Source organism: Novosphingobium sp. 9, from assembly GCF_025340265.1.
GTDB lineage: Bacteria > Pseudomonadota > Alphaproteobacteria > Sphingomonadales > Sphingomonadaceae > Novosphingobium.
In genome coordinates this window covers 375,627-490,969 of the sequence record NZ_CP022708.1, presented here as the reverse complement: position 1 = coordinate 490,969, position 115,343 = coordinate 375,627, and the positions used below count along the sequence as shown (strand labels likewise).

General features: G+C 62.6%; 94 protein-coding genes and 8 pseudogenes (2 of these 102 cut by a window edge). 38 read left to right on the top strand and 64 right to left on the bottom strand.

Going from position 1 to position 115,343, the window contains the following annotated elements:
- The 3 genes in view from CI805_RS16905 to CI805_RS16895 are tightly spaced (at most 7 nt apart) and all read right to left on the bottom strand, a layout consistent with a single transcriptional unit that may run on beyond the window.
- Nucleotides 1-974, bottom strand: partial view of an HlyD family type I secretion periplasmic adaptor subunit gene (locus CI805_RS16905; protein ID WP_260929418.1) — the 5' portion only. 244 nt of this gene lie to the left of the window's left edge; only the first 974 of its 1,218 coding nucleotides appear in the window; the start codon lies at nt 972-974; the stop codon falls past the left edge of the window.
- 7 nt (nt 975-981) lie between these two features.
- On the bottom strand, nt 982-2,772 hold the full coding sequence (locus tag CI805_RS16900; protein WP_260929417.1) for an ATP-binding cassette domain-containing protein: 1,791 nt from the start codon (nt 2,770-2,772) through the stop codon (nt 982-984).
- On the bottom strand, nt 2,769-4,166 hold the full coding sequence (locus tag CI805_RS16895; protein ID WP_260929416.1) for a TolC family protein: 1,398 nt from the start codon (nt 4,164-4,166) through the stop codon (nt 2,769-2,771). The genes CI805_RS16900 and CI805_RS16895 overlap by 4 nt, the downstream gene beginning before the upstream one ends.
- A 384-nt stretch (nt 4,167-4,550) precedes the next feature.
- Here CI805_RS16895 and CI805_RS16890 point away from each other — a divergent pair, with 384 nt between their 5' ends.
- Both CI805_RS16890 and CI805_RS16885 read left to right on the top strand, forming a co-directional pair.
- Complete coding sequence (locus CI805_RS16890) at nt 4,551-8,345, top strand: Calx-beta domain-containing protein (RefSeq protein ID WP_260929415.1); 3,795 nt, start codon at nt 4,551-4,553, stop codon at nt 8,343-8,345.
- The gene (locus tag CI805_RS16885; RefSeq protein ID WP_260929413.1) at nt 8,246-9,889 is read left to right on the top strand and encodes a DUF4114 domain-containing protein; all 1,644 of its coding nucleotides are present in this window, start codon (nt 8,246-8,248) and stop codon (nt 9,887-9,889) included. The genes CI805_RS16890 and CI805_RS16885 overlap by 100 nt, the downstream gene beginning before the upstream one ends.
- 538 nt (nt 9,890-10,427) lie before the next feature.
- Here CI805_RS16885 and CI805_RS16880 read toward each other — a convergent pair.
- From CI805_RS16880 to ectA, 6 genes are read right to left on the bottom strand one after another with little or no spacing between them, the layout of a single operon-like run.
- Nucleotides 10,428-11,699 carry an MFS transporter gene (locus CI805_RS16880; protein WP_260929411.1) on the bottom strand — a complete coding sequence of 424 codons (1,272 nt, stop codon included), beginning with the start codon at nt 11,697-11,699 and terminating at the stop codon, nt 10,428-10,430.
- Between the two features lie 36 nt (nt 11,700-11,735).
- Nucleotides 11,736-13,178 carry an aspartate kinase gene (locus tag CI805_RS16875; RefSeq protein WP_260929410.1) on the bottom strand — a complete coding sequence of 481 codons (1,443 nt, stop codon included), beginning with the start codon at nt 13,176-13,178 and terminating at the stop codon, nt 11,736-11,738.
- Nucleotides 13,175-14,101: an ectoine hydroxylase gene (gene thpD / locus CI805_RS16870; RefSeq protein WP_260929409.1), complete on the bottom strand. Its 927-nt coding sequence runs from the start codon at nt 14,099-14,101 to the stop codon at nt 13,175-13,177. Before thpD ends, CI805_RS16875 begins: the two co-directional genes overlap by 4 nt.
- Before the next feature lie 18 nt (nt 14,102-14,119).
- Nucleotides 14,120-14,524: an ectoine synthase gene (locus CI805_RS16865; RefSeq protein WP_260929408.1), complete on the bottom strand. Its 405-nt coding sequence runs from the start codon at nt 14,522-14,524 to the stop codon at nt 14,120-14,122.
- A gap of 30 nt (nt 14,525-14,554) precedes the next feature.
- On the bottom strand, nt 14,555-15,874 hold the full coding sequence (gene ectB, locus CI805_RS16860) for a diaminobutyrate--2-oxoglutarate transaminase (RefSeq protein WP_260929407.1): 1,320 nt from the start codon (nt 15,872-15,874) through the stop codon (nt 14,555-14,557).
- Nucleotides 15,875-15,890: 16 nt separating this feature from the next.
- Nucleotides 15,891-16,397: a diaminobutyrate acetyltransferase gene (gene ectA / locus CI805_RS16855; protein WP_260929406.1), complete on the bottom strand. Its 507-nt coding sequence runs from the start codon at nt 16,395-16,397 to the stop codon at nt 15,891-15,893.
- A 265-nt stretch (nt 16,398-16,662) separates the two neighbouring features.
- On the opposite strand from ectA, the gene CI805_RS16850 reads away from it, so the two are divergent.
- A complete protein-coding gene (locus tag CI805_RS16850; RefSeq protein ID WP_260929405.1) occupies nt 16,663-17,112 on the top strand; it encodes a MarR family winged helix-turn-helix transcriptional regulator in 450 nt (149 codons plus the stop codon).
- A gap of 152 nt (nt 17,113-17,264) precedes the next feature.
- Here the strand turns inward: CI805_RS16850 and CI805_RS16845 are convergent, their stop codons facing one another.
- On the bottom strand, nt 17,265-18,458 hold the full coding sequence (locus tag CI805_RS16845) for an MFS transporter (RefSeq protein WP_260929404.1): 1,194 nt from the start codon (nt 18,456-18,458) through the stop codon (nt 17,265-17,267).
- A 124-nt stretch (nt 18,459-18,582) separates the two neighbouring features.
- Between CI805_RS16845 and CI805_RS16840 the strand changes: the two genes are divergently transcribed.
- Nucleotides 18,583-19,473, top strand: a complete 891-nt coding sequence (locus tag CI805_RS16840; RefSeq protein WP_260929403.1) for a LysR family transcriptional regulator — start codon at nt 18,583-18,585, stop codon at nt 19,471-19,473.
- A gap of 173 nt (nt 19,474-19,646) precedes the next feature.
- Here CI805_RS16840 and CI805_RS16835 read toward each other — a convergent pair whose 3' ends face one another.
- The 4 genes from CI805_RS16835 to CI805_RS16820 form a co-directional block, all read right to left on the bottom strand.
- Nucleotides 19,647-19,808 carry a hypothetical protein gene (locus tag CI805_RS16835; protein ID WP_409934976.1) on the bottom strand — a complete coding sequence of 54 codons (162 nt, stop codon included), beginning with the start codon at nt 19,806-19,808 and terminating at the stop codon, nt 19,647-19,649.
- Nucleotides 19,809-19,961: a hypothetical protein gene (locus CI805_RS16830; protein WP_260929402.1), complete on the bottom strand. Its 153-nt coding sequence runs from the start codon at nt 19,959-19,961 to the stop codon at nt 19,809-19,811.
- Between the two features lie 105 nt (nt 19,962-20,066).
- On the bottom strand, nt 20,067-20,708 hold the full coding sequence (locus CI805_RS16825) for a GlcG/HbpS family heme-binding protein (protein WP_260929400.1): 642 nt from the start codon (nt 20,706-20,708) through the stop codon (nt 20,067-20,069).
- A 29-nt stretch (nt 20,709-20,737) separates the two neighbouring features.
- The gene (locus CI805_RS16820; RefSeq protein WP_260929399.1) at nt 20,738-22,078 is read right to left on the bottom strand and encodes a hypothetical protein; all 1,341 of its coding nucleotides are present in this window, start codon (nt 22,076-22,078) and stop codon (nt 20,738-20,740) included.
- Between the two features lie 405 nt (nt 22,079-22,483).
- On the opposite strand from CI805_RS16820, the gene CI805_RS16815 reads away from it, so the two are divergent.
- Nucleotides 22,484-23,137, top strand: coding sequence for an RNA polymerase sigma factor (locus CI805_RS16815; RefSeq protein ID WP_260929397.1), 654 nt, complete (start codon nt 22,484-22,486; stop codon nt 23,135-23,137).
- A gap of 124 nt (nt 23,138-23,261) precedes the next feature.
- Here the strand turns inward: CI805_RS16815 and CI805_RS16810 are convergent, their stop codons facing one another.
- Entirely contained in the window at nt 23,262-24,212 is a 951-nt protein-coding gene (locus CI805_RS16810) for a TonB-dependent receptor domain-containing protein (RefSeq protein ID WP_260929395.1), read from the bottom strand.
- On the bottom strand, nt 24,143-25,603 hold the full coding sequence (locus tag CI805_RS16805; protein WP_260929394.1) for a TonB-dependent receptor: 1,461 nt from the start codon (nt 25,601-25,603) through the stop codon (nt 24,143-24,145). Before CI805_RS16805 ends, CI805_RS16810 begins: the two co-directional genes overlap by 70 nt.
- A 507-nt stretch (nt 25,604-26,110) precedes the next feature.
- On the opposite strand from CI805_RS16805, the gene CI805_RS16800 reads away from it, so the two are divergent.
- The 9 genes and pseudogenes from CI805_RS16800 to CI805_RS16755 all read left to right on the top strand — a co-directional run bounded on the left by CI805_RS16800 (nt 26,111) and on the right by CI805_RS16755 (nt 36,793).
- Nucleotides 26,111-26,686, top strand: coding sequence for a hypothetical protein (locus CI805_RS16800; RefSeq protein ID WP_260929391.1), 576 nt, complete (start codon nt 26,111-26,113; stop codon nt 26,684-26,686).
- Between the two features lie 271 nt (nt 26,687-26,957).
- Nucleotides 26,958-28,124, top strand: a complete 1,167-nt coding sequence (locus CI805_RS16795; RefSeq protein WP_409934975.1) for a PepSY domain-containing protein — start codon at nt 26,958-26,960, stop codon at nt 28,122-28,124.
- Between the two features lie 26 nt (nt 28,125-28,150).
- On the top strand, nt 28,151-29,347 hold the full coding sequence (locus tag CI805_RS16790; RefSeq protein WP_260929387.1) for a lactonase family protein: 1,197 nt from the start codon (nt 28,151-28,153) through the stop codon (nt 29,345-29,347).
- Between the two features lie 144 nt (nt 29,348-29,491).
- A complete protein-coding gene (locus CI805_RS16785; RefSeq protein WP_260929385.1) occupies nt 29,492-30,169 on the top strand; it encodes a response regulator transcription factor in 678 nt (225 codons plus the stop codon).
- 2 nt (nt 30,170-30,171) lie between these two features.
- Entirely contained in the window at nt 30,172-31,578 is a 1,407-nt protein-coding gene (locus CI805_RS16780) for a sensor histidine kinase (protein WP_260929383.1), read from the top strand.
- Nucleotides 31,579-31,775: 197 nt separating this feature from the next.
- On the top strand, nt 31,776-34,667 hold the full coding sequence (locus CI805_RS16775; RefSeq protein ID WP_260929382.1) for a tannase/feruloyl esterase family alpha/beta hydrolase: 2,892 nt from the start codon (nt 31,776-31,778) through the stop codon (nt 34,665-34,667).
- Between the two features lie 156 nt (nt 34,668-34,823).
- A pseudogene (locus CI805_RS16770) lies at nt 34,824-36,049 on the top strand (PepSY-associated TM helix domain-containing protein).
- 285 nt (nt 36,050-36,334) lie between these two features.
- Nucleotides 36,335-36,622 carry a hypothetical protein gene (locus CI805_RS16760; protein ID WP_260929377.1) on the top strand — a complete coding sequence of 96 codons (288 nt, stop codon included), beginning with the start codon at nt 36,335-36,337 and terminating at the stop codon, nt 36,620-36,622.
- 48 nt (nt 36,623-36,670) lie between these two features.
- Nucleotides 36,671-36,793 carry a hypothetical protein gene (locus CI805_RS16755; protein WP_260929374.1) on the top strand — a complete coding sequence of 41 codons (123 nt, stop codon included), beginning with the start codon at nt 36,671-36,673 and terminating at the stop codon, nt 36,791-36,793.
- Nucleotides 36,794-36,989: 196 nt separating this feature from the next.
- On the opposite strand, the gene CI805_RS16750 is transcribed toward CI805_RS16755, so the two are convergent.
- From CI805_RS16750 to CI805_RS16705, 10 genes and pseudogenes are all read right to left on the bottom strand, one after another.
- Complete coding sequence (locus CI805_RS16750) at nt 36,990-38,213, bottom strand: molybdopterin molybdotransferase MoeA (RefSeq protein WP_260929372.1); 1,224 nt, start codon at nt 38,211-38,213, stop codon at nt 36,990-36,992.
- Between the two features lie 4 nt (nt 38,214-38,217).
- Complete coding sequence (gene cobA / locus CI805_RS16745; protein WP_260929370.1) at nt 38,218-39,018, bottom strand: uroporphyrinogen-III C-methyltransferase; 801 nt, start codon at nt 39,016-39,018, stop codon at nt 38,218-38,220.
- Nucleotides 39,005-41,628 (bottom strand): annotated as a pseudogene (locus CI805_RS16740) (molybdopterin-dependent oxidoreductase). Before CI805_RS16740 ends, cobA begins: the two are co-directional and overlap by 14 nt.
- On the bottom strand, nt 41,628-41,978 hold the full coding sequence (gene nirD, locus CI805_RS16735) for a nitrite reductase small subunit NirD (RefSeq protein WP_260929369.1): 351 nt from the start codon (nt 41,976-41,978) through the stop codon (nt 41,628-41,630). Before nirD ends, CI805_RS16740 begins: the two are co-directional and overlap by 1 nt.
- 5 nt (nt 41,979-41,983) lie before the next feature.
- Nucleotides 41,984-44,524 carry a nitrite reductase large subunit NirB gene (gene nirB, locus CI805_RS16730; RefSeq protein ID WP_260929699.1) on the bottom strand — a complete coding sequence of 847 codons (2,541 nt, stop codon included), beginning with the start codon at nt 44,522-44,524 and terminating at the stop codon, nt 41,984-41,986.
- A 277-nt stretch (nt 44,525-44,801) separates the two neighbouring features.
- Complete coding sequence (locus tag CI805_RS16725) at nt 44,802-46,058, bottom strand: nitrate/nitrite transporter (RefSeq protein ID WP_260929367.1); 1,257 nt, start codon at nt 46,056-46,058, stop codon at nt 44,802-44,804.
- 278 nt (nt 46,059-46,336) lie between these two features.
- Nucleotides 46,337-47,545 (bottom strand): ABC transporter substrate-binding protein, encoded by a 1,209-nt coding sequence (locus tag CI805_RS16720; protein WP_260929365.1) that lies wholly within the window; start codon nt 47,543-47,545, stop codon nt 46,337-46,339.
- The gene (locus CI805_RS16715; RefSeq protein ID WP_260929363.1) at nt 47,545-48,123 is read right to left on the bottom strand and encodes an ANTAR domain-containing response regulator; all 579 of its coding nucleotides are present in this window, start codon (nt 48,121-48,123) and stop codon (nt 47,545-47,547) included. Before CI805_RS16715 ends, CI805_RS16720 begins: the two co-directional genes overlap by 1 nt.
- 132 nt (nt 48,124-48,255) lie before the next feature.
- The gene (locus tag CI805_RS16710) at nt 48,256-48,885 is read right to left on the bottom strand and encodes an HPP family protein (protein ID WP_260929361.1); all 630 of its coding nucleotides are present in this window, start codon (nt 48,883-48,885) and stop codon (nt 48,256-48,258) included.
- A gap of 88 nt (nt 48,886-48,973) precedes the next feature.
- Nucleotides 48,974-50,773 carry a chloride channel protein gene (locus tag CI805_RS16705; RefSeq protein ID WP_260929359.1) on the bottom strand — a complete coding sequence of 600 codons (1,800 nt, stop codon included), beginning with the start codon at nt 50,771-50,773 and terminating at the stop codon, nt 48,974-48,976.
- 47 nt (nt 50,774-50,820) lie between these two features.
- Between CI805_RS16705 and CI805_RS16700 the strand changes: the two genes are divergently transcribed.
- A complete protein-coding gene (locus CI805_RS16700) occupies nt 50,821-51,246 on the top strand; it encodes a MarR family winged helix-turn-helix transcriptional regulator (RefSeq protein ID WP_260929357.1) in 426 nt (141 codons plus the stop codon).
- A gap of 342 nt (nt 51,247-51,588) precedes the next feature.
- Here the strand turns inward: CI805_RS16700 and CI805_RS16695 are convergent.
- Both CI805_RS16695 and CI805_RS16690 read right to left on the bottom strand, forming a co-directional pair.
- Nucleotides 51,589-52,370, bottom strand: a protein-coding gene (locus CI805_RS16695) for an IS5 family transposase (RefSeq protein ID WP_260929355.1) whose coding sequence is annotated in 2 segments (ribosomal slippage) — nt 51,589-52,046 and nt 52,046-52,370 — 783 coding nt in all. Because the reading frame shifts where the segments join, the coding sequence is not laid out codon by codon here.
- Nucleotides 52,371-52,768: 398 nt separating this feature from the next.
- Nucleotides 52,769-53,224, bottom strand: coding sequence for a DNA cytosine methyltransferase (locus CI805_RS16690; RefSeq protein ID WP_260929352.1), 456 nt, complete (start codon nt 53,222-53,224; stop codon nt 52,769-52,771).
- 980 nt (nt 53,225-54,204) lie between these two features.
- On the opposite strand from CI805_RS16690, the gene CI805_RS16685 reads away from it, so the two are divergent.
- Complete coding sequence (locus tag CI805_RS16685) at nt 54,205-55,548, top strand: site-specific DNA-methyltransferase (protein ID WP_260929350.1); 1,344 nt, start codon at nt 54,205-54,207, stop codon at nt 55,546-55,548.
- Nucleotides 55,545-56,036, top strand: a complete 492-nt coding sequence (locus CI805_RS16680; protein ID WP_260929348.1) for a DUF5681 domain-containing protein — start codon at nt 55,545-55,547, stop codon at nt 56,034-56,036. Before CI805_RS16685 ends, CI805_RS16680 begins: the two co-directional genes overlap by 4 nt.
- Here the strand turns inward: CI805_RS16680 and CI805_RS16675 are convergent.
- Nucleotides 56,033-56,281 (bottom strand): multiprotein-bridging factor 1 family protein, encoded by a 249-nt coding sequence (locus tag CI805_RS16675; RefSeq protein WP_260929346.1) that lies wholly within the window; start codon nt 56,279-56,281, stop codon nt 56,033-56,035. The two genes, CI805_RS16680 and CI805_RS16675, sit on opposite strands and share 4 nt — an antisense overlap.
- 94 nt (nt 56,282-56,375) lie before the next feature.
- Here CI805_RS16675 and CI805_RS16670 point away from each other — a divergent pair, with 94 nt between their 5' ends.
- Entirely contained in the window at nt 56,376-57,287 is a 912-nt protein-coding gene (locus CI805_RS16670) for a hypothetical protein (RefSeq protein WP_260929344.1), read from the top strand.
- Nucleotides 57,288-57,531: 244 nt separating this feature from the next.
- On the opposite strand, the pseudogene CI805_RS16665 reads toward CI805_RS16670, so the two are convergent.
- The 4 genes and pseudogenes from CI805_RS16665 to CI805_RS16650 all read right to left on the bottom strand — a co-directional run bounded on the left by CI805_RS16665 (nt 57,532) and on the right by CI805_RS16650 (nt 62,843).
- Nucleotides 57,532-60,587, bottom strand: a pseudogene (locus tag CI805_RS16665) (efflux RND transporter permease subunit).
- Nucleotides 60,587-61,633 (bottom strand): efflux RND transporter periplasmic adaptor subunit, encoded by a 1,047-nt coding sequence (locus tag CI805_RS16660; RefSeq protein WP_260929342.1) that lies wholly within the window; start codon nt 61,631-61,633, stop codon nt 60,587-60,589. Before CI805_RS16660 ends, CI805_RS16665 begins: the two are co-directional and overlap by 1 nt.
- Entirely contained in the window at nt 61,630-61,986 is a 357-nt protein-coding gene (locus tag CI805_RS16655) for a hypothetical protein (RefSeq protein WP_260929340.1), read from the bottom strand. Before CI805_RS16655 ends, CI805_RS16660 begins: the two co-directional genes overlap by 4 nt.
- Before the next feature lie 62 nt (nt 61,987-62,048).
- Nucleotides 62,049-62,843, bottom strand: a complete 795-nt coding sequence (locus CI805_RS16650; protein ID WP_260929338.1) for a TolC family protein — start codon at nt 62,841-62,843, stop codon at nt 62,049-62,051.
- 357 nt (nt 62,844-63,200) lie between these two features.
- On the opposite strand from CI805_RS16650, the gene CI805_RS16645 reads away from it, so the two are divergent.
- The 5 genes from CI805_RS16645 to CI805_RS16625 all read left to right on the top strand — a co-directional run bounded on the left by CI805_RS16645 (nt 63,201) and on the right by CI805_RS16625 (nt 69,623).
- Nucleotides 63,201-63,875: a response regulator transcription factor gene (locus tag CI805_RS16645; RefSeq protein ID WP_260929336.1), complete on the top strand. Its 675-nt coding sequence runs from the start codon at nt 63,201-63,203 to the stop codon at nt 63,873-63,875.
- Nucleotides 63,847-65,259 carry an ATP-binding protein gene (locus tag CI805_RS16640; protein WP_260929335.1) on the top strand — a complete coding sequence of 471 codons (1,413 nt, stop codon included), beginning with the start codon at nt 63,847-63,849 and terminating at the stop codon, nt 65,257-65,259. The genes CI805_RS16645 and CI805_RS16640 overlap by 29 nt, the downstream gene beginning before the upstream one ends.
- Nucleotides 65,260-65,500: 241 nt before the next feature.
- On the top strand, nt 65,501-66,520 hold the full coding sequence (locus CI805_RS16635) for an endonuclease/exonuclease/phosphatase family protein (protein WP_260929333.1): 1,020 nt from the start codon (nt 65,501-65,503) through the stop codon (nt 66,518-66,520).
- A 318-nt stretch (nt 66,521-66,838) separates the two neighbouring features.
- Nucleotides 66,839-68,896, top strand: a complete 2,058-nt coding sequence (locus CI805_RS16630; protein ID WP_260929331.1) for a TonB-dependent siderophore receptor — start codon at nt 66,839-66,841, stop codon at nt 68,894-68,896.
- A gap of 22 nt (nt 68,897-68,918) precedes the next feature.
- On the top strand, nt 68,919-69,623 hold the full coding sequence (locus tag CI805_RS16625) for a hypothetical protein (protein WP_260929330.1): 705 nt from the start codon (nt 68,919-68,921) through the stop codon (nt 69,621-69,623).
- A gap of 27 nt (nt 69,624-69,650) precedes the next feature.
- Here the strand turns inward: CI805_RS16625 and CI805_RS16620 are convergent.
- The 5 genes and pseudogenes from CI805_RS16620 to CI805_RS20965 form a co-directional block, all read right to left on the bottom strand.
- Nucleotides 69,651-70,330: pseudogene (locus CI805_RS16620) on the bottom strand (Fe2+-dependent dioxygenase).
- Entirely contained in the window at nt 70,327-70,698 is a 372-nt protein-coding gene (locus tag CI805_RS16615) for an energy transducer TonB (protein WP_260929328.1), read from the bottom strand. Before CI805_RS16615 ends, CI805_RS16620 begins: the two are co-directional and overlap by 4 nt.
- A 408-nt stretch (nt 70,699-71,106) precedes the next feature.
- On the bottom strand, nt 71,107-71,844 hold the full coding sequence (locus tag CI805_RS16610) for a tetratricopeptide repeat protein (protein WP_260929326.1): 738 nt from the start codon (nt 71,842-71,844) through the stop codon (nt 71,107-71,109).
- A 61-nt stretch (nt 71,845-71,905) separates the two neighbouring features.
- Complete coding sequence (locus tag CI805_RS16605) at nt 71,906-74,341, bottom strand: TonB-dependent receptor (protein WP_260929324.1); 2,436 nt, start codon at nt 74,339-74,341, stop codon at nt 71,906-71,908.
- 309 nt (nt 74,342-74,650) lie between these two features.
- A complete protein-coding gene (locus tag CI805_RS20965; protein WP_313958591.1) occupies nt 74,651-76,726 on the bottom strand; it encodes an ATP-binding protein in 2,076 nt (691 codons plus the stop codon).
- 255 nt (nt 76,727-76,981) lie between these two features.
- On the opposite strand from CI805_RS20965, the gene CI805_RS16590 reads away from it, so the two are divergent.
- The gene (locus CI805_RS16590; protein ID WP_260929322.1) at nt 76,982-77,320 is read left to right on the top strand and encodes a hypothetical protein; all 339 of its coding nucleotides are present in this window, start codon (nt 76,982-76,984) and stop codon (nt 77,318-77,320) included.
- On the opposite strand, the gene CI805_RS16585 is transcribed toward CI805_RS16590, so the two are convergent.
- Genes CI805_RS16585 through CI805_RS16565 form a run of 5 tightly spaced genes read right to left on the bottom strand, consistent with a single transcriptional unit; the run spans nt 77,313 to nt 79,817 of the window.
- Nucleotides 77,313-77,735 carry a putative quinol monooxygenase gene (locus CI805_RS16585; RefSeq protein ID WP_260929321.1) on the bottom strand — a complete coding sequence of 141 codons (423 nt, stop codon included), beginning with the start codon at nt 77,733-77,735 and terminating at the stop codon, nt 77,313-77,315. The genes CI805_RS16590 and CI805_RS16585 overlap by 8 nt on opposite strands.
- Complete coding sequence (locus tag CI805_RS16580; protein WP_260929319.1) at nt 77,736-78,155, bottom strand: carboxymuconolactone decarboxylase family protein; 420 nt, start codon at nt 78,153-78,155, stop codon at nt 77,736-77,738.
- On the bottom strand, nt 78,155-78,922 hold the full coding sequence (locus CI805_RS16575; RefSeq protein WP_260929315.1) for an SDR family oxidoreductase: 768 nt from the start codon (nt 78,920-78,922) through the stop codon (nt 78,155-78,157). The genes CI805_RS16580 and CI805_RS16575 overlap by 1 nt, the downstream gene beginning before the upstream one ends.
- A gap of 3 nt (nt 78,923-78,925) precedes the next feature.
- Nucleotides 78,926-79,183: a tautomerase family protein gene (locus CI805_RS16570; protein ID WP_260929313.1), complete on the bottom strand. Its 258-nt coding sequence runs from the start codon at nt 79,181-79,183 to the stop codon at nt 78,926-78,928.
- A 4-nt stretch (nt 79,184-79,187) separates the two neighbouring features.
- A complete protein-coding gene (locus CI805_RS16565; RefSeq protein WP_260929311.1) occupies nt 79,188-79,817 on the bottom strand; it encodes a cupin domain-containing protein in 630 nt (209 codons plus the stop codon).
- On the opposite strand from CI805_RS16565, the gene CI805_RS16560 reads away from it, so the two are divergent.
- Nucleotides 79,817-80,722 (top strand): LysR family transcriptional regulator, encoded by a 906-nt coding sequence (locus CI805_RS16560; protein WP_260929310.1) that lies wholly within the window; start codon nt 79,817-79,819, stop codon nt 80,720-80,722. The genes CI805_RS16565 and CI805_RS16560 overlap by 1 nt on opposite strands.
- A 46-nt stretch (nt 80,723-80,768) precedes the next feature.
- Here CI805_RS16560 and CI805_RS16555 read toward each other — a convergent pair whose 3' ends face one another.
- The gene (locus CI805_RS16555) at nt 80,769-81,830 is read right to left on the bottom strand and encodes an SDR family oxidoreductase (protein WP_313958604.1); all 1,062 of its coding nucleotides are present in this window, start codon (nt 81,828-81,830) and stop codon (nt 80,769-80,771) included.
- 104 nt (nt 81,831-81,934) lie between these two features.
- On the opposite strand from CI805_RS16555, the gene CI805_RS16550 reads away from it, so the two are divergent.
- Nucleotides 81,935-82,315 carry a winged helix-turn-helix transcriptional regulator gene (locus tag CI805_RS16550; protein WP_260929306.1) on the top strand — a complete coding sequence of 127 codons (381 nt, stop codon included), beginning with the start codon at nt 81,935-81,937 and terminating at the stop codon, nt 82,313-82,315.
- Between the two features lie 247 nt (nt 82,316-82,562).
- On the opposite strand, the gene CI805_RS16545 is transcribed toward CI805_RS16550, so the two are convergent.
- Together CI805_RS16545 and CI805_RS16540 are read right to left on the bottom strand one after the other, a co-directional pair.
- On the bottom strand, nt 82,563-82,970 hold the full coding sequence (locus CI805_RS16545; RefSeq protein ID WP_260929304.1) for a DoxX family protein: 408 nt from the start codon (nt 82,968-82,970) through the stop codon (nt 82,563-82,565).
- A 210-nt stretch (nt 82,971-83,180) separates the two neighbouring features.
- A complete protein-coding gene (locus CI805_RS16540) occupies nt 83,181-83,972 on the bottom strand; it encodes an alpha/beta hydrolase (RefSeq protein WP_260929302.1) in 792 nt (263 codons plus the stop codon).
- A 200-nt stretch (nt 83,973-84,172) separates the two neighbouring features.
- Between CI805_RS16540 and CI805_RS16535 the strand changes: the two genes are divergently transcribed.
- Both CI805_RS16535 and CI805_RS16530 read left to right on the top strand, forming a co-directional pair.
- A complete protein-coding gene (locus CI805_RS16535) occupies nt 84,173-84,733 on the top strand; it encodes a sigma-70 family RNA polymerase sigma factor (protein ID WP_260929301.1) in 561 nt (186 codons plus the stop codon).
- Nucleotides 84,730-85,443, top strand: coding sequence for an anti-sigma factor domain-containing protein (locus tag CI805_RS16530; RefSeq protein WP_260929299.1), 714 nt, complete (start codon nt 84,730-84,732; stop codon nt 85,441-85,443). Before CI805_RS16535 ends, CI805_RS16530 begins: the two co-directional genes overlap by 4 nt.
- 16 nt (nt 85,444-85,459) lie before the next feature.
- Here the strand turns inward: CI805_RS16530 and CI805_RS16525 are convergent, their stop codons facing one another.
- The 3 genes from CI805_RS16525 to CI805_RS16515 are packed head-to-tail and all read right to left on the bottom strand — an operon-like array spanning nt 85,460 to nt 88,790.
- Nucleotides 85,460-86,707, bottom strand: coding sequence for an SAM-dependent methyltransferase (locus tag CI805_RS16525; protein ID WP_260929298.1), 1,248 nt, complete (start codon nt 86,705-86,707; stop codon nt 85,460-85,462).
- Complete coding sequence (locus tag CI805_RS16520; RefSeq protein WP_260929297.1) at nt 86,704-87,474, bottom strand: DUF1365 domain-containing protein; 771 nt, start codon at nt 87,472-87,474, stop codon at nt 86,704-86,706. Before CI805_RS16520 ends, CI805_RS16525 begins: the two co-directional genes overlap by 4 nt.
- On the bottom strand, nt 87,471-88,790 hold the full coding sequence (locus tag CI805_RS16515; RefSeq protein WP_260929296.1) for an NAD(P)/FAD-dependent oxidoreductase: 1,320 nt from the start codon (nt 88,788-88,790) through the stop codon (nt 87,471-87,473). The genes CI805_RS16520 and CI805_RS16515 overlap by 4 nt, the downstream gene beginning before the upstream one ends.
- A 122-nt stretch (nt 88,791-88,912) precedes the next feature.
- Here CI805_RS16515 and CI805_RS21195 point away from each other — a divergent pair.
- The 3 genes and pseudogenes from CI805_RS21195 to CI805_RS16500 all read left to right on the top strand — a co-directional run.
- Nucleotides 88,913-89,599: pseudogene (locus CI805_RS21195) on the top strand (DUF1295 domain-containing protein); the annotation flags it as partial.
- A gap of 133 nt (nt 89,600-89,732) precedes the next feature.
- On the top strand, nt 89,733-90,770 hold the full coding sequence (locus CI805_RS16505; RefSeq protein ID WP_260929294.1) for an SAM-dependent methyltransferase: 1,038 nt from the start codon (nt 89,733-89,735) through the stop codon (nt 90,768-90,770).
- A 31-nt stretch (nt 90,771-90,801) separates the two neighbouring features.
- Nucleotides 90,802-91,380 (top strand): hypothetical protein, encoded by a 579-nt coding sequence (locus CI805_RS16500; protein WP_260929293.1) that lies wholly within the window; start codon nt 90,802-90,804, stop codon nt 91,378-91,380.
- Here CI805_RS16500 and CI805_RS16495 read toward each other — a convergent pair.
- Nucleotides 91,319-91,729 carry a DUF2177 family protein gene (locus CI805_RS16495; protein WP_260929292.1) on the bottom strand — a complete coding sequence of 137 codons (411 nt, stop codon included), beginning with the start codon at nt 91,727-91,729 and terminating at the stop codon, nt 91,319-91,321. The genes CI805_RS16500 and CI805_RS16495 overlap by 62 nt on opposite strands.
- Nucleotides 91,730-91,879: 150 nt before the next feature.
- Here CI805_RS16495 and CI805_RS16490 point away from each other — a divergent pair, with 150 nt between their 5' ends.
- The 3 genes from CI805_RS16490 (at nt 91,880) to CI805_RS16480 (ending at nt 94,570) form a co-directional block, all read left to right on the top strand.
- The gene (locus CI805_RS16490; RefSeq protein WP_260929290.1) at nt 91,880-92,362 is read left to right on the top strand and encodes a DUF3617 domain-containing protein; all 483 of its coding nucleotides are present in this window, start codon (nt 91,880-91,882) and stop codon (nt 92,360-92,362) included.
- Between the two features lie 334 nt (nt 92,363-92,696).
- Nucleotides 92,697-94,196 carry a sensor histidine kinase gene (locus CI805_RS16485; protein WP_260929288.1) on the top strand — a complete coding sequence of 500 codons (1,500 nt, stop codon included), beginning with the start codon at nt 92,697-92,699 and terminating at the stop codon, nt 94,194-94,196.
- Entirely contained in the window at nt 94,196-94,570 is a 375-nt protein-coding gene (locus CI805_RS16480; protein ID WP_260929286.1) for a response regulator, read from the top strand. Before CI805_RS16485 ends, CI805_RS16480 begins: the two co-directional genes overlap by 1 nt.
- Before the next feature lie 238 nt (nt 94,571-94,808).
- On the opposite strand, the gene CI805_RS16475 is transcribed toward CI805_RS16480, so the two are convergent.
- From CI805_RS16475 to CI805_RS16450, 6 genes are all read right to left on the bottom strand, one after another.
- The gene (locus CI805_RS16475; RefSeq protein WP_260929283.1) at nt 94,809-95,708 is read right to left on the bottom strand and encodes a phosphate ABC transporter substrate-binding protein; all 900 of its coding nucleotides are present in this window, start codon (nt 95,706-95,708) and stop codon (nt 94,809-94,811) included.
- A gap of 105 nt (nt 95,709-95,813) precedes the next feature.
- Nucleotides 95,814-96,740, bottom strand: a complete 927-nt coding sequence (locus CI805_RS16470; protein WP_260929281.1) for an ABC transporter permease — start codon at nt 96,738-96,740, stop codon at nt 95,814-95,816.
- Nucleotides 96,737-97,555, bottom strand: a complete 819-nt coding sequence (locus CI805_RS16465; protein ID WP_260929279.1) for an ABC transporter ATP-binding protein — start codon at nt 97,553-97,555, stop codon at nt 96,737-96,739. Before CI805_RS16465 ends, CI805_RS16470 begins: the two co-directional genes overlap by 4 nt.
- Before the next feature lie 32 nt (nt 97,556-97,587).
- Nucleotides 97,588-98,442 (bottom strand): amidohydrolase family protein, encoded by an 855-nt coding sequence (locus CI805_RS16460; RefSeq protein WP_260929277.1) that lies wholly within the window; start codon nt 98,440-98,442, stop codon nt 97,588-97,590.
- A gap of 44 nt (nt 98,443-98,486) precedes the next feature.
- Nucleotides 98,487-99,539, bottom strand: coding sequence for an ABC transporter substrate-binding protein (locus CI805_RS16455; RefSeq protein ID WP_260929276.1), 1,053 nt, complete (start codon nt 99,537-99,539; stop codon nt 98,487-98,489).
- Between the two features lie 22 nt (nt 99,540-99,561).
- On the bottom strand, nt 99,562-101,076 hold the full coding sequence (locus CI805_RS16450) for a carbohydrate porin (RefSeq protein ID WP_260929273.1): 1,515 nt from the start codon (nt 101,074-101,076) through the stop codon (nt 99,562-99,564).
- A gap of 345 nt (nt 101,077-101,421) precedes the next feature.
- On the opposite strand from CI805_RS16450, the gene CI805_RS16445 reads away from it, so the two are divergent.
- The 3 genes and pseudogenes from CI805_RS16445 (at nt 101,422) to CI805_RS16435 (ending at nt 104,986) form a co-directional block, all read left to right on the top strand.
- A complete protein-coding gene (locus CI805_RS16445) occupies nt 101,422-102,675 on the top strand; it encodes a LysR family transcriptional regulator (RefSeq protein WP_260929271.1) in 1,254 nt (417 codons plus the stop codon).
- Between the two features lie 187 nt (nt 102,676-102,862).
- A pseudogene (locus CI805_RS16440) lies at nt 102,863-103,782 on the top strand (tyrosine-type recombinase/integrase).
- Nucleotides 103,783-103,786: 4 nt separating this feature from the next.
- On the top strand, nt 103,787-104,986 hold the full coding sequence (locus CI805_RS16435) for an IS91 family transposase (protein ID WP_260924481.1): 1,200 nt from the start codon (nt 103,787-103,789) through the stop codon (nt 104,984-104,986).
- A gap of 622 nt (nt 104,987-105,608) precedes the next feature.
- Here the strand turns inward: CI805_RS16435 and CI805_RS16430 are convergent.
- The 4 genes and pseudogenes from CI805_RS16430 to istA form a co-directional block, all read right to left on the bottom strand.
- Nucleotides 105,609-106,061: a hypothetical protein gene (locus tag CI805_RS16430; RefSeq protein ID WP_260929270.1), complete on the bottom strand. Its 453-nt coding sequence runs from the start codon at nt 106,059-106,061 to the stop codon at nt 105,609-105,611.
- Nucleotides 106,062-106,090: 29 nt separating this feature from the next.
- A complete protein-coding gene (locus CI805_RS16425) occupies nt 106,091-106,987 on the bottom strand; it encodes a hypothetical protein (protein ID WP_260929269.1) in 897 nt (298 codons plus the stop codon).
- Between the two features lie 152 nt (nt 106,988-107,139).
- Nucleotides 107,140-107,919 carry an IS21-like element helper ATPase IstB gene (gene istB / locus CI805_RS16420; RefSeq protein ID WP_260928206.1) on the bottom strand — a complete coding sequence of 260 codons (780 nt, stop codon included), beginning with the start codon at nt 107,917-107,919 and terminating at the stop codon, nt 107,140-107,142.
- Nucleotides 107,909-109,430, bottom strand: a pseudogene (istA, locus tag CI805_RS16415) (IS21 family transposase). Before istA ends, istB begins: the two are co-directional and overlap by 11 nt.
- A gap of 111 nt (nt 109,431-109,541) precedes the next feature.
- Here istA and CI805_RS16410 point away from each other — a divergent pair.
- Nucleotides 109,542-109,652, top strand: a pseudogene (locus CI805_RS16410) (NAD(P)-dependent dehydrogenase); the annotation flags it as partial.
- Here the strand turns inward: CI805_RS16410 and treY are convergent.
- The 4 genes from treY to CI805_RS16390 all read right to left on the bottom strand — a co-directional run.
- Nucleotides 109,601-111,913, bottom strand: a complete 2,313-nt coding sequence (gene treY, locus CI805_RS16405; RefSeq protein WP_313958590.1) for a malto-oligosyltrehalose synthase — start codon at nt 111,911-111,913, stop codon at nt 109,601-109,603. The pseudogene CI805_RS16410 and the gene treY sit on opposite strands and share 52 nt — an antisense overlap.
- A complete protein-coding gene (treZ, locus tag CI805_RS16400; RefSeq protein WP_260929268.1) occupies nt 111,913-113,856 on the bottom strand; it encodes a malto-oligosyltrehalose trehalohydrolase in 1,944 nt (647 codons plus the stop codon). The genes treY and treZ overlap by 1 nt, the downstream gene beginning before the upstream one ends.
- A gap of 150 nt (nt 113,857-114,006) precedes the next feature.
- Complete coding sequence (locus CI805_RS16395; protein ID WP_260929267.1) at nt 114,007-114,285, bottom strand: hypothetical protein; 279 nt, start codon at nt 114,283-114,285, stop codon at nt 114,007-114,009.
- A gap of 279 nt (nt 114,286-114,564) precedes the next feature.
- A protein-coding gene (locus CI805_RS16390; RefSeq protein WP_260929266.1) for a transporter crosses the window boundary here: on the bottom strand, nt 114,565-115,343 show its 3' portion. 109 nt of this gene lie beyond the right edge of the window; the window shows 779 of its 888 coding nt (coding positions 110-888); its start codon lies off the right edge, out of view — the gene reads right to left on this strand; it ends in the stop codon at nt 114,565-114,567.

The following is a 115,343-nucleotide window of genomic DNA, read 5'->3' as shown; positions in this document are numbered from 1 at the left end:
TTGACGGTGGCTTCGATCATCAACGAGCCGTCAGACGGCACGATTTCCAGCAGCGGATCGCCGGGCTTCACCGTTCCGCCGACGGTCGTCACCAGCACCCGATTGATCCGCCCGTCCAGTGGCGCGCGCACGAGAGTGCGCTTCACCTTGTCCTGCAGCGCGGGAAGCCCGCGACTGCGCGCTTCCATTTCCGCTCGCGCACTGGTGAGTTCGTCACCGGCCTTGGCGCGCCAATCCTGCCGCGCCTGCGCGAGTTGGGCGTTCGCTTCGGCCAGTGCCGCACGGGCCGTGGCTGCCGAAGCGCTGGCGGCGGCAGCCTCTCCCGTCGCAACCGCTGCTGCATTATCAGCCTGCACCAGCGACATACGCGGCTCTATCCCGCGCTGGACCAGCGGACGGAGCATCTCTGCCTGCTGGCGGGCAGAATCCCGCGCCGACAGCTTGGCAGCATGCGTCGCATCCGCTTCGGCGATGGCATGCTGGGCCTGCGCTACGCGGGCGGATGCAGCAGAAAGCGTTTGCGCAAGATCGGCTTGCCGGGTGGTATAAAGGCTCTGTTCGAGCGCGATCTGTCCCTGCATTGCCGGATCGTCGGTTTTCGGAAACTGCGGTGTGCGCCCCGCCACTTCGGCTTCGAGCCGGGCCACCTTGAGCGAAAGCGCCTCCACCGTCGCCTGTCCGGTGCCGTAGTCGCTGGCGCTGGCCGTTCGATCGAGCCGCAGGAGAGCCGCGCCCTGTTTCACGTCCTCACCGGCATGAACCAGTATCGCCGACACGATACCGCCCTCCAGATTCGAAATGGTCTGAAGATGGGCGGCCGGGATCACCCGACCTTCGCCATGAACAGTCCGGTCCAGCTGCGTGAAACAGGCCCACAGGATGGCGATCACGAAAAAGGCGGCGACGCTCCACAGCAGCAGGTTGGACGCCGCGCGCGGTCGGATACGGTCGGAAATGTCTTCAAGGTGAGCCATCGTCGTCTCAATTCGTAGCGGGCGCGGTAGTGGGCGTGACGGCGGGCGCGGCGGGTGCCGGAGCAGCGGAAGAGTTCGCGCGCTGCATCATCGCGTCTCGCGGACCGTCGGCGGCAATGCGCCCCCCTTCGACGATCAGGATACGATCGACGAGGCGCAGCAGCGAGGGGCGGTGAGTGATCAGCAGCAAGGTACGCCCTTTCAACTCCTGCTCCAGCCGGGCGATCAGCGCGGTTTCGCTCTGCACGTCCATCGCGCTGGTCGGCTCGTCGAACACCACCAGCGGCGGCTTTCCCGCCAGCGCGCGGGCCAGCGAGATCGACTGGCGCTGACCACCCGACAGGCTCTCGCCCCGGTCGGTCAGCCGCAGGTCATAGCCGTTGGCCATCCGCCCCATGAAATCGTGCGTGCCCGAGATCCGCGCGATGCGCAGCAGCTCCTCGTCATCGATGTCGCGTTCGAGCACGATGTTCTCGCGCACCGTGCCGGTCAGCAGCACGCTTTCCTGCATGGCGGCACCCATGCGGCTGCGGATCAGGTCGATGTCTAGCTGTCGCAGATCGGTGCCGTCGATCCGCACCATGCCTTCCTCGGGCGGGTAGAGCCCCAGTGCCATGCGCGCGATGGTCGACTTGCCGGAACCGACCCGGCCCAGCAACGCCACATGCTCTCCCGGCGCAATCGTGAAGCTGACATTGTCGAGCGCCTTCTCCACGCTGCCGGGATAGCGGAAAGTGACATTGCGGAACTCGATCTCACCCATGAGCGAGGCCGGGCGCAGCGGAGTCCCTTCCGGTCCCTCGGTGGGCAGGCCCATCAGGCCGTCCAGCTGGCGATAGGCCGCGCGCGTCGCCGTAAGCCGCGAGAGCAATTGCGCGATCTGGCCGAGCGGGGCGACTGCGCGACCTCCCAGCAACGAACAGGCGATCAGCGCGCCCATCGTCAGCTCTTTCTCGGCGATCAGGGAAACGCCCAGCACGATGACCCCGGCGTAAGAGATCGTCTGCGCCGACGTCGCGACATTCACGCCGATCGCGCCCACCAGCCGCTGCCGCAGCGCGCTGTCGGCGTGGTGGTCGATGGCGCCCAGCCAGCGCCGCAGCAACAGCGGTCCGGCACCTGCCGTCTTGACCGTCTCGATCGCACCGATGGTTTCCACCAGCACCGCCTGCTTGGCGAGGCCCTGGCTCATCGAGCGCGCCGAAAGCCGGTCCAGCGCGGGATAGGTCGCCAGCCCCACGCCAATGACGATGGGAGCCATCGCCAGCGGCACCAGCACGACGATCCCGCCAATCGCAGCGATGACCGCCAGCGTCAGCAGGATAAAGGGAACGTCCACCAGTGCCGTCATCGTGGCCGAGGCGAAGAATTCGCGCAGCGTTTCCAGCTCTCGCATCATGCCCGAAAGCTGCCCGGTCGAGCCCGATCGCAAGTCCATCCGCAGGGCCAGCAGGCGCTGGAACGCCGTGCCGCCGACGGCCCGGTCAATATCCATTCCGGCAATGTCGACGAAATAGGCGCGCAAGGTGCGTAGCACGAAATCGAACACAATGATGATGGCAAGGCCGATTGCCAGCCCCACCAGCGACGCCGTGGCGTTGTTGGGCACGACCCGGTCGTACACGGTCATCGAGAAGATCGAGGATGCCAGCCCGAACAGGTTGATCATGGCAGCCGCCAGCGCGACCTTCAGATAGATCGCCCGGTTTTCCAGCATCGGCTGTACAAGCCATTGCGCAAAGCGCCCGGCAGGCGGCTGGCTCATGGATGGCGCGGCGTTGTGGCGGTCCCCGGTCATGGTGTGTTGTCCTGAAGTCTGGAATCGATCCCGAGCGTGGGCAGAAGCTGCCCGGTGCGGGACAGAAGCACGTAATGGGCCGCATCGCGCTGGGTCAGGGCTTCGATATAGGCCGTCGCGGCATTGACATAGGCGGTGTTGGCGCCGAGCAGATCGAACAGATCGCCTTTCTCCACGCGGAAGCGTTCGGCGATGACGTCGCGAGATTTGCGCGCGGCGATGTAGGCGGTCTCCAGCGCCGCGATCTGATCGCTCAAGGCCGCCTGATCCGACCAGGCGATGGCCGCATCGCGAGCGGCTTCCTCACGAATACGCGAAGCCTTGGCGTCCGCGGCAAGGGCGCGGGCTTCGACCTGATCCGCCTTCGCCCCAATCCCTCCGCCGAAACGCATGGAAAGGCCGATGCGCGCGCGGACATCGTAGTCCGAATTGTTCTCGATGATGCCGTAACGCCCCGCATCCAGCCCTACCTGCACTTGCGGCAGTAGACCGGCTCGGGCGTTCTTCGCATCCAGACGCGCGCCCTTGGCCTGCGCCTGCGCGCCGATGACGCCAGGCACGGCAAGTGCCGCGTCACGCGCTTCGTCGGCGGAGTCCGGAATCTCGCCCAGCAGTGGTGCGCGGCCGATATCGGCAGGCGGAGGCGAACCCGTCAACTGCGTGAACCGCGCTTCGGCCTGCGCCAACTGCCGACTGTAACCGGCGATACCCGTCGCGATCGAGGCTGCCGCGCTGTCCAGCCGGGCGACATCGGTTTCGGCAGAAACGCCCTGCCGGATACGCTCCTGCAAGTCGCCGCGTCGCGCCTCGATCTCGGCGGCATAAGCCTTTTCCAGCCGCAGCAAGGTGCGATAACCGAACACGTCGTACCAGGCCGCAATCGTGCGCAGGGCGATATCGTCCGCCGCGCTGTCCACCCCCGCAGCCGCAGCACGCAAGCGGGCGCTGGCGGCCCCGATGCGATCCGATGTCGCGCCAAAATCGACCAGCGTCTGATTGACCGAAAGCGTTGCATCGGTGCGATGCGTCGCACGCAGACGTTCGAGGTAATTGTCGGGATCGTTGGCGAAGTCCCGCGCCAGCGTCTTGTAGCTGGTGAGCGATGCCGTGGCGGAGGGAAACAACCCCGCACGCGCCTCGCGCCTGGCGGCCTCTGCCTCGGTCCCGGCGGCTTCGGCTTCGCCCAAGGCCGGATTGCGCGCAACGGCGGCATCGATCGCAGCCCGAAAGCTGTCGGGCGTGCCGGCGGCGCGGCCCAACGCCAGAATCGGGTCGTCCTGTTCCGAAATGGCCAGCGGATCTCCCGTGGGCGCAGGCAGTTGAGCCGGAGCGGCCGGAGCCCCCTGCGTCAACGCCTCTGCCTGCGCATTACTGTTCGCCGCAAGAGCGAACACCAGAACAACGCCCACCCGGAAAAACCCCGGCAGGGTGGCGAAATAACCATTGCTGAAGTGAGTCCCCGACCCGCCGTCTCATCCGGCCAGCGCACATTTTGCCTCCTTCCTGGCAATTGAGCAATTGCAATATTTCGACATTTTGCGATTACTTACATGTAATGTGTCTTAAAAGAGTCTTCTGGGGTAGGTAGCAGCCTGAGGGTTTGCTGCTTCGCGGAAAAGACCGTGGGGCGCGTGCGAGAAGGAAATATCGGTAGCTGCTGATGGCTGTGGCCAGGGATCGAAACGCCTGCGTTTCGATGCCGCGGACTTGCGCCATGTCGCTTTGTTCAGGCGCGCGTTTCGCCCGCGCGCCATGGTGAGGATTAAACAGGGGTTTTCATGGCAACGTCGATTTTCATCAACGAGTTCCACTACGACAACATCGGCACCGATAGCGGTGAAGGCGTCGAAATCGCCGGTCCGGTCGGCACCGATATCACGGGCTGGTCGCTTGTCCTGTACAACGGCGGCAGCAACGCCACGCAAGCCGCTGCTGCCACGGTCTACAACACCATTCCTCTCACCGGTACGCTGACCGATGCGGGCAACGGCCTCGGCACTTATGTCATCAGCCTGCCGGTCAACGGTTTGCAGAACGGCGATCCCGATGGTTTTGCGCTGGTCGATGCAAACGGGCAGGTCGTTCAGTTCCTGTCCTACGATGGCGTGATGACCGCCGCATCGGGACCGGCGGCCGGGATGACCAGCATCGACGTTGGCGTTAGCGAAAGCACATCCACGACGCCGGTTGGCGATTCTCTTCAGTTGACCGGCAGCGGCACGAATTACGAAGATTTCACCTGGGCTCCGGAAAGCACCAGCACGTTCGGCAGCGCCAACAACGGCCAGACCTACGTGTCTGCGGCAGGCCCCTCGGGCCCGACCGTTGCCATCTCGGCCCTCGCAGCTTCGGCCAGCGAAGGCGCACCGGGCGCGACCACGGACCTGACCTTCACCGTGACCCGCAGCGACACCACGGGCACTGCCAGTGTGGACTGGGCCGTCACCGGCGCTGCCTCCAATGGCGCGGATGCGGCTGACTTCGGCGGCACCTTACCTTCGGGCACCGTCACCTTCGCAGACGGCGAGACGACCGCCACCATCACCGTGCAGGTGAGCGGCGACCATACGGCCGAAAGCGACGAAGGCTTCGTGGTCACGCTGGCCAACGCCGGTGACATGACGATCACCACGCCCAGCGCCTCCGGCACGATCGTCAACGACGATGTCGCCGGAACCCTCTCGGTCGCCGATGCCAGCGTTGCCGAGGGCAATTCCGGCGAGACCGAACTGCACTTCACCGTCACCCGCAGCGGCGGCAGCGACGGCGAAGCCAGCGTCGCCTATGCGCTCGATCTCAACGGCACGGCCACCGCGGATGACTTCACCGGCGAGAACAGCGGCACGGTGACTTTCGCCGACGGACAGACCACCGCAGATGTGGTCATTCACATCGCGGGCGATACCACGTACGAGGCCGATGAAACCTTCGGCCTGACGCTCAGCAATGCCACCGGCGGTGCGACCATCACCACCGCTTCGGCCACCGGCACGATCACTAACGACGATGAGGCCCCTGAAGCGGGCACCCTGTCCATCGGCGATGCATCGATCGTCGAGGGTAATACCGGCGTCCAGTCGATGACCTTCACGATCACCCGCGACAACGGCAGCACCGGCGCCGCCACGGTCGATTACACGCTGGCGCACGGCACCACCGACGCATCCGATTTCGCAGCAGATCAAGCCTATACAGGCACGGTGACGTTCGCGGATGGCCAGACCAGCGCCACGTTGCTCGTCGGCATCCTCGGCGATACCCGCATCGAGGCGGACGAGACGTTCACCGTCACGCTCGGCAATCCGACCGGCGGCATCGGCATTCTGGATGGCGACGCGGTGGGCACGATCACCAACGATGATCCCACCAGCCAGGTCTTCGTCAACGAAATCCATTATGACAATGTCGGCACCGACAGCGGCGAGGCGATCGAACTCGCCGGTCCCGCTGGCACCGATCTGACCGGCTGGACGCTGGTGCTGTACAACGGCACCACCAGCAGCGTGTACAGCACCACCGCGCTGACCGGCACGATCCCCGACCAGAGCAACGGCTATGGCACGCTCGAATTCGACTACCCGGCAAACGGCATCCAGAACGGCAGCCCCAGCGGCGTTGCTCTGGTCGATGCCTCGGGCCATGTCGTGCAGTTCTTGTCCTACGAAGGTACGATGACCGCGGCCAATGGCGCGGCGCAGGGCATGACCAGCACCGATATCGGCGTGTCCGAAACCAGCGTCACCACGGGCTATTCGCTCCAGCTGTCCGGCGAGGGCGCGAACTATAGCGATTATACCTGGCAGCAGGCGGCAGGGAACACCTTCGGTTCGATCAACACCGGCCAGACCTTCCTGCCCGCAGACGGTCCCAGCACGATCCGCGTCACCGACACCCAGATTTCCGAAGGCGACAGCGGCACGCAGGCGCTGACCTTCACCATCACCCGCGCAGGCGGTTCGGCGGCCGAAGCCACCGTCGATTACCATATCGATCTCGGCACGGTATCGACCGACGACATCACCCCAACCGTTCTCGACGGCACGCTGACCTTCGCGGTCGGCGAGACAGCGAAGCAGATCACCATCGGCGTGCTGGGCGATACCGTGGGTGAAAATAACGAGCAGCTCACCCTCACCCTGTCCAACCCGAGCGACAATGCCACGCTGGCGACGGACAGCGCCACCGGCACCATCGTCAACGACGATCCGGTCGAACTCGCGATCTACCAGATCCAGGGCGCGGGCCACACCTCGGCCTATGTCGACCAGACCGTGACGACGACCGGTATCGTCACCGCGATCAGCGACGACAGTTTCTGGATACAGGACCCGACCAGCCACCGCGAGACGGGCGCCTCGGATGCCATCCAGGTCTATGTCGGCTCCGCCCCGACCGTCGCCATCGGCGATGCGGTTTCGGTTTCGGGCGTCGTGGACGAATACCAGCCCGCCACCGGCTCACTGACCGTAACCGAGATCGCCTCATCCGATGTCACCGTGATCTCGCAAGGCAACGACCTGCCCGCCGCGACGGTGATCGGCGTGGACGGTATCCTGCCGCCCACGCAGGTGATCGATGACGATGGCCTCACCTCGTACGATCCCGGTACGGACGGTATCGATTTCTACGAATCGCTCGAAGGCATGCTCGTCACCGTGGAGCAGCCGATCGTGGTCGCGCCCAGCGACGGCAACGTGACCTACGTCGTCGCCTCGCAGGGCGAAGGCGCCACCGGCATGAACGAGCGCGGTGGCATCACCTTCTCCGCCGACGACCAGAACCCCGAGCGGATCGAGATCTACACCGACAGCACAGTGCATGCCTCGACCAACACCGACCACTCGCTGGGCGATGTGCTGGGTGATGTCACCGGCATCATGAGCTATTACAACTCCTACGAGGTTATCCCGACGCAAGACGTGACGACGGTGGTCGACAAGACGACGACCAAGGAAGTTACCGAACTGGCCGGGGACGATACACACCTGTCCGTCGCCAGCTTCAACGTCGAGAATGCCGATCCGACCGATCCGCAGGAGAAGTTCGACGCCATCGGCGACGAGATCGTCAACCACCTCGGCACGCCGGACATCATCTCGCTTCAGGAGATTCAGGATGCGGACGGCGCCGGCAGCGGCACCGACCTGTCGGGTGCGGCCACGGCTCAGAAGATCATCGATGCCATCGTGGCGGCAGGCGGCCCCACCTATGTCTACGTCGAGGTCGCGCCGACCGCAGCGGGCACCACCGGCGGTGAGCCGGGCGGCAATATCCGCAACGGCATCCTCTACAATCCCGATCGGGTCGACTATGTCGAGGGCAGCGCCGAGCTGGTCCCCGGCGATGCCTTCGTCGGCAGCCGCAGTCCGCTGGCGGCCGAATTCACCTTCAACGGCGAAACGGTCACGATCGTCGACGTGCACTCCACCTCGCGCGGCGGCTCGGACCTCGCCTGGGGCGATACGCAGCCCCGGTGCAGGCCGGCGACACGTCGCGCACCGCGCAGGCCGAGGCGATCAAGGCCTATACCGACGCGCTGCAAGCCGAGAACCCGGACGCCAAGATCGCGGTGATGGGTGACTTCAACGGCTACTATTACGAGGATGCGCTGAGCACCCTGACCAACGACGGGCAGCTCACCAACCTCTACACCCTGCTGCCCGAGGAAGAGCGCTACTCCTACCTCTATGAAGGCGCATCGCAGGCTTTCGACAACATCGTGGTCAGCGACAATCTGGTGGACGGTGCCTCGTTCGACGTGGTGCACGTCAATGCGGAGCAGGAGACCCAGATCATCACCGACCATGATCAGGTGGTGGCGACGCTCTACATTCCGGGTACGGCAGCCAACTCGGCGCCGGAGGAAGTCACCATCGACAACACCTCGGTCGCCGAGAACGCAGCTGCCGGAACGGTGATCGGAACGCTCGACGGCCATGATCCCGACGAAGGGGACACCATCACCTTCACGCTGGCGAGTGACGACGAGCGCTTTGTCATCCAGAACAACCAACTCGTGGTCGCAGCAGGTGCCGTGATCGATTACGAGGTTGAGCGCAGCATCACGCTGGCCATCACCGCCACGGATCAGGCAGGCCACGCTACCACATCATCGATTACACTGAACGTTACGGACGTGGCGGAACCGATCTCCGGCACCAGCGGCAACGATACGTTGACGGGCGGCGACGGTGCGGACGTGATCGACGGCGGCGCAGGCGATGACGTCATCGACGGTGGTCCTGGCAACGACACGATCACGCTCGGCACGGGCCATGACGAAGTTCACAGCCTGCTCGCCGATCTGCTGGGCGATACGATCACCGATTTCGGTGTGGACGATCGCATTGTCATTGCCGGCAGCGACGTGCATCGCGGGGACTTCACGGTTTCCGGCACATCGGTCGTATTCGAGGACGGCTCGTTCACGCTCGGTGCCGGGCTTTCGGGTGGCGATCTGATGGTAGCCCATTCGGGCACCGACAGCATTCTGACGTTCAATGAGTACCTTACCGAACTCAGCGACAAGACCGCCGTATCCGAAAGCGCGATCAACGGCATCGTCAACCAAGCCTACCTCAACGGCGACACCTCGGACAGCTTCGAGGTCTCCGTGGAAGCCGCCAGCGGTGCGGCTTACCACAACACCATCGGCGTCTACGAAATCGATACCGCTACCGGCGAGATCAGCGATGTGCGCATAATCGTGGCCGACGCCAAGAATGGCGGCACGATCACCGTCGATGGCGTTGAAGCCGGTCACGATCTGGGCTTCTTCCTGGTGCAGGACGGCGCCAAGTCGCTGAGTTCCGGCCAACTCAGCAGCGACAACCTCTCGATCGTCGAACAAAATGGCCACTATGCCCTCGCCGACAACGGCTCGGTGATCTCGGGGGCGACCACGTTCTTCTCGACATCCGCTGCAGCCAACTCGGATGGCGCACAACACGTCCTGTCCGGCGTTGCCTCGGACGGCTCCGGCGACATCCGCATCGGCTTCGAAGATCTGGTGCGTTCAGGCAGCACATCCGACAACGATTTCCAGGACGTCATCCTGAATGTCGAGGCCGTAGCAGTGGCGCATCCGATCCCAGAGGCTTTGGTACTGCACGGCTAATCTCGAATACGACGCAGAAAAGGATAACAGGAAAAGCCGCCCGCACACCAAAGCGGGCGGCTTTTCACATTCTGGCGCACCGAAGTACCAACCCTGGCGGTTTCCCAAAGAATTGGGCTATTTTCGCCTTCCCCCAGACACCAGTTGGACGGTCATTAAGGGATCGACATGGAACTTACGCGACGAGATCTGCCAGTGGTATTCCCGGAAGAACATCCTTGCCAGAGTACAGCCGGTGACATGGAGCTGCGTTGCCATCCCCTCCAGCGTGACCGGCACCGCCGGACTGGCGATCACATTTTCGCACACACGCCTCAGACGGGGTGCTCGGTCGCAAGTGCCACGATCGGGCGTGGCGCACGGTCACAATCGTCAAGGGTGCGAATTTTGTCCATTTTACGATGATTAATGTCACTTGCACGCGAGAAGGGCGATTCCGGACAGGGTAGGCGCATAGTTACCTACCATCGATTACCTTGCCGTGCCCCGAGCGATGCTGAGGCGCTGAAGCGAGTCCTGCGCCGCACGGCGGATGCATTCAGGCCGGTTGCCGGGGCTCCAGTCGTCCGGAGTTTCCGCGGTCCGAGCTTTCCTCGGCAGCTACCGGATCGAGCGCGGCAGACATCGGCGTTGTCCGGGGCAGCACGACATAGGTCTCCTGAGAGTGGGCGGGCACAGGCTGCGAACGGATCTGTCGCCACAGCCCGAAAGCAAGTGCAGCACCGGCGCACAGGGCGATAAACAGGAACAGGCCTGCGGTATCCAGCAAGGTCATCGCCGCCGCGCCGAGCGCGGGGCCGATGGCCGCGCCCAGCGAATAGAGCAGCACAAGCCCTCCGCTGGCCGCGATGCGCTGCTCGGGGACGAGGTGATCGTTGGTATGCGCCACACACAAGGGATACAGGGAGAAGCTCAGGCCACCGAACAGGGCGCCAAAGATCATCAAGAGCAGCACGCCGCTCGTCAGGGCAATCGCGAGACTGGCGGCCAGCGTCCCTGCGAAGCCGATGACGATCACCTTGCGTCGGTCCATCCGGTCGGACAGCCGACCCAGCGGCCATTGCAGCGCAACGCCGCCCAGGATGACCACGCTCATGAACAGTGCCGTCGCCGACAGGTCCAGACCCGAACGTCGGGCGTAGACCGCGCCCATCGCATAGAATGCGCCCAGCATCACGCCGGTCAGCAAGGCGCCGACAATCCCCAGCGGGGATATGGCGTAGAGTTCGCGAAACGGAAGCGAGGATTCCTCGCCCGGTGCAGGTGCCGCAATGCGGGTCAACGCCACGGGGACCGCCGCCAGCGAGACGAGAATGGCCCCGGCCAGCAGGGGCATCGCCGCGCCGGGGCCGCCCAGGTTGAGCGTGAACTGGCCTATCGCCTGCCCGCCATAGAGCGCGATCATGTAGCCCGCGAGAACACTGCCGCGCGCCGCGCCCTCGGAACGCTCGCCGAGCCAGCTTTCGAGACAGACGTAAATGCCCGCGAGGCATATCCCGTCGGTGAAGCGCAGGAGCCCCCAGAACACAGCATCGCGATGGAGGGCATAGGCCAGCATGCTGGCACTCAGCACCGCGACGAATGCGGCGAAAGCGCGAATATGGCCGATCCGGCGCAGCAGCGCAGGCGCGCGTATAGATCCGGCGACAAGCCCGGCGAAATAGGCCGTGCCGACAAGGCCGATCGCCATCGTGCCGCTTCCCGCGCGCTCCAGTCGCACGCTGACCAGTGTGTTCATGAAGCCGCCGCCCGCCATCAGCATGAAGATGGCGAGCAGCAGGCTTCGCACGGGAAGGATGGCGTTCAGCATGGCACGCGTAAGTAGCTGGTACTCAGCACGCGAACGTCAGGCCGCCTCGCGTTGCCGTGGCGTGGCCTCGGCACCTTCGACCAGCGCCTGATGCAGTACCCGCACGGCCGGATCGAAGTCCTCCACCGCGACGATGAACTGCACGTCGACGTTGCGAATCTGGTGCTGCATGGCGATCATACCGATCCCCGCCTGCGCCAGGGCCAGCAGCGCGCGCGGGACCAGACCCGGCTCGTTGAGGTCGCTGCCGATCACCGATACCATCGCCACCGGCTGTATGGTTACGGTCGCGCCGGGCCACTTCGCTTCGATATCGGCGACGATGGCGGCCATCTGCTTCGCATCGGTGCCGGACAGGTAATGCGTGATGGTATTGGCGTTCGAGCTCTTGCTGACGATCCAGGCGCCATGCCGGGCGAGGGTATCGAGGATCGCCGCGTCGTAGCCCTTCTCGCCCACCATGTCCTGCTCGAACACCTGCAGCGCCTGCACCGAGGACAGGCCGGTGACGATTTCCACCCGCGGTGCCTCGGAGGCGTAATCACCGCAGATCAGCGTACCGTCGTCGTGCCTGTCGAAGGTGTTGCGTACCCTGAGCGGAATGCCCGACTGGCGCAGTCCTCGCCCGGCGCGCGGGTGGATCGCTTCCATGCCCAGGTTCGCAAGCTGGTCGGCGACGTCGTAGTTGGTCCGCCCGATCTTGCGCGCCACCTGCTCTCCGACCACACGAGGATCGGCGCTGGAGAGATGGAACTCCTTATGTATGATCGCCTCGCGCGCCTGCGTCAGCACGGCAATGCGCGAGAACGTCATTTCCGAGTAGCCACGGGCGTAGCGGCGCACCATGCCGCCTTCGCACCCGGCATAGCCGGTGACGATGGGCATCTGCGTGGCAAGGTCGATCGGACCAAGCGCTTCCTCGATCCGCCCATCGAGGCTGCGCATGTCCTCGTGATCCCACAGCGTCAGATCGACGAATACGGCATCCACGCCCCGATCGCGCAGCATCAGCGCGGTCGAATGGGCGGAATGCGCCTCGCCCAGCCCGGCCAGCATCTCGCGCACGGTCGTCATCTGCTCTTTCAGGCAGAACCGGCCGTGAGCGCGAAGGCGATCGAGATCGTCGAGGCAGGCCTCGAGCGCAGCAATCCGTGCGGCGACGAACGCGTCCGCCTCGCGGCGGCTGTCAGCGCGGTCGAACATCTCGGCATTGCGCGCCCACATCGCGCCCATGACGTCGGCAAGGGCAGACCGCCAGTCGCCGGGTGTCTCGTTGCGAATGAAGTGCGCATGCACGCCGGGCTTGCCCGACTTCTTGTGCTCCAGCAGCAGGTCGGTCATCCCGGCATAGGCGGATACGACGAAGATGCGGTTGTAGAGATCCGCGCCTTCGCGTCCGGCGATCAGGACATTGTCGAACACGGTGGACGTCGCGGCCATCGACGTGCCGCCGATCTTTTCAACGGAATGGGGGATCATGCGCTCGCTCCTTCAAGCATGCCGGTGACGGCGCGTAATGGTTTCGCGTCGCGCGCCGCGATGAAGTCCGGGCGCGCAATCTTCGCGGCGAACGGCGCCTCAAGTCGGTTGCTCATCGCGTTGTAGACGAAGAAGGCATTGGCGCGCGGAAACGGGGTGATGTTCCCGTTCGAGCCATGCATCGTGTTGCAGTCGAACACGATCACCGTTCCGGGCTTGCCCGTCAGCGAGACGATGCCCTGACGGTGCGCGAGTTCGGCCAGCGTATCCTCGTCGGGCACGCCATACTCCTGCTTGCGAAGCGACGCCTTGTAATGGTCGTGCGGGGTTTCGCCCGCACAGCCGACGAATACGTGCTGCGATCCGGGTATCACCATCAGGGGGCCGTTGTGCGGCGTGTTTTCCGCCAGCAGCACCGACATCGACAGGGCGCGCATGCGCGGCATGCCGTCCTCGGCATGCCACGTCTCGAAGTCCGAATGCCAATGGAACGCCTTGCCCCTGAACCCCGGCTTGTAGTTCAGCCGGGACTGGTGGAGGTAGACCTCATCGTCGAGCAGGTAGCGCGCAACGCCTGCCAGCCGCTCGTCTGCGGCAAGGCGCAGCATCATCTCGCTCTGTTCGTGAATTTCGAAGATCGAGCGGATTTCGCGACTGCCCGGCTCGGCAATGACGGTTTCGTCCTTGAGGCTGCCCGGATCGCCCAGCAGACGTCCGGTTTCTGCCTGTAGCGCGGCTATCTCCGCCTCGGACAATACCGCGTCCAGCACGAGATAGCCGTCGCGATCAAAGCGGGCGATCTGTTCTGCGCTCAGCGGTGCGCCCGGCTGCCATGCCCGGTGGGCGACGGGCTCGGCGCGCGGCAGCAGACGAGGCTCGCCAGCGTCGCTGTCGGTGCTGCGGGTGGGGTAGTGGTCGTGCATCTCGTGCCCCCTTTCTCCTCAGTCCGCGAGCGCGGGTTCGCTCGTATCTGCGGGGTAGGCACCGTTCTCGTCGTGGACTTCGCGGCCCGTTACCGGCGGGTTGAACACGCAGGCGCAAACGATGTCCTGCACGGGACGCACGATGTGCTTGTCGTTGGCGTTGAGCGCATACATGATGCCCGGCTTGAGTTCATGGGTAAGCCCGGTGCCCAGATCCTCGATGGTGCCTTCGCCCTGCATCACCAGCACCGCTTCGAGATGGTTCTGGTAATGCATGTGCAGTTCCTCGCCCGCGAACATGGTCGTGACGTGGAACGAGAAGCCCATCTTGTCGTCCTTGAGCAGCAGACGATCGGAGTGCCAGCCCTTGGATTCAACGTGACGGTCGGACGTGCGGATTTCGGCGAGATTGCGAACGATCATATATTTAATTCCTTGAACTTGAGCGGAGGATCAGGCGGCGACGCCGATTTTCGGCAGTGCGCGTTTGACCGGCGCGATCGCCTGGGCGACCGCTTCTTCCAGAATGTCGAGCCCGGCTTCGAACACCGCATCCTCGATGGTCAGTGGGGCGAGCACCTTGACGATCTCGTCATGCGCGCCGCTGGTTTCGATGATCAGGCCTTCGTCGAAGCAGGCAGACGTGATCTGCGAGGCGACTTCGCCCGAGCCGACGTTGATGCCGCGCATCATGCCCCGGCCGCGCGTGGTCAGGCCATGGCGCTCGGCCATGCGATCGAGGCGCGTTTCGAGGATCTTGCCCCTGCGCGCCACGGCGTCGATGAAGGCCGGATCGGCCCAGAACTCGCGCAACGCTGCCGTTGCCGTGACGAAGGCATGGTTGTTGCCGCGGAACGTGCCGTTGTGCTCGCCGGGGCTCCACACGTCGAGTTCGGGGCGCATCAGCGTGAGGGCGAAAGGCAGGCCCATGCCCGAAAGCGACTTCGCCATGGTGACGATGTCCGGCGTGAAGCCCATGCCTTCGAAGCTAAAAAAGCTGCCGGTGCGCCCGCAGCCTGCCTGAATATCGTCGACGATCATCAGCGCGCCATGCTTTCTGGCAAGGGCGGCGATGCGGCGCAGCCATTCGGGCCGCGCCGCATTGAGCCCACCTTCGCCCTGGACCGTCTCGACGAGGAAGGCGGCAGGCGCATCGAGGCCGCTCGACGGATCGGCAAGGCGCTGTTCGAGCAGGTCGGCAGTGTCCACGTCCTCGCCATAATAGCCGTCGAACGGCTCGTGGCTGACATGGCTGAGCGGCACGCCCGCGCCACCTCGCTTGCCGGCATTGCCGGTGCAGGCGAGTGCGCCGAGCGTCATGCCGTGGAAGCCGTTGGTGAACGCCACCACCAGTTCGCGGCCCGTCACCTTGCGCGCGAGCTTGATCGCAGCTTCCACGGCGTTGGTGCCGGTGGGGCCTGTAAACATCGCGCGATAATCGAGGCCGCGCGGGGTCAGGATGACGTCTTCGAGCGCGCGCAGGAACGCGCTCTTGGCATCGGTGTGCAGGTCGAGCGCGTGGGTCACGCCGTCATTGGCGATGTACTCCATCAAGGCCTTTTTCAGCACCGGATGGTTGTGGCCGTAATTCAGCGACGAGCAGCCCGACAGAAAGTCGAGATAACGACCGCCTTCGCCGTCGTGCAGCCACACGCCCTGCGCCTTGCCGAACTGGCGCGGCATGGCGCGGGAGTAGCTGCGAACCTTGGATTCGCGGCGGTCATAGATCTTCGTATCCGGCGCGGTGGCGCTCGGCATGGGGGTCTTGGTCATGTCGGGATTTCCCTGTTCAGGTATGGGCGGACGGCAGCGGAGCGATGCTCGCCTGCCATTCCGTGTCATGTGCCCCGGCGAAGTGCGCAGCGCGTGTGAAGCGCTCGGATTTCGAGAGGCTGGCGCCGTGGCGGCGCGCAAAGGCGCCGAACAGCGCCCAGGAGGCCGGGTTGGCCTCGGTGATGGTGGTGGTCAGCGTGGTGGCACCCTGCACGGCAGGGCGCGCGACAAGCTCGTCGAGCATTCGTCCGCCCAACCCTTCGCCACGGGCGGATGCGGCGACGGCAACCTGCCAGACGAAGATCCGTTCGGGGTGCGAAGGCGGACGATAGGCGGAAATCCATCCGACGATCTCGTCATCGCGCTGGGCAACGATGCAGGTGTCGGCGAAATCGCTGCATTGAAGCAGGTTGCAATAGGCCGAATTGGGATCGAGCGGCGCACAGGCCGCGATCAGCGAGGTGACGGCGGGGCCATCTTCGGCGGTAGGCCGGCGTAGGACCGGCGGGGTTTTATCGCTCATGGAACTGGAGCCCTCGGAATGCTTTCCGGGGCGAACTTCGTTTACGCCTGCATCAAAGATTACTTCACCCTCCGAAGCACATTCGCGTGCTTGGCATTTGCCTCATTCTGACTTCTGATGCGGGATAACATACGTCTGTCGCGGTTCATTGCAACCTCCGATATGCGAAAAGGTTGCTGCCAGGCATGTTTTTGGAGCGCAGTATTTCGATTTTGGAAGTATCTTGCAGCTTGGCGCAAGCCCGCAGGAAAGCTACCTGTCGGGCATGGACAGCGACCTCACACCGGCAGCTCTTTCGGCCCTGAGAAAAATTCTCGACGTAGCCGATCTGGAGAACCGGAAAATGGCAGCTTTGACGGGGCTGACGCCATCGCAGGCGCTGGTGCTGCGCCAGATCGGCACCGGCGAAGGGACGACGCCAAGCGCCGTCGCTGCCGCTTTGCGGTTCGGACAAGCGACCATCACCAACATCGTCGACAAGCTGGTGGCTGGCGGACTTGTAACGCGGACGCGAAGCGACAGCGACCGACGCCAGATCCTGGTGCGCACAACCGCCGAAGGCCTTCAGCGCCTCAGCGATCTGCCATCGCCGCTGCAATTGCGTTTCGGGAGCGGTTTCAGCACCTTGCCACGCTGGGAACAGGCAATGATCCTTGCCAGCCTGGAGCGGATTGGATCGCTTATAAATAACCCCGATTTTGCTGCAAATTCGTAATGTATTGAGCAGACCTCCATAAAGATATTCAAGACACCAACGCTTTACCAGAGATTAATATTGCGCCGCGCGCACCAAGATAAAATTACATGACAGCAATTATGCAATTAACTGGCATATTAATTCTATTGATGGCTGTTCTCCGGCATTTGTCAGTTCCGCCCATCGAAAGCATCGGTTAAGTGGACAATGAAAAAGGCGGCCACCAAAAGAGGGAGCAAGCTCCACACCAGGGAGGCCGGGCCCAGGCCACCAAGGATAAGTCCGCCCGCGATGCCGCCGCCTGCTATCGCAAGGTTCCATACGGTCACGATCATCGACTGCGCGACATCGGCACCCTCGCGCGCCGCCTTGGCCGATGCTGTCTGAAATAGGGTCGCAACGCCGCCAAAGGCGCCGCCCCAGATCGTGACACCGGCATAGACGGCCATGGGCTCGGATCGCCCAAGGCCCAGGATCAGCACTGCAACAGCGAACAGGATAATAGAGCCCAGAGTCAAAAGCCGTAGCCGGTGATCGATCAAGGCACCGATCACCCAGATGCCCAGCAAGGCCGCAGCGCCGAATGCCAGCAGCACCCGGTCCGTCTGCGCGACCATGCCGGACTGGGCCAGAAAGGGCGCGATATAGGTGTAGAGAATATTGTGGGCGAGCACGAACGTGAAGGTCACCATCAGGATCGGCCGAACGCCGGGCGTCCTCCATACTGTCGCCAGGGACGTTTTCTTGCCGCGTTTCGCGCCCGGGAAGTCCGGGACCTTCCAACAGGTCCAGCCGATCAACACCAGTGTCAGCGCGCTCATAATGCCAAAGCTGATCCGCCACCCCACCAATGTGCCCAAAAACGTGCCAGCCGGGACCCCGATCGACAGTGCGAGCGGGGTGCCGACCATGGCGACGGCAATCGCCCGTCCTTCGAGATGAGGCGCAACCATGCGTGATGCATAGCCTGCGAGCAACGCCCAGAGCAGCCCGGCAGAGATTCCGGCCAGCAGGCGCGCCACCATCACGACCGCATACGAGGATGACAGGGCCGTGATGACGTTGGCGAGAGCGAAGCCGGTGATCGCCGCCAGCAGCAAGGGCCGCCGCCGCATGGCCTGGGTGGCACTTGTCAGCGGGATTGCCGCAACCAGCGAGCCGATCGCGTAAATCGTCACCAATTGGCCGGCGAGCCCGTGGGAGATGTGCAGCCCGTCACTGATCTGCGGCAGCAGGCCGGCGGGGAGTGTCTCGGTGAGAATGGTGAGGAAGCCTGCGGCTGCCAGCGCCAGCAGGCTGGCGAACGGCAGGCGGTCCCGTTCCTTATCGGCCGCGCGCGCGGGAGATTTTCGTTGAGGCTGCATGATGGCTGTTCTCGCAATTCGCTAATGGTTTCGGCTGGTCAGCCCTAGCCGCAGTGCAATTGCGGAGAAATCAGCTACAGTTCCGGATAGTCAGGACGTTGACGTCCGGAATGAGGGCTTTTCGATGATGGACCGGCTAGGCGCTCTCAACGCCTTTATGCGTGCTGCCGAAACCCGCAGTTTCGTCGCGGCAGGTCGCGACCTCGGCATTTCCGCTTCCGCTGTGGGGAAGGCCGTCGCGCGGCTGGAAGACCGGTTGGGAGTCCGGCTGTTCCATCGCAGCACCCGCAGCATGACTTTGACGGCGGAAGGCGCAACTTTCCTCGATCACTGCCGCCGTATCTTCGTTGAAGTCGATGCCGCCGAGGCGATGCTGTTCCAGGCCAGTGATGCGCCTTCTGGTGTGTTGAGGGTTAGCCTGCCGATCGCGGGAATGCTTTTGATGCCGGTGATCGCCGCATTCATGAAAGCATGGCCACAAATCCGGATGGATCTCGATTTTACCGACCGGATGGTCGCGGTAATCGAGGAAGGGTTCGATGCGGTTATCCGTACCGGCGAAATTGCCGATACTCGCCTGATGAGCCGCAAACTGGGCGTCTTCCGACACCGCATAGTCGCTTCCCCTGCCTATCTAGCCCGACGCGGTACGCCGCTTGTTCCGGCACACCTGATGGATCATGCCTGCCTGCATCATCGTTATATGAACAGTGGCAGGCTGGAGCGGTGGCCACTCGTACAGGACGGTATGGATCTGGAACTCGATCTGCCGCAGACGGCGATCGTCAGTACGATCGAGCCCCTCCTCTATCTCGCGGAGCAAGGCTTTGGCATTGCGTGCCTGCCCCCATTTGCGGTCAACCGGCAAATCGCGGACGGTACGCTGGTTCCGCTTCTCGATGACAAGCTGCGCGATGTAGGTTCGTTCAGGGTATTGTGGCCGGCGAACCGCTATCTTCCCCCGAAAACTCGTGTTTTCGTCGATTTTCTAGCAGATCATCTTGTATTGGGATAAGCGTCATCTGGATGTGTACGCAGTGCCAAGTGCTTATCTTAAGCAATTAAAAGATCGTGCTAAGGATGAAACGGTCGGAAGCTGAAGTCCAGACCTCTGTGATATATCTGTAGGGCGTAAGACCACTTAGGCTCTCGAGTCTGCCGTCAAAACTTAGGCAGCGTTGAAATCAGTCAGGTGTGTCCAGCTGCTGACGACTTGTAATGGAAGCGTTTGACGGTCGCCTTCTTGATGGCGCGATCCATCGGCCCGGCTTGGCCGTTGGTCCAAGGGTGGTCCATCTTGGTAAGGCAATGCTCGATGCAGTTAGCCTCGCAGATCATGTCAAAGCGCATCTAAAGCGAGAAAGTGGTGTTTCGGTTGCGCCGCCAGTCGGCGAATTGGATGATGCCCCTGCCGGCATCGTCAGACACCACCTTCGTCCGCTGCCGCTTCCAGGCATACAGCGAATGCTGACTGACGCCGAGCCGCTCGGTGGTCTGGGCCACCGTATCACGCCCCTCGGCAAGCTCAGGAGAGCCTTGAACTCATCGCTGAAATTGGGCCGACCCAGTCTCAGGCTCGATCAGAGTGACCTGCCTTCCGAAAAACTCTCAGAGCCGGTCAACGATTTTCGCGATTCCATCTGCGGCGCACTTTTCCTCTTCGTGAGCGCTGGCGCCGCTTGTGGCGATCGCACCGAGGAAGCGGCCGTCCTTGATGATCGGCAGGCCGCCGGGCAGTAGCGACATGTTCGGTTTGACCTGATCCATGACCGATGGGTCCTTCTCGATTCTGGCCCGCAGTTGCAGTGTCGACATGCGGAAACCCACGACCGTCAAGGTCTTGTGCATGGCCATGTAAATGCCATTGGGCATGGTGCCCTCGCCCGCCAGCGCCGCCTTGAGATCGCCTTCGGCATCAGACACGGCGACTGTCACGCTATACCCGTCCTTCGCACACGAATGCAGCGCAGCCAATGCCGCTTCGGCGGCCAGTTCTCCGCTCGGCCCCGGAATCGGGGCCAGGGTCGGGCGTTGTGGCAAGTCCTTGGGGCGCGGCCCGGCGGGAGGACCAAGCGGCACCTTCAACTGCGCGCTTTGCGGAATGTCGAAGTAGTCGCCCGTCATCGATTGCGGGCTTGGGGGTGTCGTGTTCCGCTCCGGGTGCCCGTCCTGCGCCTGTAGCGCAACGGCGCCGAACAACATGACGGTGCCCAGCACGGCGCTTGCGAGGCGAAGGGGTCGGTTGGCCATGGGTAAATGCTCCATCTCTCTATCGGCGATCAGCGCGTGGGCAGGAAACGGCCCGGCTTCGAGAGCCAGCCGTCGAGGTAATCGAACAGTGTCTTGACGGTGTCGCCGAATTCGTCGGGCGTCCGTTCGCACTCCGTGCAAGGCACGTACATGTGCGAGGCGCCCTCGACGAAGGCGATCTGCTTGTCCGCGCTGGTGGCGTGCTCATAGATCGTCTCGGCGGCCAGACCTTCCCAGTGGCCCGTCATGCCCATGGCGATCAGCGGCACATGGATATGCCCGACATTACCCGGCGGGTTGGCGTAACTGGAATCCCAGTCGATCCCGTGGATCGAGGTGGCATCGTAATAGAAGTCGGGGGCGACCCGGATAGCGAAACCGGACAGGAAATCGCGCACCGTGGTATTCATGGTGCCCATCCTGAAGTTCGCCGCAGGGATGCCATGCCCTTGCGCAACGCGCAGCGAATGGATCACCTCGCTGGTCTGGGCGCCGCCCTTGTGGAGCAGCGGATAAGGCTTGCTCGATGTCGAGAGCAGGCCGGTATCCTGCGAAAAAAGCTTGTTGTTCGGTCCCAGACTGCTGCCGCCGGAAATAACCATCGGGGCATCGCCGGTGAAGGCAGCGGTGCCGGCATCGAGCCGGGCGACCTTTGCCTGCGCTGCGGCGACAAGACGGTTGTAGCGCGCAGCCTCAGCCGCCAGAAACTTGCGACGAAAGCTCTCGCTGTACTGGCTGCCGCCCGGCGAGAATCCGTTCTTGGCGGAGTACATGTCGAGATCTTCGTCGATCGCGGTTCCATCGCTTTCGTCGACTACCGCAGGGTCGATGCTGAACAGCGTCATTTCCGCATCGCCCCAGTTGGCATCCGGCAGGATGACACCATCCGCCGGGGTCAGCCCGGCAAGGTCCGAGGGACACGCATGAACCATGCGCGCATTCTGGCAGAAACCGAGTCCGCTTTCCGCCATCGCCTGATAGGCGCTGACGATCGTCGCCCCTCCGCTGTGCCCCAGCAGGACGACCTTGCGCACGCCCGCAAGACGCTTGAGGAAATCGACCGCCAGCCCTGTCTCCGCAATCGTCTTGTCGAGGTTCCCGCTGCTCGGGCTCTCGCACAGGACGCGATAGCCGCGACGGGCAAGCTCGGGGCAGGCGATGAAGCGGGTATAATCGCCATAGTGCGTAACGACGATGCCAATGGTCGCCCTGTCTTCCGGTTTCGTCGGTTCATACAGCACGCCGTAATCATCGTCGGCATGATGCACGAAAGTCGTCCGGACACCGGCGGGGACCGAGGTCGGCGCTGCATCTGCACGCAGGCCCATCGGCTCGCCCGCGCGCACCGAACCGGCAGAAGCGACTGTCAACGCAGCGGAAATAAGCAAGGCATGACGCAGTGAGGGCATTGTTCTTCCAGTTGATCCAGGCTCCCGAGAGCCGCCATAGCCCATCATCCTGAACCGAAATCAAACGAGCCGCAGCGCTCGGCGAAGGCGCGGTTTCGCACCCGTATCGCCACCGCATCCGCCTCTCCCCGCAGCGCAATCGACGCCCCGCGCCGCATTCAGATTCAGTTTAATCCGACCCCGCATAGCGACCTGAAAGACAATCGGCACTCGGGAGAGAGCGATGATGGGACGCCTGATGCTTCGCAGAGACGAGGCGATGCAAAAGCCGGGAAACCATGACGCGCCCGCGCCCTGTTCACGCGGCTTGGTATCGGCCGGAGGGCGTCCACGGGACTTGGCCGTGCATCGTGAATCGAACATCGCATGACCGGGCTCGACAACGACCGGCGCCGCTGGTTCCGCATCGCCGTCCTCCCACTCGAAACCGACCTGAAACGCCATGCCCGGCGGTTGTGCCACGGCATCTCCATCGATCCCGAAGACCTGTTGCAGGATACGATGGAACAGCTCTTCCGGTACGAAAACTGGCACGGGATCGAAAATGTTCGAGCCTTCAGCATTGCCACCATGCGCAATCTGGCGTTGCAGGTCGCGCGCCGTGACAGGGTCCTGACGATCCAGACCATGGACGATCTGGAGAATTTCGACATCGCTTGCGAAGCGCCTTCGGCAGAGCGGATCGTGGTCGCGCGCGATGACTGGGCGACAGTGACAAAATGCATCTCGTCACTGCCCCCACAGTGCGGCAAGGTCTTTTCGATGCGCAAGATCGACGGATTGTCCCAAAGCGAAATCGCAAGGCAACTCGGCCTCAGTATTTCCACGATCGAAAAGCATGTTATCAAGGGATTGCGCCGGTGTTCGGATGCCATCGCCTGGCCTTCCGATCGGACGAGCAGAACGAACCGTCAGCGAATCCGCAACATCTCTCGTGACAATGCCGGTGCAGTTCCATGCCCGCCACCGACGACAGTCAGCACGCTCGCTTACGAAGCCGCCGATTATCGTCATTTCTGAAACCTGAGCACAATTGCCGACGGGTTGGCGAGCCTTCCTGAAGGCACTTGCATCGAGGCAGGTTCCTCAAAGAGCAAATCGGGCCGCCTTCCCGAAAAGGGGAAACGCGGCCCGAAATCCATGGTCAGTACCGCACCGTCAGGCGCACACCGAACAGCCGCGGGTCAGAGACCCGGACCGTCGTGCGATCGGCGGTGCCCGATGTCGGGTTGTCGATCGGACCGGGATTGATGTTCTGCGGTGCGCCCAGCAACTGCATCTTGTTCTCGATGTTGTGCACGAAGGCGTCGATGCTGAACTTGCCCGATGCAGTCGTATAGCTGATCATCAGGTCACTGCGCGTAAAAGACTTCTGAGTGAACTGAGCCGGAAGAACTGTGTAGACGCCGGTGAACGGGTTGCCGTCACCGGCATAGTTGCTCACCTTGTAGCCGCTGTTGTAGGTCGTGTTCACGTGGGCCGTGATGTTGCCCCCGCCGGCAAGGTCGAAGCGGTGCTCGTAAGAGCCGCGGATCGTGGTCCGCGCCAGCAGATCCAGTTCCTTGCCCTTGAAGTTCTGCTGGTTCGAATAGATGAAGCCGACATAGGCATCACCCGAAAAATGGCCGCCCTGCCGCGTCAACCCGAGATTGAGCGTGTCACGCGGTGTCGGGCGCCAGATCAGCTCGTTTTCCCAACCCGACATCTTCACAGGCACGATGGTGGTGTAGATGAGTACCAGCGGCGAACCGCCGGTCAGGTTGGGTGTCAGGAATGTCGAACCGGTGAGCTGGAACTTCGAATAGTCGTAATAATAGACAGACGTGTTGAACTGGAGGTTTGGCAGTATCCGCCCCTTGAACCCGGCCTCGTAGGCTGTCAGGCTCTCCGCGCCGTAGGGGGTCGATCCGCTGCCCGGCTTCGTGGGGTCCACATCATTGAAACTGCCGGGTTTGTAGCCGGTCGCCACGCTGGCATAGACCATGTTGCCCGGATCAATCTGATATTCCGCGCCCACCCGGTAAGTCAGCTTGTGACCGCTGAACTCGCCCGAATTGGAAAGCCCCCAGTCGTGCAGAGCACTGTCGGGCCGCACTGTTCGCCGTCCGCACCGTAGAAAGTGCCTCCGGCATAGACCGTCGCATCGCGAGTGGCATGATCCTGCGAATAGCGCAGCCCCCCCGTAATCTTCAGATTATCGGTCAGGTGGAAATTGAGCTGGCCGAATACGCCCTTGCTCGTGTGCCGGGTCGTACCGATGATGACCGGGTTGGGATTGTTGCACGATGCATCAAGCGAGGGCGCACAAGAGGCGATCGTCTGCCAGTTCTGATCCTCTTCCGGGATCGTTTCGTGATAGTAGTTGGCACCGATCACCCACTCCAGCCGCGAAGGCGAACTGTTCGAGAAACGGATCTCGTGCGAGGTGGTCTTGATATGCGCGACGTAGTGACTCCACAGGTAGTTCGGATCGGTGCCGTCCTGCCCTGCCGGATCGCCGGTCGAGGCGAACTTGTTGTCGTTGGCCTTGAACGAGATATAGGCGCCATCATAAGTGAAATGGACAGGGCCGAGATCCTGGTTGATCTCGCCGTTTATCATGTAGAAATCGTCGTCCAGTTTGCCCGCCATCGGGTTGGCGTAGACCTCCCGCTCGCTCTTGCCGCTGTCGTGCAGATAGCGATCGTAGAGGATGCCGTAGTTTGCGCTGCCTGTGCCGCCGATATGCCCGAACGTGCCGGTCAGCACCACGTTGCCGCTGGGGCTGTAGTCCCACTTGCCGGTGATGCGGGCCGTCCAGTTGTCCTCGTCGTTGAGCTTGTCCTGCGTCTTGTAGCTATATTGCTGGCCAAGCACCGGATAGATATAGCCGTCGCGCTTGTTCATGTTGACGGCGGCGCGCACCGCGAAGGTGTCCGTGATCGGCACGTTGATCATCGCATCGGCGCGACGGGTGTTGAAATTGCCCAGTTCGACCGATCCCGATGCCTCGAAGTCGTCCTTGGGCTTGGCGGTGATCACATTGATCGCACCGCCCGTCGAACTCTTTCCATAGAGCGTTCCCTGCGGGCCGCGCAGCACTTCCACGCGCTCCAGATCGAAGAAGGCAAGGCCGATCATCTGCGGCCTGCCGATCGGTATCCCGTCAACGTTGAAGACGTTGCTCTGCTCACCCTTGCTGGTGACGTCGGTCGTCTGGACGCCGCGGATCGCGATGTTGACGCCCTGGGATGCACTGCCCACGACAACCGAAGGCGCAATGTTCGAGATGTTCGCGACGCTGGTCACGCCCTGATCCTTCAGGGTCTCGCCGGAGAACACGCTCAGCGCGACGGGTGTCTTGGACGCGGTTTCGCTGGTCTTTTGTGCCGTGACGATGATTTCCTGCATGTCCGTCTGGCTCGCCGTAGGCGCGGACGTACCCGCCTGCGCCATCGCCGTACCGGAAATCACGAAAGCCAGCGCCGCACATGCAGCCGACGACATCCATTTGCTATGGTTTTTCAAGAAGTCCTCCCCTCAATTCTGTTCTGAATTCAATGCTTCTTGTCATGCCTTCCGACACGCCGGCCGATGTCCGACAGGAACCGCGTCAAGCAGGAAGGCTGCACAGGGAAGTTGCGCGGGAGCCTCTCTTCCTCTACTCCCCCGGAAAATAATTCGGCATCCGCTCGATGCTCGGCGTGGATACCTGCTGCAACGCCTGGTCGGATATTCTCCAGTCCCGGCTGTGTTCAGGTTCAGTTTGGAAACCCGGCTCATACCCTCTCGCGAAGACGACGGCACAGACCGTCGGAAAGGCGAGAGGATACAGATATGCAACGATGGTACGCGCAGTTGGCCTGCGGTATTTTCGCCCTTCCGCTGATCGCAGCGACGGCGCCCGCGCAGACCCCTTCCGTTCCGCAACAGGTAATCCCGTTTCAGGCCAACAACCCGTCCGAGCCGGGCGGAGACCGCCTTGAGGAACCTCGGCGTCTTGCGGCGGCAATCGTGGCCGCCGATGGCCAGCCGGTAACACGGATCACCGATGTCGGTTCCTTTACCGGAGAGTTCCTTGAAGCATTCATGGACCGCTTTCCCGAAGCGAAAGGGCAGTGGACCGAGCCGGTGGCTACCAATCAGGGCATCGCCGAACGCCGGCTCAAGCGGTTCGGGAACAATGCAAGCTATCGCATCGGCTGCCCGAGCCGCGATCTCGCACAGAACTGCGTCCCTGCAGGAACGCAGGTTCTGCTGACCTCGTGGCTTTCCATCCACCAGGACCTGCCCGGTATCCAGCGTTTCTACAAGATCGCCTACGGGCTGGTCCCGGCGGGGGGATGGGTGATCAACATCGATCACGTCGGCGCGCAGGACGCCGACTGGCATCACCGCCTCGAAGTGGCGCGAGCAACGCTGGACAAGGAAGGACTGGCCGCACGCATAGAAGGGCCGCCGGTGCACCATCCCGACTTCCGCACGCCGCTGCTGGAAGACCAGATCGCCGCGCTTCATGCGGCAGGATTCACCCAGGTGCATGTCGCCTGGCGCAGGCTCGACACGGTTCTGTTGATGGCAAGGAAATGATCGCGCCGGGACGGACGAAATGTGGCAAGCTCTCCCTGGGCGGGCACCGGCAACGGTCGCCCGCCTCTTTGTCAGAGCAGTGCCGCCCCAACCGTCCAACAGCCCGAGCTTCGAGCCCATGCGATCCTCGCGAAGTGTCGTTGATACCCCATCCGTTCCCACTGCCGCTCCGTCTGCCCGAACAGATCGGCGGAGGGTGGCGGGGCGCGCCGGAAAAGCCATCGAAGCCCGCGCGCTTCATCGCCTCCTGTCCTTCGGCGCATGTGTACTGATGTTGTACCTGGGGGCTACGGGCACGTGGATACAGGCGATCGACCTGACGACGATCCTTCGCGGAGCACGCGAAAGCAACCCGGTCATGCAATCCATCAACGAAGGCAAGTTCGGCGACAACGATTTCTCAGCCGTCCTCCAGCGCGACTGGACGGCCCCGGCCTTGCCCGATGGCTACAGCCCCGGCGCCGATTTTTCACGCGCATACGATCAGTTCCGCAAGACGCATCCCCGCCGTGCCGTCGCCTACGTAGAGGCGCGCATGGCACACAGGCGCCCCGTCGTGCAGATCGGCTTTCTCGATGCATCTGCGCCACGCACCTCCGGCGAGTATGGGCAGCGGATCGGGATCGCCGCCTACGATGCGGCCAGCGGGCATCCGGTGCAGGCGCTTTCGCCAAGAATAGCCACTCCGGCGCCCTCGACACGCCAGACCCTGAAGGAATGGCACCGCTTCTGGACCAGCGACGACGTGCCGGGCGTCTATGTCGAATTCGTCTCGGGACTGGCCATGTGCGCGTTTATCGGCACCGGTCTCGTCGTCTATTTCAGGCTGCTCGCACAGCGGCGCAAACTGGGCAGACCGCAGATATTCTGGACCACCAGCGATCGCCTGCGCTCGCTTCACCGCAGCATATCGGTGGCAGCCGCAGCGATCCTCGTGCCGGTTGCGCTGAGCGGAGCATGGCTCGGCTTCGAAAGCACGTGGCACACCTTCTTCACCCCGGCATCCGCCGCACCGGGCGCGATCACCTCCGGCACAGACGCCAGACGGATCGCCGAAGATGCCCTGACACGATTCCATCGGGCTGAGCCCGACACCGCCATCCTCAGCGTGCGCGTCCGGATCTATGCCGGGCATGAACAGGGCATCATCGTCACGGCAGGCCCGGTCCTGCGCCAGCACGTGTTCGACACCGCCAGCGGCAGGGAAGTCGGCCTGACCGAGACGTATTATCCGGACAGCGGGTTTCCTCTTGGGATCGGGGTTCACGAATGGATGAAGCACTTTCATTCGGGATATCTTTTCGGGCTTCCCGCGCGCCTGCTCGATATGCTGGCCGGTCTGGCACTGGTTTTCCTGAGCGTGTCCGGACTGCTCATGTACATCGACCTATACCGGCGGCGCAGAAAGTCCGGGCGCAAGTCAGTTCTATGGAAGTAACAACGCGTACCGGGGGGAGAAGAGGCATGGAAACGAAGCATCGAATGCGGTTCGCGGTGCCGCTTGCCGCCCTGCTGCTGGCGCTACAGCCGGCAGGTGCGCAGGGTGCAGCCCCCGCGCCTGTGCCCCAATCGTGCACGGACGATGCCTGCGCGAAGCCGCAATGGGTCTATATCGGCTCGCGACACGAAGGCCCCGGAGGCGGGATCAGCGTGGCCCGTTTCGATCCCCGGACCGGCACGTTGACTGCGTTCGGTCACGCCGCCGAGGTGGTCCAGCCGACCTGGCTGCTGCCCAGCCCGCATCGCCCGGTTCTCTATTCCGTCAGCGAAGTCGGCAACGACGGCAAGGCGCACGGCGCGGTGCTCAGCTTCACCGCCGATCCCGAAACCGGCAAACTAACCTTGCTGAGCCGCGTGGACTCCGGCGGCGGCGGTGCCACCCACCTCGCTCTCGGCGGGATGCCGCCCTCGCTCTTCGTAGCCAATTACGGCACCGGTCAGGTCGCGGCGATCCCGCTTCAGCGGGGCGGCACACTGCTCCCGCCCACCTCCGTGATGACCGATACCGGTTCGGGTCCAACACCCCGACAGGCCAGCCCCCATGCCCACGCGGTGCTGGTGGATCGGGACGCGACCCATCTGCTGGTCGGCGATCTGGGGGCCGACCGCATCTTCGTCTATCGCATCGATGCGCAGCGCCATGCCCTGAGCCTCGCATCCACGCCCTTTCTGCAACTCCCTCCCGGCAGTGCTCCGCGACATCTGGCGTTATCGGTGGATGGCCGCTTCGTCTACGCACTGACCGAATTCACCTCGCAACTCTTCACGCTTGCATGGGACCCTGCGAAAGAAACACTGCGGGTCGCCGGATCGCTTCGCGTGGTTCCCGCCGCAAAAGCGAGCACCAACAGCCCAGCCGAAATTCTGCTCTCGCCCGATGGCCGGTTCGCCTATGTCACCAATCGCGGTGAAGACACGGTGGTGGTCTATGCCCTCGACCCGAATAGCGGGCTCCCTACCGAAATCCAGCGGATGCCCGCTGGCGATGGCAGCCCCTCATCACTGGCGATCGACGAAACCGGCAAATGGATGTTGCTGGCCAATGCCGCGCCGGGTTCGGTGACGGTGCTTGCCCGCGATCCGGCATCCGGGCGCCTGACCGCAACCCCCGCGCGCATCGCGGCACCGCAGGCCGTCAGCGTGGCCCTGCTGAAGCCATGATCGCCAGACAGCGCAGACAGGCGTTCGCAGCACGTTTCGGGCCACCGACATCACGATTGTTATTGTTCCCGCGCATCAGCAACGTGATATGCCTCCGGCAACCGCAAGCCGATCGAACGAACTTGCGGAAACAGGGAGAACACGATGCGTGTACTTGTCGCAGAAGACGACAACCCGCTGGCTTGTGAGCTTGCCCGCGTGCTGCGCACGGCAGGCTTTGCCGCAGACACTTCGGCCAATGGCGAGGATGCGGCCCATCTGGGCGACACCGAACCCTACGATGCCGCTGTCGTCGATGTCGGCATGCCGGTACTCGACGGGTTCTCGGTGGTCCGGCAATGGCGGGAGGCCGGTCGCAACTTTCCGGTCCTGATCCTGACGGCGCGCGACACCTGGACGGACAAGGTTCAGGGGTTCCGCGCCGGAGCGGACGATTACCTGACCAAGCCGTTCGTGCCCGAGGAAATCGTGCTGCGGCTGCGCGCCATGATCCGCCGCGCCAGTGGCTTTGCGGCGTCGCGCATCGCGTGCGGCGAACTCGTTCTCGACAGCCAGAACGGCACTTTCGAACTGTCGGGCCAGCCGCTGCGCCTTACCGGTTTCGAATGGCGCATCCTCTCAACGCTCATGCTGCGCAAGGAACACGTCATACCGCGCAGCGAAATGATCGAACGGGTTTACGAATTCAATTCCGATGTCGATTCAAACTCGATGGAAGTCATTATCGGACGCCTGCGCCGCAAGATCGGTCCGGTACGCATCGAAACCGTACGCGGTCATGGCTATCGCATGACAGCCCATCCGGCGCCGCCGCCGCGGTGAGCATGTCCGCTGCGAGCAGCCTTCGGAACAGGTCCGCCACGCGCCCGACACGCGCAGAAGCATCGCGAGGAACGCGGCTGTCGATCCATGCCCGCATCGCGCTGCTGGCCGCGATCTCCGCCTGTCTGGCGCTCATCGCTTGCGGTTTCGCTATGAAGTACTGGGTATCCCACGTCGTCAGCGACAACCTGAACGACAAGCTCGATACACAGGTTCTGGTACTGGCGCGCGCCGTTACCCCGGATGGGCATTTCGATCAATCGCGCGTGCTGTTCCTGCCCACGCTCGAAAACCCGGCACAGGACTGGAGCTGGCGGGTGGAGACCGCTCGTGGCAGTTGGGGCAAAGGCAGCGCCATAACGGCCATCAGCCTGTTTCCGGACGGCCATCAGTACATCCGCGGAATCTACAGTGCCCACGCGCGATCCGGCGCGGGCAATCCGCTCCATGTCCGGTTGCGCCGCCTGTCGTTGCCCTCCGGCCCTGCCCGTGTCATGGTCGCCGCGCCAGACCGCGTGATCGACGAGCCCGAGCATGCAGCCTTGCGGCAGATCATCGGCACACTTGCGCTCCTGAGCGTCGGGCTAGCCGCCGCAACGCTTGTCCAGCTCCACGTCGGGCTGCGGCCGATCCGCCAGTTAAGCCATGCGATCGCCGCTGTCCGCGCCGGAGAGCGCAAGCTGGTGCCGGACGACCAGCCTGTCGAACTACGCCCGCTGGCGCTCGAACTCAACGCGCTCGTGACACAGAATGCCGAAGGCCTGGCGCATGCCCGCCGTCATGTCGCCAACCTTGCGCATGGAATGAAGACGCCGCTGGCCACGCTCGCGCTGCGCCTCGCACGCGAGGAGGCGAGCCCTGAAAGCCGGGCGCTCGTGGCCGATCTCGACCAGCGCATCGCCCACCATCTGCGCCGTGCACGCGCAGCGGCGGCGGGTGTCGGCACGCGCGCACGCGCCGATCTGGAACCGGTTGCGCGCGACCTGCTCTTCGCCATGCAGCATGTCCACGACCGGCGGGGGCTGGCCTTCACGCTGGACGTGCCTTCCCCGTGCCCGCTCGCGGTCGATGCGGAGGATCTCGACGAGATGGTCGGCAATCTGCTGGACAACGCCTGCAAATGGGCGCGAACCCGCGTCAGTCTGGCCGCCCTTGCGGAAGGCAGCCATTGCGCGATCACGATCGCCGACGATGGTCCAGGCATCTGCGAAGAGGGGCTGAGCGAAGCCATGACACCGGGCATGCGGCTCGACGAAAGTCGGCCCGGCTACGGTTTCGGCCTTTCGATCGCACAGGAACTGGCCCAGCTCTACGGTGGCAGTCTGGAGCTGGGGCGCTCGGAACATCTCGGCGGATTGCTGGCCCGCCTCACATTGCCGCGCCCTGCCCTGCTCCATCGCGACGGCTGATCTCCACAGGCACGCGCAGTTCAGCCACCCGCTGCAATCCATGGCGGGACCGTGCATATCCCGCCATCACGCCTCGCTTTCCCGAGCCGTTCATTTTCGGTTTGGCCGAACCTCCTACCCATCCTTGACAGGCCGTCCTTCCAGTCTTTCCGGACGGACCAGGGAAAAGCCGCGATGTCGCGGACGGGGAGAGGAAAATGATCGCCACGCGCCAGTCATGTCGGCAGCCAACGACCGTGCAACGCGCACGGTTGGTGGCCGCGCTCGCCGCCACGCTGGGTCTCGCTTCGGCGGCCCTTGCGCAGACCGGTTCGCATCACGCGCCCGCCGATTTGGGGCCTGCGCCCGATCCTGAAACCGCTCCCGGTATCGTCCTGAACCGTTCCGGCCTGCAAGTTCGCATTGCCCTGCCCGATGCCAGAAGCGGTTTCTATCGCGGAACCCGTTTCGACTGGTCGGGGATGATTACCCGCGTCACCATGAACGGATCGCAGTTCTACGGCCCCTGGTTCGATGCCCTCGCACCCGACATCCATGACTTTGCGGATCTGCCGAGCGGCATCGTGGTCAACCCGCTCAATGCCGGGACCGGGCCTGCCGAGGAGTTCGCCAACCGTGATGGCGAGACCGTTCCGGGCTACAATGCCGCGCCGGTCGGCGGGACCTTCATCAAGATCGGCGTCGGGCGCCTGCGCAAGCCGGATATTCAGCCCTACGATCACTTCCGGCCATACGCGATCGTCGACGGCGGTCGGTGGACGGTACGGCGGGCCAAGGACCGCATCACCTTCATCCAGCGCCTGCTGCCGGACGCGACAGGGTTCGGCTACGAATACGAAAAAACCGTCAGCCTCGCGCCCGGCGGGGTCATGACCATCGCGCACCGGTTGCGCAACATCGGCAGCAAGCCGATCGACACGCAGGTCTACAACCACAATCTCGCGCGGTTCGACGATGCCGGGATCGGTCCGGGTGTGAAAGCAGAGTTTCCCTTTCCGATCACCGGTTCCGCACCACCGCCCGCGCTGGCGCGCGTCGAAGGAAACACGCTTCGCTATATCGCCCCGCTGCAGCCGGGAGACCGCGTGCAACTGCCTGCTCAGGGCGAAAAGAAGGCCGCGCCCCCGGAGCCTTCCGCGTCACCGGCGCGAACGGGGCCAGCATTACCATGCAGACGGATACGCCGCTGGTGCGCACCGTGCTCTGGTCGATCCGCCATGCCGTGGCCGTCGAGCCGTTCACGGCCATCCACGTCGCCCCCGGCGCGCAGCAGCGCTGGTCGTGGCGCTACACATTCACACCGGCCTCGGCGGCGAAATAAGCCGACAATTGGGAGGGATATGACAATGAAACACCGGTCGAAACTCGGTTTCGGAGCGATCGTGGGAGCAGCCTCGATGCTGTTGCTTTTCACCCAGAGCGCCCATTCGGATCAGCCCGCGCCGCCTCAGGCCCGCGCACCCATCGCAGAGCCACTCGATCTGGCCGTGATCAAGCCGCAGATGGCCTGCGCCGCACTGACGTCGACCGACGTTTCGCAAACCGTCGGTGCTGTGGCCCACGTCGATGCTGCCAGTATCGTCGATGAACCGGGAACCGCTCCCTATTGCTCGGCCAAGGTCTCGGTCGACAACTACGCCCATTTTGAACTGCACCTGCCGACCGACGTATGGACGCAGCGCCTGCTGTTCGGCGGAGGTCCCGGCGCTCAGACCGCTTCGGGGATGAAGCTGGATCGCTTCGCGACCGTATCATGGGAAGATCTGGGCCGACGGGATAACGAAGACCTGCTGGCCAACGACTATCGCGGCGAGGTCAATGCCGGGTATCGCGGGATGCACCTGCAGGTTCTGGCCGCCAAGGCGCTGATCGCCAGATTCTATGGCCGCAAACCCCGCTTCTCCTACTACAACGCCTGCTCTAACCCGGCACGCGAAGGCATGATCGAGGCGCAGCGCTTCCCGCTCGATTTCGACGGGATCGGCGCGGGCTGCCCGCCCATCAACACCACCGTCAACAACGGCCTGTTCACCGCGTGGAACGTGATGACCAACACCGGTCCCGACGGCGCCCCGATCCTGACTGCCGACAAGCTGCCGATCCTGCACAAGGCAGTGCTGGACCAGTGCGATGCGGCGGATGGAGCCACGGACGGCATCGTCTCGCTGCCCTATGCCTGCCACCCCGACATTGCCGTGGTAGAGTGCAGGCCGGGCCAGGAGCCCGCCACCTGCCTGACCCCGGCGCAGATCCATGTCGCACAGGAAATCTATCGCGGCGCGCATGACAAGGCGGGGCGCAAGCTCACTCCCGGCGGCGTCCTGCCCGGATCGGAACTCGCCTGGACGGCGACGATCGTTCCCGGCAATGGCCCCTTCAACGGACCGGAAGAAGCGCGCAAGGCCACGGAAAAGGCCATCCGCTCGCACTACAGCCTGCCAGCATTGCCAGCCTCCTGGAAACTGAAGGATCTGACCTTCGATCATGCCTCGTTCGAGGCCACGACCAAGTACAGCTATCTTCACGACGGCACCAACCCGGACCTTTCGGGCTATGCCAAGGCGGGACACAAGCTGATCCTTTGGATGGCATTGGCCGATACCAACGTCATGGTTCACCAGTCCGTCCTCTATTATCAGGCGCTGCAAAGCCAGATGGGCGAGAAGACGGTCGACGGTTTCGTCCGCTTCTACGTGCTGCCCGGCGTCTACCATTGCGGCGGCGGCGATGGCCCTGTGATCAGCGACCTGCTCGAACCGCTTATGCTGTGGGTCGAGCGCGGGATCGCACCGGCAGCGCTTGCCGGGGTTCACCGTCCGCGCGGGCCGGGAATGGAGCAAGGGGCGGGACCGCGTCAGGCCACCCTCGCCGCGCCCGACCTGACCCGGCCGATCTACCCCTACCCCTACATCGCGCAATACACCGGGAAAGGTGATGTCCGGGTTGCCGCCAATTTCGTGAAGGGCGCTGCACATCCGGCCCCGGCCGGTCTCGGAAACTGGCCCGGCGCCGGATTCTACAAGCCCGGATACATGCGCTGGTGCACCGCCACGGCCACATCGATCGATTGCACCACCACCCGCCAGTAATTTCAGTCTCAGCCCCTGAGCGTTGCGCCTCGTCCGTCGCGCCGCTCAGGGCAAAGGGAGTGCCCACCTTTGCCAGACCTCAACCCTTCCCCGCCCGCGCCCGTCCGGAAGGCCGCTGCCCCGCCCGTTGCCAGACGAAGCGGCAAGTCGATCGAAATGCGCACCGTGCACCGGGTGCTCTCGCTCATCGCCTGCCTGTTCCTGCTCTATATCGGCGTGACCGGAACCCTGATCCAGACGCTGGACCTGACGGCACTGCTTACCGGCAAGCCCGAGAGCGACCCAACGATGCAGTCGATCAATGAAGGTCGGTTCGGCAACGGGTTCTACTCTGCGGTCACACGCGCAGACTGGAGCTCTGCCTCGCTACCGGCCAATGTCGACGTCGCGCGCGGCTTTTCCCTCGCGCTCACCCACTTCCATGAGGTGCGGCCCGACATGACCCCGGCCTTCGTCGAACTGCGCATGGTGGACGGGCGCGTCGTCGGTCAGGTTGCCTATGCCGATCCCGGCGCCCCGCCCGACCCCCGCCGCATGGGGACACCGGTTTCAGCGCTCGCATTCGATATCGCGACCGGGCGACAGGTCGCGCCCATCGACGTGCGCGGCGCCTACCCGGCCCCCTCGCTGCGCCAGACGCTCAAGCAATGGCATCGTTTCTGGGGACCAAACTTCTTTGGCCTGCGCGACGTGCCCGGCGTCTATATCGAACTGCTGTGCGGCCTTGCCATGTCTGCCCTGATCGTCACCGGGCTGGTCATGTATTTCCGCCTGCTCAAGCAGCGTCGCAAGATCAAGCGACCCGGCATGTTCTGGATGACTTCGGACAGATGGCGCTCGCTGCATCGCGGCGTTTCGGTGGCCGCATCCGTACTGCTCATCCTTGTCGCCTTCAGCGGCACCTGGATCGGGTTCGAGAGCGCCTATGCCACCTTCAACCGCCACCGCCCCCGCCCGAAACACTGGCGATCAGCGATGCGCAGGCCGCCACCGTCGCACGAAGCACAATGCGTGCGTTCAGAGCGCAAGAGCCCGACACACCGATCCGCGCCATCCGCGCCCGCATCTGGTACGGCCAGGCCGAAGGCGCGGTCGTCACCGCAACCGATCCCACGCGCCAACTCGTCTACAACACCGCCAATGGCCAGCGACAAGGGCTCAGTTCACCGCTTTATCCCAGGTCGGCCTTCCCCTTCGGAACCGATGTGCATGAGTGGATGAAGCACTTCCATTCCGGCGAACTGCTCGGTTTGCCGGCGCGGATGCTCGATCTGCTGGCGGGAATTTCGCTCGTCTTTCTATCGGCCTCGGGGCTGTGGATGTACATCGACCTGTGGAGGAAACGCGCAAGATCGGGTCGCAAGGCGCTGTTCTGGAGATAGGAAATCTTCGCCACGAAATAAATTAACGAAAATGATAAATATTAAGCAATCATCATGTTGAAATATGATTTTCTTCACCTTTAAAATGGCCAATTAACAGTATTCAAAATCGATACCGAACCTTATCGACGTCAGCAGAAAATTTTTATACTTACTAAGACAATCAAATACTTCACGTGACTGGACCACAACGCCGTCAGTCGCTGCTACGCGGGCGGCAAGATCAGGAGAGCACCCCGACATTGGTAAACCCACCATTGAAATCGTCAGGTACCTTCCTTGGACATGGTCGATGAGCCTGACCGTAAAATTGCCGGACTCGACAAGGAGATTACACGGAGCGCCCGCGAGAATAAGGTTGCTCGACGGCTGATGAACATCCCTGCCATCGGATCGATCAAAGTCACCGTGATCGGTCCGATGGCACTGCTAACAGAGACGTTCCAACATTGCCGGGGCTTTGGGCCAGCCCACTACAAAGATTTACAGGAGACACAACAAAGCTTGGCCGGACATCAAGGATTGGCGAACCTATATTCAGGCGATTGCCTATCAGCAGCAGTAGCTCCGTAGTGCAGCAAGCGAGCCACCGTGGGGCACTCGACGAAGCCTGGGGCGCGCATGCTGGTTCGCACTGTCGCGCTGACGAAGAAGATGGCACGTACCGCATACGAACAAGACGGATTACAAGCCTCCGTTGGCAGCGGCGGCCTAGAAACCGGCGAAGTCGCCAGCGGTCGTTGAAAGTTGGAAGGGAGCGGGAAGGTATAGGCCGATGCCGGCATCACCCATTCGAACCCGTTCTCTCGAGCGTATGTCAAAGTAGCATTAAGTCCACCACGCGGTATGGACATGCCCGATGAAAAGTATCCCGTTAATCAGCACACCGGCTTCGTCAGACCCGAAAGCGGCACGATTGGCCACCGGCAGCCCCCTCATATCAAAAGCGCAGGCAACGTACCTCGGAACCTGCCTCCATCGATGCACAATGCGCGAGACGCTCCACCAGCAGGTCCGCCTGAGCGAGCATCATCTGTGCCGATGCCTCCTGTCGTTTGATGATGCTCACACCATTTCCTGCGCTTTCTCCGGTCGCACACAGGAACTGGTCGCGATCGCTGCCGGATGGCGCATCGTGGAGCAAACGGCGCAGGCTCCATTGCAGGGCGTGATCAAAACCCGCACCGGACAGCGCGCAGATCATCGGCGCCAGAAACAAGCGAGCCGTCGTCATCGCGGCTGTAGGATTCCCCGGCAAACCCAGCACATGCGTGCACCCGATCCTGCCATACCACAACGGCTTGCCGGGCTTCATCGCAACCCCGGCAAAGGCCAGTCGCAAGCCGAGCGGCGCAAACGCTGCCCGTGCCATATCCCGGTGCCCGTGCGAAGCGCCACCGGCAATGACGAGCAGGTCCGTTTCTTCCAGAGCTGACATTGCCTTTGCACGGAACTCATCCATCCGGTCCCTCGATCGCTGGCTGCCCATCGGTTTTGCACCCCATTGGCGCGCCATCAGCAGCAGCGCCTCGCTCAGGCTGTCAGGAATCGTATCGATATCCGGCGCGGCGCTGCCTGGGGGCACGAGTTCATCGCCATTGGTCAGCACCCGCAGCCGCGGCTGTCGCCATACCGGGAGCGTGTCGATGTCGGCTGCGGCTGCCACCATCATGGCGCGAGGGTCGATACAGGTGCCCGCAGGCAACAACCTCGTGCCTTTCGCAAAGTCGGATGCACGCGGCCGGACATGCGGCTTGCCCGAGGTGCGCGGGAGGATCACGAACCTGCCGTCGATACGCGCGTGTTCGCCCATCACGACCCGGTCCGCCCCGACCGGCATCGGCGCGCCGGTGGAGATGCGCATCGCGGCACCGGGACGCAGAGGGAGCGGCTGGCCGCCACCGGCTGCGCTTTCCCCTTGCAGCACGAGCCGTGCAAGGTCGCTGATCAGGTCCACGGAGCGAATGGCGAACCCGTCCATCGCCGCGCTGTCCCGGCGCGGTGAATCAATTCGGGCGACGGCGTCGCCTGCGAGGATCCGGCGGCCGGCCTTCGCCAGCGGAACCCATTCCATCCCCAGTGGCGAGCAGCTTTGCCTGACGATCGCCTGGGCGGCGTCGAACGTCGTGGCGGCGTAGCAGGGCAGTTCGGGTGCCGTGGCCATGCCTCTACTCCGCGACCGAAAACGGCAGAGGCAACGTCGCTGCCGAACCGATGGGCACCATGCCGTCAGCCTGTGCCACGGCCTCTCCGATCAGGATCAGGGTCGGTCGATCCTCGGCAAAGGCCTGGGCGACCAGCGGCAGCAGGTCCAGCCGGGTGCGCAACTGCTGTTCCTGCGGCAAGGATGCGTCGCAGGTGATCAGGGCGGGGGTCGAGCCCGGTAAACCGGCGGCGATCAGGGCCATGCTCAGTTCGGGAGCGGCTTCCCGGCCCATATAGACCGCCAGCGTACAGGCAGGATCGGCGAGCGAGTGCCAGTCCAGATCGAGCGCCTGACCGTTGCGGCTATGCGCGGTGACGAACTGCACCCGGCGCGCGATGCCCCGCAACGAGAGCGACATCCCGGCCGAAGCCGCGACGGCACTGGCAGCGGTGATGCCTGGGCAAATGCGGACCCGGACCTTCGCCTTACGCAAAGCCGTCATTTCCTCGGTCGCGCGAGCGAACATGGCGGGGTCGCCGCCCTTGAGACGGACTACGCGTTTGCCTGACAGTGCAGCGGCGACAAGCATCTCGTCGATGGTCTGCTGGTCCCTGGAATGGCGTCCCGACCGCTTGCCGACGCTCACCCTTTCCGTACTATCGGGGATCAGATCGAGCACGCCCTCACCGACAAGGGCGTCGTAAAAGACGATGTCCGCCACTCCGATCAGCTTTTCGGCCTTGCGCGTGAGAAGGTCCGGATCGCCCGGCCCCGCACCGACCAGCCAGACTTCACCGGGGGCGATCAGTTCATTCGGCTGCATCGAGGACCTCCTCACTGGTCTGGCTGAGTATCTTGGCAAGCGCGGGGCGGCACGAGCCGCAATTGGTTCCAGCGCCGAGCGCCTTGCCGATGGCGGGCACGTCCACCAGTGCCTGCGCGCGAATGGCGGCGACGATCTGGTTGAGGCCGATGTCGAAGCAGACGCAGACGGTCGCGCCCTTGTCGGGCTGGCTGCCCGGCCCGCGCGCGGCAAGGACGGTCGCGCCGACGCCCTCGACCGCGAGTTGCCCGATCAGCCAGTCGCGCGACGGGAGCAGGCCGGTGCGCGTGACGAACAGCACGCCCGCCAGCCTGCCTTCGACCACGATCGCGACGCGGCGCGAGCCTCGGGTATGGTCGATGGCTTCGATGCGCTCACCCTTTGGCAGGCAGGCTTCGATGCGGGCGCCAGCGCCATTGCCCGCGATCTCGTAGAGCGCGCCGCCTGGCACCGCCACGCGCGTCGCCCACATGCAGGGGACACGGGCGGGTTCGTCTCCTCGCAGGATGAGGAAGCCCTTCCACTCGGTCTCGACCCTGGCGAGCGCGGCGGGGGTGGACTTGAAGCCGGGCTGGCCGGAGTGCGGATCAACCAGCGGACGCGGCAGCAGTCCCGTGCGACCGCCAGTGGAAATCTGGTCGGTCCAGTGGATCGGCGTGAAGATCTCGCCCGGACGCTGGCCATCGCTGAGCATCACGCGGAAGGTGCTCTGGCCCTGCGGGGTCGAGACGCGGGCCAGATCGCCATCCCGCAACTCCAGCGCGGCGGCGTCGGCGGGGTGGACCTCGACCAGCGGTTCCTCGCGATGGCGCGCCAGCTTGGGGGCGAGGCCGGTGCGGGTCATCGTATGCCACTGGTCGCGGTAACGTCCGGTGTTGAGCGTCAGCGGCCAGTCGGCAAGCGGGGCCTCCAGGTCCATCTGCCCGACCTTGACCATCCGCGCGCGTCCGCTTGGCGTCGGGAAGCGGCCATCGGCAAAGGGCGTACCGCCCCAGCGGAACGGCTCCATCGCGTCATAGGCCAGGTTGCCGATCGCGGCATGGGTGGCAAGGTTCAGAACGCGCGCGCCGTCATTTTGATAGGCGGTCAGGCGCGCATGTTCGCGCCAGATGTCGGCGGGCGTATCGTAGGCGAAAGCGCTGCCCCAGCCCATCCGGCGAGCGACTTCCTTGACGATCCACCAGTCCGGCTTGGCCTCTCCGGGCAGGTCCATGAACGGACGCTGGCGGCTGATCGTGCGTTCCGAATTGGTGACGGTGCCGTCCTTCTCCCCCATGCGGCGGCGGGCAGGCGGACGTCGGCATGGGCAGTGGTGTCGGTGTTGGCGATGACATCGGAGACGACGACGAAGGGGCATTTCTCCAGTGCCGCGCGCACGTTTCCGGCGTCCGGCAGCGACACGGCCGGGTTGGTCGCCATGACCCACAGCGCCTTGATCCGCCCTTCGCCGATGGCGCGGAACAGCTCCACCGCCTTGAGGCCGGGCTTCGTCGCCATCGTCGGCGCGGCCCAGAAGCGGCCGACGCGGGCGACGTTCTCGGGCGCGAAGTCCATGTGCGCCGCCAGCGTCGAGGCAAGCCCGCCGACCTCGCGCCCGCCCATCGCATTAGGCTGCCCGGTGATCGAGAACGGCGCCGCGCCCGGCCGGCCGATCCGCCCCGTCGCGAGGTGGACGTTGATGATCGCGTTGACCTGATCGGTGCCGCGGATCGACTGGTTGATCCCTTGGCTGAACAGCGTGACCGTGCGCGGGTTGGCGGCGAACAGTTCGTAGAACTTCAGCAGCAGCGCGGGGTCGAGGTCGCAGGTCTTCGCCGTGCTCCACACGTCATGTCCGGTAGCCAAGTGCTCCCAGAAACCCTCGGGCACCTCGACGTGGGCAGTCATGAACGCCCTGTTGATCGCACTTTGCCCGACCATGTCCTGCTCGGCCAGCCATGCGAGGAGGCCGTTCATCAGCGCGACGTCGCTGCCGGGGCGCAGCGGCAGGTGGAGGTCGGCGCCCTCGCACGTCTCGGTGCGGCGCGGGTCGATGACGATCAGCTTCGTGCCCCGTTCGGCGCGCGCGGCCTGGATACGCTGGTAGACGATCGGGTGGCACCATGCGGTGTTGGAGCCGATCAGTACGACAAGGTCGGCCTTGTCGAGATCCTCGTAAGCGGCGGGCACCACGTCCTCGCCGAAGGCGCGGGTGTGGCCGGCCACCGCGCTGGACATGCACAGGCGCGAATTGGTGTCGATGTTGGCCGAGCCGATGAAGCCCTTCATCAGCTTGTTGGCGACGTAATAGTCCTCGGTCAGCAGCTGTCCCGAAACGTAGAACGCTACGCTGTCCGGCCCATGGCGGGCGATGGTGTCGCGAAAGCGCTTCGCCACGAGATCCAGCGCCTTGTCCCACCGCACGCGCCGCTCGCCGATCATCGGGTGGAGCAGGCGGCCGGTCAGCCCGACCGTCTCGCCCAGATGCGTACCCTTGGAGCAGAGGCGGCCCGCATTCGCCGGGTGCGCTTCGTCGCCCCGGATCGTCACCTCGCGCACACCGGTCGGGGTGGCCGAGATGCCGCAGCCGACGCCGCAATAGGCGCAGGTCGTGCGGACCGCCTCGCGCATCAGGCAGCGTCCTTCATCATTTCGGGACTCCTGGCTTCGGGACGGGCCAGCAGGATGCGCCCGTTCTCCTCGCGCACGGCGATGGTCGGGGTGCAGCCGCTGTCCGCCCCTTGCGCCTCGCCGCTGGCCAGCGCGATGTTCCAGTTGTGCAGCGGGCAGGAAACCGAGTGCCCATGGACGATGCCCTGGCTGAGCGGCCCCTTCTTGTGCGGGCATTCGTTGACGAGCGCGAAGACCTTGTCGTCGCCGGTGCGGAACACGGCGATCTCCGGTTCCCCGTCAAGGCGCACAGTGCGGGCGCCGCGCTGGGGGATGTCGCTGAGGGTTCCGATATCGATCCAGTCGGTCATGGCGTTCACTCCGCGGCTTCGAGAGCATGAGGTTGGAGCGGCTGGTGCAAGTCGGCGCGGTCGCCCGAGGCGCGGCTTTCCCACGGATCGTCCTGGCTGAAGCTCTGCGAATAGAGGAACCGCGCGGCGAGCGCCTTGCGCCCCGCCTCGTCCTCGACCACGCGGGACTTCACGTAATCGACACCGACACGCTCTATCCACGGTGCAGTGCGCTCCAGATAGCGCGCTTCCTCGCGGTAGACCTGGATGAAGGCTGCGCAGTATTCGAGGGCCTCTTCCTCGGTCGCGACCTTGCACAGGAAGTCGGTGGCGCGCACCTTGATGCCGCCGTTGCCGCCCACGCTCAGTTCGTAGCCGGAGTCCACGCAGACGATCCCGAAGTCCTTGATCGTCGCCTCGGCACAGTTGCGCGGGCAGCCGGAGACGGCGATCTTGAACTTGTGCGGCATCCACGAGCCCCAGGTCATCCGCTCGGTCTTGACGCCGAGACCGGTCGAATCCTGCGTACCGAAGCGGCACCACTCCGAACCCACGCAGGTCTTCACCGTGCGCAAGCTCTTGCCATAGGCATGGCCAGAGACCATCCCGGCGGCGTTGAGATCGGCCCATACGGCGGGCAGATCCTCCTTCTTGATCCCGAAGATGTCGAGGCGCTGGCCGCCGGTTACCTTGACCATCGGCGCATCGTACTTCTCGACCACGTCGGCGATCGCACGTAACTCGCGCGGGTTGGTGAGACCGCCCCACATGCGCGGGACGACGGAATAGGTGCCGTCCTTCTGGATATTGGCGTGCATTCGCTCGTTGACGAAGCGGCTCTGCTGATCGTCCACGTATTCGCCCGGAAGCGCGCAGAGCAGGTAGTAGTTGAGCGCCGGGCGGCAGGACGAACAGCCGTCCGGCGTTGCCCAGTGCAGCTTGTGCATCACTTCGGGGATCGAGCGCATGTCCTGCGCCACGATCTCGCGTCGCACATCGTCATGGGTGAAGCTGGTGCACTTGCACATTGTCTTGGGGCCGGATTCCACCTCCTCGCCCAGCGTTAGCGCCAGCAGGTTCTCGACAAGGCCGGTGCACGATCCGCAACTGGCCGAAGCCTTGCAACCGGCACGCACCGCATCAAGGCTGCAGGCGCCCGCCTCAATGCAGCCGACGACCTGGCCCTTGGAGACGCCGTTGCAGCCGCAAATCTCGGCATCGTCCGAGAGCGCTGCAACGGCCGCCTTAGGGTCCGCCAGCCCACCTCCGGAGGCGAAGGCCTGCCCGAAGATCAGCAGGTCGCGGATTTCGGAAACGTCTTCGACCTTCTTCAGCAGGTCGAAGTACCAGCCGCCGTCTGCCGTATCGCCGTAGAGCACGGCGCCGATGATGCGGTCGTCCTTCACCACGACGCGCTTATATACGCCGCGCGCCGCATCGCGCAGCACGATGTCCTCGCAGCCTTCACCGCCCGAGAAGTCGCCGGCCGAGAACACGTCAAGCCCGGCGACCTTCAGCTTGGTCGAGGTGACCGAGCCGCGATAGCCGGTGTGCCGGTCGGTGAGCCCGTCGGCGAGGCTGCGGCACATGTCCCACAGCGGCGCGACGAGACCATAGACGTTGCCGTCATGCTCCACGCATTCGCCGACCGCGAGTACGCAAGGATCGCTGGTGACCATGTGGTCATCGACCTTGATGCCGCGATTGACCTCCAGCCCGGCCTCGCGCGCCAGCGCGGTGGCGGGGCGGATGCCCACGGCCATGACCACGAGGCTGGCGGGAATCTCGCGCCCGTCCTTGAGGCGTACGCCCTCAACCTTACCCTCGCCGTAAATCTCGGCGGTGTCGGCGCCGGTCAGGATAGTCTGGCCGCGCCCTTCCAGCGCGGACTTGAGCAGCCAGCCTGCCGCCTCATCCAGCTGGCGCTCCATCAGCGTGGGCATGAGGTGGATGACGGTGACCTTCATGCCGCGCAGGGTCAGACCATGTGCGGCCTCCAGCCCCAGCAGGCCGCCACCGATGACCACCGCCGAGCCGCCGCCTTGCGCTTTTCCGGCCTCAGCCGCCGCCAGCATCGTGTCCACATCGTTCATGTCGCGGAACGAGATGACGCCGGGCAAGTCCTTGCCGGGCACCGGAATGATGAAGGGATCGGAGCCGGTCGCGATCAGCAGGCGGTCGTAATGCACCGTGCGCCCCAAGCGCGAGGTGACGGTCCTCGCCGCGCGATCGATCGCGGTGACGGGATCGCCGGTGATGAGGTCGATGCCGTGCTCGTCGTACCACTCGCGGGTGTTGATGACGATCTGCTCGAAGGTCTTCTCGCCCGCCAGTACTGGCGAGAGCATGATGCGGTTGTAGTTCACATGCGGCTCAGCGCCGAAGATGGTCACGCGATAGCGGCTCGCATCGCGGGCCAGCAGTTCCTCGACCGCGCGGCAGCCCGCCATGCCGTTGCCGACGACGACCAGATGCGCGCGCCTGTCATCACCGTTGGCGTCGCCACTCGGCATGATCAGCGGGTCATCATAGTCGGAATTGGGTTCGATCCCGTCCTGAAAGTCCATGTTCGAAACTCCGGCAGTGTCATGGGAATGGGTCATGGGAAATGGAGTTGAAAACGAGAAAAGGCCGCCATCCAGACCCCCGGCACGAAACCGGAAGTCAGGATGGCGGCCTTGCCATCATTCGGTGCCTACGTGCCCCGACAGTGGAGCGTTTCGGCGATTGTTAAGGACAACGCTGTCCCTTGCACTGCAACATAAAGGGAATCGCCTGATCGCTCAAGCGATTCCGTAACGCGCCTGTCAGATCGTCGGGTACTCAATCCGACCTCACGAATACTCAGATGCGCGCGCCGGTGTTCCAGGTCGCGCGCCAACGGGACTTGACCATTGCCACCGAGGCAAGGGCCACGACCGCGAGACCGGCAAAGATGAGGAAGCCCGGCGCAAAGCTCCCGGTGAACTGCCTGGCAAGGCCGAGCGAGCTAGCAAGGTAGAACCCGCCGACGCCGCCTGCCATGCCGACGAGGCCCGTCATCACCCCGATCTCGGCCTGAAAGCGCTGCGGAACCAGCTGGAACACCGAACCGTTGCCGGTGCCCAGCGCCAGCATTGCCACCACGAACAGTCCGAGCGCCGCAAAGAGGCTCGGGGCCTGAGACACGCCGACGAGGGCAATCGCCGCCACGGCATAGACCACCATCAGCGCCTTCACGCCACCGATCCTGTCTGCCAGCGCGCCCCCCATCGGACGGACCAGCGATCCGGCGAAGACGCAGCCTGCGGTGCAATATCCGGCAACGACAGTGCTAAGGCCGAACTGGTCGGTGAAGTAGATCGGCAATGACGCGGCAAGGCCCACGAAACCGCCGAACGTCACGGCATAGAAGGCCATCAGCCACCATGCATCCGCCTGCCTTAGCAGCGCAGCATAGTCCACCAGTTTGCGCGGGGCAGGCCGGTTGGGTGCATCCTTTGCCATGAGGAGGTAAAGCGCCAGGACTATCGTCAAAGGAATGCAGGCCAGGCCCAGCACCGCGTTCCAGCCGAACATCCTGGCCAGGGTCGGTGCGAAGATGGCTGCAAAGACAGTGCCCGAATTGCCCATGCCGGCAAGGCCCATCGCCTTGCCCTGATGCTCGGCCGGATACCAGCGACTGGCGAGCGGCAGCGCAATGGCGAAACTGGCGCCCGCAAAGCCCAGGATCACGCCCAGCGCCAGCGTTCCGCCAAAGCTCGTGATGCCCATCGACCAGGCAAAGAACAGGCCGGTGATGACGATCATCTGATTGATCGCGCCTGACCGCTTGGGGCCGATACGATCGACGAGAAGACCGTTGACGACGCGCAAGACAGCGCCCGCCAACGTTGGAAGTGCCACCATCAGGCCCTTCTGCGCAGGGGTAAGGCCCAGTGTCCTGGAAATCTCGGGTGCCAGCGGGCCGAGCAGAACCCAGACCATGAAGGCGAGGTCGAAATAGAGAAATGCGGCAATCAGGGTCGGCGTGTGGCCGGACTGCCAGAAGCCGACGGCGGGCTTTTCCGCGGGTGCAGGCACGTCATTGTCTTCGTGAGGTCGCAAGAATGCGGTCGCCATGGAACGTCCCCCATAGATTATGAAAGCGGACACGAAAAAAGCCGCAGCCCGGACGTCACCCTTGCGGTGAGCCCGGTCAGCGGCTTTGCTGCGAATTTCGGTGAGGACGGCGTCCCGCCTTTGGGACAGCCTATCCGATATGAGCGCGCATCATCGCGCGACGTTTCTATAGTCCCGCGATTCACCACATCTGACAAGACGTAAAATTGCTTGTCTTTTCAGTGTGGTGGCATTTTCAGGTTTGGCCTGTTGCTGCGACGCAAAACCCGCCGGGCGACCTACCCGGCGAACCCGGCAAGGTAGTCCTCGATCCTCTCCGGATCGAAGATGCGCCCATCGAAGAACCGGTCGGGGCCAAGCATGAGATCGCCCTTGTGCGACCCTACTGGCAGAGGCATGTCGACCGCCCCTTCCAGCTTCATGCTCGCGCCCGGCATCGGCAGGTCGCTACCGGCAAGCGCGCGGCGGTAGATGTCGGGACGGAATACCGCTGCCGCCTGCCGCGCTGTCACGGCGGAAGGCTTCACCATGTTCCAGCGCACCAGCTGGGAGTATATCCACAACGCCTGGCTGCGCCACGGGAACGGCGTCGCCTCGCGCGAGAACAGCACGAAATCGGGACTGGCCACCGCCGTGTCGCCCACGCGCGGGACGATCGTGCCGGTCAGCGCGCGCAGGATCAGGTCGGAAGGCTGGCCGACGTAGCGGGGGTCGGCCAGGATGTCGGCCAGCGCCTCACGGTTCTGCGGTTCGTCGCACCACACGGCCGCACGCGCGAGCGCGCGCAGCAGGCGATCGGTGGTATCGGGGTTTTCCTCAAGCCAGGGCTCGCGGAAGGCCAACACTTTCTCGACTCCGCGCTGCCAGATGCGCTGGCCGATCGCCACCGCTTCCGCCCGGCCGGATTCGATGGCAGCGCTTCCCCAGGGTTCGCCCGCGATGAAGCCGTCGATCTCGCCTGCATGGATCGCCTCCACCGTCAGCGAGGGCGGCAGCACGCGCAGCACCACGTCGCGGTCGGGATCGACACCCGCACTGGCCAGCCAGTAGCGCAGCATCAGCGCGTGGCTGGAGAAGCGATGGACAACGCCGATGATCGGCTTTCTGTGCCACAGCCCGATAGCGGCGGCGAAGTCGTGTGCGGTGCCGAGCGGATCGACCAGCCGCGCGGCGGGATCGGGAGCCAGCGCGGCGGCAAAGTCCTTCGCCATGACCAGCATGTTCCCGTTGACGCCCAGCTTGAACGGTGTCGCCAGCGCGGCCGGCTGCTGGCTGAGGCCCAACGTTACCGCCACCGCCAGCGGCGCGAGCATATGCGCGGCCTGCACCTGCCCGTAAACCAGCCGGTCGCGCAGCGTCGCCCAACTCGTCGTGCGAACGAGATCGAGCGCAAGGCCCTCCTCCTCGGCAAACCCGCGTTCGCGCGCGGCAGCGAGTACCGCAACGTCGTTGAGCGGCAGGAAGGCGATGCGAAGGTTGGTTGTCATTATACCCCTCCCAGCAGGTCACTGGCGGTGATCAGCGCCTGCGCCACGTCAACGATCTTCTTGCCCTGGTTCATCGCGGTCGAGCGCAGTAGCGAATAGGCATCCTGCTCAGACAAGGCACGCTGGTTCATGAGAATGGATTTCGCGCGATCGATCACCTTGCGATCGGCAAGCGCGGTGCGCGCCTCCTCAAGCTCCGTCTGCATGCGCGAAAAGGCGTTGAAGCGGCGCACCGCCAGTTCCAGCACCGGCTTCACCCGCTCCTTGCGCAACCCATCCACCACATAGGCGGATACGCCCGCGTCGATCGCAGCACCAATCATCGCCTCATCGGACTGATCCACGAACATCGCGATCGGCCGCGCCAACGCCCGGCTGACGGTAAGCATTTCCTCCAGAGTGTCGCGGCTCGGGCTGCCAAGATCCATCAGCACGACATCGGGCGCCATGCGCTCCAGCCGAGCAACGAAGGCACCACGCGGCGGCACGATATGAATATCGTCATAGCCCGAATCGCGCAGGCCTTCCTCAAGCACCGTCGCGCGCAAACCGCTGTCGTCGATGATGACAATGCGCATGAATGCCCCTTCGGCGTTTATTTGCAGCAGATTTTTATTGGGCGTCAACGGCTGCGGAGAATATATCAGGAGGCAGTTCCCCATCGGCGGAAATGCCTGCTCGCTAAAAGATGGAATGGGCCTTTCGGCATGTCAGGGGCATTCGACGTGCTCAGATATGCCGATAGCGCTTTGCTCGGTTAAGACGGACATTCTTGAAAGCAATTCCTTGAATAGCATTTCCAGGTCATCGCGTCCGACATCAATGATCTCTCCATAGTCAGCGAGCACGCCATCGATCATGTCCGAATCAAGACGGACCGGCATGGCGGACACATGGGCATGAGCAAGCTGATGCGCCCGATGCGGATAGGATGTCCCGGTGAGGCTGTTGTAGGCCATGGCGACCCCCACCAGCACTACAGAGTTCAGCATCACGGGCACCAGGACGAAACCGTATCCCAGACTGAGGACATGCGGGCCGCCCAGAACAGCGGTCAATGCGACAGCTCCGCTCGGCGGATGGATACAACGAAGCCACGACATGGCGACAAAGGCCACGCCCAATGCCACGGCGGCCGCAATGAGTTGGGAGGGAATGCAGAGCGCTGCCGTCACGCCTATCAACGCCGCCAGCGCGTTGCCGCCGATGATCGACCATGGCTGCGCCAACGGGCTTGCAGGCACGCCAAAGAGCAGAACGGCCGATGCTCCCATCGGGGCGATCAGCAGAGGCGCGGCATTGATGTCGCCAAGGCCCCATGAGCAGATCAGCCCCGTCAAGGCGATGCCTGCGCCCCCCCAATACTCGCCCTAAGTCGCTCGGATATGCCACCAGAGGATTTGGGTGGGAGCAAATCATGCAGGGCCTTCATGAACTCTTCCTCGGCTGGGCAGTTCGGACGAAGCTGCGTCGCTCTCGATCTTCGCGGTGCGCATGCAGACGAACCCGCAAAAGGTCGCAGCGCGCGACAATACCGATCACCACACCCGTCCGGGCATCGACCACCGGCACCCGACCGACATCATCCGCGATCATCAGGTCAGCAAGAACCGTGACCGGCATGTCAGGCGTGACCAGCAGCAGGCCCCGATCCGATTGTCGTTCGGCAAGGGTGACGTCATCGCTCACAGTCTCGCTGCTCCAGCGCAGGACATCCGATCGGGACACGATGCCGATCGGCCGCCCGTCCTCACCGATGATGGGATAGCTGCGATGCGCGTGGGGGAGAGCAAAGTGCTCCAGAGCCCGGAAAACGGGCATGTTGCCAGGCAAGGTGTCGGGCAAAGGCGTCATGATGCCACCGACACAGGCGATTGCCCAAGGGTCGATGGCCATTTCCTGCTGAATATGCCGCCCCCTCCGCGCGATCTTTTCGGTCAGAATCGAGCGGCGCAGCACGAGGACAGCTACCGCGTAACTTGCGGCGGCAGCGGCCATGGTGGCAGGCAAGATGTCGAGCCGCCCCGTCAGTTCGATGGCGAATATCGCTCCTGTGAGCGGCGCTCGCATCGCCGCGCTCAGGATGCCGGCCATCCCGACCAGTGCCCATATGCCATTGCTGCCGGGAAGAAGCTGCCCGATCGCAGCGCCTGTCGCACCGCCGATGATCAGCAGAGGCGCCAGGATGCCTCCCGACGTGCCCGACCCCAAGGCAACCAGCCAGACCAGAGCCTTGACAACCAACAGCAGCAGGAGCGCCTGAAGCAGCAACGAACCCGCCAGAAGATCCTGGATGTTGCCATAGCCTGCGCCTAGGACGCGAGGATCGATCAGCCCGCCGATCCCTACCACCACTCCGCCTAGCGCGGGCCACCACATCCAGTGGAGCGGCAGATGGTGGAAGGCGTCCTCGATGCGATAGAGCATGGCGGAAAGTAGCGATGCCACCACGCCCACGATCAGGCCTATCAACACGGCTCCCGCAACGAACCCCGCGATGGCGGGTATGTGTCCGGACAGGGCAAACAGCGGCCCCTGTCCAACCAGCAGCGGTCGCCAGACCAGCGCCGTTACAGCCGAGGTTGCAACCGGCACAAGACTGCGCGGCTTCCATTCGAAAAGCAGCACTTCGACCGCCAGCAGGATGGCGGCCACAGGCGTGCCGAAAATCGCCGTCATCCCCGCCGCAGCCCCGGCCACCAGCAGGGTCTTGCGCTCCGCGGCACTGAGATGAAAACATTGGGCAAACAATGATCCGATCGCGCCGCCCGTCATGATGATCGGGCCTTCGGCGCCAAATGGGCCACCGGTGCCGATGGAGATCGCCGAGGACAACGGCTTGAGCACAGCAACCTTGGGGGACAGGCGACTTTCGCCATAAAGAATTGCCTCGATCGCCTCCGGTATGCCGTGGCCTCGAATTTTGTCCGACCCGAAGCGGGCCATCAAACCGATGGCGATGCTGCCCAGGACCGGCGCGACGACCATCCATGGGCCACGGGTCGCCAAGGCCATATCCGAGGCTTCGGCAGAGACGCGTCCGAACCAGACCAGATTGGTCACCAGCGCAATCAGCTTGATGAGCACCCACGCCGCCAGTGCCCCGCCCGTTCCGGTGACGAGACCTGCCGCCGCAAGCAGGACCATGGTCCTGTCAGCAGTATGATCGGCCATGCGTGGCAGGGGAATGAGTGCAGACATCGTGGCCGGCGGGATCTGTGTGGACATGGTGGGCACCTTGCAGAAAGCGCTGCGCAGATATATCGCACTACGATATGAATCAATCCCCGCATGATCCACCGGAGCCCGACGCGCTCCTCGACACCGACTATCGGCTTCTGGCGGAGTTTCGCTATGCCCTGCGCGCGTTTCTGCATTTCAGTGAGGAGGCCGCTGCTGCGAAAGGGCTGACACCTCAGCAGCATCAGGCATTGCTGGCCATTCGCGGCGCGGGCTCGCCGATGACGGTAGGAGAGCTTGCCGAGCGCCTGATGTTGCGACCGCATAGCGTTACCGGTCTGGTCGACCGCCTCGCGCAGGCAGGCATGATCTTGCGAGTAGCCGACAAAGGCGATCGCCGCCGTGTCGCACTGGCGCTGACGTCCCATGCCGAAGATTTGCTGCACGCGCTGTCTACGGTCCATCAGGCAGAAATACGTCGAATCAAGTCCCTACTCACAAATCTACTGATGCAGTTGTAGCGCGATCAGACTTCGCTGGGGCCGGATTAGATTCATCACTTGAAGCGGGTGCCGCCAGTCAATAACTTTCCAATACCGCTAGCTTTCGGCCTTCTCCCTTGGCGGCCGGGCGAGCCGCCTGGAGCCCTTTACCACCTCGGGCCTCCATCATTGCAATCGACCGCTTATCCGCAAATCGACTTACAACCATCGCACCTAGGCGGCGTGGACAAATTCCACGGCGCCCTCGCGCTGAGCTATGACTGCGGCATTTGCCGAAATCCCGGTTTGATTTAGAATAGCGAGATGCAATTCCGAACGCTCCGCATTGACGTGTCCGCCCGCGTGATCGGGGTGTGGGCACTAGGCGGCGTGGACAAATTTGAGCCAGTATCTAGCGGTGGCGAGATGGACCATGCCGAGGAAGCTGTTGGTAAGCTGGTCGTAGCGGGTGGCGATGGCGCGGTTGATCTTGAGTTGGCCGAACATGCGCTCGATCCGATTGCGCTGTTTGTAGAGCACTCGATCATACTCGATCTTCACACGGCGGTTTGACCGGCCAGGGATGACGGCCTTGATCTTTCGTTCGGCAAGATCGGCGCGGATGGCATCGGCATCGTAGCCTTTATCGGCAAGGAATGCGTCGGGTGCCTGCTCAGGCAGGTCGATTAAATCATCATATGCCTTGCAATCTGCGGCCTCGCCGCCCGTCAGATGGAAGGCGACTGGCCGTCCAAGGGCATCAGCCAGACAGTGAAGTTTACTGGTGAACCCGCCCCGCGAGCGGCCAAGAGCGCGTCGATGAGTCCCCCTTTTCCGCCCGCTGCCGAAACGTGGGCGCGGACTGTGGTGCTGTCGATGCTGTAGTGGCCGCTGTCGGCCATGATCTCGGCCAACGTTACGGCAACGGCCTCCCAGACCCCGGCCTCACTCCACCGCCGGAACCGACGATAGATGGTGTTCCAACTGCCATACTTGGGCGGGACATCGCGCCACGGCGCTCCGCAGCGGAGCCGCCAGAGAATGCCGTTGATGATGGAGCGGTTCTGCTCAGGCGGCCTGCCTCGGCTACGGTTCTCAGGCTCGATTGGCAGCAAGTCCTTCAGAACGCGCCATTCCGCCTCAGTGAGATCACCCCTGCTCAAGCCTGCCTCCAAAAAGCAGTCTTGAATCAGCGACTGGAGGCTACGTCAATCTGGTCTCTTTGTGTCGGTGGAATGATACGAAGCGACGCAACGAAATAGCAGGCTGCTGGCACGGTTATGGCCAGAGACAACAAGCCTGCCCGGCCAAAAATCACGCAGCCGCCAAATAGCGGAACGGCTATCGCTGCCAGAGACCAAGGTATCGGGCGACGCAGGATCGCGGCCCCAAACCAGAGGGAAAGGACAGCGGCAGCAATCAAAAAGGGCACAGAGAATGTAACTATCACAATGATGAGAGAGCCAAACATCAGACCGGGCAGCGCGAGCGCTAGTGCCCACACCCCGATCACGCGGGCGGACACGTCAATGCGGAGCGTTCGGAATTGCATCTCGCTATTCTAAATCAAACCGGGATTTCGGCAAATGCCGCAGTCATAGCTCAGCGCGAGGGCGCCGTGGAATTTGTCCACGCCGCCTACATACTTCGGCCTCCATGCCTCCGCATAAACGGCCGTGCGTTCGACGAGGTGGTTGCGGGCATCATCCCGTACATGGTTGCGCGATTGCTTCTGACTAAAGCCAGTACAGGGCGCACAGGAGATGAGTAGGTCAACATCGTTCGGCTCGAACCCAAAGTGGTCGGCGACGTCCTCAGGAGGTGTGACGGCAAGGTCGGCCGATAATGGCCGGAGCCCTAGGTTCGCCTCGTAAGTGTCGTTGCAAGCCGTTGCGCCAACTGGATGACTGGGCTTCGCCCCCTCAAGGTCTACGGCACCGATCGGCGTGAAGCGCCCCGTGCGGGCAAATCCAGTGGACATCCCGCCACCGCACGAAAACAGATCAACGAACTTCAATTCCCTACCTCAACGATCAGCGGTGAGCCTCTACCACCTATACCGTAAGCGAACAATTCGGGAACGAGGAAAGCACCACAGATCAAAGAATTATCGACACCGGAAACGACGTGTGCAGTCTGTCAACCCGACTGTTTTCGGAGCCTATTCGGTGCTCACGCTGGAGAAATAGCCGGAAGCAGCAGCAAAACCACCTTTAAATCGTTGATATAAAACAAAAAGGTGGTGAATGGTGCAGTCCAGCGGCAACCAGTCTCACCTGCAAAAATTCCCTAAATGGCGACTTTATCGAGAATTATCGTGAAAATGGTGATGATCTGGACCGCGCGACAGCACTATTATCGCCAGAAATCATAGCCTTGGCCGGACAATTCCCTATTCCAACTTTAGGGAAATTTTGCGTTCCGTCAGGGAAACGCAAACCCCGCTGCAGGCATCGTGATCTGTGCCGAGGAGAGGACGTGAGACGAAAGAGGAGCCGGAGGCACTACGGCCGAAGCCATAATCCAACCCGAGTTGCCTGCTTCCCCGATCGATGCGCCCTCACCTTGCAGTGATGAGACCAGGCCCTGATGGCCATTGTCCGGTGGTTTCACCCTCTACCTTTAACAGCGAGTCCCCGACTCGATGTGTGTGACGATCAGTCAGCGCTGGCGAGCACTATCACCCTGCCCCAAACGCTCGCTCCTGATCGTACGAAGGCACGTCCTGTGGATAAAATCATTTTCAAAAATAATAATTTCCCTTCCCCATGACGACACCCTTCATAGATCGCGGTGAATGTAACGAATTAGTCACCTGAATGATTTTCTTCAGATACCCGAAGTCAAGTGTATATTTATATGCATGTAATTTGACCGTTTCTGCCATTTTGTCAGGACTTACATGCAGCCAGAGGTGATAAGGGCTTGTTTACACCATAGGCGCAGCAGGCATACGAATGAGGCGGGTCATTATTTCCCGTTTGCTGGAAAGCGTTTATGAAAAATCATTCGACTGCGGTCGTCGCAACAGCGACTTCCGCGCTAATCCCCTATGCCCACAATGCCCGCAAGCATTCCAAAGCGCAGATCAAACAGATCGCCAAGTCGATCGAGCGCTTCGGTTTCACCAACCCCGTTCTCATTTCCGACGACGGCCAGATCGTTGCCGGCCATGGCCGGGTCGAGGCCGCCAAACAGCTCGGCATGAAAACCGTGCCGACGATTACGCTTTCGAACCTCACCGAAGCCGAACGGCGCGCCTATGTTCTGGCGGATAACAAGCTCGCGCTGAATGCGGGCTGGGACAAGGATATGCTGGCCATCGAATTGCAGGGGCTGCTCGACCTCGAGTTCGACCTCGAATATACAGGCTTCAGCCTTGCAGAGATCGACCTGGCGATTGATGCCGCCTGCGAAGCTGATCCCGAAGCACGCGATGCTCCGGAAGATGCGATCCCAACGGTGGCGGAGGAGCCCGTTTCCCGGCACGGTGATATCTGGCTGCTGGGCAGGCATCGCCTTCTCTGCAGCGATGCGCGCTCTCAGGAGGACTTCATCCGGCTGATGGGGGACGAGCGCGCCGATGTCGTGTTCACCGATCCTCCGTACAACGTGAAGGTCGATGGCAACGTCTGCGGCCTTGGCACGGTCAAGCATCGCGAGTTTGCTTTTGCCAGCGGCGAGATGTCGGAGCGCGAGTTTGCAACCTTCCTTGCGATCACTTTGACCAACATGTCCGCCTATATGCGCGATGGCGCGATTGCCTTTGTCTGCATGGACTGGCGCCATATGGGTGAGATGCTGACGGCAGGCCGCATCGCCTTCACCGAACTCAAGAATCTGATCGTGTGGAACAAGACCAACGGCGGCATGGGTACGTTCTACCGCTCCAAGCACGAGCTGATCTTCGCCTTCAAGCACGGCACAACTGCCCACACCAACAGCTTCGGCCTGGGTAACACCGGCCGCTATCGCACCAACGTCTGGGACTATGCCGGCATCAGCTCCATGGGTGCAGAGCGTGACCAGGAACTGGCCATGCACCCGACCGTGAAGCCGGTTGCCCTGATTGCCGATGCCTTGCGGGACTGCTCGCGCCGCGGGGAGATCGTGCTTGATGCTTTCGGTGGTTCAGGCAGCACTCTCATCGCGGCCGAGAAGACCGGGCGCAAGGCGCGCATCATCGAATATGATCCGCTTTATTGCGACACGATCCTACGGCGCTGGCAGGCTCTTACAGGCAAGCGCGCGACTCTCGTGGCTACAGGGCAGACTTTCGAGGATGTCGCGGACGAGCGCGCCGTTCAGGCATGCGTCGACACGAAGGAGATCGCAGCATGAGCGAGCATCCGGCCTCTTTCGGCGATGATGCCGACATCGACGACAGCCAGGACACTCCGCCTGGCCCAGACTACGAAGTGGGCTATGGCAAGCCTCCCGTCCACACGCGCTTCAAACCCGGACAGTCGGGCAACAAAGGTCGCCGCAAAAAGAAGCTGCGCGAGACCAGGAAAGACATCGTACGCCGCATTCGCGATGAAAAGGTGCGCGTTAATGGGAAATGGATCACCGCTTTCGAACTGGCGGTGAGGTCCACGTTCAATCAGACCATCAAGAGCGGTAAACCCAGGGACCTGAAAATGCTGCTGGAGCTGCTGTCGAGCTACAATGCAGGACCTGAAGACGACCCTGAGCCACCGACCCCAGAAGAGGTCGCAGATGCCATTCTGCAGTTCTTTGCCGGCATGCCGCCGCCGCCCGAACCAGTGATGCCGGAAGAGTCATCCTCAGCCTCGGACGATATCTGCGACGCCCCGCAGGCCAATTAAACCGGGCCGAGGCGTTGCCAGATTTTCGCAAGCATTGCTCCGGGCTCTTCGCCCAAAGCGACACAGATATGGCCAAACTCGATCACATCGATGCGGCGCTCACTACGCTCGATTTTCGAGACATAGGATTGAGGCTTGGCCAGTTTCGATGCCAACTGCTCCTGCGTGAGGCCTGCGGCCTGGCGGGCGGCCACGAGGCTTTGGGCGAACAGCTTGTATTCTGGGGTGAAGAGTGTTCCGGCCACGCCACGGTCGCTACAACGAACACCGAAATATCCCATTTTAGGTTATTTTAAACAGATCCGGCCTAACGCCAAAGCTCCATAAAGGAGCAGCCAGATGCCGGCAAATGACGACGTATACAATGTATCATCCTACTCCAACCGCCGCAGATACAGGCCGACCCTGCGTCAGATCTTGCTGTTAATTGTGGCGGGCTTCGTGCTGGTGCGCATCGCCGGAGGGCTGTCAGAAAGCATGCAGGGCTCGCCCGAAGAGCGCGCAGCTCAGTATCCAATACAGCCGGGTCCCACAGCCCGTCAGGACGCCATCGACCTGTATCAGCAGGCTCGCAATATTGCTGAGCCGTGTGATGTCGCTGGAGGGCTTCGCGCGATTGCACAAAAAAGCGAGGATCCCATCTCTATATTCACGCAGGCAAAAAGGGAGGACAGCGCATGTATCCACGTGAATACGAGCCTCAAGGAACTTGTCATTCCCGAAACCCTGGGCCGACGGGTAGCACTGACGTTTGCAAAAGCGCTGAGCCAGTGCGAAACGGCATATCTTTCGCAATGGAGTGTCGCCCACGCACTTGAGGATGCGCTCAAGAGTGGCGGTCAGGTGGAAGATCTCGCTGCCTTGCGCGAAAATACGTCCCTTGCCCAGCTGACCGCTCCAATGTGCTATGCCTCTCTTGCGGATGCCGCTGCGCCCTTGGGTGTCACCAGGCAGGACATTCATGCTCTACCCGCCAGCCTCGATAACATCTTCCAGTCAGACGGCACCCCGCTTCAACAAGATATCGCGCCTCGCCCGCGATCTTCTTCTCCCCGTGTTCAGATGCTGCTCAATCAATGGGACCGGCTCAATGACGAATGTCAGGGAGGATATCACTCACCTTCAGATCCCGTGTGCGCAGCCCGTAACGGGACTGAAGCCCAGCTGACGCACGAAGGATGGTGCTATGGCGGACCAGACGATACTGCGGCTACTCGCGTTTGGGAGCCCTGCACCGAAGCGGGTATGTAGCGATATCTGTAGTTCCAGATTACTTCGCCCGAATCGCCTAATTGTTAGGTTTAGGCTCCGTGAGTAAAATAAAGATGAGCGACCTGTATTGGCTGGGAGGCGAGCAGATGGCGCATATGTTGCCGTAGTTCCCCAAGCGTCTTGGCAAGCACCGAGTTGATGATCAACGGAGTGTTGGGTTGGGTGATATGCATACCTGGCTGCACCCAGTCATCGATGCCGATGGCCGCCCCCGCTCGACGACTTACCCAAAGCCAAAAGAATGCTTCCAACCCTTGAAGTTGGTTATTATAATAACCGGCATCACCATCAGTACCAACGGGTATTGCAACAACAACCCTGCGATGATCGCGATCGCCAGAGGCTGCTGGATGCCTGCACCCGCCCCCACGCTAACGCGAGCGGCAGCAGCGTCAGCACAGCTGCCAGCGTCGTCATCGTAATCGGGCGCTGGCGATGGCGGGCCGCCTCACGCGCCGCCTCGGCCACCGGCATGTGCGCCGCCATCTCCTCGAATTCCGATATGTAGAAAATCGCCATCTCGGTGCCAATGCCGATAATCATCGTCATGCCCATCAGCGCCGTAATGTTGAGATCGACGCCGGACAGCCAAAGCGCCGTAAAAACGGCCGTCGTAGACAGCAACGAGCAGCCGATGATAATGACCGGCAGCCAGAAGCGGCGATAGAGCACCAGCAGCAGAATGAATTCGGCGATCAGCGCTGCACCGAACACCCGCAGCAGTCCGGAAAATGCGATCTGCTGCTGCTGGTAGAGACCACCCATTTCATAGCGGACGCCCGACGCCAGCGTTCCGGGCCGGTCGAGCGCGGCTTTGACATCCGCCACTGCCGCACCAATGCCGCGCCCCTGTATGCGTCCCGTCACCGCGACCATCGGCTCCAGATTCTCGCGCGCGATCTGCGGCTGTCCGGCCACGGGATTGAGGCTGGCCACGCGCGAAAGCGAGAAGAGATGACCGTCACTCGCGCGGATCGGCAGTGTGGCCAGCTCAGTCTGGCTGATCGTTGTGGCATCGGGCAACCGAACGCGCACGTCCACGGTCTTGGCCGCTTCCGGCAGCGAGGTCGCGACAGCGCCAGTCAGTGCATCGGAGAGCTGTGTCTGCACCTCGGCAGGCGTCACACCTTCCATGGCTGCCCGAACCGGATCGACCTGCACATCAATGGCATCCCCGGCCAGCTGAACGCCATCCTTCACCTCGACCACGCCGGATATCGCCGAGATCGTTTTCGCCACCTTCTGGGCCTGCGCCTCCAGCACCGAAGGATCGGACGAAAACAGCTTTACTTCGATCGGCTGGGGAACGGCGGTCAGGTCACCGATGAGATCCTCCATCAGCTGCGCCACTTCCACCTCGACGCCTGGCACTTTCACCGCGACTTCATCGGCCACGGCAGCGGCCAGATCCTCCGTCCGCGTGGCATGGTCCGGCTTGAGTTTAACGAAATAATCGCCGTGGTAGCTCTGCCCGAGATCGCCGCCGAGGCCAGTGCCCAACCGGCGGGAGAAGGTCAGCACCTCGGGATTGGCGCGCAGTATCCGATCGACCTGCGCAATTTCGCGCGAGGACTCGTCGAGCGACGTTCCGGGGCGCGTGTAATAGTCCATCACGAAACCGCCTTCGTCCACGCTGGGCATGAAGCCGGTCGGCACATTCGAATAGCCAATGTAGCCGATCGCAAGCAGGGGCACGAGAATCGCGACCAGCACCCACGGACGGGCACCGAGGCGATCCATCGCCCCATCGTGTGCGTGGGCCAGCCAGCCCTTGCCCGCCACACCCGGATCCTGCCATGTCTCGAAATCGATGAAATTGCGCACCAGGACCGGCACAACGAAAGCGGTCATCGCCCACGAGATCGCAAGGGCAGCGGCCATGGTAATCGACAGCGCCTTGGAAAAGGCGCCGGTCACGCCGGTCAGGAATGCCAGCGGCAGGAACACGATCAGTGTCGCAAGGCTCGATCCTGTCAACGGCACCATGAATTCACGCGCGGCAGGGAATACGGCGTCCTGTCCCAGAACCTTGCCATCCGCGCCAACGGCACCGGCACGGCGGGCGATGTGCTCCACCATCACAATCACGTCGTCGATCAACAAGCCAACCGCCGCCGCGATGCCGCCCAGTGTCATAATGTTGAACGACATGCCTAGAATACTGAGCACAAGAACCGTTGCGGCCAGCGTCGCCGGGACGACCAGCGCCGCGATCAGCGTCACACGCCAACTGCGCAGGAACAGCAGGAGCACGAGGCCCGCCAGAACCAGCCCGATCAGCACGGCATCGCGCACGCTCACGACCGACTGCGTGACCAGTTCGCTCTGATCGTACCAGTTGACCAGCTTCACGCCCGGCGGGAGTTTAAAGGCGGCGAGCTTGGCCTGCACCTCCTGGGCGATGCGCACGGCATTGCCGTCGGGCTGTTCGTAGATGTTGAACAACACCGCCGGGCGGCCGTCCTCGACGATGCGCTGCCATTGCGGCACGCTGCCGTTCTGTACGGTCGCGACATCGCGCACCCGCACCACTCCGGCAGGATCGGACTGAACCACGATATCGCCGACCTTCTGCGCGTCGGTCACGCTGCGATCGACGATCACCAGAGACAGGCGCCCACGATCCTGCACTTGCCCGACTGCGCTGAGCACATTGCCGTCGCGGATCGCCGTGACGAGATCAGCCATCGCCATGTTGTGATCGGCCAGCCGTCGCGGGTCTGCGAGCACCTGGACCTCGGAGGTCTCGCCCCCCTGCACGCCGACCCGTGCCAGCCCCGAAATCGACGAAAGCAACGGCGTGATCTGATACCGCGCCAGATCCTGAAGGGCCGTGGGATCGGCACTGTCCGAAACCAGCGCATAGGAGATGATCGGGAAGACCGTGGGATCCATCCGGCGCACATCGTACTGCGTGCCTGCAGGCAGGCCGGGCAGGATGCGGGCAATGGCGGAATCGACCAGCAACGTGCTCGACACCATATCCCGGCCCCAGCCGAAATCGATGGAGATCTGGGCCGAGCCACGACTGGTCTCGGAACGTACGTCCTGCACGCCGGGCACAGCGCGGATCGCCTCCTCGACCGGTCGGGTTACCGTCAGCGCGGTCTGATCGGCGGGTCGGCTTCCCGCGTCCAGATCGACTACGACGCGCGGAAAAGACACTTGCGGGAACAGGCCGATAGGCAGCGACAGCGCTGCGACGATACCGGCCAGTGCCACGGCCAGCACGACGAGGACCAGCGCGCGGGACTGGCGATCTAGAAACTGCGCGAACATCAGTGGTCTCGCCTCACGGCATCACCGTCATTCACCTGATAGGCACCCTCGACGATGACGGGCCGCGCCGGATCGAGCGCTCCGCGCACCACATCTCCCCGCGGCGAGGAAAGCACGACCGTGACCGGCACGCCGATGGCCTTGCCCGATACGTCCTGAAACACGCGTGCCCCGCCGCCTGTCGTGACCACCGACTGATGCGGTACGATCCACCCCGTCGCATCGCCGGTATGGATTGCCACCTGCATACCCTCGCCCGCCAGCACGCTGCCGGAGGGCGCCGAAATATCGACGTCGATCAGCCGCGTGCGCGGATTGAGCAGATCGTCCACGCGTAGCACCTTGCCGGCAATCCCCGGAGCCTGCTGCTGCCCGGTTGCCGAAGACAAACGCTGCAGGGTGACGGTTGCGCCGGGCCGAACTGCAGCCCGGTCTGCCGGGTCGATGCCCACCGTTACGACGATGCCGCTCGTCCGTGCAAGGGTGACCAGCGGCGCGCCAGGTTGGGTCCGGTCGCCCTGCGATACGCCTAGTGTCGTAACGATCCCGTCGTACGGCGCGCGCAGCACCTGGACCGACTGCCCCGCCCCTTCCGCACCAAGCGCTTTCAGAGCGATGCTGGCGTCCGAAACCGCCTTGTCGGCCTGCACCAGCTGGTCGGCGGTCGCCAGTTGCTGGGCGACGAGCGCGGCCGTGGCGGTGCGTTGCTTGCGCGCCGCAGCCAGTGCATCGACGGCCTGCAGATAGCTGCCTCGTGCGGAAGGCGCGACGGTGAAGGTCACGATAACCTGGCCCGCCTTGACGGCGGAGCCCTGCGTGACCGCCAGCGACGTCACCTGCCCGGGCTGCGCGACGCTCAGCGTCGTCACGCCATTCTGCGCCGGCGTGGCAGTGCCATAGGCGCTGAGCGTGACCGGGAGCGATCCGCGCTGGGCGCGCACTACGGTGATCTGGACGCTGGGCGACGCCGTCGTATCGGGGGCCTCGCCGTGACACCCCGCAAGCAGGGTGAGGATACCGGCCAGGGTCGCTCTGCGAAGGGTCACTTTCCGCCTCCTTTGGCCTGAGAAAGCGCAGGTTCCGCCGGGAGGTCGACAGTCGGCAAACCCGCCCCCACCAAAGTCTGTATGGCGATCTGGCGATCACGCAGTGCCGTTTCCATCGTGATGATGTCCTGTTCCCGAGCGTACATGTTGCCGACAAGATCGAGATAGCCGCGCTCGTCGAGGTGACCGGCTGCGAAGACGACCTGTCCCTTCGCGGCAGCGCTGCGGATCGGCGCAAGATCGCGCCGGGCGACGGCCAGTTGATCGGCCAGCTGGCGGGTTTCGGACAGCATGGCCGCCACTTCGCCCGTGGTCGCGGCAAGCCTTGCGGCATATTCCGCATGAAGCTGCACCCGCGTAGCCCGCGCGATGGCGATCGCGCCCTGCCCGTGATCGAAGATCGGCAGGCCCAGCGTTACGTTCGGGCCGCCATTGATGACTTTGGCGTTATCGCTGGCGACGCTCCCCCGAACACCAGATCGGGAAATTGCGAGAGAATCGCCTGACGGACGTTTTCGTCGGCAGCGGCATAGCCCAGACGCAGCGCGAGCAGATCCGGCCTGCGGTTCACAAGGTCAGGCAGGCCCGCCTCGATGGCGGCCGGATCGAAAGGCGGCAGGGTCACGTCGGAAGACAGGTTCAGAACGACATCCGGGTGAAGGCCGAGCAGCGCATTGAGCTGATGCCGTAGTGATAGCTGGTTCTGCGCCAGCGTATCGAGCGCGGTCCGCGCGGCCTGCAACGCCACCCGTTCGGGCGCCACGGTCGCCAGCGTGACGGTTCGCGCCGTCAGTGCCCGGTCCAAGCGCGCGTTGCGATCCTTGAGCAAGGCGTAATAGTCCGCTGTCAGCGGATGCAGCCGCTCGCCCATGATGATATCGCTGGTCAACTGGCGCGCCCTGCCTGCGACCTGCCACTCCTGCCAGACGACGTCGGCTGCGACCTGCCCCTCGCTGTCATGAGCAGCCCGTTGCCGCGACTTGTAGGTCACCAGCGCCTTGATATCCTGCGACAGGCCGATGTTCCAGGCAGGGACGGTGCCCTGCCCCGACAGCAGCGGCAGGAGCGCGGCGGATAGCGAGGGATTGGGCAATAGCGACGCCTGACGGGCCTGCCCCGCCGCCACAGCACTGCGGGCTCGGATGGCTTGCAAGTCCGGATTGTTGGCCAGTGCCAGCGCCACGATCGCATCCACCGTCAGCGGACCCAAGTGTGGTTGTTGAACCGGCAAGTCAGCGATCGAGGGAGCCAGCGCCGCCGCACCCGGCAGCGGCAGGGGGTATACTGGGCGCAGCCTGTCACCAGCGACGCGTAGGCGCACATCGCAATAACACCCGCGACCGGCCGGATGCCAGTCCCTCGGCGAAACACGGCGACCGGCATCTGCGGTCCGCACAGGGTGGCAATCGTCATTCCACAGACACACCTTCATAGCGAAACGTCTGTGATCCTACCCGAACGAAGTTTCGCTAAAGGTGACGGCAAGATTGGGAATTCCCAACTTGCCCCCCCGCAACGTTTGTGCCCCTAGTGGCCCTTTGCAGACCCAAGCTCACGGAATTGTCCGATGAAGATCCTCCTCCTTGAGGACGATGTTGCACTCCGCACGCATGTCGAGCGTGCCATGATGGCGGCAGGGCATGTCGTCGACACTAGCTCGACCGGGCCGGATGCGCTGTTCCTCGCTACCAGCAACGCCTACGATGTGCTCGTGCTGGACAGGATGGTTCCCGGGCTAGACGGCCTCAGTATCATGAAAGCGCTGCGTGTCGCGCAGGACCGCACCCCGGTGCTGCTGCTCACCGCGATGGACGGGATCGAAGACCGCGTGGAAGGGCTGGAAGCCGGTGCCGACGACTACCTCGTCAAGCCTTTTGCGGTCACCGAGCTGATCGCGCGTATCAATGCCCTGATGCGCCGCCCGCCGATCTCGGAGACGACAACGGTGCTGAGGGTCGGCGATCTTGAAATGCACCTGATCCGCCGCTCGGTAACGCGCGCGGGCCGCAAGGTCGAGCTTCAGGCGCAGGAGTTCAAGCTGCTGGAATACCTTGTTCGCCATGCCGGAGAGCTGGTGACGCGCACGATGTTGCTGGAAAATGTCTGGTCGTTCCATTTCGACCCGCAGAGCAACATCATCGAGAGCCACATGAGCCGCCTGCGCGCCAAAGTGGACCGTGGCTTCGAGCGCGAGCTGATCCAGACGGTACGCGGTGCCGGATACCGCATCGATGCCGGCTAAGCCGCTTCACCGCAGTGTCCTGCGCAGCGGGACGTTCCGCTTCGTCCTACTGTTCACGGCCATATTCGCAATCGGCTCGATGCTCGTGCTGTTCACCGTCCAGCGGCAGATCCACGGTTATGCCGATGCCGCGACGGAAAGCACCCTGAACGGTGAGGCGCGGATTCTGACCTCGGAGTATCGAGCTCTGGGCCTCGGCGGGCTGAAAGATGCGATCGCCCGCCATTCCTATGGCCATGATCCCCAGTTCCGGTTTCGCCTGATGGAGGCCGACGGCCAGCTTCTTGCCGGGAACCTGCCCTCCACCGTCATGGTGCAAGGGCCCGGAAAACTGAACGTGCGCGAGCCCCGCCCTGACGCGCAGGGAATCCATATCGAAACCTTCCGCACGCTGGGCGTCACCCTGCCGGACGGACGCCACCTCGTGATCGGCACCGACACGTTCGACGTGCACGAAATGATGGAGCGACTGAACCGGTTCACACTAGCCTGCGGCATCGGCATCACCCTTTTCGCGCTGGTGGGCGGATACTTCGTCGGCAGCCTGTTCGTACGGCGATTGCATGGCGTGAACAGCGCCGTGAACCAGATCATGGCGGGGGCCCTGCACGAACGCCTGCCAACCATCGGGATGGGGCCCGAGTTCGATGAACTGTCGCACAATCTCAACCGCATGCTCGATCGCATCCAGGGCCTGATGGAGGGACTGAGGCAGGTCTCCACCGACATCGCCCACGATATGCGCACGCCGCTCACCCGCTTGCGGCAACAGCTGGAAGCGCTGCGCGGGCTGAACGAGGTCGAAGCTTACGAGGCGGGTGTCAGCGTATCGCTGGAGCAGATCGATGCCATTCTCGGCATTTTCCGCGCGCTGCTGCGGATCGGCTCGCTGGAAGGCGGGGTCGGCCGCACGCGCTTCACCACAGTGGACCTCAGCGAAATGATCACACGCGTCGGCGCCGCTTACGAACCTGTGGTCGAGGATTCCGGCAGAGTGCTGAACCAGCAGATCACCCCCGGCCTTCTGGGGATCGGAGATGGGGAACTGCTCGCCCAGGCCGTGACGAACCTGATCGAGAACGCGATGACCCACACGCCTGTCGGTACGGAAATCATCCTCAAGCTTTCCGGCGACGCGTACGGCGCACGGATTGTCGTTGCCGATAACGGCCCCGGCATCCCGACCTCGGAGCGGGCCAAGGTGCTGGAGCGCTTCTATCGGCTGGATGCCAGCCGCAGCACGCCGGGATCGGGGCTCGGGCTGGCACTCGCCCATGCCATTGCAACACTGCATCATACCGAGATCGGCCTGGCGGATAACGCTCCCGGGCTGGCCATCGGCTTCACACTGCCGCCACGAGATGACGGCCCGTCGATAGGGTGAGCCCACGTCCCGCTTTGACCTCATGATGCCATCTTGGGTTGATAGAGGCAGCCCGTCACTCCGCTGCGGGGGACACAGCAGGTACCGCGACGATCGACAACAGCAAGGTGCAAGACGCCACGCCGCAGCCCGAACCGCATGGCTACCCCCAGACATGCGGAAGCGGGACTTCGGCGATGTCTTGTCGGTAACGAAATCCGGAGTTGCAGATGTGGCCCTAAATCGCTTTCTAGCCGTAGCGATGTTGACCGGCATCATCGCGCTGATGCCGCTGCACCCTTCCCCTGCGGAAGTGATGCCCGCGTTCTCGATAGCTCCGGCCTCAGACAATCCGGACGAAAATTCCGGCACCCTGACGGTGATGACCTACAACGTAAAAGGCCTGCCATCGCCGATCGCTTTCGGGCGCCCCGCCGCGCTGGCGGAGATCGGCCGCCGTCTGGCCGGCCTTCGCAGTCTCGGCAAGCAACCGCACATTATCGCCTTGCAGGAAGCCTTCACCCCCGATGCCAAGGCCATCGCCGCGCGTGCGGGGTATCGTTACGTCGTGTTCGGGCCTGACGCCGATGCTGCTGCACCGCTCACCATTACAGGCTCTCTTGGCGGCAAGGTCAGGGCACTGACCACGCAGGCGTCATGGTCGAAGGGCGAAACGGAAGGGAAGTGGCTGGATAGCGGCTTGGTCATCATGTCGGACTACCCGATTATCCACACGCGCAAGATCGCCTATTCCTCGAATGTCTGCGCAGGCTACGATTGCCTTGCCGCCAAGGGCGTGCTTGTCGCTTGGGTTCAGGTTCCGGGATCGCGGCAACCCATCGCCATCGCCGACACGCATCTCAATTCGCGCCATGCCTCGGGTGTAGCGGAGGCGCGGGCGAACCTGGCCTATGCCCTGCAGATCGGGGAAGCACAACGTTTCCTCGCTAAAGCCGTATCGCCCCATACGAACCTGATCCTCGCCGGCGATTTCAACATCGGGCATGACGATACCCGTATCCAGACCGCAAGGCAGGCCTTCGACAATGCCTCCGATATGCAGGACGCCACCGCATCGGCAGAACGGCAGAGCCCCGCCTCGGCCGACATCATGGCCGTGCTGGAACACGCCAAGGACAAGCAGTTCTATCGCGCCGGTGTGGGACGGAACCTGCGCTTCATCGACATGCATGTTCCCTTCGGAAAGGCCAATGGCGGCGAAACGCTGTCCGACCATTTGGGCTTCGTCACCTCTTATGCGCTGAACCAGCCTTCAGCGTGAGCAACCGCCGCTCGCGGCCAGTCCTGCTCCCCATACGCACCCCAACATTAAAAATAAACAATTTGCGACTGACTATCAGTATCTCCTAGGAGCCGCTCCTGATCTGCCTCCGACACCACGGATCCGAGGCACGGGTATGGTCCCCATCGTCCAGACGATGCGGCCATACCTTCCACAGGAGGGCATCCCATTCGTACTTTGTTGCTTTCGTCCTGCCTTGTCGCCCCGGCGCTTGGTCTCGTCACGCCTGCCATCGCACAAGACAACCGGAGCAGGGACAGGACGCCGGCAGATACAGCCGCTAACGCCGATGAAATCGTGGTCACCGGCCGCGCGGCACCTGTCGCGAAAGGGGCGGACGATCGCTATCAACCCACCCCCGATGCCTCGACGCTGCGCAGTACCGCGCCGATGCTGGAGGTGCCGCAGGCGGTAAACATCGTCTCGGCGCAGATCCTTCGCGACCAGCGCCCGCGTTACCTCGACGATTCTCTCGCGAACGTGAGCGGCATCACTCAGGGCAACACGCTAGCCGGTACGCAGGATACGATCATGAAGCGCGGGTTCGGCGGCAATCGCGACGGCTCGATCATGCACAACGGCATGCCGCTGGTGCAGGGTCGCGGCTTCAATGCGGCCGCGCAGAGCGTCGAAGTGCTCAAGGGCCCCTCCTCGCTGCTGTATGGCATCATGGACCCCGGCGGCGTCATCAATATCGTCAGCAAGAAGCCGGAACTGTCGGCACACACCAGCGTCTCGGTGGCAGGCTCGACCTATGCCCACGCCCGCAACGGGTATGACCTGACGCTCGACACCACGGCACCGATCGGCAGCACCGGCCTTGCCTATCGCCTCGTCGTCGATCACGTCGACGAGGACTACTGGCGCAATTTCGGCAAACATCGCGAGACGTTGATCGCGCCGTCGCTGGCCTATTACGGCGACAATACCAAGATCGTCGTATGGTACGAATATCGCGATTACCTCACCCCGTTCGATCGCGGTACGGCGCTTGACCCAGATACCAAAAAGCCGCTCGATATTCCCAAGACCCGGCGCCTCGACGAACCGTTCAACAACATGTGGGGCAAGACGCATCTGGCGCAAACGTCGATCGACCAGCAGCTGGGTAACGGCTGGGCCGCGCACGTCAGCCTGAGCTTCAACTCGGAAACCTACGACGCCAACCAGTTGCGTGTGACCGGCGTGAACACCACGACCGGCACCCTGACCCGCAGCGACGACGCTACGCACGGAGCACTCAGCACCGACTATTACGGCACCGCCTATATCGACGGGCATGTCGATCTTCTCGGCATGCGCCATGATCTGCAGATCGGCGTCGAGGCGGAATCGCGCAAGATCTACCGCAAGGATCTGCTCCGCCAGAAGACCACCAGCACGTTCAGCTATCTCGATCCCGTCTACGGGCAGGAAGAGGCGTCCAGCACGGTATCGGCAAGCGACAGCGACCAGACCGACAAGCTGCACAACTATTCGGTGTTCGCGCAGGATTCCATCCACGTAACCGACAAGCTGATCGCGATTGCGGGTGGGCGCGGGCTCAACTGGAACCAGATCGCAGGACGCGGACGCCCATTCAACACCAACACCGACACGGGCGATACCGTGATCCTGCCCCGCGCCGGGCTGGTCTACAAATGGAGCCCGGTCTTTTCGCTCTATGCCAGCTATAGCCAGTCGCTGAAGCCCGCCTCTACGATCGCCCCGTTGACGGCAGGGGTCGTGCTCGATTCCGGATTTGCGCCCGAACGCGCCCGATCCTGGGAGGCTGGCGCCAAGCTCGATATTCCCGGTGGAATTTCCGGCACACTCGCGGTCTACGACATCCACAAGCGCAATGTGCTCGTCTCCCAATACAACGACGCTACCCAGCTGACCGACTACCGGACGGCAGGCGCGGCGCGCGCGCGCGGCGTGGAACTGGACCTTGCGGGTCAGGTGACCTCGCGGCTCAGCGCCATCGGCAGCTTCGCCTACCTCGACGGCAAGATCACGCAGGATCCGGACTATGCGGGGAACAAGCTGTGGAACGCGGCCAAGTTCACCGGCTCGCTTTCCGCCGTTTATGACGCAGGAGCGATTCTAGGACAGGACAAGCTGCGGTTCGGCGGTGGGCCCCACTATGTCGGAAGGCGCGCAGGCGATTCCGCCAACAGCTTCTTCCTGCCCTCCTATATCACCGCAGATGCTTTCGCGACGTATGAGACCCGCCTTGCCCGCCGCAATGTGACGTTCCAGTTCAACGTGAAGAACATCTTCGACAAGCTGTATTATCCCTCCAGCGTGAACACCTATTTCGTATCGGTGGGCGATACCCGCCAGTTCTCGCTGCGCGCCACTGTGGACCTTTAAGCCCATGCTCAAATCCGCTTTCATGAGCCTGTTCCTGGCACCGCTATGCGCCCTGCTGCTGTCGGCAAACCCGGCAGCAGCAGCAGTGCAAAAGCACGTGCTGCTTGTCACCCAGACGGGCGGACCTAACGCGCCGGTCGATGCCAGGATCGCCGCGCATCTGGGAACACTCGGCTACGACGTTCGGCTCGTAAATCAGGACGCCGATCCGGCAAGTATCCGTAACATCGACCTGATCGTCCTGTCCTCGACCGTGTCGGCCAAGGACGTCAATCCCGGCTGGCGCACCGTCGCCATTCCCCTGCTGACCTGGGAAAACGATTTTCTCGACGATCTGGCCATGACGGGCAAGCGCCACGACACCGACTTCGGCGAGGTCGATAAGGAGCGTTACCTGTGGATCGTCAATGCCCCGCACCCGATGGCGGGCGGCCTTCCTGCGGGTATCGCCAATGTCTTTGTCAAACAGGCAGGGATGAGCTGGGGCAAGCCCGGCCTTGGCGCCACCACCATCGCCACGATCTACGGCCAGCCCGAAAAGGCAGCGATCTTCGGGTACGAGAAAGGTGCGACGATGGATTACGAAACCCTCGCGCCTGCCCGCCGGGTCATGATGTTCCTGGGCAACGACAGCTTCACGAACCTGTCGCCTGCCGGGATGACCCTGTTCGACAGCGCAGTTGCCTGGGCCATCGGTTCGTCCGAGCGCCGGCCAGACAGCAAGTAGCCCCGAATAGCCCGCTGGGTCGAAACGTCAGACGTCGGCCCAGCGGCGCAGCAGGTTGTGATAAAGCCCCGTCAGCTTGATGACGCGGGCATCGCCCTGCCCCTTTTCCGCCGCCAGATCCTGGATCGTGCAGTCCAGATCGAACAGCGACTGGCGCGCTTCGTTCTCTCGCACCATGCTTTGTATCCAGAAAAACGAGGCCAGCCGGGCCCCGGCAGTCACCGGCGTGACATGGTGCAGGCTGGACGCCGGATAGAGCACCATATCGCCTGCAGCGGGCTTTACGCGCTGCTCGCCGAACGGGGTCTCGATCACCAGCTCCCCGCCCGTGTAGGTATCCGGCTCTGCCAGAAACAGCGTAGCGGACAGGTCGCTGCGGATGCGGAAATCGCTGCCGCGCTGGATGCGGATGGCATTGTCGATGTGACTGCCGAATTCACCGCCCCCTCGTATCGGTTGAACAACGGCGGAAAGACCTTGAGCGGCAAGGCAGCGGCGATGAACGTCGGGTTGCGCCCCAGCGCGTCGAGCACCAGCGCGCCCAGCGTCCGGGCGGCCTCCGACCCTTCCGGCAATTGCAGGTTGCGCTTGGCCATGGCCGACTGCACCCCGGAGGTGGCATTGCCGTCCTGCCAGTCAGCCTGCGTCATCTGCTGCCGGACATGCGCGACTTCGGCCTGATCAAGTACGGACGGGATAACAATCATGACGACCTCAGAACAAAGGGAATGGTGACGATACCCTGGACCAGCACCGGCTCGCCATCGCGAACCACGGGCTTCCAGCGCCATTTGCGAACGGCGGCCAAAGCGGCTTGATCGAGCCTTGCCGAGCCGCTGCTTCTGGTAACATCGACAGAGGAGGCCCGCCCATCGATCCCCAACAGCAGCTTGAGCACGACCGTACCCTGCTCGTGCTTGCGGCGCGATTCGACCGGGTAGACCGGCGGCGTGGCCGAAATCATGCTCGACGACAGATCGCTGGCATTCATGATGCTGGGCTCGGCGGCCGGGGCAGGTGCGCTCTTCACTGCGGTTGGAGCAGGTGCGGAAACCTGCGTCATGGGCGCTGTCACGGGTGCCGGATTTGGGCTTGCCGTCACCGCAACCGGCGGCACAGGTGTCTCCGTTGCCACGGGGATCCGCACCAGCGGCACGGGCCTGGAGGGCAAGGCCTTCGCTTTGCTGGTCTGCTGCCTCGCCTTTGGCGCTGCGGCAGCGGGCCTCATCAGGTTCAGGGTCACAAGTGCAGGCTCGCGTCGTACGTGCCGGGCCGAAACCATATTCAGCAAGGTCAGTACCCCTGCACCGCCCAGCACGATCAGAGCGGACATAGCCGCAGCAAGGGGCCGCGAGCCTGCGGATGGACGATAGCCCGCCCGATCGACGCCGCCCGACTGGATTACGCCAGGATGCTCCGCGCCGCTCTCGCCATGCTGAGAGGGCATCGCGCTGAAAGAAAGTTTCGCCATCATGGTCCCGCGTCAGTCTGGCAGGGCACTATCGGCAGCGAGAGCCGCAAGGCGCGGATCGGACTGCTGCATGAACCAACCGCGCATCTGCTCCATAAATCTCGCCGTCGCGGTTTCAGGGACGCGAGCCAGCCAGATCAGAGCCTCGTCGATACGACCATCCTCGACCAGAATGCGCGCATGATTGAATTGACCGCGAAAATCGCCAAGCTCGGCGGCGCGACGATAATGCCGTGCGGCAATCGCACGATCTCGTTCAACGGCCCAACCGTCTTCATAAAAACTGCCGATCATGTTGATCGACTTGGCATGACCTTGCTCGGCCGCCTTGCGGAACAAGGCAAGAGCCTGGTGCAGATCGCACGACACGCCATCGCCCAGGGCCAGCAGCGTCGCCAGATTGTACTGTCCCCAGTCAAGGCCACGCTCGGCCGCAGCGCGATACCACAAAGCGGCCTGCGCCTTGTCGATGAGCGTGCCCCAGCCATGTTCGATACACCGGCCGACCATATTCATGCCCATCGGATGTCCGGCCTGCGCCGCTTTTCCGAACCACGCCAACGCATCCATCACATTGCGCTCGGCACCGCCCAGCCCTTCCAGACGCATCTGCCCCAGACGAAGCTGTGCTTCAGCAGAGCCACCCTCTGCCGCGACCTGCAGGGTGGAAAGCACCGTCTCCGGCGCGCCCGACAGCAGAGCCGCGAGATCCTCTCGATCCATCGCATTGAGTTCGGCCAGCGTGGTCATAGTAAATTCCTGAAAAACGAACGGCGGGAGCCAGTCTCCGCCCCCGCCGTCCTTGCAGCCATCAGTAGGTGATGCTGAGCGTGCCCATTACCGTCCGGCCTGCGGCCTGATGCGCGTAGTGCGTTGCATAGGCCTGATCGAAGTAACGCTTGTTCGTCAAGTTCAGCGCATTGACCCGTAGCCCGATCATGTCCGTGATCTGGTACGTAGCATTCGCATCGAAGCGCCAGTAGCTGGGCACATACGTCGCGCGGGTCTTCGTGATGACGACCACACCGTTCTGGATCGTGCGGCTATCGGAGAAACCGCCGTAGACCCGGCTCATGTAGATGGCGCCGCCACCCACAGTCAGCTTCGGCGTCACCTTGTAATTGGTGAAGGTCGTGAAGCTGTACTTGGGGGTATTCGGGAACGGATGCCCGGTCGCAGCGGCAGGCGCGGTCAACGAAACGCCGTTCACCGTCGTGGTGGTCAGGCCTGCGTTCAGCACCTTGGATGGCATGTAGACGAAGCCGCCGAACACGTTCCACTGCGGCGTGATGTTGCCGTTATAGCTCACCTCGGCGCCGCGCACCCGCTTGGTGCCGACGTAGGACAGGCTGCCATCCGGGTTCGTCGTCCGTGCATTGACGGTCTTGGTCTGGAAGACATCGACCGACAGCGACAGGTTATTGTCGAACAGATCCCACTTCGTGCCCAGTTCATATGACGTCGTCTTCTGGACCTTGAAGTCGTTAGGATCAATGTTCGCGGTCGTCACAGTGTTGTCTTCCGAACCCTGCCCGATAAACGAGCCCGGCGGGATCGCCGACTTGGCGGTCGAGAAGTAGATGCTGCCATTCGATGCCGGCTTGATCAGCACACCGGCCTGATAGGTCCACAGGTCGTTCTTGGTGTTGACCCAGGTTCGCGATGCGGTGGAGGTGGCCGTAAGCCCCGCGCTGGCATTGGTCGAAACGTGATCGTAACGCCCCCCCAGATTGACCAGCAGCCAGTCGGTCAACGTCATGGTGTCGAACAGCGAGGCCGAATAGTCGCTCGAATTGGTCAACGTCTGCGTCTTGGGCAGGCTCTTGACGATGGCGGTCTCGGTCGTCGACGTGTCGCTGGTGTAGCTGTTCCACGCATCGTAGGGGTTCGGATTGGCAACCGTCGTGCAATAATAGCGCGCCAGCGTAGCGGTGTTACAGCGCGGGCTGACCGTCGAACCCGTGGAAATCGCTGCGCCGGTCGCGGCGTTGGACACGAACGAGCCGTAGGCCGAGTTCTGCCAGTTGTATTCCAAGCTCGCCGAGAAGCTATGCTTGATGCCGCCGGTATCGAACTTGCCGGTCAGATCGGTCTGGTTGGTCAGGCTTTCATAGAAGCCGTAGCGCGTGTTGGCGCGGCGCCATACGGTACCGGTGTTGTAGACGTTGCCTTGTGAATCATCGGGCTGCGTCCAGACATATTCCTGATAGTTATGCGAATAGCGCGTCGTATTGCGGATGACGAAACCGTTGTCGAATTCGTGCCGGAAGCGCGAGGTGAACTCGTTCACCGTCGTATGGCGGAAATCGCGATCTACCAGACCGTAATAGGCATTGCGCGGCACGTGAATGCTCTGGCCATCCGCCGTGGTGTAGTCGGTCGCCGGGCCGGTAAGGGCATTGGTGGTCGGCTGATTGTTCAGCGTGGTCGTGTACGGAATGCCGGAATCGGGCAGTTCGTTGGTATGCAGGTGATAGTAGTCCAGCGTCAGGCTGGTCGGACCGTTCAGCCCAAGCGTGATCGACGGTGCGATGCCCCAGCGCTTCTGGAACACCGGGCCACGGCCCGCCACATCCTGATCGTGATACATCGCGTTCAGGCGGACGCCGACGAAATCGTTGATCGGCTGGTTGATATCGACCGTGACACGCTTGTAGTCGTCGCTGCCGTAGGTCGCGTCCATCTTGGCGAAGCGGTCTGCGGTCGGCGCCTTGCTGACGATGTTAATCGAGCCACCAGCATTACCGCTGCCGCTCTGCACGCTGTCCGAACCCTTAACGACTTCGATCGACGACACGGCGAACGTCTCGCGAGACGAAGCGCCGATGTCGCGCACGCCGTCCATGTAGAGCGAGTTCTGGCTGTCGAAACCGCGAATGAAAGGCCGGTCGCCGAGCGGGTTGCCGCCCTCGCCCGCGCCCATCGTGATGCCCGGAACGGTACGCAGTGCATCGCTCAACGTGGTGGACGCAGTATCTTGCAGCACTTGCTGCGGGATGACCGTGATCGAACGCGGGGTATCGACCAGAGGCGCGGTATACTTGGGCGAATCCATCTGCTCGGTCTTGTAGCCGCTCTCGTCGATCGCGGTATCCGTTACTGTCACGCCGCCCAGCACGGTCGTCGGCTCGTCCGACTGGCGCTCGGTGGTCTGCGCCTGTGCGGGCACGGCCGAAGAGATGATGCCGACGGCACCGAGCGCAAGAAAGCTCGGGCTGCTGGCGGATAGGGTTCGTGGTCTGGTCAAAATGCGGCTCCCTGTTGTTATCGCAACGCGATTGCAAACGTGAGCCGCGGGTATTCGTAATGCGAACCAATATCAATGTCACGGCGCTTTGGCCAAAAGCCACGATGGGCAGACATTCTTACAGTAAGTTTGAAATTCGACCCGACGATAATGGCGAAAATGCTGGAATTCTTCGTCCATTTTCATCAACATTGGGATATTATTGGGATAACAATAAATTGCCCCAACCCTCGAGTTGGCTTCCGCATTTCATGTCGTGCGAAATGTATTGCGCCGAAGAGGCAAAGAAAATTGCGTGCCTGAGATCTCTTAAGGATACAACGGCAAGCGGACTTCAATCGTGAAGCCTCCTCGCGTCGGGCGCACGGCCGCTACGCCGCCATGCGCCGTGGCGATAGCTGCCACCATACTCAGCCCGAGGCCATGCCCTGGAGAGCTTCGGCTGCGATCGAGGCGCACAAGCCGATCGAAAATACGCGCATGGTGTTCTTGCGGAACACCCGGGCCATTATCCGTCACCCGGATGACCGCTTGGCCATTTTCGCAGCAAACGGCAGCCTCGATTATCGTTCGGTCAGGCGTATGCACCATCGCATTATCGAGCAAATTGCCGACCATGCGCTGCAATAGGGCCCTGTCGCCGAGAACCTGCGCAGAACTGACCTCGATATCCAGCGCTCGGCCCGAATCCTCGACAGCTGGGCGATGGGCTTCGGCGATGTCGGAAACCGCCTTGGCCAGATCCACAGGTTCGAACCGGTTGCGCACGGCCTGCCCGTCCAGTTCCGACAGCGCCAACATCCCAGCGAACAGTTCCAGCATCGTGTCCATTTCGATCAACACCGAAGCCAGACCCTCCTTCTTCACGGGGTCTGTCTCTGCCCTGTCCATCCTCTCGATATGCGAGCGTATCCGGCTGAGCGGTGTTCGCAGGTCATGCGCAAGCGCCGTGGAGACCTCTCGCAGATTGGTCAAAAGTGCCGCGATGCGATCCAGCATTTCATTGACGATGGCGGAAAGCCGGTCAAACTCGACCCCCGATCCGTCCAGCGGCATTCGCTCTTCAATTCGTCCTGCTGTGACAGCAACCGCCAGCCGCTCGAAGGCCTGTACCCGCCCACGGAATACGTGGATCAAAGCGTAAGTTGAAAGCGCACCGATCAGCAGGATCGCACAAAACGCCATCACGAACAGATGCTCGATCCGCGCGTCGATGCGATAAATCACGATCCGATCCGCCGCGACGACAAGCCGCCCGCCGCTGCCGGTCGCCACGTTCACGCCCTGGGCGATTCCCTGCGAGCCATCCGTCCGAAAGAAATGGATGAACTCGGTATACCCGGCCTTGGGAATAGCGGCGTTCAGATCGCCTGCCACTCGCCGCCCGTCGGCATCGGTGACGATGTAGGCCATGATCGGCCGCATCGCCCCCGCATGGGCCGCGACATAGCTGATACCGTCGGTTCTGCGCGCACGCACCGCCATGACAAGCGCCTGAGAGCCACCCTGTTTCTCGATATCGAGCAAGTTGCGGATTTCGAGCTGAATCTGGGCATCGAGGCGCCTTTCCAACTCGTGATGGACAAGTCGCAAGGTGGTGTCGCCCAGTATCGCTGTCACCAAGGCCGCCGCAATAGCGAACAGAACCGTCAAACCTCGGAACGTACGTGGCAAGGCCCATATACGGTGCAACAACAAGCCCACCTTACTCCTCTGCATCGGCCAGGATGTAACCTGCCCCCGCACCGTCCGGATCGCGTTATAGTTTCCACGTTCGTTCAGCTTGCTGCGCAATCGGCTCATATGCGTTTCGACAATATTCGTTTGCGGGTCGAAACCGAAATTCCAGACGCGATCCAGCAGCATCGTCCGGCTCAGAACACGGTCGGCACTGCGCATGAGTTGCTCGAGCAGGCTGAACTCACGTGGTTGCAGATCAACCAGGCCGCCTGCGCGCCAAACCTGCCGACGGCGAAGATCCATTCGGATATCACCGACTTCCAGCACGTCCACAGATGCAGTAATCGGGGGACGCCGGGCAAGCGCATCCAGCCGCGCCTCGAATTCCGAGAAAGCAAACGGCTTGACGAGATAGTCGTCCGCGCCGGCCTGCAGCCCTTCTACGCGATCCTCAATACCGCCCAGCGCTGTCAACAGCAGAACCGGCGTCTGACACCCCTCCTTGCGCGCGCGGCGCACGACCGACAACCCGTCGAGTCCGGGCACCATGCGGTCGATGACAGCAACGTCCAGCGCTGTGCCCATCAGGACTGCATAGGCATCGTGCCCGTCGCTGCTGCGATGGACCTTGTGTCCGGCCTCACCCAATCCTGAAATAATGAATGACGCGAGTTCCTCATCGTCCTCGAGCACAAGCACATTCACTTGAAACAGACCTTTTCCCTGAATCTGAGCACAAGATTGGGAAAATATTGGGGCGGGCACAAATTACCCCAACATCACATCCGCAACATGGCCACAGCTGTTTCTGCCGGATAGTCTGCCATCATGCAAATGCAACGCAATAGTTTTGAGGACGCCACATCTCTGCATCCCGTCTTCGTGGCAACGGATAGGGTGCCCCGTTACCGGCGCAATCCAACGCCTCGACGGCCAAAGGCCCAAATGCCTTTGACGCGCATGAACCGGCTGGCCGCCGTCGAACGAAGCATCGTTGCAGCCTTGCGAGGCAAAAAATCGGGCAGCTTTGACGATGATGCTATGCTGGTATTCAGCATCTTGCGAAACATGGCCAGCAATCAGAAAATCATCATCGCACCGCTGGACTGCGCCTTTCTGTCCGAGGGAGAAGCCATCATCCTCGCCGTATTGACGATGTTGCAGCGCAAGAAAGATGACTACGATTTCGGGATGGGCGCGGATTTCATGTCCTGGTCGCTCAAGGCCTGCGACTTTCTCGACCGGCAAAACAAGACGCTGGACTGGAGAAATTTCTCCCGCTTGGCAAGAATTACATAAACCTTCCCGCACCCGGGCTTTTGGCGCGGAGAAGGATCGGATCGGTTTCAACGAGCCTGAGCGACCGCACCATCGCTGCGGTGCTGTTTTTGTACTTGAGAAAGTGCGGCGACATCAAATGCGCCTCATAGGCGACCTTATCGGCGTAGATTTCAACAATGCGGATCTGCGCCGGATGGCCCTTCACCGAGACGGCATTCAGTGAAAGCACGCCCGGCTCCAACCGAACCGCAGCCTCGATCTCCTCGCTCAGGAGTGCCTTATAGGTATCAAGCTGGGCTGGATCGATGTCCAGTTCCGCGATACGAACGATGGGCTCGCACACTGGTTCCGCCATGGCACTCCTTCCTGGCAAGGCCAGCGCAATCGCGCCGACGAATGCCGCGAATATACGCGCGGGCCGGGTGATCACCACCTAAACGCCCGCGTCCTCAAAAGCCTGTTTCAGGATCGGTAGCGCCGTCATCGCAGGCGGCCATCCGGCGTAGAAGGCGATCTGGGTGACGGCCTCGACGATCTCGCTCTTGGTTACACCGTTTTCGAGCGCCTTCTTGATGTGGAACGGCATCTCGTTGATGCGGTACATCGCGATGAGGCAGGTGATCGTCACCAGGCTGCGGTCGCGTGGTTTCAGCGCCGCGTTCTCCCAAACGTCGCCGAACAACACCTTGTCAGTTATCTCGGCGAGGTGCGGCGCAATGTCGCCAAAGGATTTACGGGCGTTGGTAGGTTCGATGGACATCGTCTCTGCTCCTGCAGTGAGTGGCCATGGCATGGTCGTCATGGCAAACATAAAGATAGCGGTTCGCCGGCTGAACTGGGCGGCCAGCATCATCAGTGCGCGGTAAAGCCACCGTCAACCGGCAACGCGGCGCCAATCACAAAGCTGGCTGCCGGACTGCACAGCCACAACACGGCGGCGGCAATTTCGTTGGAATGGCCGAGGCGACCGATCGGCTGCTCCCTCATAATATCGGCCATAGCTCCGGGTTGTCCGGCCAGCATGTCCTGCACCATCGGAGTGTCGATCGTGCCGGGGCAGACGGCATTGATGCGGATGCCGCGCGACGCATATTCGACCCCGGCACTACGGGTCATACCGATCACCGCGTGCTTGGTGCCGTGATAAGCGGCGCGCTGCGGCAGGCCGACAAGGCCACCGAGCGACGAGCAATTGACGATCGCGCCAGAGCCTTGCGCGCGCATCACCCGCAACTCGTGCTTCATGCAGGCCCAGACACCGCGCTGGTTTACAGCGGTAACGCGCTCGAAGTTCTCAAGCGGCTCGTCGGCCGCGTCGGACGGCGGCACCTGGATTCCGGCGTTGTTGAACGCCATGTCGAGCCGGCCATAGCGTGCGACCGCAAGGTCTATCATCCCTGCCACCTGGACCTCGTCGGCGACATCGCAGGCCGTCCCGATTGCAGTGCCACCCTCGCTGACGATCCGCTGCGCTTCATAAGCGGCCAATCCGCCATCGATATCGGCCAACACTACCGACGCGCCATTTGCGGCAAAGGCGCGCGCTGCGGCCAACCCCATGCCTTTGGCGGCGCCGGTCACCAGCGCGACCTGCCCTTTGAAATCATAAACAGGGTTCATGGATCAGCCTTCATCTTTATTCGTGGCCCTGGGCCCCGGACCGTAGCCCGGCACCTTGGTCAGCGTGCTCCACCTGCGCTGAATGTCCGGATCGTAGACAAGCGAGAACCATTGATCGGGCTGGATTTCCTCGAAGCCAACGGACACCGCCTCATCCCCGTAATTCAGGATGCGGGTGATATCGCTGACGAGCGCAACGGACAGATCCCGCTTCTGCACGTCGGACTTGCCGGGGTAGAGCTTCACTACGACATGGGGCATGCGCTCAGTCGCTAGCCAGGGGAGCGAAATACTCCTCGTCGGTCACTTTCTCCATCCAGACGACGTTCTTGCCGTCGACCATGTCCTGGATGGCAATATGCGTCATGCCCTCGTGCGCGGTGGCGCCGTGCCAATGCTTATGATCGGCCGGACACCACAGGATATCGCCGGCATGGAACTCGTACTTCCCACCACCCTCGATCTGGGTCCAGCCCACACCTTCGGTCACGATCAGCGTCTGCCCGGCAGGATGCGTGTGCCAGGCACTGCGCGCGCCGGGCTCGAAATGGACGATCCCGCCGCTGATTCGAGACGGGTCCGGGCGCTGGAATTGCCCGGTGATCGTGACCTTGCCGGTGAAGTATTCAGATGGTCCGTCGACGGTCTTGAGGTCATCCTTGCGTGAAATGTCCATGTTGGTCGGTCCTTTCTGCGCCGATGCAGCGCCTGCGAGCGACATGAGACCGGCAAGAAAGATTGCGCGCTTGATCATGAAGGCCAGCATCCAGTTCGCGATCGTTCGTCCTGAGCGATCGACATGACGCTTATCTAGGGCACCCGGACGAGCAGGATTAGCGCCCCGGCACGCAATGAACTGATGAATGTAGCTCAACAGCGTGATAGTCTGGGCCAATGCAGATAAGTCGTGCCGACCTCGCGGATTTTCTCTATTTTCTCGCCATTGCGCGGCACGGTAATTTCCGGCGTGCGGCCCTGGAAATGGGCGTTACCCCCTCCGCGCTGAGCCACGCCATCTCCGTACTGGAGGCGCGGCGAGGCGTGCGATTATTGAACAGAACTACAAGAAGTGTGACGCTTACCGCCGCCGGCGAGGAACTTCGGGCCTCGATCGAGGGGCCGTTGCAGACCGTCAACGATGCGGCAGAAAATCTCAACCGTTTCCGCGATACGCCGACCGGCCGGGTAAGGATCAACGTCCTCGAAGATGCAGTGCCGCTTCTGCTTGGGCCTGTGATGCCCATCTTCGTCGACCGCTATCCGGAAGTGGAAGTCGACATCAGCGTCAGCAATCGGCTGATAGATGTCATCGCCAGCGGCTTCGACGCGGGCATACGGTACGGTGGCACGGTGCCGGAAGATATGATCGCGCAACGCCTTTCGCCCGACATCCGCTGGGTCGCAGCGGCATCGCCGGCCTATCTCGAACGCTTCGGCACGCCGGTCGTCCCGCAAGACCTCCAGGATCATCGCTGTATCCGCATCCGCCTGGGCAACGATCAAGTGTACGACTGGGAGTTCGAGCGCGGCGAGGAAACAGTCTCCGTGACAATGCCCGGTCCCTTGACCGTTGACAGTAGTCACCCAGCCTTAAGCTTTGGCCTTGGCGGCGCCGGTATCATTTACGGTGCAGAGCCGATAGTCCGGCCTTATTTGCAAAGCGGCGCGCTGCATCTCGTGCTGGGTGATTGGGCATCTATGGGCGAAGGCCTTCACGCATATTACTCCGGGCGTAGGCAAGTACCGACCGCCTTGCGGCTTCTCATCGATCTCATCCGAGAATTAGACCCCCTAAAATGAATATACTATAGATAGGTGCAGCCGGATAACGACTAACGGTACAGCATTACGGGATGAGACGATCCGCGAGGAGCCGTTCAAATAGCGCGTAAAAGGCGTCGTCGGTCGCTTGATATGCCGTAAAGCCGAGTCGCCGGCTTTTTGACATGTCCGTCACGACCTCAATGGGGCGGCCAAGATCGGCATCGGTGTGCCAGGGCGATGCGAGGCGCGACAGATCCGGCTCGATCAGACCTTCACGCTCGGCTAGTGCCCGCCAGTTATCGGCATCATTCGCCATCTGCTGTTCCAAAGGTCGGACGGTTCCATCAAAAGGCTCTGCTTCGATGCCGAACCAGTCTGCTATCCGGCCCCACATCCATTGCCAGCGAAATACATCGCCATCGACCACGTTAAAGTCTTCGTTGTGGGCTGCCTCGCTCTCCGTCGCCCATAGCAGATGACGCGCCAGTTGCCCGGCGTCGGTCATGTCGGTCAGGCCGTTCCATTGGGCCGCCGAACCCGGGAAGATGAATGGCCGGCCGGTATCCCGACACAGCGACGCATAGACAGCCAGGGTCGTTCCCATGTTCATGGCGTTGCCAACCGCCTTGCCGATGACCGTATGGGGGCGATGAACACTCCAAGTAAAGCCATCGCGCTGTGCCGCCGCAAACAGTTCGTCTTCCTGAGCATAGTAGAAGTTCTCGATATCGAGCCGACCCTGCTCTTCACGGAAGGGCGTCTGAGGCAGAGTGCCTTTGCCGTATGCCTCGAACGGCCCAAGGTAATGTTTGAGCCCGGTGACCAGCGCGACGTGACGTGAGCGTGAAGCCTTCGGCAAGCCGGCGAGCAGGTTGCGAACCATGGCGCCATTCACCCGGATGTTTTCAGCCTCGCTGTCCTGGCGTAACCAGGTGGTGATGAAGACCGCATCAGGGTCGATCTGCGCAAGAGCTGCAGAAGTAGCCTGCGCATCCTGCAGATCGGCGAGGATGGGAAGTACGCCGTGTTGCTCGACCGGGCGCCGGGACAGCCCGTAAACCGTCCAGCCCTGCTCGACCAACAATGCAGCCGTCGCGCTTCCCACTATGCCGCTAGCGCCCACTACCAACGCCGTCTTCGCCATGATCGTCACCTTCGTCTCGTTCAAGAGCAACTCAACTAGGCAGGATGCGCGTTTGGTTCTAGACGGCACCAAATAGGTCACTAGGCACCAAGAGGTAACCAGCCATGCTCCCCGGCACCGCTGAAGAAGAATGGCGCGAGGACTGCGCACCGCGCCGTGTCCTGTCGCTTTTCGCGACCAAATGGACCAGCATGGTGCTGCACACCTTGCATGCACGCCATGGTGGCGTTTGCCGCACCGGTGTGTTGCAGCGAAGCCTTCCGGGTATCTCCAAGAAGATGCTGACGCAGACTCTGCGCGATATGGAAGAAACTGGCCTGATCAGCCGCCATGTCCAGAGCGCTATTCCGCCAGCGGTCGAATACCGCCTGACGGCGCTGGGCATGCGTTTCGTTGAGCCGGTAGAATTGCTTTATGCATGGGGACGTGACAATCCCGATGCGCTCGATCAGTTTGGGACCAGGCCAACGAGCAGGCGAAACTGACTTCCTCAGTCGCGGATTGATCGAGGTGATGATCATGGTCGCGGCTGAGGAAGCGTCGTAGCGCTGGTTCATGTCTTCCAAGACCGCTGAAAATCTTTGTTGTGCAATCCTAGTCGCCAACGAGCCCGACCCATTCCGGTCGTTCGACTGCGGATTTCAATCGCCCAAGACCGGACCGTCAACTCCGCAGGCCGTCAAATTTCCTAAGCCTCCACCAAGTTTGAGGCGCTAGACCCCGCCCCAAAAATCAAGGATGCCCGTAACGGAGAGGCCATTGGATCACGCGGGCTGTCCACAGCGGCCACCAGATCAAGACGGGTTGAAGCATGAGCCGGGGAATGTGGTAAGCGAGCATGTATTCGTGGTCGGGCTTTGCCAGATCGATAAACATATGCTGGAAGTTCGCAGGCCAGACACACACTGCGTAAATGGCAAGCCCCCATGCCGCAGCCTTGCGTAAACTCGGAAGTCGCCATTGCATTATTCCGATTGCACCGGAAATTTCCGCTAATCCGGTCAGCATAACCATCAGATCAGGTGCGGGCACCCAACCTGGAACGATTGCGACGAATGGGGTCGGTAACGCAAGGTGGAGCACTCCGGCAGCGACATAGAAACACGCGATAACATTGCGGGAGATGGATCGAACCTTCATGCCGGGCCTTCTGCGCTTTGGGGTAGAACTTGTCAGGATAAAATATAATCACAACCTGACCGGAAGCCGGTTCTGGAAACACGCAGTCGAAGCACCGATTTCATGCACATGGAACTGAGTTTCCAACCCATTATGTCCACTCAGTCGCTGGCTTTTTTACCTCCCCGGTGCAGAAACTCCGTTTTCGCATTCCTATTCCCGGAGGTTTTCCTATCTCGATGTGCTGACCTGCTGGGTAAAGCGGGCCATATCGTCGAGTACACTGGCCCGTCCGCGAAGGGGTTTGGCAATCGCGGTGACGAGACCCACATGCCCCACGTCGGCATAGCGCTGTCGCTCCACCCGGACGCCGGCGGCTTTCAGCTGGCGTTCCAACGCATCGCTGTTCGCCGGGCGCACCAGCTTGTCCTTGTCCCCCGTTGCCAGAAAGGCGGATGGGTCGCCCGGACCTGCGAAATGGACGGGCTGGGTTGAGATAGGGTCTTCGACGCCCGCGAAAGTCTTCTCCACCACAGGGCCTTCGAACGGCAGGAAGTTGTAGGGGCCCGCCAGTCCGATCAAGCCGCGAACGGCAGTGCGATCCTTGCCAAGCCATCGGGGATCGAGGGCCAGCATCGCCGCATTGTAGGCCCCGGCAGAGTGCCCAGCGAGGATGAGCCTATCCCGGTCACCGCCGAATTCCGCCGCATGGGATCGCACCCAGCGCACGGCGGCCGCGTTGTCTTCCAGGAAGGCGGGATAGCGCACTTGTGGGACAAGGCGGTAATCGGGGATCGCCACCACGAACCCGCGCGCGGCCAGCGCGCGCCCGACGAACGCATAGCCAGTCCGTGTTCCCGAGTTCCACGATCCGCCATAGAAGAAGACGATGATCGGCCGTGGTGCAAGCGAGCGAGCCTTGGGCGTGTAGACGTCCACGCGCTGGCGCGGATCGGGACCAAAGGCTGCGCCGCGCACGGCCAATACAGTCCCGCCGTCCTTCGGCATGACGGTATCGAACATCTTGAGCGGAGAGCAGGCCGAGGCAAGGAGCCCTAGCAACAAAGCGATGCCCATCCGCGCACGGCGTCGGTCAGCGAACCTCACGGCGATCCGGGTTATCTTGTGCCACCGTCTTCATAACATCCCTCCTTGCAAGGAATTTCCCACGCTATAGTGTCTGCTTCGATGGAGCTACGTTGCTCGCCGGTCGATGGATGCACATGGATACGACGATTTCCGACATGAGCGCCATCAGCCTTGCCAGAACGCTGCAACGCGTCGCCGATGGCGACAGGGTAGCGTTCGAGGAAGTCTATCGTCGCACCTCGGTGAAACTATTCGGCGTGTGCCTCCGTATCTTACCTGTGAGACACGAGGCAGAAGAGGCATTGCAAGAGGCATATCTCCAGGTTTGGCGGCGTGCAGCAGCGTTCGACCCCTCACGCGGCAGCGCCATGACATGGCTCATCACGCTAACGCGCAACCGGGCGGTCGATCGCCTGCGCGCAGATGGCAAGATCGCGACAAGCCCGATCGAACTGGCGGCCGAAGTCGCAGACGATGCGCCTGCCGCGCCGGACCTGCTGGAAATGGGTGAGGACGAACAGCGTCTGGCCCATTGCCTCGGCACGCTGGAAAATGGCGAGCATCAACTTATTCGCATCGCCTTTTTCGAAGGCTCCACATACGCTGAACTCGCCAACCGCGCCGCGACGCCGCTGGGGACGATCAAGAGCCGGATACGCCGTGCCCTGCTCAAGCTGCGGGACTGCCTGCAATGACCACGCCGCTTTCCGATGACGACGAACTACTGGCCGCCGAGATGGCCTTCCGCCTGATCGATGGCGAAGACCTGCGCGCGGCCGAAGCGCGGCTGGGCAGCGATGCCGAATTTGCCGCAGCCCACGCCCGCTGGCAGGCGCATGCCTGTGCGATGCTGTCCGGGTCCGGCGAAGCGCCTCGTCCGTCCGTGTGGAGCGCGATCGAGGCGCGACTGCCTGCCAACGACGTCACCCCGAAGGCGCCTGGGAATACGTCTCTGCGCTGGTGGCAGGCCGCAACCCTGATGGCTGGCAGTGCCGCCGTCGTTCTGGCCGTGGTCGCGCTGCGCAAGCCGGAGAGCGTGATCGTACAGGTGCCGGTGGCGCAGCAGGCGGCAGCGTCCGCGCCGATGGTGGCGGTGCTGACTGGCGAAAAGGGCGTGGTGACGGTCAGCTTCGATCCGGCGAGCGGACGCATGACCTCCGCCGCAACCGGGCTGGAGGTGAAGGGCCACTCTCCGGAGCTCTGGGTGATCCCGGCAGACGGCAAACCGCGCTCGATGGGCGTATTCGATCCCTCCGCTCCTGACTGGGCCAAAGTGCCGACAGGCGCGTCGGCGGCCATGGCTGCGGGGGCGACGCTGGCAGTGTCGGTGGAGCCTTTGGGCGGTTCGCCGACCGGCCAGCCGACCGGCCCGGTTATCCTGACCGGAAAGCTGGTGGCGACCTAGCCCCCGCCTTGCGCTCTCATCGTCGCAGCGGCTCCAGAACATAGAGGCCAACATCGATGGTGCCGGAGCGAAATCCCGCCTCGCAATAGCTGAGGTAGTAGGTCCATAGCCGGCGGAATTGGTTGTCGAAGCCCAGCGCCGCGATCTGCGGCCAAGCCGCCTCGAACCGTTCGCGCCATATGGCCAGCGTATCGGCGTAGCCTTCGGCGAACCTTTCCTCACCGATCACGGCAAAGCCCGCGTGCTCGGCCTGTTGCTTCAGCATGTCGATCGTGGGCAGCATACCGCCCGGAAAGATGTAACGCTGGATGAAGTCGGGATTGCGTTTGTAGGAGGCAAACCGGTCCTGACGAATGGTGATCGCCTGCAGCACGACCCGTCCATCAGGCCTGATGCAGCGCGCAAGCTGTTCGAAATAGACCGGCCAGTAGGCCTCGCCCACCGCTTCGAGCATTTCGATGGAGACGATCCGGTCGTAGCGGGCGATTTCCTCACGATAGTCCTGAAAACGCAGGTCCACCCGGTCAGCCAGCCCTACCTCCGCCGCGTGCCTGCTGGCATAAACGAGTTGCTCGGACGACAAGGTCAGCCCTTTCACGCAGGCGCCCAGACCGGCGATCCGGGTGGCAAGCGCCTTCCAGCCGCAGCCGATCTCCAGCACCTGCGAACCTTCTTCGAGATCGAGAAGCTGGACGATCCGCGCCAGCTTGTCCTGCTGCGCCGCCTCCAGCGACTGTCCGGTCTCGATTCGGCAGGCCGATGAATAGGTCATGCTGTCATCAAGCCACAGGCGATAGAAGGCGTTTCCCAGATCGTAGTGGAACAGGATATTGCGCCGACTACCTTTGGCCGAGTTGCGTTTGAGCGCGTGGGACAGACGCCGCCACCAGCGGACCGGCGCAAAGCCTTCCAGAATACGGTCCAGCCGCGCCACGTTATGCGCCGCCATGGCGATCAATGCGGCCAGGTCCGGGCTCGTCCAGTCCCCGGCGATATAGCCTTCCGCGAAACCGACGTCGCCGCGCGTGAGCAGACGGCGAAAGGCGCGGTGGTTGTGCAGTTTCATGACGCCATGCGGGCCCGGCAATGTACCGATATGCGCAATCGTTCGTCCGGAGGGCAGGATCACGGTCAGGCGCCCACAGGCAAGCTGTGCCAGCACACGCCGGATCAGCCATGGTCCGGTCTGTGCCGGCTCCGAATTGCGCCGCGCGTCGTTAATCGACGCGGCATCGGGCGGCGTCATAAGACTTTTGCGGGTCATGTCCGGGCCACCGTGATACGCTGAGTTGGCGCCGCCGGGCGATCATGAACCGGCACGCCCTTGCGCCATAGCAGCGCCGCTTCCCACAGGATGCCGCCCACGACTTTGACCGTTAGCAGCGGCTGCGTCACGAAAACCCGCAGGAGCGCGCTGTCGGTCAATGCTTTGCGTTGCGCACTGTGAACGGCGGTGAGGACCGGGCCTTGCGCGTCCGATGTCGTGATCGCGATCGACAGATCCTCGCCGGGTACGACAAGCCGAAACGCATAGTGCAGATCCATCGCCATGAATGGAGATACATGGAATGTCTTGGCGCAATCCTGCCGGAACAACCGGCCGTCTTCCCGGGCTGGCAGGAGGTAGCTGTGCCGTTCACCGAAGGTGTTGTTCACCTCGCACAGGATCGCAAGCAGCTGTCCGTCGCGGCGATGGCAGAAATAGACACTCAGGGGATTGAACGCGAACCCGAGGATACGCGGCATGGTCAGCAACCGGATCGCGCCGCCGTCCGGATCGAGCCCGCCCTCGCACAGATGACGCTCCACCTGCAGGCGCAAAGGCTCGCCGGTCCGCGCCGCATAGTCGCGATCGTAGAACGAGAACAGATTGAAGCGACCGCGCGAGAACAAGCGCAATCGCCGGTCCAGCGTATCGATCTCATCAAGGTCGAGCAACAGCGAGAAGATGCGATAGCGCAGGCGGTGCACCTTGGGCCTGACCCGTCGATGCATGACCGACCCGACATAGAGGGCCGAGGCGCCGGTCATGCTGCGACCGACAGGCACGAACGCGCAGTAACGTGGATCCGATCGGATTCGTTCTCGACGATCCATGGCCGCCGCACACCGCCCAGTTGTTCGGCCACGGCAAGGCCCGCCTGCAACCCGTCCTCGTGAAAACCGGCGCCGAAATACGCGCCGCAGAACCAGGTGTGGCGGTGCCCCTGAAGCGACCACAGCTCCTTTTGGGCGGCTCCGGCAGCTGCATCGAAGATTGGGTGATGATAGATATCGCGCCGATGGACCAATGCGGGATCGGGCTCGCTCAGCGGGTTCAGCGTCAGGAACAGCGGATGGCTGTCCGGGATGCCCTGAAGCCGGTTCATCCAGTACGTCACGGAAAGCGCCGGCGCGCCTTCGCCCTGTTCCGAGGCGTAGTTCCAGCTGGACCAGACCCGCTCGCGTTGGGGCATCAGCGCTGCGTCGGAGTGGAGCACCGCTTCGTTGCGGCGATAGGCGAAGGCTCCGAGCAGCCGGGTTTCGTGGTCGCTGGCGTCCGTCAGCATTCGCAACGCCTGATCGGCGTGGGCAGCGATCACCACATGATCGAACCGTTCACGATGGCCGCCGCTCTCGATCTCGACAGCGCTTCCGAGGCGTCGGATCGCCTGCACCGGTTGCGATACGCGGATGCTTCCGGAGAACGTTCGCGTCAGGCGCTCGACATACTCGCGGCTTCCGCCCTCGACCGTGCGCCAGGTAGGGCGGCGGCCCAGCTTCAGCAGGCCATGGTTCTCGCAGAAACGCACGAAGGCAGCAGCCGGATAGCCCGGAATATCGCGCACCGGGGTGGACCAGATCGCGGCGGCCATCGGATAGAGGTGATCGTCGCGGAAGGCCGCGCCGCAGCCCAGCCCGTCAAGATAGGTGCCAAGACCAACCGTGCCCATGTCCGGCAGGTCACGCGGCGCACGGCGATAGAAACGCTCCAGATCGCGCAGCATCGACCAGAACCGGGGCGATGCCAGATTGCGGCGCTGGGCAAACAGACCTCCAAGGTCCGTGCCGGAATATTCCAGCCGCCCCCGGTTTAGCGACACTGCAAAGGTCATCTCGGTCGGCTTGGTCGGCACATCGAAGTGGCGAAACAGCGCGGTCAGATTGGGATAGGTCTGCTCATTGTAGACGATGAAGCCGGTATCGACCGGAATCCCGTCGACCATGGTGGTGTGGCTATGTCCGCCAATCCGCGCGTCCGCCTCGAACAGCGTCACACGGTGACGCTGCGAGAGCAGCCACGCTGCAGACAGCCCGGAAATGCCGCTGCCGACGATGGCGATATTCAGCGTACCGTCTGCCTGCATTCGTGTCTCTCCACATCGCCGGGCGCTCTTGCCGGCTCAAACAGGTACGCAGCGACTGAGGATTTGGATGACGAAAAAACCGGCGAGGCATCCAAATCGCGAAACCTTGCGTATCTGCGTCCATGGGTATCGTTTTCCTCGTCTTCGTACTGGGAGCAGGTCTGTCCTTCGCAATGGCGGGGGTTTGGCTTGTCGCGCGCAGACCGGGATGCTCGGGTTGGACCGATGTGATCTGGTCCTATGCTGTCGGGCTGGCGGGAGCGGCGGGCGCACTGGCGCCGCTTGATGGCGAAATCACGCTTCGGCAAGCGCTGGTGGGCGCGCTGGCTGTCGCATGGTCGCTGCGACTGGGCACCCATATCGCGCGGCGCATCAAGCCAGGGCACGACGATCCCCGCTATGCGGCGCTTCGCAACGAATGGGGGGAGCACTTTGAGGTCAGACTGTTCGGCTTCCTCCAGATTCAGGCAGCCGCCGGATGGCTGCTGGCCGTCTCGATCCTTGTCGCCGCGCACAATCCGGCACCGGGCGTCGCGTGGAGCGATATCGCAGGCGCGCTGCTGCTGGCGGGCGCGATTGTCGGAGAGACCATAGCTGACGCCCAGTTACGTGCCTTTACCCGCGCTTGCACCGATCGCTGTGCCGTCTGCCAGACGGGCCTGTGGAGCCTGTCGCGCCATCCGAACTACTTTTTCGAATGGCTCGGCTGGTGCGGTTATGCCGTGATCGCAATTGGGCCGGACGGCGGCTTCGCAGCGGGCTGGTTCTGGGGCTGGGTGAGCCTGTCGGGTCCGCTCTTCATGTACTGGCTGCTCGTCCATGTCTCCGGCATTCCCCCGCTCGAAGCGCACATGCTGCGCTCGCGGGGGACGCCTTTCGCGATACCCAGAGGCGCATCCGCGCGTTCTGGCCTCTTCCCCGCATCGAGGAGCACCACCGGCCATGAATCCCATCGCTACCGCCATCCGCGTTGTCGAAACGGCGCCTCTGCCCGATGTGCTGACCCGTGTCGGCATCGATTTCCTGGTGGGATCTCGGGTGAAGAGCCTCTACGATGTGCCTCCGTCAGATGCCGCCTTCGCCCGCGCAATGGCCGATCATCCGATCGCCGAACATACCGACAAGGCGAACGAGCAGCATTACGAGTTGCCCCCTCGCTTTTTCGAACTGACGCTGGGCGCCCGCCGCAAGTACAGCTGCTGCCTGTACTCGACAGGACGCGAGACGCTCGATCAGGCCGAAGTGCTGGCGCTGGAGGAAACCGTCGCCCATGCCGATCTTGCCGACGGGATGCGCGTTCTGGAACTGGGGTGCGGCTGGGGCTCGCTCAGTCTGTTCATGGCCGAACGGTTTCCGACGTCGCAGATCACCGCAGTGTCGAACTCGTCCCCCCAGCGCGAGCATATCGAGGCGCAGGCGGCGGCGCGGGGGCTGACGAACCTGACGGTCATCACGGCGGATATGAACGATTTCGAGCCGCAGGGACGCTTCGATCGCATCGTGTCGGTGGAGATGTTCGAGCACATGTCCAACTGGGCTTCGCTTCTGGCCCGAGCACGCTCGTGGCTGGTGCCCGAGGAGGGACGGCTGTTTCTCCACGTCTTTTCCCATCGCAGCCAGCCCTATCGCTTCGACACGCGTGACCGGACCGACTGGATCGCACAGCACTTCTTCACGGGCGGCATCATGCCCAGCCACACCCTGATCGCCCATTTCCCCGAACACTTCGAGATAGAGGCGCAATGGCGCTGGGATGGCAGGCATTACCAGAAAACAGCGCAGGACTGGCTGGCCCGCTTCGATGCCAACCGGGCCGAGATCGATGCCGTCCTGCGCGACGTGTACGGTACGCAGGCCCGGCTCTGGCGCCGACGCTGGCGCCTGTTCTATCTCGCGACGGCGGGGTTGTTCGGTCATGCCGACGGCGCGGAATGGGGCGTCAGTCATTTCCGCCTCAGGCCCGCCCCCGATCCCGTGTGACGCCTGCCCCTTGCATCACGCGCGCTTCGATATGACCGTGGCAGGCCGCTTGCGCGCCTATGCATGGCGCCCCGATCCGCTGAACCGTGCCGCAAACGGCATCGCGCTGCTGGTCGCATCGAGCCAGCCGACGTACCCGCTCTACGTCCTGTGGATGACGGGGCCGGGATGGACGGTGGCCTGCTGGACCTTTCTGTCCACGCCGTTTTTCCTGTGGGTGCCGCCGCTTGCACGCTGCCATTCGCTGACGGGGCGGGGGCTACTTCCTCTGGCAGGCATAACCAACGCCGTTATAGCCACCAAGGCCCTGGGAGAGGCTTCGGGTGTCGGGTATTTCTTGATGCCGTGCGCATTGATCGCCGTGCTCGGCTTCCGGAGACGCGAATGGCCTGTCGGTTTGGCGCTGTTGTGCGCTACTGTCGCGGGCCTGCTGCTGGGCACTCATTCTGGCATGCCTTTGGCGCAATTCGACGCCCATGCCTACACCGCTTTGAAACGCCTCAATGGCACTAGCGCTTCTGTGCTGTCGATACTCATCCTATGGCGATTTATCCGTGCGCGGTTATCCAGCGCATCGCCAGAAAGCCCGCCCCAGCCGCAACGCCCGTAAGCAGCGTCCCCCAGCACAAGTCGGCCCCTGTCACCAGCCCGGACCAGCCCCGAAGGGTGGACTGGTTGGTGAGGTCGTATGTCGCATAAGCGACAAGACCGAGCACGGCGCCACGCATGACAGCCCCGAACAATCGGTCAGCGGCCAGCGCAGGCCATACCGCCAGCACCAAAATCCCTGCGATGTAGATTAGATAGAACGCTGCCGCTGGAACGACACTGAAGCCGTCGCGCAGCAAGCCATGCAGCTCAGGCTTGTAGAGGCGGCTCGCTGTCAGACTGAGCCAAACGACATCGAACGCCAGAAAGACCAGACCGGTCACGAGATAGCTGCCGATCCACGCCTTCATTGGCTGTCCTTCCGTCGGGGCGCGCCCTGCCACCCTCTCCTGAGCCCTTAACGTCCCGATCATAATTGCGATCCCGAGCATAGGTGCACGCATCCATCGCGGTCATGTCTCCGTATCTTCGGTTTCCTGTTCCGCAGATCAAGGACATCAATGATGAGGATTTCGGCGACAGTGATCGCACCGGCGCTGGCATTTGCGGTGCTCACCCTGGCGCCGGGCACGACCTCTCCCGGTTTCGCGCCGGGTCAGTGGGAGCATCACACCAACCTCGTGAGCGCCAGCGTTCCCGGCGTTCCGCAATGGCTTATCAAGCTGGTGGCCGGACATTCCATCCGTCGCAATTGCCCCAGCGCCGAGGAAGCGCAGTATCACCCGGAACGCCTGCTCCAAGGCGACGACAACGCAACCTGCAAGCTGCGCAAGCTCTCGATGCTCGATGGCAAGCTGGAGTTCGATACGTTCTGCACGAACAAGCGCTTCCCCGATGGTCTGCTGGTGTCGTCGCGCGGAACCTATACATCGACAAGCTACGCGATCTCGACCACGAGCACGGGAACCAAGGACGGCAAGCCCGTGCGTATACTTACCACCGGCAGTGGAAAGCGCATTGCCGGCACTTGCGAGAAGCCCTGACCTGAATAGATGCCTGACCCAGGGAGATGGACCTGTCGCCGTCAAGCGTGAGCAGTGGAATTTGCCGCTCTTGATAGAGAGCATTCGGGCAATTCGGTTCAGATCACGGCTTCGCAAAAACTACAAATACAGCGGCGATCCCTGCCGATTCTTTCGTCGTAAAACTCCGTGATCCCGACTAGGAGTGGTCATCGATTACACCAGCGTATGCTATCGACATCTTCGGCACCGAAATTTCACTGGACGCCGAACCGATCGACCGCCTGCGCGTTGATCGCGACAGACCCGGCTCTCCCTATTCGGCAGCGCAGGATAGTGGAGCAGCAATCAGGATATGGAAGAGAGCGTCGATTTGTCCACCGATGGGCACCCTTCCGCCCCGATGGCGGATTTGATCGATCGGTATGACTGGGATTCGTCGCCGATCGGTCCTCAAAGCCAATGGCCCCAAAGCCTGCGCATTACCGTCGACCTCATGCTGGCATCGGGCCATGCCATGTGCCTCCTGTGGGGGCCCGACCTCACGCTTCTCTATAATGACGGCTATGCGCCATTCCTCGGCGCGCGACACCCGCAAGCGCTGGGGATGTCGTTCCGCGATGTCTGGGCAGAGATATGGGATGACATCGGCCCTCTGGTCGAGCGCGGCTATGCGGGCGAGACCTCGAACCTGATCGACATGCCGCTCCTCATGACCCGCAACGGCTTTCCTGAGGAAACCTGGTGGACCTTCTCATACTCGCCGGTTCGTGACGAACATGGCGAGGTGATGGGGCTGCTGGATGTGGCCTCGGACAGCACGCCCCGCATCCTCGCGGAACGCCAGCGCGACGCAGCGGAGGCAAAGCTGCACGACAGCGAGCACTTCATGCGCAACGTGCTCGCGGCATCGACCGACTGCATCAAGGTGGTCGAACTGGACGGCAGCCTCTCCTTCATGAGCGAAGGCGGCATGGCCGTGATGGAGGTGGACCATTTCGCCGAGTTGGAAGGCTGCCCCTGGCCCGGTATGCTGAAGGGCGACGGCACCGGCCATGCAAACGCGGCAATCGACGCTGCCAAGCGGGGGCAGTCGAGCCATTTCGAAGCGGCCGCCGACACCTTTCGCGGCACGCCCAAGTATTGGTCGATCTCGGTCTCTCCGATTATCGGCAAGGACGGTCAGGTCGAGCGCATTTTGTCGGTGTCGCGCGACCATACCTCGCTGGAAGCCGCCCGCACCCAACAGCGGCTTCTGAATGACGAACTCAACCATCGGCTCAAGAATATCCTTGCCATGGTCCAGTCGATTGCCAGTCAGACCTTGAGGGATGCCGAAAGCCTGAAAGATGCAGCAGCAGCCTTTTCCTCAAGGCTGGTGTCGCTAGGCCATGCGGCAGACATTCTCACCGCCACCTCCTTGCACGCCGCCGATCTGCACGACGTGATCCGGGCCGGGCTGGCTGCGGTTGATGGCAAGCGAGATCGCATCTCGATTGAAGGGCCATCCGTTACATTGGACGCCTCAGCCGCTCTTGCGACCACGCTGGCACTTCACGAACTGGCGACAAACGCGATAAAGTATGGCGCCTTGAGCAACGATGCAGGGACCGTAACCCTTGATTGGACAGTCGTGGGGACAGGTGACGAACGGCAATTCTCCCTGCGCTGGAAGGAACAAGGCGGCCCCGCCGTTTCGCCGCCTACCAAGCGCGGTTTCGGATCCCGCCTTATCGAGCGATCCTTGCAGTCCTATTTCCGCGGCGAGGCGCGGTTGAGCTACCCGACAGACGGTTTGGAATTCAGCCTCGTTGCACCGTTGGACGGCGACAACGGGATTATAAAGGCACAATAATGGGTCAGGCACTTCAAAGAGCGATCCTCATCGTCGAGGACGAGCCGCTCATTCGCCATGACCTCATGGACTTTTTCGAGGATCATGGCTTTCGCGTGCTGGAAGCAGGCAATGCCGACGAGGCGATAGGAGTATTGAACAACAATTCAGCGATCCAGATCGTGCTGACCGATGTCCAGATGCCAGGCTCGATGGACGGGATACGCCTCGCCCATTTCATCCGCGACCGCTACCCGCCGACCATCTTGATTGTGGCATCAGGTGCCGTAAAGTCTAATATGGCAGATCTTCCGGATCATTCCATGTTTGTCACAAAGCCCTTCGATCCTCGCGCTGTGCTGCGTCAAATAGAACGAATGTCGGCAAGAAACTGATTTAGTCTCGACCCTCCCAAGACGCTCAGCCGCCAAGTTTCGACGTCCAGGTCCAGACCGGCAGCTATCCGGCAGTCGCGACCAATTCGTGACGTTTGGAACTCTATCCACGATATAAGATACGGACTGTCAGCTTTCGTAATGACTCATCATCATGAGTTTCTCCCAAGCTCGGGACGGCTCAGACCAAATATCCGGCGTGCGTATTGATCAAGCCCGGCGATGCCTCCCAATTGGCCTATTTGCCAGCCAGCATTTTCGTGGTTTCATCGAACAATTCCTCTATGGCAATGCGGCGAGGAATGATCTTTTGCTCGAAGGCCCAGTCGATCGCCATGGCGATGCCCTTGCGATTGGCCTCGAAGCCCATCGGCGGATAGGGATCGGGCGCGCCACCGTCGGTAAGGGCACGGCTTTCTCCGATCATGCGGTAGATCTCGCGTACCACGTCGGGGCGCTCGTGTGCGATGTCGCGATGGATCACAAACATGTGGTTGATCGGAACCACGCCTTCGCGCGCGAACCAGGCGCGGGCTGCGGTTTCGGGATCGCGGATCAGCATCTGGATGCGCGGATCTTTCGGCATGTCGTTTCCCAGCAGTGCAGCGGGGAGCGATCCGTCCAGCATCATGTCGGGGATCGAGGCGCCTTCGGGAAGGCGCTCGCAATTGGCCGGGTCGCTGTATTCGGCCAAGTGAGCATCGTCCGAGGTGCACCACGTAACCTTGTCGAGATCGACGCCGTAATCGTGTTTGAGGATACCGCGCACCCATAGCCCGGTGGTCTGCGCATAAGTGCGCACGCCCACCCGGCGGCCTTCGATGTCCTTGGGCGCGAGGTCATAGAGTTCGCGGTTGAACCCGGCGCAGCGGTGCTGAAACCGCCCAGAAATCGGTGCGGGCAGCAGCACGAAGGGTTTGCCGTAGGCGATAGCCTGAAGGCAGGTGACGATGGCGAGTTCGCCGCAATCGTAGGCGTTTTCGCGCAGCATCGGCTTGAACCCGTCATGCGCCGTTTTCGGCCCGCAGAAATCGAGTGTCACTAGCGGCGAGGTGACGCGTCCGTCCTTCATCGCGCGGGTAACGGGGTAGTCGGCAAGGTTGGTGCGCAAAGTAAGCGTCTGCGTGTCCGTACTCATGGCAGGTCTCCGGTGGGCAGCCGTCTCCCGTTCCCGTCGCCGCATGAAAGCGGGGCGGGGCGACGGGAAAGCGGCACTGGGAAGGTCAGGACGTGAGCGGCGGGATCAGCCGTCGCGCTTGCTGCCGCGCCAGGGGGCGAACATCTGCTCGGCCCGCTTGGCAAGGCTGGTGAGGATCACGCCCATCGCCATCAGCAGCAGGATCGGCACGAACATCGAGGCGGTGTCGTACTGATTGCCGTACTTCACGATCAGTGCGCCGAGGCCGGTGATCGCCGTGAAGAACTCGGCGACGACCATCGCGATGATCGCGCGGCCGATGGCAAGGCGCACGCCGGTCATCATGAACGGCACGGCCGAGGGCAGGATGATCTTGCGAAACACCTGCCATTCGTTGGCGGCGAAGGCATCGCTGACCTCGATCAGTGAGCGGGGCACGTCGCGCACACCGGCGGCGGTGTTGATGAGCATAGGGAAGATCGCCATCAGCGTGACGATGAACAGCTTGGCGGCATCGCCAAGGCCGAACCACAGCGTTACCAGCGGGATCAGCGCGACCAGCGGCGTTGCATAGAGCGCGTTGACGAACCAGTCGGTCGCCGCATCGAAATAGCGATAGCGCCCGATCAGCAGCCCGAACACGACGCCAAGACCAACCGCGAGCAGGAATCCCATCAGCAGGATCTTGCAGCTGCTGAGCAGCGAGGTGAGCAGTTCTCCGTTTCCTGCCATGACGATACCGGCGCGCACGATGGCGCTGGGGTAGGACATGAACAGCGGGTTGATCTGGCGTCCGAACACTTCCCAGGCGCCGATCACCAGCACGATCGAGGCAAGGCGCACGATGGCGGACAGGTCGCGCTTGCGCGGCGGTGCGGCGGCAGGCGGCGGCACGAAGGCCGCGCCTGCTTCCGCTGGTGTTTCTGGTACGGGGGCGGGCATGGCGGAGGCCGGTGACATGGCGTGGCTCCTTTCGGAAGTATCGGACGTCCGGTGGACGAAAGCATCGGTGGCAAGGGCGGTGTCGGTCATGCTGCCACCGCCTCTCCGCGGATAAGGTTCCAGATGTCCGCACGGATCGACTGGAAGGTGGCATCGCCGCGCAGTTCAGGCAGCGGCGGGCGTGGGCTGGAAAACGGGATCGGGATGATCTTGCGCACGCGTCCGGGGCGCGCGGCCAGCACGACGATGCGGTTGCTGAGGTAGATCGCCTCGTCCAGATCGTGGGTGACGAACAGGGTGGTCTTGCCGGTCTCGGCATGGATGCGTAGCAGTTCGGCCTGCAGAACCTCGCGTGTCTGGGCGTCGAGCGCGCTGAACGGCTCGTCCATCAGCAGGATCTGGGGATTAATGGCAAGCGCCCGTGCCAGACCGATCCGTTGTTGCATCCCGCCCGAAAGCTGGTGCGGCAGCTGATCGGCGGCATGGCCAAGGCCGACGAGTTCGAGCAGCTGCGTCGCGCGCGCGGCGCGTTCGGCGCGGGTCAGGCGCTCCTCGGTCTTGCCCATCAGTTCAAGGCCGAACTCCACATTCTCGCGCGCCGAGCGCCAGGGCAGGAGATTGGGCTGTTGGAACACCAGACCGCGATCGCGGCCCGGCTTCGTCACCGCCCGTCCATCGATGGCGATCTCGCCGCCGTCCTGTGCGATCAGGCCGGTGATGATGCGCAGCAGGGTGGTCTTGCCGCAGCCGCTCTCGCCGATGATCGAGACGATCTCGCCTTCGGGCACATCGAAGCTGACGCCGCCCAGAATGGTGTTCACAGTCTCTGCCCCGCCGCCGCGCGGCTGCGTGTGGAAGGACTTGGCGACATTGTCGACCTTCAGTTTTACCACCGTGTCTTGCATGGGTTCTCTCCGTGAAGTTCAGTCCGCACCATTCAGTCAGCAAGGCGCGGGTAGAGGCTCTGCGCAGTGCGGGCGAAGATCCACTCGCGATCGGTGGCGGAGACCGAGGCCAGGCATTCGCGCGCGCGGTTCAGATTGCCTTCGAGCGTTCCTTCCGAGGTAGGGTAGTTCGATCCCCATGCCATGCGCTGCGCCCCGAAGGTCTCGACCAGCTTGGGAAACAGCGTCTCGGGCGCCGCGCCGCCTTTGATGGCATCCACGAACGTGCGCGGGGTCAGCTTGAAATGGATGTTCACGAAGGGGGCGAGGTCGAACAGGCTTTGCGCCGCTGCATAGGGCGGGCCGTCGGTGAAATCGGGCCGCGCAAGGTGGTCGAGCACGATCTTCACGTGCGGGAAGCGGGTGGCGAGCGCGCGCACCTGCGGCAGGCCTGTCGCGCCGGTCTGGATGCAGATCGGCAGGCCCAGCTCGCCGCAGGCCTCCCAGGCGGGATACATGGCGGGGTCTTCCAGTTCGGTGGGATCGAAGGCCTTGGTACTGCCGCCGGTGAAGATACGCAGGCCGACCAGACCGGCATTGGCCCAGCCATGGATCACCTTCACGGCATCGTCTGCCCGCATGTCGACAGAGCCGACCGCGACAAGCCGGTCGGGATAGCGGTTGCAGGCATCGACGACATAGCTGTTGTCGAACCCGTAGGTGGTCGAGGAATGAACCACCGCTGCCTTGTCGACACCGGCATGGTCCATCGCCGCGATCAGCGTCTCGACCGTGCTGGGCCGTTCCTTCGACCAGTCCGAGCGCTTGCCGAACAGCGGCGTCGGCGGATAGGCGGTCTCGTCGTCGGAAATGACGTGCGGGTGAATGTCGATGGTGCGGGACGCCATCAGGGCTTCTCCTTGAGTGGGGGCGATATGGGAGTGGGGGAGGCTCACGAGTGCCGCTCCAGCAGGGCGATGGCATCGCGCGCGAGCGACATGTCGGTCGCCTGTTCGAACGGCACGATGCTCTTTTGTTGGCCGAACGCCATGTTGAGCTTCTGGATGTATTCGATGCGGTCCGGCCCGATGACGAGATCGGTGGCGAAGGGCTTGTAGGTCTGGATGAAGTGCCACTCGGCCTCGTGGTCGGCCTGGGAGGCGGAGGAGAACGCCTTGCGCCGCGCACGGATGAACGCGGCCTTGTTGGCGGGCTCCTGCACGAAACGGAACATCCTGGCGTAGGCAGCCATGGCCCGCACGATGGTCTCGCGCCGCTCCTTGATCGTCTTGGCCGAGGTCCACGCGCCCTGATAGGTGTAGAGCGGCAGCTCCTCCGACAGGTTGCCGTGAGGCAGTGCGTGGACGTGGTACTCGTCCGCCGTGTCGATCAGCGCGGTCTGGGCAAGTCCGGCATCGACCGTGCCTGCCGAAACCGCGCGGAACACGTCCGGGCTGGAGCCGATGTTGACGAACCTGATCTTGCTGGTGTCCACCCCATACTTGCGCAAGAGCGTGACGGTAAGCTGATAGACCAGCGCCCCGATCGAGCCGGTGCCGATCGCCTTGCCTTCCAGATCCTTCAGCGATTGCACGTTGGGCTTGCCGCTGAACATGGCAAGGGCAGGCAGCAGGATGCCGCCGCCGATGATCTTCATGTCGCTGCCGCGCTCCATCGCCGGGAACGCTTGGCCGAAGCCCGACATCAGCGAACAGTCGAGGCTCTCGCCGACGATCCCGCCCAGGATGCGCGAGCCATCGGCGATGTTCATCAGATCGGCATCGAGCCCGAAGTGTTCGAGAAAGCGCTCCTGCTTCATCAGCTGGGTCATCACCATGGTGAGACCGCCCGAGGCATTGGCGATAAGGATCGAGTTCGGGCTTTCCAGCGTGTGCCCGCAGCCCGTCAGTCCGGCAGCGAGCAGGGCGCTTCCGCCGGCAAGAACGGCGCGGCGCGAGTGGGGAGCGGTCAGGATCTGGCGGGTCTCGCCGATGAGGCTGGTCATGCGCGGGTCTTCCAACTCCTGTTCAATCGTCGGTTGCGGCGGCCGGAGGCATTCCGGCGAGCGTCGCCACGTTCACCACCAGCCGCAGGCCGAACGTCACCATGTTCTTGGGCACGAACGTGATCTTGGGCAGCTGCGAATTGTCGGGGTGAACGATGTACTGGACGTTCGGCGTCAGCCGGATCGAGCGGCCAATCTGCAGGCCGTAGCTGGCCTCGAACGCGTACTCGTTCGGGTTCTCCACCCCGCCACCGCCAAGGCGAAGGCGGGTATCGCGCAAGTACGCGACTTCCTTGGAGCTGACGTGCAGGTAGCTGCCCATCAGGCCGATGCTGTCCCTGGGGCGGCTCTTGAAGGGGCCGCGCAGGACGAGACCTGCATAGAGTTGCCGGTCGACGACTTCCTCGTTCTCCAAGGGCTGGAGATAGCCGCCGAACGCGGTCAGGCTTCGTGTGGATTTGGGATCGGGACGCCAGAAGGTCTTTTCGGCGAGTATGTAGAAACCCGAACGCAGCGTATTCGCACTGCGCTGGGCCGTGCCGGTGAGGCCTGCGGACTGTCCCTGCGCGTTGTAATAGGGATCGACGCGGGTGCCCGTGCTGGCATAGCCGCCGACCTTCAGCTGGAACGGATAGCGCGTCTTGGCAAGGCCGCCGCTGTCGTAGGCCAGTTCGAACGGCACGGTGAAGCCGGTTGCATGCTTGATCGAGAAGTCCAGCCCGCGAGTATGGGCGATGAACGGATTGACTTCGAAGATGCCGGTTTGGACATAGCCGTGCGCGCCGACCTTCGCCTTGACGTTCGCGCCCCAGGTGGCCGAAGGCAGCAGCGAATATCCGGCCTCTGAATTGAGGATGGCGGGGATGCCACAGGCCAGACCCTGCTGGAAGAAGCAGGCACTTTGCAGGTGGCCGTAGAAGGCCGTGCTGCCAAGCCGTCCGGCGATGATGTCCACCCGGTCATGCAGCAGCTTCTGCTCGATCGAAATCAGCCCCATGTGCCACTGGGTATAGTCGTTCTTGTAGATGCCCTGCTGCTTGATGAACGTGCCCGTCACCTGCTTAGCAAGGCTGCGGCCATAGTCATGATAGAGCGTGAAGTGCAGCGCGCCGCCCTTCCAGCCGACGAGCTTGTTCATGTCGAGGTCGGCGCCGATGTAGAACTGGCCGACATTGCCTGTGCCGCGATGGACACCGCCGGTCACATTGCCTGCGACATCGTTGGTCAGCAGCGCGCGGATGCGGATGCCATCGTGCGCCCAGCGGTTGCCGATGACGGAAAGTGGGCCGATGCCTTTCTTGGCATCGCCTGCATCGCTGGCGGACTGGTCATCGTCGGCGGGCTTGGCGGAATCGGTGTTGCCTGTCGGGTCTGCCTTTGCGGCGGGTGCGCCACCGGGCAAGGCATAAGGGCCGGTGCCTTGGGTGGTGGCCTGAGGCAGTGCAGGCGGCGACACAGGGGATGCCGTCTGGGCCCAGGCGGGGCTTGCCGGGGCAAGCAGGATGAGGGCGAACGAACGTCGCCAGGGCGCAGCCATAAGGGGTCTCCTCCGGGCGCTGGAACACGGCACACGGGCCGTCATGCGAAGCCCGCAGGGGCTCCGGTGGAAGCTGGCGCGGTGCAGTCGCGCGGCCCTTCCACTCAGCGAAGGACAGGCGCGGCGGCGTGAAGCGCAAAGGGGGCTCAGGCCCTTCGTCGGGTAGACCTCGGGATAGGGAAGCCGTTCATCAGATCATTCCTCTCCGGCCGGGTAGATCCCGGTCCTTGTCACGCGGCCACCTCGTCTCGTGCGGTCCGTCGCTGCAGTAAGAGATACGCGTGGCGCGGGAAGAAGGGGGCAAACATTCGGCAACAAAACCCACAAATTCTCGTTAAGCGTTTGATGAAGGATATTCCCGCTCCATGGTCGCAGCGCGCCACCCTGCGCCAGCTTGCCATCTTCGAGGCAACCGCAGAGGCGGGAACCGCCGGCCGTGCAGCGCGTCGCCTGCGGCTGTCGCAGCCGGCGGTCAGCCATGCGCTGGCCCGGCTGGACGTAAGTCTGGGCACGCCGCTGATCGAACGCTCTGCCCGCGGCAGTGCGCTGACGGCGGCAGGACGCATCTTGTGCATGCGGGTGGAGCGCATGCGGGCGCACTTGCGCAAGGGACTGGCGGCGGCGCTTGTGGCCGAGGGCGATGGAGATGACGACATTGTCGTCCGGGCGCAGGGGCAACTGACCAGCACGCAGGTCGCCTGTCACCTTGCGGTGGCCTCGGCAGGGTCGTTCGAGGCGGCGGCGCAGGAATTGGCAGTCTCTCCACCGGCCGTGAACCGTGTGGTGCATTCGCTGGAACTGTTGTTGGGGGCGCGGCTCTACCGCCGCAGCGGGCGCCGGTTCGAGGTGACGCGCAAGGGGCGCGTTTTGGCGAACCAGCTGCAACTGGCGCTGGCCGAGATCGATCAGGCACAGGACGATGTCGAGGCGGAGCAAGGGCGCGGCAGAGGTCGCGTGCGCATCGGCGTGCTGCCGATGACGCCCAGCGCCGTGGTCGGTGCGGCGATCGGTCAGTTGATCGCGCGTCATCCCGATGTCGAACTGCGGATCGAGGAAGGCCCTTATGATTGGGTGGCGCCGCAGCTGCGCGACGGTCGGATCGATCTGCTGTTCGGGGCGGTGCGGCCCGAACGCGTCGACCCGGACTTTGCCGGACAGCCCTTGATCGATGACCCTTACGTGATCGTGGCAAGGGCCGGGCATCCGGTAACGGCGACCGGGCAGGTCTGCGCCAGAATGCTGTCACAGCAGGTATGGGTCGTTCCCTCCGCCGCCAGCCCGCGCCGTCAGGCCATCGAGGAGGTGCTTGCAGCGCTTCCCAGTCGCCCGCGCGTGGTTCTGGAAACCAGCTCCGAACCGATGCTCATGGCCACTCTGGCTGCAAGTGACTGCGTGACGCTCGGCCCTCGATCACAGGTGCAGGGTATGGCCGCGCAGCCTTTGCTGGGCGCAACGGAATTCAAGGGATTGAAAGTCCAGCGGTCGATCGGGTTCACGGTGCGTCGCGACTGGCTGCCCACCCAGATACAGCGCAGCATGATGGCGTTGCTGGAAGATTGTACGTATGGGCTGATAACGGGATATGATGGCAGGGCGTGATGCCGCAAGAGGCCAAAGCATTATGCCTTAGGGAAGAGGTCTTGGGAAATTCGTGCTCAGCAAGCGCACAGTCGACCCATGCACGAACCCGCTCGCGCGGGAGGGGCGCGTGGGGCGATGTAGCGTGGTACATGTAGGCCTTTAGCGGGGCGAGGCTGGCAGTTCCTTTAACGGAGAGGAACTTGCCATGACTGTCTCGATCAATACCGCCCCGATCAGCCCGCTGCGCCAGCGGATGCAGCACGACATGATGATGCGGGGGCTCGGTCCGCATACCCAGAAGGATTATGTGCGCCATGTGAAGCGCCTGGCAGCCTTCCTGGGGCGCCCTCCCGATACGGCAACGGAAGAGGACCTTCGCCGCTTTCAGCTCATGCAGCATGAGAGCGGGGTCAGGCCGAGCACCATCAACGGCACCGTGTCGGCCTTGCGCTTCCTGTATAACGTCACGCTCAGGCGACGCGATCTGGCGCGGGCCTTGGTCGTCACCCGCATCGTGCCCCGGCTGCCCGAAGTGCTGAGCGTCGAGGAGGCTGCGCGGTTGCTCCAGTCCGCCCCCGGCATGAAGTACAAGGCGGCGCTGGGGTGGCCTATGGCGCGGGCCTGCGCGTATCCGAGGTCGCCCACCTCAAGGTCGACGATATCGACAGCACACGCATGTTGATCCGCGTTGAACAGGGCAAGGGCGGCAAGGATCGCAATGCCATGCTCTCGCCCCAGCTGCTCGAACTGCTGCGGATGTGGTGGCGAGAGGGCAGGAAGCGCGGGGTGCTGATCGCGCATGGCTGGCTGTTCCCCGGCCAGAACGTCACCGATCCAATCTCGACCCGGCAGTTGCACCGCGCGGTCCAGGAGGCGGCCGAGGTGGCTGGCATCCGCAAGCGCGTCAGCCCGCACACCCTGCGCCATTCCTTCGCCACGCATCTGCTCGAGCAGGATGTCGATATCCGCGTGATCCAGGTCCTGCTCGGCCACAGCAAACTGGAGACCACCGCCCTCTACACCAAGGTCTCCACGCGCACGATCCACGCCGTGTCGGGCCCGCTTGACCAGCTGATGGCGCTGATGGAGGGCAAAGCGCCCATAGGACCAGACGACGCCGGATGAGCCGATGCGCTCCAACCTCGAGGTCGCGGACATCTTCCGCTCGGTCGGACCAGCCTACCGGGCGGCCCATGCCGGGCACCTGAGTCTTGCCCAGCTCAAGGTGATGTCCGCGATCGAGACTTGTCGCACCGCAGCCCTGGGCGGGCACGTCGAGGCCTGTCAGGACTGCGGGCACTGGCGGGTCGCCTACAACAGCTGCCGCAACCGGCATTGCCCAAAATGCCAGGGCGCCGCCGCGCGCACCTGGCTGGCCGAACGGGAGGCCGACCTGCTTCCCGTCGGCTACTTCCACGTCGTCTTCACGCTACCCGCCGAGGTTGCCGACATCGCGTGGCAGAACAAGGCGCTGGTCTACGACCTGTTGTTCAAGGCGGCCGCGCAGACGATGCTGACCATCGCCGCCGATCCCCGCCATCTGGGCGCCCGGATCGGGATCACCGCCGTCCTCCACACCTGGGGATCGGCAATGACCCACCATCCGCATGTCCACATGATCGTGCCGGGCGGCGGTATCGCGCCCGATGCAAGTCGCTGGATCTCCTCGCGTCCGGCCTTCCTCCTGCCGGTGCGCGTGCTGGGGGCGCTGTTCCGACGGCTCTTCCTCACCCGGCTGAACGCGCTGCACGATGCCGGCAAGCTCGCCTTCTTCGGCTCCCTGACCGATCTGACAGAGCGGCGGACCTTCCAGCGGCACCTTGCCCCGGCGCGCAAGAAACGCTGGGTGGTCTATGCCAAGCCGCCCTTTGCCGGGCCGGAAGCGGTGCTCGCCTACCTCTCGCGCTATACCCACCGCGTCGCCATCTCGAACCGGCGCCTGATCGCCTTCGACGCGAACGGCGTGACCTTGCGTTATAAGGACTATCGCCGCGATGGGCCCGAACGCCAGCGGGTCATGACGTTGACCGCCAACGAGTTCATTCGCCGCTTCCTGCTCCACGTCCTGCCGCGTGGCTTCCACCGCATCCGCCATTACGGCCTGCTCGCCAGCGCCGCACGCCACGACAATCTCGCGCTCGCCCGCCGCCTGCTTCCCGTCACGCCAGAGGTGGAGGCGGAGGCGCCGGAGCCCGAAGCCGAGCCCGACACTTGCGCGCCATGTCCGTGCTGCGGCGGGCGCATGATCGTCATCGAAACCTTCCCACGCTGGAGCCAGCCCCGCGCGCCGCCCAGGCCTAGCCCGCCAATCCGGGAGCGCGCCGCATGACCCGGCATGGTCCGCCAGTCGCCATGGCCCCGCAGAGCGCGCGGTGGTCAGAGGGCCGACTTGCTCCCAACGCGCGACGCGCCCGCGTCTGCTCCTGGCATCAACCTCGACAGCGCGCCGAACACACCCTCAGCGCATCCAGGCACCCGCTACTGCGCTGCTGTCGTGCCTCCATCAAAGCGCGCACTTCACCCCGCCACACCACGCGAAAGCGCAAATCCCCATAGCCCAGCCTATCGGGCACGCGGGTTCCTGCATGGGAGGCTTTCGTACGCAAGCGCCCGAAACCCTTCACCTTCCCAGTCGTTCAACTGCCGATTCCTCGCTCCCAGGTGCGGTCGTTCCGCTTTCGCATTCTCGACGCTCAAGACTGGCCGATTACGGAATTCAGCTTACCAGATGGTAGCAACAGATGGCTGACCCTCACCGTATGGATTGGCGTCGCTGTGTGATCGACTTTCGGGTCCAACGGCTGAAACAGTTAGGCAGGACCTGTGAACCAGCACGACCACACGCTGCCTCTACCGTACGCGAGGTGACGTGAGAGCGATGGGATGCGGACAATGACGAAACCGTTCGACGATGGTTGCAAATCGACGCTTCAAAGAAGAACGCACGGCTGTCAGATCAAAGATAACCATTCGCCTCCTTGTGTTTGGCCAAAGAGTCTTATGCCCTGGCTCTCAAATTTTAATTGGACAGCAGAGATGATGGACTGGTAATCCTTTCGCGTAATACCTCTGAACAGAGCGAAGAGCTCTGCATCTATGTGGTCGAGATCGTCGGGACTTTGGACGAGATCGAGTTCATTTAGGTCCTCGCGCCCTATGTGAAGGGCGACAGTCATTCCGCAAATCTTCAAGAAATCACGTAGGAGGGCGGGACTGTTGAGCAGCGTCGAGACGCCGCGAGGCTGCCACGCTCTGAAAGCGCTCGTACGCCAGCGTGCATCCATGCTTTCAGGGATATCTGCGGTGAATGCCATGACGATGGGAAAGCGGTAAATCTGGATGACATGATTTGTCGCCTCGTCACTCTCGAGATATTCGTCCGCGACCGCCTCGATACGTTCCAAACCATATGGTGTTTGGCGCTGGATATGCTCTATAGCCTCTTGTCCGATTTGGACAACTTCCCTGATCTGCTCCGCGTAATGATAGGCAACTTCGACGATCGGTTTCGAGATGGAATCGTGTCCGGGAGCGATAATCTCGAATTGCTCGCCCCATTGAAATGACACGATTGTGCTCGGGGACATGACGTTGGCCAGCATTTTAGCGCGAATGCGCGTTCCTGGCACGGGGTCGAATGGAAATCTGCCGTGTTGACGCTGATTTCCAGGCCCTTGTCAGTGGACATATGGACAAGGCCATCGCTAACGGCGGTGACTGCGAAATCATCTGAGCCCAGCGGCATAAGGGCTCTACCTAGGACGAGGAAAGTTTCTAGCACCTCCCCAGGGACGACCTCGGAGCCGACCGAGGTGCAAAATGCGCGAAGCTTCTCGGCGTAGAGTTCGGCTGCAGGATCTGCTTCGTCCGAGGGCGTACGACCCAAAAAATCGTCAGCGCGGCTGCGAGCAACGGGTGCGAAGGGAACCGTTGTGCCCCAGGCCTCGACCTGACGGGCAGTAGTTTCCGGGTCCGAGGTCAGCGCAACAACCCTTTCGGAGAAATATACGCTGACCTGATTGTATAGTTCGACAATGCCGGTGTCCTCATCGAGGATCAAGGCAGCTAGTACCGGGTCGTTGAAGAAATAATTACGCAGGAAACCGAGCAGCATGTCCGACCGGCCGTGGCTTTGGGAAAGGGTCTCGATGGCGCAGACAAAGAGATAGCCAAGTTGGTAGCTGCCGTCCCGTGGATCGATGGCCGATTGGAAAATCCTCTCGAACCGTGTCCGTTCGGAAGGGATGATGCGCAGCTGGCGCAGCCCCATGGCGAAGGAGAGGCCGCCCTCATAGGACAAGTGCCGCATTTCTGGGGAATTGGCATGCACTTGCAGGAGAGCGTTGATCTGGTCAGCTCCTGCAAGCTCGAGTTCGCGTGAAAGGCGATCGAGTGTTGATTGCCACTGAGAAGTGACCCGGGATTTCCATTGAGAATTGACCCGGGTGGGTATGGTTTATGTGCTGCCGTTTTTGGGCAGGTTCAAGGTGCGGGCTTCTCCTTTCTGGCTTTGGGCGTAGCGGTGCTGGCGCGGAAGCGGAAGCTGTCGTTTCCGGTCTCCAGGATGTGGCAGTGATGGGTTAGCCGATCGAGCAGCGCGGTGGTCATCTTGGCATCGCCGAACACGCCAGCCCATTCGCTGAAGCTCAGGTTGGTGGTGATGACGACGCTGGTGCGCTCGTACAGCTTGCTGAGAAGATGGAAGAGCATGGCACCGCCCGATGGGCTGAAGGGCAGGTAGCCCAGTTCATCGAGGATGAGCAGGTCGAGGCGTAGCAGGCGTTCTGTCAGCTGGCCGGACCGGTTCAAGGTCTTTTCCTGCTCAAGCGCGTTGACCAGATCGACCGTGGAGAAGAAGCGAACCTTCTTGCGGTGATGCTCGACAGCCTGAACGCCCAGAGCCGTGGCGATATGGCTCTTGCCGGTGCCGGGCCCGCCGATCAGCACGACGTTGTCGGCGTTTTCCATGAAGTCGCCCTGATGAAGCTGGCGTACGAGGGCTTCGGTGATCTCGCTGGCGGCAAAATCGAAGCCCGCCAGATCTTTGTAGGCCGGGAAGCGTGCCGCCTTGATCTGATAGGCGATCGACCTGACCTCCCGCTCGGCCATCTCTGCCTTCAGGAGCCCAGACAGCATCGGCACGGCAGCGTCGAAGGCAGGCGCGCCTTGCTCGATCAGATCGCCAGCGGCTTGCGCCATGCCGAACATCTTGAGGCTGCGCAGCATGACGACGATGGCCGCGCTGGCGGGATCATGACGCATGGCGGATCTCCCTTAGCCTGTCATAGCGTACGACATTGGCCTCGGGCTCCTGCGTCAAACGCAAGGCCTGAGGCGCATCGATCGGCGCTGCTGGAGGCACCTTGCCATCGATAAGGCGATGCAACATGTTGAGAACGTGGGTCTTGGTGGCAACACCGGCTTCCAGAGCCAACTCGACCGCGCTCAACACTGCCCGCTCGTCATGATGCAGAACGAGAGACAGGATCTCGACCATCTCCCTGTCGCCGCCCGGGCGCTTTAGCAGATGGCCCTGTAACTGCCGGAAGGCTTCGGGCATCTCGAGGAAGGGGGCGCCATTACGCAAGGCGCCGGGCTTGCGCTGGATCACCGCCAGATAATGCCGCCAGTCATAGATCGTGCGTCCCGGCTTGTGATGGGAACGGTCGATGAGCCGGGGATGTTCGCACACGATCTGACCTTCGGCCGCTATGACCAGACGATCCGGGTAGACCCTCAGGCTGACGGGTCGGTTCGCGAAGGATGCAGGCACCGAATAGCGGTTCCGGTCGAAGGCAATGAGGCAAGGTCGGCGACACGCGCTTGATCTGCTCGACAAAGCCATCGAAGGGCCGGCCCAGCGGCATCAGGCAGGAAACTTCCTCGGCGTGCGCATCGGCCACGGTGCCGGGCAGGACACCATGCTGGATCTCGCCCCATTGGGCGATGCATTGTTCTTCCAGCCAGGTGTTCAACTCAGCCAGATCGCGGAAGCTGGGCATCGGTTGCCACAGCCGGCGTCGAGCGTCCTGGACGTTCTTCTCGACCTGTCCTTTCTCCCAGCCAGAAGCCGGATTGCAGAAATCGGCCTCGAACAGATAGTGGCTGGCCATGGCGGCGAACCTGGCATTGACCTGCCGCGCCTTCCCCGTCCCGATCTTGTCGACAGCGGTCCGCATATTGTCGAAGATGCCACGCTGCGGCACGCCGCCAAGCACCCGGAATGCCTGCGCCAGCGCGTCGAACAGCATCTCATGGGTCTGGAGCAGATAGGCTCGCACGATGAAGGCGCGGCTATGTGCCAGCTTGGTATGGGCAACCTGCAGCTTGGTCACCTTGCCGTCCAGCACGGCATAATCCTCACTCCAGTCGAACTGGAAGGCCTCGCCAGGCTGGAAAACCAAAGGCACGAACGTCCCGCGCCCGCTGGTCTGCTGTTGATACTGAAGCTCGGTCCGCCATCGCCGCGCAAAGGCGGCCACCCGGTTATAGGAACCATCGTAACCCAGCTTCACCAGATCAACGTAGAGTTGCTTGGCGGTCCTCTTCTGCTTGCGGGATTTCTTGGATTCCACTCGCAGCCAAGCCGTCAGTTTGTCTGCGAAGGGATCGAGTTTGCTCGACCGTAACGGAACCTTGAAGCTGGGTTCAACCGTGTCGGAGCGCAGATACTTGCGGATGGTGTTGCGGGACAGGCCGGTCCGGCGCTTGATCTCCCGAATGGAAATCCCCTGCCGGAAATGCCACCGGCGGATCACACTGAATAAGTCCATGTCGATCACTCCAAGACCCTCCGACTGGCAGCCGGAAGGGAGGAAAACATGGGTCAATTCTCAGCGGTAATTTATACGCGCCCCGGGTCACTTCTCAGTGGCAATCAACACCCTGGCCAACCTGTCGAAATCGCACCGGTGTATGTGCTCCTGGCCTCGCAAGAAGGCAGTTACATCACCGGCGAGGTATTTGGGGTGACAGGGGGCGCTGGCATTGCCTGATCCGTACTGCGCCCCTCATTCGTACACATTGCCGGGCGCGGAATGAATATAGTTTCCTGTCGACCATCCAGCCGCCTGGTTACGATCCAGTGCTGGGTGGTCTCCTCCAGCCTGTAATCGCCACGCACAAACAGTTCCGGATCGCGACCGCGCCTGGCAAGCAGATGGCGAGTTAATGCCAGCTTTCTCCCACAAATCGAGGTTTCGTCTTGGCAAAAGGCTTCGATTGCATGGAAATCGACTGACCGGCGATTATCAGGGTCCGTCAGCGCGACGTGGAGCACTTCGCTTCCTCGATAGATATCCGGCACCCCCGGGGCAGTCATTTGGAATGCGACCTGTGCCAGTATGATCGCCTCTCGCACCGTGTCGAAATCGAGCTCTTGCTCGCGAGACCACAGAACATGATCATCGAGATCGCGAAGGAAACCTCGAGATAGCTGCCCAGCGATCTTTTCCAGCTTCTCTTGTGGCACCTCATGAGAGGATAATACCTTTCCTTCACGAAGTGCCTTGGCAAGATGCCCGTCAATACGTGCGCCAGCATTATCGGCGCCACGCATGACAAGCGCTGTCTGCATGGCATATAGGCCAACATGCGAAGGCAAGTTCATCGCTTCTGCTTCGCTACGCGCCGCGCGATACAGTTCCTGTGCCAGCGTCGGCCTCCAAGCCAGAGCAATCAGCGCGGCCCGGGCATCTGCACTGCGCTTTGTATCGTGGGTCGATAGGGTCGAAAGCCCCAGCGGTGTCTGATCTGCCCGCTTTTGCATCGCGCGCTCAAAGGCAATCGGCTCGAGGACACCAAGATCGGGCTCTAACCCCACTTCGCAAAAGGCAAGGCATGCCACTGCGCGAAAGAAAACGGTGTCCTCTTCCGATTTCGCGGTGAGCGCCCCTGTCAATTGCTCGAAGCGCGTCGCGAAGGCTCGTGATAACGTATCGTCCGGCGCGTGAAGGAGGTCAGCCAGCAAAGTGGCGCCATGTCCTTGGGCCTTGGCCAACGCCGCTTGCGGACCTGGCTCAAGCGGGCATCCATCCGCTGCATAGGAGCGATAGACCGGCCAATCGCATGCAAGCGAATCCAAGGCATCGGCAAGAACTGCATCGTCGTGTCGTGCGGCCTGGCCTGCGCTATCTGCCGCATCCGATGCCAAGGCCGTGCGCGCCGCCTGCAACACGCGCGCGCGCTCAGGGGCAAACGTGTCCTGAAGCAATCGGCCACGCACGTTGCGCACTTCATCCGACACGTCAGCAGGCACCGCGCCATTTGCCGCCTCGTGCAGTGCCGCCAACCCTGTGGCTGGCATCAGCAATCGCGTGAGCGGAGCGAGAAATTCATAGCCGCTCATCCCCGCAACCGGCCATCGCGGCAATGCCTCGTCAGCTTTCACGATCTTCTCTATCCATATCGGCATGGGCGTCGAGCTGATGGCATCGAGCGCGGCACGCAGGCGATTAAGATAGTTGCCGGGTCGCGCCAGACCGTCGACATGGTCCACCCTTACGCCCTGGACATGCCCGGCAGCGACCTGCTCGAATAACCAGCGGTGCGTCAGATCGAACACCACCGGATCTTCCTGGCGCACACCGATGAGGCCGGAGATATTGAAGAACCGACGATGGATGATTTGCCCGGCACTGTCCCTCCAGTGCCCCACGCTCCAGTGCTGCTGGGCCAGCAGTTTCTCCAGCCCATCAGCATCGAGCGCTCTTTCTCCCGAGGCCAATGCCGCAGCCAAGGATGTCGGGTTCAGCGGGTAGATCTCATCATAGATTTTCAACGCAGGCAGTTCGCCGGTGCCAGAGATTGCGAGGGCTTCCCCCTCGAGCAAATCCACCGTCGGGCGATCAAGCACAGGAAAATGCAGACGTCCACGATCCCAGTCGATATCGAACATTTTTGCATGTTCGCTATCAGGCCCATACCGAAGGATGTCCGCTACGAAAGGGTTCTGTGGCGAAAAGGCCTGATGGTTGGGGACAATATCCAAAATCAACCCGACCCCAGCCTGTCGTGCCGCAACGGCAAGCGCGGCGAATGCTGTCTCTCCGCCCAGCTCCGGGTCCACACGTGTGGGGTCAGTGACATCGTACCCATGCGACGAGCCCCTGACAGCGGCCATCAGGGGCGACAGATAGAGGTGACTGACACCCAGAGCATTGAGCCAGGGCAGCAATTTTTGCGCAGCCAAAAGATCCACCCCATCACGCAATTGCAAGCGATAGGTCGCGACAGGAGCCGATATCATTTCGGGCATCACAAGGTCTCCCCGGTATGGCGTGAACTGACAGCAAACGACAACGCAAACGGGCTCTCGGGGTCTTCAAGGGTCAGCACGCTGTGTTCAAATGGCACGAACTCTTCGCTTCCCCCGCCAAGCTTGGCGCGAAGTGCGATGCGAGCACCGCCGAAGTCCCACAAAGCCTCGATCGTCGCACCTTCCCGGGCGACGTCGCAGACGGGTTGCGTATTGCTGCGCAACAAAGGTGCGACATGTGAGGCACGCAGCTTGAGCAACCTTGTCAGGAACGCTTCGTGCATCCGTTGCTCCTCGCGTGAGGGCAAACCGATGCGGGAGGCTTCGAATGTGGCCACCTCCAGCGGATCCGGCACCTGACCGCCGAACGAGGAGAATTGCGCAAATTCCTCGGCTCGCCCGCTGCGCACGGCATCCGCCAGATCACCGGAAAAATCGCAGAAATACAGGAAAGGCGCATCCGTCAAGAATTCGTCGCCCATGAACAGCATTGGCACGAAAGGCGACAACAAGGTCAGGCCATAAGCGACCTTGAGCCCGTGCCGGCCGACTGGCGTGGGATCGACAAGATGGTGCAGACGCTCGCCCCACGCGCGATTGCCGATCTGGTCGTGGTTTCCCAGAAAATTGACGAATGCGGTGCGTGGCAATGTCCCCGACGGCTCGCCGCGCCGATCTGCAGCAGGATTTTCAAAAGCCTGCTGTTGCGCATGCTCGCTGCGAACCTGCCCCTGTTCGACATAGCCGTCTCGCAAGGCGATCTCGATATCTCCCACCGGATCGCGGGCATAAGGCGCATAGTACCCTTCATCTTCGCCAGTAAGCAAGCAGTGCACGGCATGATGCCAGTCGTCATTCCAGGTGCCATCGAACGGCGCATCGGGCGTAAAATATCGCACCGTGTTGCGCTCATCTTCGGTGACCAGATGGATTTGGCGCCCCCATTCCCGGGCCCGAATGCATTGCCCCAACTCATCGAGAAAATGCACAGGACTGCGGTCATCAATGGCGTGCACGGCGTCAAGGCGCAAACCGTCGAAACCGTAGTCCTCGAGCCAGGCGAGCGCACTATCGATGAAAAAGGCTCGGACGGCAGGAATTTCCCACGCGATCCCCTCTCCCCACGTCGAACTGCGCCCGACATGGAAGAACGATGGACACCAGGAGGCCAGATAATTGCCTGATGGTCCCAGGTGATTGTGCACCACATCCAGCAGCACACCCATGCCCAACCCATGCGCTGTAGCGACAAAGGCCCGCAAATCCTGCGGCGTTCCATAAGCGTTGTGCAGACACCACGGCAGCACGCCGTCATATCCCCACCCGCGCTGGCCATCAAACTGCGCCAATGGCATCAGTTCCACGAACGTGATGCCCAGCGACTTGAGGCGCGGCAACTCGTGCATCGCGGCACACAGCGTACCCGCTTCGGTAAAGGTGCCTACGTGCATTTCGTAGATCACCGCGTCTGCCCAGTTCAATCCTTGCCAGGTGCGATCAGGCCAGGTGAATTCACGCACGTCCATCAGGCGCGAGGCGCCATGAACATCGCCGGATTGTATACGAGAGGCGGGATCAGGATACTCGCGACCATCGATCAGCCATCGATATGCCGTCGACGGAGAGGCCTGCGCCTCAACCTGCCACCAGCCCGCACCTGTACGTGAGGCCTGTAACGCTTCTCCTGCCAGTTCCAGCCAAACGTCAGAAACGTCAGGCCCCCAGATGGCGAATGCCCACGATCCATCTGCCTTATGCGTTGCTCCCCAGCGAAGACTACCGGCCATCTTGGCATCGTTTGAAACAGCAGGAGATGTCATGCGAGCGCCCTTGCTCGGCGAGGCAAACGGCCGAACGTCGTCATTCGCGCAATGCGCAAGGAGCAAGGTCGTTCCCGACAGATCAAGGATCTGAGTGGTGCGAATCAGACGATCGAAATTCAATGCAAAGCGCGCGCAAAGACCATACAGACTGGCGCCCCGGTTACCTGGCCTGGCTCGACGGCGCGCGGGTCGCCGGCAGCCGACAAGCGACCGCACAGCGCTTCGCATGATCGGGAAGTCGGCTTTGACGCTACAACCTAAACCGAGAGATCAATCCTCGGTGGGGATCTGGGAATTTTCAGATTTGTGGGTTCCGTCTCGAGGCAGGCCGGAAAAAACACCCTTTGCGTGCAAAGCTTCGGTCGCTCGGGCATCATCTTGCGCCCGGCCGGGATCTTTACCGGCACCGCCCGGAGCACGCGCCTTGCCCTCCGATCGGCCCGGTCTTTTATGCTGCTGTTCCCCTCCGGACGAAGGCTGAGCCGATTCATCGGTATGGGAAGTCATGTCCATGCGCTCCGTTTTCGAAAAGCAGGCCAGATCAGCCATGTCTGTGCCGGGTGGCGGACTGGCAAGCAGACAGCTTTTTTGACCCACCCGACCCCGAATGCTGAAGACGGTGGATCGGTTGCATTTCCTATCATCGCCTTTCGACGATCCGCGTCCGTGCGCGGCTTGCCTGCGGTGGCATGTTGAAAAGACCATGTCGCGGCGCGAACTACTCCCGCCGCATGGCCACATGCAGAGCGACCCTCACCTTTTTTCCGCTAATCGTGCGGTGATGGAACACGTGGACGCCGCTTGTGATAATCCACTGCGAGACGCGCGCTAGAACTTGCGGCTGATACCGAAGGCAATTTGCACATCAGGCGTATTGTCGTTCAGCCCTGCAGTCGTCTGGAAATCGACTTGCGACACGGTGTCCAAACGCCAGGCAAGCGACACAGCGGCTTGTGCCAGTGTAGAAGCCTCTTGCGGGTCCTGATCCTGCATGATTTCGATTTCGGGAGACAGGCGCAAGGTGTCGGTAACGCTGAACTGAAGTCCCGCCGCTGCTCCGAATGCAAGATGGCGCCCATGGCGATCTTCATCGACTGCCGCCTGGATCTGCGGCGACAGCGCGACTGTGACCAGATCGCCGAATTTGTAGCTCAATGGCACCGTCAGGCCGGCACTCCAGTCCCCGTCACCGACGCCGTGGGTCGCTGACGGCAAGACAACATACGGCAAGATGCCGGCAGCCAGCCCCGGTGCCTTTTCCTGAGGATGAAGCAGGTTCTGCTTGAGCCCCAATGTCACATCGCCAATGCCGCTTGCGTGCTGCGAAACCCCGCTGGAAAAATCGGTGACGCTATCGCGTGTATAGGCCGTCCAGCTCATCTGGACCTCGGTAGATCGTCCTAGCCCGTACCGTGCCTGGATTTCCCCGAGATCAAGCGTCTCGTCCTTTTCCTGCGCCGTTCGATCACGCTCCCATGTAGCAAGCCCTATTTCGACTTGTAGATGGCCGGGATCGACCGTGCAGGCGGCTGTCGTCAGCCCCGGCCGCTCGGTACAAAGTTCTCGAAGCGTGCTGGCTTCCTGGCTGCTTCCATCCTGAGCACAGG

Coding starts and splice junctions, on each gene's coding strand:
- CI805_RS16505 (WP_260929294.1), top strand. CDS start 89,733: ATGAATCCCATCGCTACCGCCATCCGCGTTGTCGAAACGGCGCCTCTG.
- CI805_RS16705 (WP_260929359.1), bottom strand. CDS start 50,773: ATGTCCACACAGATCCCGCCGGCCACGATGTCTGCACTCATTCCCCTG.
- nirD (WP_260929369.1), bottom strand. CDS start 41,978: ATGACCGACTGGATCGATATCGGAACCCTCAGCGACATCCCCCAGCGC.
- CI805_RS16570 (WP_260929313.1), bottom strand. CDS start 79,183: ATGCCCCATGTCGTAGTGAAGCTCTACCCCGGCAAGTCCGACGTGCAG.
- CI805_RS16680 (WP_260929348.1), top strand. CDS start 55,545: ATGAGCGAGCATCCGGCCTCTTTCGGCGATGATGCCGACATCGACGAC.
- cobA (WP_260929370.1), bottom strand. CDS start 39,018: ATGCAGCCGAATGAACTGATCGCCCCCGGTGAAGTCTGGCTGGTCGGT.
- CI805_RS16850 (WP_260929405.1), top strand. CDS start 16,663: ATGGACAGCGACCTCACACCGGCAGCTCTTTCGGCCCTGAGAAAAATT.
- CI805_RS16575 (WP_260929315.1), bottom strand. CDS start 78,922: ATGAACCCTGTTTATGATTTCAAAGGGCAGGTCGCGCTGGTGACCGGC.
- CI805_RS16545 (WP_260929304.1), bottom strand. CDS start 82,970: ATGAAGGTTCGATCCATCTCCCGCAATGTTATCGCGTGTTTCTATGTC.
- CI805_RS16815 (WP_260929397.1), top strand. CDS start 22,484: ATGACCGGGCTCGACAACGACCGGCGCCGCTGGTTCCGCATCGCCGTC.
- CI805_RS16450 (WP_260929273.1), bottom strand. CDS start 101,076: ATGGCTGCGCCCTGGCGACGTTCGTTCGCCCTCATCCTGCTTGCCCCG.
- CI805_RS16760 (WP_260929377.1), top strand. CDS start 36,335: ATGGTCGATGAGCCTGACCGTAAAATTGCCGGACTCGACAAGGAGATT.
- CI805_RS16480 (WP_260929286.1), top strand. CDS start 94,196: ATGGGTCAGGCACTTCAAAGAGCGATCCTCATCGTCGAGGACGAGCCG.
- ectB (WP_260929407.1), bottom strand. CDS start 15,874: ATGACCAAGACCCCCATGCCGAGCGCCACCGCGCCGGATACGAAGATC.
- ectA (WP_260929406.1), bottom strand. CDS start 16,397: ATGAGCGATAAAACCCCGCCGGTCCTACGCCGGCCTACCGCCGAAGAT.
- CI805_RS16610 (WP_260929326.1), bottom strand. CDS start 71,844: ATGACCACGCTGGCCGAACTCAATGCGATGGATCGAGAGGATCTCGCG.
- CI805_RS16785 (WP_260929385.1), top strand. CDS start 29,492: ATGCGTGTACTTGTCGCAGAAGACGACAACCCGCTGGCTTGTGAGCTT.
- CI805_RS16535 (WP_260929301.1), top strand. CDS start 84,173: ATGGATACGACGATTTCCGACATGAGCGCCATCAGCCTTGCCAGAACG.
- CI805_RS16685 (WP_260929350.1), top strand. CDS start 54,205: ATGAAAAATCATTCGACTGCGGTCGTCGCAACAGCGACTTCCGCGCTA.
- CI805_RS16395 (WP_260929267.1), bottom strand. CDS start 114,285: ATGGCTGATCTGGCCTGCTTTTCGAAAACGGAGCGCATGGACATGACT.
- CI805_RS16445 (WP_260929271.1), top strand. CDS start 101,422: ATGAAGGATATTCCCGCTCCATGGTCGCAGCGCGCCACCCTGCGCCAG.
- nirB (WP_260929699.1), bottom strand. CDS start 44,524: ATGGACTTTCAGGACGGGATCGAACCCAATTCCGACTATGATGACCCG.
- CI805_RS16435 (WP_260924481.1), top strand. CDS start 103,787: ATGCGCTCCAACCTCGAGGTCGCGGACATCTTCCGCTCGGTCGGACCA.
- CI805_RS16835 (WP_409934976.1), bottom strand. CDS start 19,808: ATGCGCTTTGACATGATCTGCGAGGCTAACTGCATCGAGCATTGCCTT.
- CI805_RS16840 (WP_260929403.1), top strand. CDS start 18,583: ATGATGGACCGGCTAGGCGCTCTCAACGCCTTTATGCGTGCTGCCGAA.
- CI805_RS16455 (WP_260929276.1), bottom strand. CDS start 99,539: ATGACCAGCCTCATCGGCGAGACCCGCCAGATCCTGACCGCTCCCCAC.
- CI805_RS16540 (WP_260929302.1), bottom strand. CDS start 83,972: ATGTTCGATACCGTCATGCCGAAGGACGGCGGGACTGTATTGGCCGTG.
- CI805_RS16555 (WP_313958604.1), bottom strand. CDS start 81,830: ATGGCGAAGACGGCGTTGGTAGTGGGCGCTAGCGGCATAGTGGGAAGC.
- CI805_RS16900 (WP_260929417.1), bottom strand. CDS start 2,772: ATGACCGGGGACCGCCACAACGCCGCGCCATCCATGAGCCAGCCGCCT.
- CI805_RS16875 (WP_260929410.1), bottom strand. CDS start 13,178: ATGATCCCCCATTCCGTTGAAAAGATCGGCGGCACGTCGATGGCCGCG.
- CI805_RS16715 (WP_260929363.1), bottom strand. CDS start 48,123: ATGCGCATTGTCATCATCGACGACAGCGGTTTGCGCGCGACGGTGCTT.
- CI805_RS16750 (WP_260929372.1), bottom strand. CDS start 38,213: ATGGCCACGGCACCCGAACTGCCCTGCTACGCCGCCACGACGTTCGAC.
- CI805_RS16890 (WP_260929415.1), top strand. CDS start 4,551: ATGGCAACGTCGATTTTCATCAACGAGTTCCACTACGACAACATCGGC.
- CI805_RS16485 (WP_260929288.1), top strand. CDS start 92,697: ATGGAAGAGAGCGTCGATTTGTCCACCGATGGGCACCCTTCCGCCCCG.
- CI805_RS16520 (WP_260929297.1), bottom strand. CDS start 87,474: ATGACCGGCGCCTCGGCCCTCTATGTCGGGTCGGTCATGCATCGACGG.
- CI805_RS16500 (WP_260929293.1), top strand. CDS start 90,802: ATGACCGTGGCAGGCCGCTTGCGCGCCTATGCATGGCGCCCCGATCCG.
- CI805_RS16515 (WP_260929296.1), bottom strand. CDS start 88,790: ATGCAGGCAGACGGTACGCTGAATATCGCCATCGTCGGCAGCGGCATT.
- CI805_RS16470 (WP_260929281.1), bottom strand. CDS start 96,740: ATGACCGACACCGCCCTTGCCACCGATGCTTTCGTCCACCGGACGTCC.
- CI805_RS16625 (WP_260929330.1), top strand. CDS start 68,919: ATGAGCCTGTTCCTGGCACCGCTATGCGCCCTGCTGCTGTCGGCAAAC.
- istB (WP_260928206.1), bottom strand. CDS start 107,919: ATGCGTCATGATCCCGCCAGCGCGGCCATCGTCGTCATGCTGCGCAGC.
- CI805_RS16590 (WP_260929322.1), top strand. CDS start 76,982: ATGAACCGGCTGGCCGCCGTCGAACGAAGCATCGTTGCAGCCTTGCGA.
- CI805_RS16780 (WP_260929383.1), top strand. CDS start 30,172: ATGTCCGCTGCGAGCAGCCTTCGGAACAGGTCCGCCACGCGCCCGACA.
- CI805_RS16865 (WP_260929408.1), bottom strand. CDS start 14,524: ATGATCGTTCGCAATCTCGCCGAAATCCGCACGTCCGACCGTCACGTT.
- CI805_RS16880 (WP_260929411.1), bottom strand. CDS start 11,699: ATGCTGAACGCCATCCTTCCCGTGCGAAGCCTGCTGCTCGCCATCTTC.
- CI805_RS16530 (WP_260929299.1), top strand. CDS start 84,730: ATGACCACGCCGCTTTCCGATGACGACGAACTACTGGCCGCCGAGATG.
- CI805_RS16645 (WP_260929336.1), top strand. CDS start 63,201: ATGAAGATCCTCCTCCTTGAGGACGATGTTGCACTCCGCACGCATGTC.
- CI805_RS16550 (WP_260929306.1), top strand. CDS start 81,935: ATGCTCCCCGGCACCGCTGAAGAAGAATGGCGCGAGGACTGCGCACCG.
- CI805_RS16725 (WP_260929367.1), bottom strand. CDS start 46,058: ATGGCGACCGCATTCTTGCGACCTCACGAAGACAATGACGTGCCTGCA.
- thpD (WP_260929409.1), bottom strand. CDS start 14,101: ATGCACGACCACTACCCCACCCGCAGCACCGACAGCGACGCTGGCGAG.
- CI805_RS16525 (WP_260929298.1), bottom strand. CDS start 86,707: ATGACCCGCAAAAGTCTTATGACGCCGCCCGATGCCGCGTCGATTAAC.
- CI805_RS16805 (WP_260929394.1), bottom strand. CDS start 25,603: ATGTCGTCGGCTGCATGTGCGGCGCTGGCTTTCGTGATTTCCGGTACG.
- CI805_RS16755 (WP_260929374.1), top strand. CDS start 36,671: ATGCTGGTTCGCACTGTCGCGCTGACGAAGAAGATGGCACGTACCGCA.
- CI805_RS16775 (WP_260929382.1), top strand. CDS start 31,776: ATGATCGCCACGCGCCAGTCATGTCGGCAGCCAACGACCGTGCAACGC.
- CI805_RS16580 (WP_260929319.1), bottom strand. CDS start 78,155: ATGATGCTGGCCGCCCAGTTCAGCCGGCGAACCGCTATCTTTATGTTT.
- CI805_RS16720 (WP_260929365.1), bottom strand. CDS start 47,545: ATGACAACCAACCTTCGCATCGCCTTCCTGCCGCTCAACGACGTTGCG.
- CI805_RS16495 (WP_260929292.1), bottom strand. CDS start 91,729: ATGAAGGCGTGGATCGGCAGCTATCTCGTGACCGGTCTGGTCTTTCTG.
- CI805_RS16560 (WP_260929310.1), top strand. CDS start 79,817: ATGCAGATAAGTCGTGCCGACCTCGCGGATTTTCTCTATTTTCTCGCC.
- treY (WP_313958590.1), bottom strand. CDS start 111,913: ATGCCCGAAATGATATCGGCTCCTGTCGCGACCTATCGCTTGCAATTG.
- CI805_RS16475 (WP_260929283.1), bottom strand. CDS start 95,708: ATGAGTACGGACACGCAGACGCTTACTTTGCGCACCAACCTTGCCGAC.
- CI805_RS16700 (WP_260929357.1), top strand. CDS start 50,821: ATGAATCAATCCCCGCATGATCCACCGGAGCCCGACGCGCTCCTCGAC.
- CI805_RS16670 (WP_260929344.1), top strand. CDS start 56,376: ATGCCGGCAAATGACGACGTATACAATGTATCATCCTACTCCAACCGC.
- CI805_RS16845 (WP_260929404.1), bottom strand. CDS start 18,458: ATGCAGCCTCAACGAAAATCTCCCGCGCGCGCGGCCGATAAGGAACGG.
- CI805_RS16490 (WP_260929290.1), top strand. CDS start 91,880: ATGATGAGGATTTCGGCGACAGTGATCGCACCGGCGCTGGCATTTGCG.
- CI805_RS16790 (WP_260929387.1), top strand. CDS start 28,151: ATGGAAACGAAGCATCGAATGCGGTTCGCGGTGCCGCTTGCCGCCCTG.
- CI805_RS16460 (WP_260929277.1), bottom strand. CDS start 98,442: ATGGCGTCCCGCACCATCGACATTCACCCGCACGTCATTTCCGACGAC.
- CI805_RS16795 (WP_409934975.1), top strand. CDS start 26,958: ATGTTGTACCTGGGGGCTACGGGCACGTGGATACAGGCGATCGACCTG.
- CI805_RS16635 (WP_260929333.1), top strand. CDS start 65,501: ATGTTGACCGGCATCATCGCGCTGATGCCGCTGCACCCTTCCCCTGCG.
- CI805_RS16465 (WP_260929279.1), bottom strand. CDS start 97,555: ATGCAAGACACGGTGGTAAAACTGAAGGTCGACAATGTCGCCAAGTCC.
- CI805_RS16825 (WP_260929400.1), bottom strand. CDS start 20,708: ATGGCCAACCGACCCCTTCGCCTCGCAAGCGCCGTGCTGGGCACCGTC.